General features: G+C 56.2%; 104 protein-coding genes, 1 pseudogene and 1 riboswitch (1 of these 106 running past the window's edge). Of the genes and pseudogenes, 48 read left to right on the top strand and 57 right to left on the bottom strand.

All coding sequences use genetic code 11. The features are described from left to right. Positions 1-93: 93 nt before the first annotated feature. Together mobB and mobA are read right to left on the bottom strand one after the other, a co-directional pair. Positions 94-597 carry a molybdopterin-guanine dinucleotide biosynthesis protein MobB gene (gene mobB / locus IM313_RS14555; protein ID WP_182034732.1) on the bottom strand — a complete coding sequence of 168 codons (504 nt, stop codon included), beginning with the start codon at positions 595-597 and terminating at the stop codon, positions 94-96. After that, a complete protein-coding gene (gene mobA / locus IM313_RS14560) occupies positions 594-1,178 on the bottom strand; it encodes a molybdenum cofactor guanylyltransferase MobA (RefSeq protein ID WP_192972053.1) in 585 nt (194 codons plus the stop codon). The genes mobB and mobA overlap by 4 nt, the downstream gene beginning before the upstream one ends. 68 nt (positions 1,179-1,246) lie before the next feature. Here mobA and IM313_RS14565 point away from each other — a divergent pair, with 68 nt between their 5' ends. The 3 genes from IM313_RS14565 (at position 1,247) to dsbA (ending at position 3,228) form a co-directional block, all read left to right on the top strand. Next, entirely contained in the window at positions 1,247-1,516 is a 270-nt protein-coding gene (locus tag IM313_RS14565; protein ID WP_008501866.1) for a YihD family protein, read from the top strand. 74 nt (positions 1,517-1,590) lie between these two features. After that, positions 1,591-2,577: a serine/threonine protein kinase gene (locus IM313_RS14570; RefSeq protein WP_047366771.1), complete on the top strand. Its 987-nt coding sequence runs from the start codon at positions 1,591-1,593 to the stop codon at positions 2,575-2,577. A gap of 27 nt (positions 2,578-2,604) precedes the next feature. After that, positions 2,605-3,228, top strand: a complete 624-nt coding sequence (dsbA, locus tag IM313_RS14575) for a thiol:disulfide interchange protein DsbA (protein WP_028014899.1) — start codon at positions 2,605-2,607, stop codon at positions 3,226-3,228. Positions 3,229-3,251: 23 nt separating this feature from the next. Here the strand turns inward: dsbA and IM313_RS14580 are convergent, their stop codons facing one another. Further along, the gene (locus tag IM313_RS14580) at positions 3,252-4,160 is read right to left on the bottom strand and encodes an acyltransferase (RefSeq protein ID WP_192972054.1); all 909 of its coding nucleotides are present in this window, start codon (positions 4,158-4,160) and stop codon (positions 3,252-3,254) included. Between the two features lie 440 nt (positions 4,161-4,600). Between IM313_RS14580 and polA the strand changes: the two genes are divergently transcribed. Then, a complete protein-coding gene (gene polA / locus IM313_RS14585; RefSeq protein ID WP_163333554.1) occupies positions 4,601-7,393 on the top strand; it encodes a DNA polymerase I in 2,793 nt (930 codons plus the stop codon). Between the two features lie 312 nt (positions 7,394-7,705). On the opposite strand, the gene yihA is transcribed toward polA, so the two are convergent. Further along, positions 7,706-8,335: a ribosome biogenesis GTP-binding protein YihA/YsxC gene (yihA, locus tag IM313_RS14590; RefSeq protein WP_045630625.1), complete on the bottom strand. Its 630-nt coding sequence runs from the start codon at positions 8,333-8,335 to the stop codon at positions 7,706-7,708. A gap of 577 nt (positions 8,336-8,912) precedes the next feature. Here yihA and yihI point away from each other — a divergent pair. Next, on the top strand, positions 8,913-9,428 hold the full coding sequence (yihI, locus tag IM313_RS14595) for a Der GTPase-activating protein YihI (protein ID WP_049001354.1): 516 nt from the start codon (positions 8,913-8,915) through the stop codon (positions 9,426-9,428). 188 nt (positions 9,429-9,616) lie between these two features. Further along, on the top strand, positions 9,617-10,990 hold the full coding sequence (gene hemN / locus IM313_RS14600) for an oxygen-independent coproporphyrinogen III oxidase (protein ID WP_192972055.1): 1,374 nt from the start codon (positions 9,617-9,619) through the stop codon (positions 10,988-10,990). Between the two features lie 53 nt (positions 10,991-11,043). Here hemN and IM313_RS14605 read toward each other — a convergent pair whose 3' ends face one another. The 4 genes from IM313_RS14605 to glnA all read right to left on the bottom strand — a co-directional run bounded on the left by IM313_RS14605 (position 11,044) and on the right by glnA (position 15,317). Beyond that, positions 11,044-11,154 carry a YshB family small membrane protein gene (locus IM313_RS14605; RefSeq protein WP_017382667.1) on the bottom strand — a complete coding sequence of 37 codons (111 nt, stop codon included), beginning with the start codon at positions 11,152-11,154 and terminating at the stop codon, positions 11,044-11,046. 110 nt (positions 11,155-11,264) lie between these two features. Then, positions 11,265-12,677, bottom strand: a complete 1,413-nt coding sequence (gene glnG, locus IM313_RS14610) for a nitrogen regulation protein NR(I) (protein WP_028014893.1) — start codon at positions 12,675-12,677, stop codon at positions 11,265-11,267. A gap of 11 nt (positions 12,678-12,688) precedes the next feature. After that, the gene (gene glnL, locus IM313_RS14615; protein ID WP_014172250.1) at positions 12,689-13,738 is read right to left on the bottom strand and encodes a nitrogen regulation protein NR(II); all 1,050 of its coding nucleotides are present in this window, start codon (positions 13,736-13,738) and stop codon (positions 12,689-12,691) included. A 169-nt stretch (positions 13,739-13,907) separates the two neighbouring features. Then, positions 13,908-15,317, bottom strand: a complete 1,410-nt coding sequence (glnA, locus tag IM313_RS14620) for a glutamate--ammonia ligase (protein WP_008501856.1) — start codon at positions 15,315-15,317, stop codon at positions 13,908-13,910. A gap of 378 nt (positions 15,318-15,695) precedes the next feature. Here glnA and typA point away from each other — a divergent pair, with 378 nt between their 5' ends. Continuing rightward, positions 15,696-17,519 (top strand): ribosome-dependent GTPase TypA, encoded by a 1,824-nt coding sequence (gene typA / locus IM313_RS14625; RefSeq protein ID WP_049001363.1) that lies wholly within the window; start codon positions 15,696-15,698, stop codon positions 17,517-17,519. Positions 17,520-17,570: 51 nt separating this feature from the next. Here typA and ompL read toward each other — a convergent pair whose 3' ends face one another. The 7 genes from ompL to yihU all read right to left on the bottom strand — a co-directional run bounded on the left by ompL (position 17,571) and on the right by yihU (position 26,308). Beyond that, the gene (ompL, locus tag IM313_RS14630) at positions 17,571-18,257 is read right to left on the bottom strand and encodes a porin OmpL (RefSeq protein WP_049001364.1); all 687 of its coding nucleotides are present in this window, start codon (positions 18,255-18,257) and stop codon (positions 17,571-17,573) included. A 74-nt stretch (positions 18,258-18,331) separates the two neighbouring features. Then, the gene (locus tag IM313_RS14635) at positions 18,332-19,756 is read right to left on the bottom strand and encodes an MFS transporter (RefSeq protein WP_049001367.1); all 1,425 of its coding nucleotides are present in this window, start codon (positions 19,754-19,756) and stop codon (positions 18,332-18,334) included. Positions 19,757-19,799: 43 nt separating this feature from the next. Continuing rightward, positions 19,800-21,182, bottom strand: coding sequence for an MFS transporter (locus IM313_RS14640; RefSeq protein WP_049001371.1), 1,383 nt, complete (start codon positions 21,180-21,182; stop codon positions 19,800-19,802). 45 nt (positions 21,183-21,227) lie between these two features. Further along, on the bottom strand, positions 21,228-23,252 hold the full coding sequence (locus IM313_RS14645) for an alpha-glucosidase (RefSeq protein WP_192972056.1): 2,025 nt from the start codon (positions 23,250-23,252) through the stop codon (positions 21,228-21,230). A gap of 16 nt (positions 23,253-23,268) precedes the next feature. Further along, positions 23,269-24,510: a sulfoquinovose isomerase gene (gene yihS, locus IM313_RS14650; RefSeq protein ID WP_192972057.1), complete on the bottom strand. Its 1,242-nt coding sequence runs from the start codon at positions 24,508-24,510 to the stop codon at positions 23,269-23,271. 14 nt (positions 24,511-24,524) lie between these two features. Beyond that, positions 24,525-25,400, bottom strand: coding sequence for a sulfofructosephosphate aldolase (gene yihT, locus IM313_RS14655; RefSeq protein WP_045260226.1), 876 nt, complete (start codon positions 25,398-25,400; stop codon positions 24,525-24,527). A 17-nt stretch (positions 25,401-25,417) separates the two neighbouring features. After that, the gene (gene yihU / locus IM313_RS14660) at positions 25,418-26,308 is read right to left on the bottom strand and encodes a sulfolactaldehyde 3-reductase (RefSeq protein WP_041911769.1); all 891 of its coding nucleotides are present in this window, start codon (positions 26,306-26,308) and stop codon (positions 25,418-25,420) included. Between the two features lie 155 nt (positions 26,309-26,463). Between yihU and IM313_RS14665 the strand changes: the two genes are divergently transcribed. Together IM313_RS14665 and IM313_RS14670 are read left to right on the top strand one after the other, a co-directional pair. Continuing rightward, positions 26,464-27,360 carry a sugar kinase gene (locus IM313_RS14665; protein ID WP_192972058.1) on the top strand — a complete coding sequence of 299 codons (897 nt, stop codon included), beginning with the start codon at positions 26,464-26,466 and terminating at the stop codon, positions 27,358-27,360. Between the two features lie 34 nt (positions 27,361-27,394). After that, positions 27,395-28,189, top strand: a complete 795-nt coding sequence (locus tag IM313_RS14670; RefSeq protein WP_032644939.1) for a DeoR/GlpR family DNA-binding transcription regulator — start codon at positions 27,395-27,397, stop codon at positions 28,187-28,189. A 35-nt stretch (positions 28,190-28,224) separates the two neighbouring features. Here IM313_RS14670 and IM313_RS14675 read toward each other — a convergent pair whose 3' ends face one another. Further along, positions 28,225-31,176 carry an autotransporter outer membrane beta-barrel domain-containing protein gene (locus IM313_RS14675; RefSeq protein WP_192972059.1) on the bottom strand — a complete coding sequence of 984 codons (2,952 nt, stop codon included), beginning with the start codon at positions 31,174-31,176 and terminating at the stop codon, positions 28,225-28,227. 71 nt (positions 31,177-31,247) lie between these two features. Further along, on the bottom strand, positions 31,248-31,865 hold the full coding sequence (locus IM313_RS14680; RefSeq protein ID WP_047366780.1) for a transcriptional regulator: 618 nt from the start codon (positions 31,863-31,865) through the stop codon (positions 31,248-31,250). Between the two features lie 547 nt (positions 31,866-32,412). Here IM313_RS14680 and IM313_RS14685 point away from each other — a divergent pair. The 6 genes from IM313_RS14685 to fabY all read left to right on the top strand — a co-directional run bounded on the left by IM313_RS14685 (position 32,413) and on the right by fabY (position 36,605). Next, positions 32,413-33,156, top strand: coding sequence for a winged helix-turn-helix domain-containing protein (locus IM313_RS14685; protein ID WP_049001390.1), 744 nt, complete (start codon positions 32,413-32,415; stop codon positions 33,154-33,156). Beyond that, positions 33,153-33,623, top strand: coding sequence for a hypothetical protein (locus tag IM313_RS14690; protein ID WP_049001393.1), 471 nt, complete (start codon positions 33,153-33,155; stop codon positions 33,621-33,623). The genes IM313_RS14685 and IM313_RS14690 overlap by 4 nt, the downstream gene beginning before the upstream one ends. A gap of 87 nt (positions 33,624-33,710) precedes the next feature. Then, on the top strand, positions 33,711-34,310 hold the full coding sequence (gene yihX / locus IM313_RS14695; RefSeq protein WP_047745778.1) for a glucose-1-phosphatase: 600 nt from the start codon (positions 33,711-33,713) through the stop codon (positions 34,308-34,310). Next, positions 34,304-35,185: a virulence factor BrkB family protein gene (locus tag IM313_RS14700; protein ID WP_045260235.1), complete on the top strand. Its 882-nt coding sequence runs from the start codon at positions 34,304-34,306 to the stop codon at positions 35,183-35,185. The genes yihX and IM313_RS14700 overlap by 7 nt, the downstream gene beginning before the upstream one ends. Continuing rightward, positions 35,182-35,619 carry a D-aminoacyl-tRNA deacylase gene (gene dtd / locus IM313_RS14705; protein WP_008501836.1) on the top strand — a complete coding sequence of 146 codons (438 nt, stop codon included), beginning with the start codon at positions 35,182-35,184 and terminating at the stop codon, positions 35,617-35,619. The genes IM313_RS14700 and dtd overlap by 4 nt, the downstream gene beginning before the upstream one ends. A gap of 44 nt (positions 35,620-35,663) precedes the next feature. Then, on the top strand, positions 35,664-36,605 hold the full coding sequence (fabY, locus tag IM313_RS14710; protein WP_028014875.1) for a fatty acid biosynthesis protein FabY: 942 nt from the start codon (positions 35,664-35,666) through the stop codon (positions 36,603-36,605). An 8-nt stretch (positions 36,606-36,613) separates the two neighbouring features. Here the strand turns inward: fabY and IM313_RS14715 are convergent, their stop codons facing one another. Then, complete coding sequence (locus IM313_RS14715; protein WP_192972060.1) at positions 36,614-37,534, bottom strand: alpha/beta hydrolase; 921 nt, start codon at positions 37,532-37,534, stop codon at positions 36,614-36,616. 198 nt (positions 37,535-37,732) lie between these two features. Here IM313_RS14715 and IM313_RS14720 point away from each other — a divergent pair, with 198 nt between their 5' ends. Together IM313_RS14720 and IM313_RS14725 are read left to right on the top strand one after the other, a co-directional pair. Then, positions 37,733-37,975 carry a ribbon-helix-helix domain-containing protein gene (locus IM313_RS14720; protein ID WP_192972061.1) on the top strand — a complete coding sequence of 81 codons (243 nt, stop codon included), beginning with the start codon at positions 37,733-37,735 and terminating at the stop codon, positions 37,973-37,975. A 2-nt stretch (positions 37,976-37,977) separates the two neighbouring features. Further along, complete coding sequence (locus IM313_RS14725; protein WP_082697289.1) at positions 37,978-38,349, top strand: type II toxin-antitoxin system VapC family toxin; 372 nt, start codon at positions 37,978-37,980, stop codon at positions 38,347-38,349. A 39-nt stretch (positions 38,350-38,388) separates the two neighbouring features. On the opposite strand, the gene fdhE is transcribed toward IM313_RS14725, so the two are convergent. The 4 genes from fdhE to fdnG are packed head-to-tail and all read right to left on the bottom strand — an operon-like array spanning position 38,389 to position 43,912. Beyond that, complete coding sequence (gene fdhE, locus IM313_RS14730; protein ID WP_028014872.1) at positions 38,389-39,318, bottom strand: formate dehydrogenase accessory protein FdhE; 930 nt, start codon at positions 39,316-39,318, stop codon at positions 38,389-38,391. Next, positions 39,315-39,950, bottom strand: a complete 636-nt coding sequence (gene fdoI, locus IM313_RS14735; RefSeq protein ID WP_015569914.1) for a formate dehydrogenase cytochrome b556 subunit — start codon at positions 39,948-39,950, stop codon at positions 39,315-39,317. The genes fdhE and fdoI overlap by 4 nt, the downstream gene beginning before the upstream one ends. Beyond that, positions 39,947-40,849 (bottom strand): formate dehydrogenase subunit beta, encoded by a 903-nt coding sequence (gene fdxH / locus IM313_RS14740; protein WP_014072386.1) that lies wholly within the window; start codon positions 40,847-40,849, stop codon positions 39,947-39,949. Before fdxH ends, fdoI begins: the two co-directional genes overlap by 4 nt. Before the next feature lie 12 nt (positions 40,850-40,861). Beyond that, positions 40,862-43,912, bottom strand: a complete 3,051-nt coding sequence (gene fdnG, locus IM313_RS14745; RefSeq protein WP_192972062.1) for a formate dehydrogenase-N subunit alpha — start codon at positions 43,910-43,912, stop codon at positions 40,862-40,864. A 371-nt stretch (positions 43,913-44,283) separates the two neighbouring features. Between fdnG and fdhD the strand changes: the two genes are divergently transcribed. Both fdhD and IM313_RS14755 read left to right on the top strand, forming a co-directional pair. Beyond that, entirely contained in the window at positions 44,284-45,120 is an 837-nt protein-coding gene (gene fdhD, locus IM313_RS14750) for a formate dehydrogenase accessory sulfurtransferase FdhD (RefSeq protein WP_049000043.1), read from the top strand. A gap of 114 nt (positions 45,121-45,234) precedes the next feature. Further along, complete coding sequence (locus IM313_RS14755; RefSeq protein ID WP_028014869.1) at positions 45,235-45,447, top strand: DUF1471 domain-containing protein; 213 nt, start codon at positions 45,235-45,237, stop codon at positions 45,445-45,447. A gap of 40 nt (positions 45,448-45,487) precedes the next feature. On the opposite strand, the gene IM313_RS14760 is transcribed toward IM313_RS14755, so the two are convergent. Both IM313_RS14760 and IM313_RS14765 read right to left on the bottom strand, forming a co-directional pair. Further along, entirely contained in the window at positions 45,488-45,811 is a 324-nt protein-coding gene (locus IM313_RS14760; RefSeq protein WP_028014868.1) for an AzlD domain-containing protein, read from the bottom strand. Then, the gene (locus IM313_RS14765) at positions 45,811-46,470 is read right to left on the bottom strand and encodes an AzlC family ABC transporter permease (protein WP_028014867.1); all 660 of its coding nucleotides are present in this window, start codon (positions 46,468-46,470) and stop codon (positions 45,811-45,813) included. The genes IM313_RS14760 and IM313_RS14765 overlap by 1 nt, the downstream gene beginning before the upstream one ends. Positions 46,471-46,573: 103 nt before the next feature. Here IM313_RS14765 and IM313_RS14770 point away from each other — a divergent pair, with 103 nt between their 5' ends. The 5 genes from IM313_RS14770 to IM313_RS14790 all read left to right on the top strand — a co-directional run bounded on the left by IM313_RS14770 (position 46,574) and on the right by IM313_RS14790 (position 52,818). Further along, positions 46,574-47,122, top strand: coding sequence for a helix-turn-helix domain-containing protein (locus tag IM313_RS14770; protein WP_003861973.1), 549 nt, complete (start codon positions 46,574-46,576; stop codon positions 47,120-47,122). A 17-nt stretch (positions 47,123-47,139) separates the two neighbouring features. Then, complete coding sequence (locus IM313_RS14775; protein ID WP_028014866.1) at positions 47,140-48,135, top strand: LacI family DNA-binding transcriptional regulator; 996 nt, start codon at positions 47,140-47,142, stop codon at positions 48,133-48,135. 104 nt (positions 48,136-48,239) lie between these two features. Continuing rightward, a complete protein-coding gene (locus IM313_RS14780; RefSeq protein ID WP_049000044.1) occupies positions 48,240-50,363 on the top strand; it encodes an alpha-galactosidase in 2,124 nt (707 codons plus the stop codon). A gap of 44 nt (positions 50,364-50,407) precedes the next feature. After that, positions 50,408-51,679 (top strand): MFS transporter, encoded by a 1,272-nt coding sequence (locus IM313_RS14785; RefSeq protein ID WP_192972064.1) that lies wholly within the window; start codon positions 50,408-50,410, stop codon positions 51,677-51,679. A 200-nt stretch (positions 51,680-51,879) separates the two neighbouring features. Beyond that, positions 51,880-52,818 (top strand): Abi family protein, encoded by a 939-nt coding sequence (locus IM313_RS14790; protein ID WP_053087961.1) that lies wholly within the window; start codon positions 51,880-51,882, stop codon positions 52,816-52,818. Between the two features lie 38 nt (positions 52,819-52,856). Here IM313_RS14790 and rhaM read toward each other — a convergent pair whose 3' ends face one another. The 5 genes from rhaM to rhaB all read right to left on the bottom strand — a co-directional run bounded on the left by rhaM (position 52,857) and on the right by rhaB (position 57,999). Next, positions 52,857-53,171, bottom strand: coding sequence for an L-rhamnose mutarotase (rhaM, locus tag IM313_RS14795; RefSeq protein WP_049000048.1), 315 nt, complete (start codon positions 53,169-53,171; stop codon positions 52,857-52,859). Further along, positions 53,168-54,316 (bottom strand): lactaldehyde reductase, encoded by a 1,149-nt coding sequence (gene fucO, locus IM313_RS14800; protein ID WP_192972065.1) that lies wholly within the window; start codon positions 54,314-54,316, stop codon positions 53,168-53,170. The genes rhaM and fucO overlap by 4 nt, the downstream gene beginning before the upstream one ends. A gap of 30 nt (positions 54,317-54,346) precedes the next feature. Then, positions 54,347-55,177 (bottom strand): rhamnulose-1-phosphate aldolase, encoded by an 831-nt coding sequence (rhaD, locus tag IM313_RS14805; RefSeq protein ID WP_045260243.1) that lies wholly within the window; start codon positions 55,175-55,177, stop codon positions 54,347-54,349. Positions 55,178-55,273: 96 nt separating this feature from the next. Next, the gene (gene rhaA, locus IM313_RS14810; protein ID WP_049000051.1) at positions 55,274-56,533 is read right to left on the bottom strand and encodes an L-rhamnose isomerase; all 1,260 of its coding nucleotides are present in this window, start codon (positions 56,531-56,533) and stop codon (positions 55,274-55,276) included. Further along, positions 56,530-57,999, bottom strand: coding sequence for a rhamnulokinase (gene rhaB / locus IM313_RS14815; RefSeq protein ID WP_192972066.1), 1,470 nt, complete (start codon positions 57,997-57,999; stop codon positions 56,530-56,532). Before rhaB ends, rhaA begins: the two co-directional genes overlap by 4 nt. A 301-nt stretch (positions 58,000-58,300) precedes the next feature. On the opposite strand from rhaB, the gene rhaS reads away from it, so the two are divergent. Then, complete coding sequence (gene rhaS / locus IM313_RS14820; RefSeq protein ID WP_192972067.1) at positions 58,301-59,137, top strand: HTH-type transcriptional activator RhaS; 837 nt, start codon at positions 58,301-58,303, stop codon at positions 59,135-59,137. 73 nt (positions 59,138-59,210) lie between these two features. Further along, positions 59,211-60,059 (top strand): HTH-type transcriptional activator RhaR, encoded by an 849-nt coding sequence (rhaR, locus tag IM313_RS14825; protein WP_049000056.1) that lies wholly within the window; start codon positions 59,211-59,213, stop codon positions 60,057-60,059. Here rhaR and rhaT read toward each other — a convergent pair whose 3' ends face one another. Beyond that, a complete protein-coding gene (gene rhaT / locus IM313_RS14830) occupies positions 60,060-61,094 on the bottom strand; it encodes an L-rhamnose/proton symporter RhaT (protein WP_192972068.1) in 1,035 nt (344 codons plus the stop codon). A 288-nt stretch (positions 61,095-61,382) separates the two neighbouring features. Here rhaT and sodA point away from each other — a divergent pair, with 288 nt between their 5' ends. Further along, entirely contained in the window at positions 61,383-62,003 is a 621-nt protein-coding gene (gene sodA, locus IM313_RS14835) for a superoxide dismutase [Mn] (protein ID WP_003861999.1), read from the top strand. A gap of 71 nt (positions 62,004-62,074) precedes the next feature. Beyond that, on the top strand, positions 62,075-62,749 hold the full coding sequence (yiiM, locus tag IM313_RS14840; protein WP_192972078.1) for a 6-hydroxyaminopurine reductase: 675 nt from the start codon (positions 62,075-62,077) through the stop codon (positions 62,747-62,749). A 52-nt stretch (positions 62,750-62,801) separates the two neighbouring features. Here the strand turns inward: yiiM and cpxA are convergent, their stop codons facing one another. After that, complete coding sequence (gene cpxA / locus IM313_RS14845) at positions 62,802-64,175, bottom strand: envelope stress sensor histidine kinase CpxA (protein ID WP_003862003.1); 1,374 nt, start codon at positions 64,173-64,175, stop codon at positions 62,802-62,804. Then, positions 64,172-64,870, bottom strand: a complete 699-nt coding sequence (gene cpxR / locus IM313_RS14850) for an envelope stress response regulator transcription factor CpxR (RefSeq protein ID WP_006179159.1) — start codon at positions 64,868-64,870, stop codon at positions 64,172-64,174. The genes cpxA and cpxR overlap by 4 nt, the downstream gene beginning before the upstream one ends. Positions 64,871-65,020: 150 nt before the next feature. On the opposite strand from cpxR, the gene cpxP reads away from it, so the two are divergent. The 6 genes from cpxP (at position 65,021) to IM313_RS14880 (ending at position 71,064) form a co-directional block, all read left to right on the top strand. Further along, positions 65,021-65,527 (top strand): cell-envelope stress modulator CpxP, encoded by a 507-nt coding sequence (gene cpxP, locus IM313_RS14855; protein WP_028014854.1) that lies wholly within the window; start codon positions 65,021-65,023, stop codon positions 65,525-65,527. Positions 65,528-65,680: 153 nt separating this feature from the next. Beyond that, on the top strand, positions 65,681-66,574 hold the full coding sequence (fieF, locus tag IM313_RS14860; RefSeq protein ID WP_028014853.1) for a CDF family cation-efflux transporter FieF: 894 nt from the start codon (positions 65,681-65,683) through the stop codon (positions 66,572-66,574). Positions 66,575-66,748: 174 nt separating this feature from the next. Next, positions 66,749-67,711 carry a 6-phosphofructokinase gene (pfkA, locus tag IM313_RS14865; protein WP_028014852.1) on the top strand — a complete coding sequence of 321 codons (963 nt, stop codon included), beginning with the start codon at positions 66,749-66,751 and terminating at the stop codon, positions 67,709-67,711. Positions 67,712-67,845: 134 nt separating this feature from the next. Then, complete coding sequence (locus IM313_RS14870; protein ID WP_182034777.1) at positions 67,846-68,835, top strand: sulfate ABC transporter substrate-binding protein; 990 nt, start codon at positions 67,846-67,848, stop codon at positions 68,833-68,835. A gap of 107 nt (positions 68,836-68,942) precedes the next feature. Next, positions 68,943-69,686 carry a CDP-diacylglycerol diphosphatase gene (locus IM313_RS14875; protein ID WP_192972069.1) on the top strand — a complete coding sequence of 248 codons (744 nt, stop codon included), beginning with the start codon at positions 68,943-68,945 and terminating at the stop codon, positions 69,684-69,686. A gap of 73 nt (positions 69,687-69,759) precedes the next feature. Beyond that, positions 69,760-71,064, top strand: a complete 1,305-nt coding sequence (locus IM313_RS14880) for an SLC13 family permease (protein ID WP_192972070.1) — start codon at positions 69,760-69,762, stop codon at positions 71,062-71,064. Positions 71,065-71,102: 38 nt separating this feature from the next. On the opposite strand, the gene tpiA is transcribed toward IM313_RS14880, so the two are convergent. Together tpiA and IM313_RS14890 are read right to left on the bottom strand one after the other, a co-directional pair. Continuing rightward, positions 71,103-71,870 carry a triose-phosphate isomerase gene (gene tpiA, locus IM313_RS14885; RefSeq protein WP_006808674.1) on the bottom strand — a complete coding sequence of 256 codons (768 nt, stop codon included), beginning with the start codon at positions 71,868-71,870 and terminating at the stop codon, positions 71,103-71,105. Between the two features lie 111 nt (positions 71,871-71,981). Beyond that, on the bottom strand, positions 71,982-72,578 hold the full coding sequence (locus tag IM313_RS14890; RefSeq protein WP_100171282.1) for a DUF1454 family protein: 597 nt from the start codon (positions 72,576-72,578) through the stop codon (positions 71,982-71,984). A gap of 112 nt (positions 72,579-72,690) precedes the next feature. On the opposite strand from IM313_RS14890, the gene IM313_RS14895 reads away from it, so the two are divergent. Further along, positions 72,691-73,110 carry a DUF805 domain-containing protein gene (locus IM313_RS14895; RefSeq protein WP_028014847.1) on the top strand — a complete coding sequence of 140 codons (420 nt, stop codon included), beginning with the start codon at positions 72,691-72,693 and terminating at the stop codon, positions 73,108-73,110. Here the strand turns inward: IM313_RS14895 and fpr are convergent, their stop codons facing one another. The 4 genes from fpr to IM313_RS14915 all read right to left on the bottom strand — a co-directional run bounded on the left by fpr (position 73,111) and on the right by IM313_RS14915 (position 77,463). Beyond that, positions 73,111-73,857 (bottom strand): ferredoxin--NADP(+) reductase, encoded by a 747-nt coding sequence (gene fpr / locus IM313_RS14900; protein ID WP_192972071.1) that lies wholly within the window; start codon positions 73,855-73,857, stop codon positions 73,111-73,113. A gap of 96 nt (positions 73,858-73,953) precedes the next feature. Beyond that, a complete protein-coding gene (gene glpX, locus IM313_RS14905) occupies positions 73,954-74,964 on the bottom strand; it encodes a class II fructose-bisphosphatase (protein WP_192972072.1) in 1,011 nt (336 codons plus the stop codon). Between the two features lie 123 nt (positions 74,965-75,087). Further along, on the bottom strand, positions 75,088-76,596 hold the full coding sequence (gene glpK / locus IM313_RS14910; protein ID WP_028014844.1) for a glycerol kinase GlpK: 1,509 nt from the start codon (positions 76,594-76,596) through the stop codon (positions 75,088-75,090). A gap of 21 nt (positions 76,597-76,617) precedes the next feature. Further along, positions 76,618-77,463 carry an MIP/aquaporin family protein gene (locus tag IM313_RS14915; protein WP_028014843.1) on the bottom strand — a complete coding sequence of 282 codons (846 nt, stop codon included), beginning with the start codon at positions 77,461-77,463 and terminating at the stop codon, positions 76,618-76,620. Positions 77,464-77,861: 398 nt separating this feature from the next. Between IM313_RS14915 and zapB the strand changes: the two genes are divergently transcribed. Then, positions 77,862-78,101, top strand: a complete 240-nt coding sequence (gene zapB / locus IM313_RS14920) for a septal ring assembly protein ZapB (RefSeq protein ID WP_028014842.1) — start codon at positions 77,862-77,864, stop codon at positions 78,099-78,101. 58 nt (positions 78,102-78,159) lie between these two features. On the opposite strand, the pseudogene IM313_RS22585 reads toward zapB, so the two are convergent. The 11 genes and pseudogenes from IM313_RS22585 to priA form a co-directional block, all read right to left on the bottom strand. After that, a pseudogene (locus tag IM313_RS22585) lies at positions 78,160-78,267 on the bottom strand (hypothetical protein); the annotation flags it as partial. A 31-nt stretch (positions 78,268-78,298) separates the two neighbouring features. Next, the gene (locus IM313_RS14925) at positions 78,299-79,387 is read right to left on the bottom strand and encodes a DUF6708 domain-containing protein (RefSeq protein WP_048998272.1); all 1,089 of its coding nucleotides are present in this window, start codon (positions 79,385-79,387) and stop codon (positions 78,299-78,301) included. 218 nt (positions 79,388-79,605) lie between these two features. After that, positions 79,606-80,700: a DUF6708 domain-containing protein gene (locus tag IM313_RS14930; protein WP_048998269.1), complete on the bottom strand. Its 1,095-nt coding sequence runs from the start codon at positions 80,698-80,700 to the stop codon at positions 79,606-79,608. Beyond that, on the bottom strand, positions 80,693-83,344 hold the full coding sequence (locus IM313_RS14935) for a T6SS effector BTH_I2691 family protein (protein ID WP_048998266.1): 2,652 nt from the start codon (positions 83,342-83,344) through the stop codon (positions 80,693-80,695). The genes IM313_RS14930 and IM313_RS14935 overlap by 8 nt, the downstream gene beginning before the upstream one ends. Positions 83,345-83,706: 362 nt before the next feature. Continuing rightward, positions 83,707-84,192, bottom strand: a complete 486-nt coding sequence (gene rraA / locus IM313_RS14940; protein WP_014885702.1) for a ribonuclease E activity regulator RraA — start codon at positions 84,190-84,192, stop codon at positions 83,707-83,709. A 92-nt stretch (positions 84,193-84,284) separates the two neighbouring features. Beyond that, positions 84,285-85,211, bottom strand: a complete 927-nt coding sequence (gene menA, locus IM313_RS14945; protein WP_127334627.1) for a 1,4-dihydroxy-2-naphthoate polyprenyltransferase — start codon at positions 85,209-85,211, stop codon at positions 84,285-84,287. 62 nt (positions 85,212-85,273) lie between these two features. Further along, a complete protein-coding gene (gene hslU / locus IM313_RS14950; RefSeq protein WP_028014840.1) occupies positions 85,274-86,608 on the bottom strand; it encodes an HslU--HslV peptidase ATPase subunit in 1,335 nt (444 codons plus the stop codon). 9 nt (positions 86,609-86,617) lie between these two features. Beyond that, positions 86,618-87,148 carry an ATP-dependent protease subunit HslV gene (hslV, locus tag IM313_RS14955; RefSeq protein ID WP_014072345.1) on the bottom strand — a complete coding sequence of 177 codons (531 nt, stop codon included), beginning with the start codon at positions 87,146-87,148 and terminating at the stop codon, positions 86,618-86,620. Positions 87,149-87,242: 94 nt separating this feature from the next. Then, on the bottom strand, positions 87,243-88,229 hold the full coding sequence (gene ftsN / locus IM313_RS14960) for a cell division protein FtsN (RefSeq protein ID WP_028014839.1): 987 nt from the start codon (positions 88,227-88,229) through the stop codon (positions 87,243-87,245). A 93-nt stretch (positions 88,230-88,322) separates the two neighbouring features. Continuing rightward, positions 88,323-89,348 carry a DNA-binding transcriptional regulator CytR gene (cytR, locus tag IM313_RS14965; protein WP_048998260.1) on the bottom strand — a complete coding sequence of 342 codons (1,026 nt, stop codon included), beginning with the start codon at positions 89,346-89,348 and terminating at the stop codon, positions 88,323-88,325. A 119-nt stretch (positions 89,349-89,467) separates the two neighbouring features. After that, entirely contained in the window at positions 89,468-91,663 is a 2,196-nt protein-coding gene (gene priA / locus IM313_RS14970) for a primosomal protein N' (RefSeq protein ID WP_047362498.1), read from the bottom strand. Between the two features lie 200 nt (positions 91,664-91,863). On the opposite strand from priA, the gene rpmE reads away from it, so the two are divergent. Next, positions 91,864-92,076: a 50S ribosomal protein L31 gene (gene rpmE, locus IM313_RS14975; RefSeq protein ID WP_003862040.1), complete on the top strand. Its 213-nt coding sequence runs from the start codon at positions 91,864-91,866 to the stop codon at positions 92,074-92,076. Positions 92,077-92,124: 48 nt separating this feature from the next. Here rpmE and metJ read toward each other — a convergent pair whose 3' ends face one another. Next, positions 92,125-92,442 carry a met regulon transcriptional regulator MetJ gene (gene metJ / locus IM313_RS14980; protein WP_003862042.1) on the bottom strand — a complete coding sequence of 106 codons (318 nt, stop codon included), beginning with the start codon at positions 92,440-92,442 and terminating at the stop codon, positions 92,125-92,127. Between the two features lie 275 nt (positions 92,443-92,717). Between metJ and metB the strand changes: the two genes are divergently transcribed. The 4 genes from metB to katG all read left to right on the top strand — a co-directional run bounded on the left by metB (position 92,718) and on the right by katG (position 99,754). Next, on the top strand, positions 92,718-93,878 hold the full coding sequence (gene metB, locus IM313_RS14985) for a cystathionine gamma-synthase (RefSeq protein WP_021242813.1): 1,161 nt from the start codon (positions 92,718-92,720) through the stop codon (positions 93,876-93,878). Between the two features lie 2 nt (positions 93,879-93,880). Beyond that, positions 93,881-96,313 (top strand): bifunctional aspartate kinase/homoserine dehydrogenase II, encoded by a 2,433-nt coding sequence (locus IM313_RS14990; RefSeq protein ID WP_041911800.1) that lies wholly within the window; start codon positions 93,881-93,883, stop codon positions 96,311-96,313. Positions 96,314-96,538: 225 nt separating this feature from the next. Beyond that, on the top strand, positions 96,539-97,426 hold the full coding sequence (gene metF, locus IM313_RS14995) for a methylenetetrahydrofolate reductase (RefSeq protein WP_041911801.1): 888 nt from the start codon (positions 96,539-96,541) through the stop codon (positions 97,424-97,426). A 147-nt stretch (positions 97,427-97,573) separates the two neighbouring features. Next, a complete protein-coding gene (katG, locus tag IM313_RS15000) occupies positions 97,574-99,754 on the top strand; it encodes a catalase/peroxidase HPI (protein ID WP_126300697.1) in 2,181 nt (726 codons plus the stop codon). Between the two features lie 91 nt (positions 99,755-99,845). On the opposite strand, the gene IM313_RS15005 is transcribed toward katG, so the two are convergent. From IM313_RS15005 to argE, 5 genes are all read right to left on the bottom strand, one after another. Then, positions 99,846-100,949, bottom strand: a complete 1,104-nt coding sequence (locus tag IM313_RS15005; RefSeq protein ID WP_192972073.1) for a glycerol dehydrogenase — start codon at positions 100,947-100,949, stop codon at positions 99,846-99,848. Positions 100,950-100,961: 12 nt separating this feature from the next. Beyond that, positions 100,962-101,624 (bottom strand): fructose-6-phosphate aldolase, encoded by a 663-nt coding sequence (fsa, locus tag IM313_RS15010; protein ID WP_192972074.1) that lies wholly within the window; start codon positions 101,622-101,624, stop codon positions 100,962-100,964. A gap of 128 nt (positions 101,625-101,752) precedes the next feature. Next, entirely contained in the window at positions 101,753-102,517 is a 765-nt protein-coding gene (locus IM313_RS15015; RefSeq protein ID WP_048959179.1) for an AraC family transcriptional regulator, read from the bottom strand. Between the two features lie 57 nt (positions 102,518-102,574). Next, positions 102,575-105,226, bottom strand: coding sequence for a phosphoenolpyruvate carboxylase (ppc, locus tag IM313_RS15020; RefSeq protein ID WP_192972075.1), 2,652 nt, complete (start codon positions 105,224-105,226; stop codon positions 102,575-102,577). 271 nt (positions 105,227-105,497) lie between these two features. Next, positions 105,498-106,649 carry an acetylornithine deacetylase gene (gene argE, locus IM313_RS15025; protein ID WP_028014830.1) on the bottom strand — a complete coding sequence of 384 codons (1,152 nt, stop codon included), beginning with the start codon at positions 106,647-106,649 and terminating at the stop codon, positions 105,498-105,500. An 88-nt stretch (positions 106,650-106,737) separates the two neighbouring features. Between argE and argC the strand changes: the two genes are divergently transcribed. From argC to oxyR, 4 genes are all read left to right on the top strand, one after another. Next, positions 106,738-107,742, top strand: a complete 1,005-nt coding sequence (argC, locus tag IM313_RS15030) for an N-acetyl-gamma-glutamyl-phosphate reductase (protein WP_192972076.1) — start codon at positions 106,738-106,740, stop codon at positions 107,740-107,742. 6 nt (positions 107,743-107,748) lie between these two features. Next, a complete protein-coding gene (gene argB / locus IM313_RS15035) occupies positions 107,749-108,525 on the top strand; it encodes an acetylglutamate kinase (protein ID WP_098946274.1) in 777 nt (258 codons plus the stop codon). Between the two features lie 74 nt (positions 108,526-108,599). Beyond that, positions 108,600-109,973 (top strand): argininosuccinate lyase, encoded by a 1,374-nt coding sequence (argH, locus tag IM313_RS15040; protein WP_045260261.1) that lies wholly within the window; start codon positions 108,600-108,602, stop codon positions 109,971-109,973. Between the two features lie 295 nt (positions 109,974-110,268). Next, a complete protein-coding gene (oxyR, locus tag IM313_RS15045) occupies positions 110,269-111,186 on the top strand; it encodes a DNA-binding transcriptional regulator OxyR (protein WP_025758848.1) in 918 nt (305 codons plus the stop codon). Here the strand turns inward: oxyR and sthA are convergent. Further along, the gene (gene sthA, locus IM313_RS15050) at positions 111,169-112,569 is read right to left on the bottom strand and encodes a Si-specific NAD(P)(+) transhydrogenase (RefSeq protein ID WP_045260262.1); all 1,401 of its coding nucleotides are present in this window, start codon (positions 112,567-112,569) and stop codon (positions 111,169-111,171) included. The two genes, oxyR and sthA, sit on opposite strands and share 18 nt — an antisense overlap. A 196-nt stretch (positions 112,570-112,765) precedes the next feature. Here sthA and fabR point away from each other — a divergent pair, with 196 nt between their 5' ends. Together fabR and IM313_RS15060 are read left to right on the top strand one after the other, a co-directional pair. Beyond that, on the top strand, positions 112,766-113,404 hold the full coding sequence (gene fabR / locus IM313_RS15055) for an HTH-type transcriptional repressor FabR (RefSeq protein ID WP_008501784.1): 639 nt from the start codon (positions 112,766-112,768) through the stop codon (positions 113,402-113,404). A 9-nt stretch (positions 113,405-113,413) separates the two neighbouring features. Continuing rightward, the gene (locus IM313_RS15060; protein WP_192972077.1) at positions 113,414-113,773 is read left to right on the top strand and encodes a YijD family membrane protein; all 360 of its coding nucleotides are present in this window, start codon (positions 113,414-113,416) and stop codon (positions 113,771-113,773) included. A gap of 55 nt (positions 113,774-113,828) precedes the next feature. Here IM313_RS15060 and trmA read toward each other — a convergent pair whose 3' ends face one another. Further along, complete coding sequence (trmA, locus tag IM313_RS15065; RefSeq protein WP_182034785.1) at positions 113,829-114,929, bottom strand: tRNA (uridine(54)-C5)-methyltransferase TrmA; 1,101 nt, start codon at positions 114,927-114,929, stop codon at positions 113,829-113,831. A 104-nt stretch (positions 114,930-115,033) separates the two neighbouring features. Further along, positions 115,034-115,210: riboswitch (cobalamin riboswitch) on the top strand. Between the two features lie 65 nt (positions 115,211-115,275). Here trmA and btuB point away from each other — a divergent pair. Beyond that, positions 115,276-115,343 carry the start of a TonB-dependent vitamin B12 receptor BtuB gene (gene btuB / locus IM313_RS15070; RefSeq protein ID WP_182034787.1) on the top strand. 1,780 nt of this gene lie beyond the right edge of the window, so the window shows 68 of its 1,848 coding nt (coding positions 1-68); its start codon is at positions 115,276-115,278; the stop codon falls past the right edge of the window.

Below are 115,343 nucleotides of genomic sequence, written 5' to 3' on the forward strand. Positions count from 1 at the left end.
ATAAGTGAAGAGGCCATCCGGAAGGATGGCCTTTTTGCGTTTCTGCGCTGCACAAATCGTAGGCCGGGTAAGGCGAAGCCGCCACCCGGCAAGTCAGACCGCACACCACTTCACAATAAACTCAGCAATCCCATCCTCATCATTTAAATCCAGCACCGGAACTTCTATATCGAGAGCAACATCGCTGGCCACCGCAATGACATGCTCATCCAGCGTTAACTCGCTGATGTCATGCCCGGCATCACTTCTGAACAGCAGGATCTTAGGCACGGCCTCATGCTTAAATCCCTCAACCAGCACCAGATCCAGCGTGGAGTGATCCATCCGGCTCACCAGATACGCGAGATCCAGCGGTGCCTCATCCGGCGTTTCTGTCATCAATGCCCAACGCTGGTTGCTTGCTACCATTGTCTGCGCGGCACCCGCTTTGCGCAGTTCATAGCTATCTTTGCCCGGCTTATCGACATCCATATTATGGTGAGTATGCTTAATCAAGCCAGGACGAATACCGCGGGCGCACAGAGCGGGTATCAGTTTTTTCAGCAACGTGGTTTTTCCTGTCCCACTCCAGGCTGAAATGGCTAAAACAGCGTTCATCTCTTCTCCTGCATGGCCTGTAAATCTTCTATTGTGTTCACATTCACGAACGATGTTTTCATGTCGCTAAAATCAACAGCATGTCCGCCGACCTTACGCATAAACACCATCACTCTTCGCTCTCCGGAAGCCAGATAGTCGCTCATAGCAGGAATCAAGGATCGGTTAATGAGCGCGATAGTTGGGTGGTCGCGCTCGCCGTCATGCACCCAGACCACGGGTGAATCACCTCGCTGTTGCACCATCCGTTCCACCAGGCAGGTGGGTATAAATGGCGTATCACACGAACAAAAGATAAACCACTCTCCCTGAGACTGCTGCATCACCGAAAGTATACCTGCCAGCGGCCCCGGAAAATCTGCGAGATTATCCTGATAAACGGGAAACCCGCTGCGCTGGTAAATATCGATATGGCGATTTGCGCTCAGCGCCATTGCCGATACCTGATCGACAAGCGTATCAGCGACATGCTGCCATAAGGGCTTGCCTTTCAGGAGCTGTAGTCCTTTATCTTCCCCGCCCATCCGCGTAGCTCTACCGCCTGCCAGAACGACCCCAGTGATTTCCAGGCTAAGATTCACGAATATCGCCTCTTTTATTGTGGGATTGACCCTGCTAACGTGTCACTCTAAATGAAAGGAGCACCACCATGAAATGTAAACGTCTGAATGAAGTCATTGAACTCCTCCAGCCAGCCTGGCAAAAAGAGCCAGAGCTGAATCTGATGCAATTCTTACAGAAACTGGCAAAAGAGTCAGGTTTTGACGGCGATCTGGCAGACCTTTCTGACGACATCCTGATCTACCACCTCAAAATGCGCGACTCAGCCAAAGATGCTGTTATTCCTGGTATTCAGAAGGATTATGAGGAAGATTTTAAAACTGCATTGCTGCGCGCCCGAGGCGTAATTAAAGAGTAAAAGCTTGTAAGCGGAGCCACCGAAATCGCTACAAGATGATATCCTGAATCATTCGTATAATTTCGGATGATCGGATGAACGACCAGGCTTTTACTTTCCAGACACTACACCCGGATACCATTATGGATGCCCTGTTTGAACAGGGTATTCGTGTGGATTCCGGGCTAACTCCGTTAAACAGCTACGAAAACCGCGTCTATCAATTTCAGGACGAGGATCGTCAGCGCTTCGTCGTAAAGTTCTATCGCCCTGAACGTTGGTCTGCACAGCAAATTCAGGAGGAGCACCAGTTTGCTCACGATCTGCTGGTTGATGACGTCCCCGTTGCCGCGCCGATAAAGTTCAATAACCAAACGCTGCTCACGCATGAAGGGTTTTACTACGCCGTATTCCCCAGTCTGGGTGGCCGCCAGTTTGAAGCGGATAATATCGATCAGATGGAGTGGGTTGCTCGCTATCTGGGACGCATTCATCAGACGGGACGTAAAACAGCGTTCACTGCCCGACCAACGATTGGGATTCATGAATATCTCACCGAACCACGTCAGATATTCGAAACGTCTGCGCTGATCCCCGCTGCGTTAAAGGATGATTTCCTCAACGCCACCGATAAGCTTATTGCTGCGGTGAAAACCTGCTGGCGTGATGATATTTCCGTTCTGCGCCTGCATGGCGATTGTCATGCCGGAAATATTCTCTGGCGCGATGGACCGCTGTTTGTCGATCTCGACGATGCGCGCATGGGACCAGCGGTTCAGGATCTGTGGATGCTACTCAATGGCGACAAAGCCGAGCAGCGCATGCAGCTTGAAACGATTATTGAAGCCTATGAAGAATTTAGCCCGTTTAATTCAGACGAAATTGCCCTGATTGAGCCTTTACGTGCGATGCGTTTTGTTTATTATCTCGCATGGTTAATCAGGCGTTGGGACGACCCCGCATTTCCTCGTAATTTCCCGTGGCTTACCGGAGAAGATTACTGGCGCAGCCAGATATCTACATTCACTCAGCAGGTTAAGGTTCTTCAGGAACCCCCTCTGCAATTAACGCCGATGTATTAATTGGACACACCCAGGAGAGAGTTAATCATGAAAAAAATTTGGCTGGCGCTGGCAGGTATGATTCTGGCATTTAGCGCTTCTGCTGCGCAGTTTACCGACGGTAAACAGTTTATCACGCTGGAAAAGCCGGTTGCTGGCGAGCCACAGGTTCTGGAGTTCTTCTCATTCTATTGCCCGCACTGCTATCAATTCGAAGAGGTGCTGCATGTTTCTGACAACGTGAAGAAGAAGCTGCCGGAAGGCACCAAAATGACCAAGTACCACGTTGAGTTCCTGGGCCCGTTGGGTAAAGACCTGACTCAGGCGTGGGCGGTTGCGATGGCGCTGGGCGTGGAAGATAAAATCACTGCTCCAATGTTCGAAGCCGTACAGAAAACCCAGACCGTTCAGACCACTGCGGATATCCGCAAAGTGTTCGTTGATGCCGGTGTGAAAGGTGAAGAGTACGACGCCGCGTGGAACAGCTTTGTAGTGAAATCTCTGGTTGCTCAGCAGGAAAAAGCGGCCGCTGATCTGCAGCTTCAGGGCGTTCCGGCGATGTTTGTTAACGGCAAATATCAGCTGAACATGCAGGGCATGGACACCAGCAGCATGGATATTTTCGTACAGCAGTATGCTGATACCGTGAAATACCTGGTAGAGAAGAAGTAATTTCGTTGATATGAAAACGCCGGTCACTGACCGGCGTTTTTGTATGAAGATTTAATGCTGTCTATCTGTTCGTCTTTCTCTTTCCAGAGCGTATTAAGCCACTGCTGGAAACCACGTTTGAAATTCTTATCGTTAACGTAGTCACCGTGCAGACCGGCATCGATCGGCACTAAATTCACCCGAACAACAATGCGCGTCAGCTTGCCGCTTAGCATATCGAAGAATGGCGTCCTGTCATTTTCCGGATAGCAGAGCGTAACGTTCAGAAGTTTATCGAACTGTGCACCCAGCACGTTAAGCGCCATCGCAATACCCGCCGCCTTTGGCGGAAGCAGGTTCTGATAAGGGGAGCGTGTTTGTTGACGTTTATCTTCCGTAAACCGTGAGCCTTCAACAAAGTTCACGATGGTCGTTGGATGTGCGCGAAACTTTTCACAGGAGAGGCGCGTGGTCTCCACATCCTTACCGCGACGCTCCGGATGACGAATCAGATAGCTGCGCGAATAGCGTTTCATAAACGGCATATCGAGCGCCCAGCAGGCCAGCCCGATAAAGGGCACCCAGGCGAGCTGCTGCTTCAGGAAGTACTTGTTCATCGGGATATGTTTGCGAAAAAGCACGCATAACACCACAATGTCCGCCCAGCTGTGATGATTGCAAATCAGCAGGTACCAGTTCTTTTTGTTGAGGCTCTCCAGCCCTTCGACATCCCACTTCAGATGCGGATTCAGGCACAGCAGGATCGCTAGCCCTTCACACCAGCAATACATCATGAAATTACAAAACGCAGAGACGGATCGCCACACCGCAGGCACAGGCAGCAGCAGTTTAACGATCCCGGCGATAATGATTGGCACAGAACACGCAATCGTCACCAGAATAGTTAAAATGATGCTTAGCGGTAATGTTATTGCAGCGAGCAATCTCGACATGATGAGCTTTTTCAGGTGGTTAACTTTAATGGACCGGCCGATGATACGGCGCTGGGGGCTGATTTTATCAGAAAAGTGACAAAATTATGGCGCTTTCATATCGTCAATAGACGGCTTTTCCCCTGAAGCAGAAGATTTCTCTATTATTGTGCGCTAATCAGGACTTATATCCACATAGACTAAATTGCCATCAGCAGGCTATTTTCATGCAGTGTTAGTTGTTAACATTATGATATGTAATAATTTATTCTCAACGCGTGTCTGCTTTTAGTATCTGTTTTTCATTTGAAGTGAAAATATTCACAAACTTATCCACAGTTTGAATTTTGCGAGCGATCCTCACGATCGCAAAATCTTTTCCTGTATCGAACCTGAATAACTGATGTTTTCATCCTTCTGTGGCATCCTTTACGCATAAATTGATTAAAGGCACGGACATTATGGTTCAGATCCCAGAAAACCCACTTATTCTCGTCGACGGCTCTTCTTACCTGTATCGGGCGTACCATGCGTTTCCTCCTCTGACCAATAGCGCAGGGGAACCTACCGGCGCGATGTACGGCGTGCTGAATATGCTGCGCAGCCTGATTCTTCAATATCAGCCCACCCATGCGGCTGTCGTTTTTGATGCGAAAGGCAAAACCTTCCGCGATGAACTGTTTGAACATTACAAATCCCATCGTCCGCCAATGCCTGACGATCTGCGTGCGCAGATTGAGCCACTGCACGCCATGGTGAAAGCAATGGGCCTGCCGCTGCTGGCCGTCTCTGGCGTGGAGGCTGACGACGTCATCGGTACGCTGGCGCGTGAAGCTGAAAAAATGGGCCGTCCGGTGCTGATCAGCACCGGTGATAAAGATATGGCGCAGCTGGTGACGCCAGGTATTACCCTGATCAACACCATGACCAACACCATTCTGGGGCCAGAAGAAGTAGTCACTAAGTATGGCGTGCCGCCAGAGCTGATTATCGACTTCCTCGCGTTGATGGGCGACTCCTCGGATAACATACCTGGCGTTCCTGGCGTCGGTGAAAAAACCGCGCAGGCGCTGCTTCAGGGGCTGGGTGGTCTGGACACGCTCTACGCTGAACCAGACAAAATCGCCGGACTTTCCTTCCGTGGCGCAAAAACCATGGCCGGGAAGCTGGAAGAGAACAAAGAGGTGGCTTATCTCTCCTATAAGCTGGCAACAATCAAAACCGATGTGGAACTGGAGCTGGGCTGTGAGCAGCTGGAAGTGCAACAGCCTTCCGCTGACGACCTGCTGAGCCTGTTTAAGAAATACGAATTCAAGCGCTGGACCACTGACGTGGAGGCCGGTAAATGGCTGCAGGCAAAAGGGGCCAAACCTGCTGCTAAGCCGAAAGAGACGATTGTCGTTGATGCCGAAGATCAGGCGGAAGAAGAAGCCGCAGCGCTCTCCTTCGACAACTACGAAACCATTCTGGAAGAGTCACAGCTGATCGCCTGGATCGAGAAACTGAAAAAAGCGCCGGTCTTTGCCTTTGACACCGAAACAGACAGCCTCGACAACATCTCAGCCAATATGGTGGGATTGTCCTTTGCGACAGAGCCGGGTATTGCCGCCTACGTTCCCGTGGCGCACGACTACCTGGATGCGCCGGAGCAGATCTCCCGCGAGCGCGCGCTCGAGCTACTGAAGCCGATTCTGGAAGACGAAAAGGCGCTGAAGGTCGGGCAAAACCTCAAGTACGACCGCGGCATTCTGCAGAACTACGGCATTGAGCTGCGCGGGATTGCCTTTGACACTATGCTCGAATCCTACATTCTGGACAGCGTGGCGGGCCGCCATGATATGGATTCCTTATCTGACCGCTGGCTCAAGCACAAAACCATTACCTTTGAAGAGATTGCCGGTAAAGGGAAAAATCAGCTCACCTTTAACCAGATTGCTCTTGAAGAAGCAGGGCGCTACGCGGCGGAAGATGCCGACGTCACGCTGCAACTGCATCTGAAGATGTGGCCGAAACTGCAGAAGCACGAAGGTCCGCTGAACGTATTCCAGCATATTGAAATGCCGCTGGTACCCGTGCTGTCCCGTATCGAACGCAATGGCGTTAAGATCGATCCAACGGTGCTGCATAACCACTCTGGCGAGCTCGCGCAGCGTTTGACCGAGCTCGAGCAGAAAGCGCATGAGCTTGCAGGCGAGCCGTTTAACCTCTCTTCACCGAAGCAGCTGCAAACCATTCTGTTTGAAAAGCAGGGCATCAAGCCGCTGAAGAAAACCCCTGGCGGCGCGCCGTCAACCTCTGAAGAGGTGCTGGAAGAGCTGGCGCTGGACTACCCGCTGCCAAAAGTGATTCTGCAGTACCGTGGTCTCGCGAAGCTGAAGTCTACCTACACGGACAAACTTCCGCTGATGATCAACCCGAAAACGGGCCGTGTGCACACGTCGTATCATCAGGCGGTAGCGGCAACCGGGCGTCTCTCGTCAACCGATCCTAACCTGCAGAACATTCCGGTGCGTAATGAGGAAGGGCGCCGCATTCGTCAGGCCTTTATAGCCCCTGATGACTACCTGATTGTCTCGGCTGACTACTCGCAAATTGAACTGCGCATTATGGCGCACCTGTCCCGCGATAAAGGTCTGCTGACGGCATTTGCGGAAGGAAAAGACATCCACCGGGCGACCGCGGCGGAGGTCTTTGGTTTACCGCTGGACAACGTGACCAACGAACAGCGCCGCAGTGCAAAAGCGATCAACTTCGGTCTAATCTACGGCATGAGCGCGTTTGGCCTTTCACGCCAGCTAAACATTCCGCGCAAAGAGTCGCAGAAGTATATGGATCTTTACTTCGAGCGTTATCCGGGCGTTCTGGAATATATGGAACGCACCCGCGCGCAGGCGAAAGAGAAAGGTTACGTTGAAACCCTGGATGGCCGTCGTCTCTATCTTCCGGACATCAAATCCAGCAACGCGGCGCGCCGCGCTGGCGCAGAGCGTGCGGCGATCAACGCCCCGATGCAGGGTACCGCAGCGGACATCATCAAGCGCGCAATGATCGCTGTTGATGCCTGGCTGGAGAAAGAGAAGCCGCGCGTGAAAATGATCATGCAGGTACACGATGAACTGGTATTTGAAGTGCACAAGGACGACCTCGACGCCGTGTCGAAGAAGATCCACGAACTGATGGAAAGCAGCATGACGCTGGACGTGCCGTTGCTGGTGGAAGTAGGAAGTGGTGAAAACTGGGATCAGGCTCACTAAAGGTTCTGTGAATAACGCGCTTTTTATGTAAGTTAGCAACATAACAACGCGCGTTTTGTGACGATCATTAGAATTCCCTATGTAAAGAATGAAAAAAAATTACAAAAAGTGCTTTTTCTACAGCAAAAAAAGGGGTAGAGTTATCGACGTAGGGTACAGAGGTAAGATGTTCTATCTTTCAGACCTTTTACTTCACGTAATCGGATTTGGCTGAATATTTTAGCCGCCCCAGTCAGTAATGACTGGGGCGTTTTTTATTGCGGCAAAGAAAAGTTCGGGCAAAAAAAAGCGCGGACATCGCCGCGCTCGGTATTACTCTTCTTCCGCTTCCGTCGCGGGTTCCAGCTCGTTAAACCAGCTGTCGAGCTTCTGACGCAGCTTGTCCACGCCCTGTTTTTTCAGCGAAGAGAAAGGCTCAACCTGTACATCGCCATTGAAGGCCAGTACCGCTTCGCGAACCATATTCACCTGCGCTTTACGCGCGCCGCTTGCCAGCTTGTCGGCTTTCGTCAGCAGCACCAGCACGGCAATATCGCTTGCCACCGCCCAGTCGATCATCTGCTGATCCAGATCTTTCAGGGGATGGCGAATATCCATCAGCACCACCAGACCTTTCAGGCACAGGCGTTTTTCCAGGTATTCGCCCAGCGCACGCTGCCACTTGATCTTCATCTCTTCAGGCACCTGCGCATAACCGTATCCCGGCAAGTCTACGAGGCGTTTGCCTTCAGCCACTTCAAAGAGGTTAATCAGCTGGGTACGGCCAGGTGTTTTTGAGGTACGCGCCAGGTTCTTCTGATTGGTCAGCGTATTCAGGGCGCTGGATTTCCCCGCATTGGAGCGGCCAGCAAATGCCACTTCAATACCGGTATCAGAAGGCAGGTGGCGAATATCGGGCGCACTGGTGACAAAATGCGTCTGTTGGTAGTTCCAGGTAGTCACGTGGTCGTCTCCAAAAATCGTAATCTGGAGGGATTATACCCGAATGCGGGCAAAAGGCTTTTCTCATTGCACGAGGCTTGCAGGCGAATGCCCAAACGGCTGTAAGAGATCGGCTAATGTTGCTATGGGAGATTTCAGAGAATTCGCAGGCGTCAAAAAATGCAAACTGTTTTAAATCATAATCTTATTTCCAGGTAATTATCTGAAAATCCGTATTTGTACCGTTTCGTTGCTTGTTAGTTTAACGGAACAAGGTAAAGTATGCGGCAAGGCGAGGAAGCCAACAGGAAATCGACTTAAGGATTAGGGTCAGGAGCGCCAGGAGGCGAAGACGCAGGATAGTCAGGACGACCAGCGCCTGGAGGCGTTTTAACAGGAAATGGAACCATACACGGACGGTATCAGCCAAAGGATAAACAGGGTGTGTTGTTGGTAAACATGGAATGTCTGACCCGTTAAGGGTTGTGAGTCAGGAAAAAAGGCGACAGATTGCTCTGTCGCCTTTTTTCTTTGCTTGCTTTCTGCTAGATTTCGCCGCAATTCTATACTGAAGAAAACGACTTTAAGATAAAACATCATGAAAAAACCAACCTCCGCTGCGGGCGCGAAACGCCCTGCAAAAGCACGCCGCAAAACGCGCGAAGAACTGAACCAGGAAGCGCGCGATCGCAAACGCGACAAAAAACATCGCGGTCATGCTGCGGGTAGCCGTGCCAACGGCGTTGGTGCAGCGGGCGCCTCTGCAAAAGGCAAACAGCAGAAAGACCCTCGTATCGGCAGTAAAACTCCCATTCCACTGGGCGTGACAGACACCCCGGTCACTAAGCAGCACAAACCAAAGAGCGAGAAACCTATGCTTTCACCGCAGGCTGAGCTGGATATGCTGGAGAACGATGAGCGCCTGGACGCGCTGCTGGAACGTCTTGAAGAGGGTGAAACCCTGACCGCCGAAGAGCAGTCATGGGTAGATGCCAAACTGGACCGCATTGATGAGCTAATGCAGAAGCTGGGTCTGTCTTACGATGACGAAGACGACGAAGAGGAAGAAGAAAAGCAGGAAGATATGATGCGTCTTCTGAAAGGTGGAAACTAACATTTGCACCCGGCAGGCACGATAGTCCTGCTTATAACCCTTCCGGTTATATGTTATCTGGTGTGGTTATTCGTTAAACTACGGCGGTTGTCGCGGCGACAGAAGTGGCTGCGCACCCGAATGATGGCCCGCGATGGGGCCAGAACGGGCCGCCGTATACGAACGCGACACCAACGGAAGGAGTGAGCATGTCAGCACCAACTATCGACTGGGATTTGGCCCTAATCCAGAAGTATAACTATTCCGGGCCGCGTTATACCTCATACCCCACCGCGCTAGAGTTCTCCGATGCCTTCGGCGAGGAGGATTTTCAGCAGGCCGTCGCGCGCTATCCAGAGCGTCCGCTGTCGCTCTACGTCCATATTCCGTTCTGCCACAAGCTCTGCTACTTCTGCGGCTGCAATAAAATCGTGACCCGTCAGCAGCATAAAGCCGACCAATACCTCGATGCGCTCGAACAGGAAATTGTGCACCGCGCGCCGCTTTTTAAAGGTCGTCACGTCAGCCAGCTTCACTGGGGGGGCGGCACGCCAACGTATCTCAATAAGGCGCAAATAAGCCGCCTGATGACGCTGCTGCGCGGAAATTTCAATTTTAACGACGACGCTGAAATCTCGATCGAAGTCGATCCGCGTGAAATTGAGCTGGATGTACTGGATCACTTACGCGCCGAAGGCTTTAATCGTCTGAGCATGGGCGTGCAGGATTTCAATAAAGAGGTGCAGCGTCTGGTCAACCGCGAGCAGGACGAGGAATTTATCTTCGCCTTACTCAACCACGCGCGTGATATCGGCTTTACCTCGACCAACATCGACCTGATTTACGGCCTGCCAAAGCAGACGCCGGAGAGCTTCGCCTTCACGCTGAAGCGCGTGGCTGAACTTAGCCCAGACCGCCTGAGCGTCTTTAACTATGCGCACCTGCCGACGCTATTTGCCGCCCAGCGCAAAATCAAAGATGCCGATCTGCCTTCTGCCCAGCAGAAGCTGGATATCCTGCAGGAAACTATCACCTCTCTGACGGAGAGCGGCTATCAATTTATCGGCATGGATCACTTTGCCCGTCCGGATGACGAGCTGGCGATTGCCCAGCGTGACGGCGTTCTGCACCGCAACTTCCAGGGTTACACCACTCAGGGCGATACCGATCTGCTCGGCATGGGTGTCTCCGCCATCAGCATGATCGGTGATAGCTACGCGCAGAACCAGAAAGAGCTGAAGCTCTACTACCAGCAGGTTGATGCAACCGGCAACGCGCTATGGCGCGGCATCGCGCTGACCCGTGACGACTGCATTCGTCGTGATGTGATTAAGGCGCTTATCTGCAACTTCCGTCTCGACTTTAGCGACGTGGAAGCACAGTGGGATCTGACATTCAGCGAATATTTTGCGGAAGACCTGAAGCTGATTGCGCCGCTGGCGAAAGACGGGCTGGTGGATGTGTCGGAGAACGCGATTGAGGTCACGCCGAAAGGGCGTCTGTTGATCCGTAATATCTGCATGTGTTTTGACGCGTATCTGCGCCAGAAGGCGCGTATGCAGCAGTTTTCACGGGTGATTTAAGGCGCAAAGCCGGGTAAGGCGAAGCCGCTACCCGGCTTTTACATTTCAACCTGCTAGCTAAACAGCCCAACCAGCGCCGCACATAATACCGCAGCAACAGCGGTTTGCGGCGTGTGGCTTTCAGCTGCTCCGCTCGACAGTAAAGTCACTAATGATTCCAGCATGATGATTCCCCCAATTTCCGGGCACGATCATACAAAACTCATCGGAACAGTAAAGCGCAAAATAACGGCAATTTGCGCTCAATTAATAACCTTTACACAGCGGTGTACGATCACTCCATTCCCAGCTCTTTCAGCTTGCGCGTCAGGGTATTACGTCCCCATCCCAGCAGGCGCGCGGCTTCCTGCTTATGGCCCTGCGTATGACGAAGCGCGGTGGTCAACAGCGTACGCTCCATCTCTGGCTGAGCCTCAGACAGCAGGTTTTGATGACCGGAACGCAGCGCGCGGTCGGCCCACTGCGCCAGCAGCGTTGCCCAGCTGTCCGGCAGCGCGTGCCCGGTGCTGCTTTCGGGCGCGGTGGCCTCAAACAGTTCGGCAGGGAGATCCTGAATCAACACTTCCTGGCCGGCGGCCATCACGGTCAGCCAGCGGCAGGTGTTTTCCAGCTGGCGTACGTTGCCCGGCCACGCCAGACGGGTGAGCGCGGCATCGGTTTCCGGATGAAGCTGCTTGGCTTCCACGCCCAGCTCGCGGGCTGCCACCTGCAGGAAATGACGCGCCAGGCGCGGGATATCTTCCCGACGCTCGCGCAGCGGCGGCAGGTGGACGCGGATCACGTTCAGGCGATGGAATAAATCCTCACGGAATTTGCCCTCCTGCACGCGCAGCTCCAGGTTCTGGTGCGTTGCGGCGATAATGCGCACGTCCACCTTCACCGGCGCATAGCCGCCCACGCGGTAAAACTGCCCGTCAGCCAGCACGCGCAGCAGGCGAGTTTGAACGTCCAGCGGCATATCGCCGATCTCGTCCAGGAACAGCGTGCCGCCGTCAGCCTGCTCAAAGCGCCCCTGGCGAATGGTATTCGCGCCGGTAAACGCCCCTTTTTCGTGGCCGAACAGCTCGGACTCAATCAAATCCTTCGGGATTGCCGCCATGTTCAGGGCGATAAACGGCGCTTTTGCCCGCGGGCTGTGGCGATGTAACGCATGCGCCACCAGCTCTTTACCTGTACCCGATTCCCCGTTAATCAACACGCTGATGGACGAGCGGGACAGACGGCCAATAATGCGAAACACGTCCTGCATCGCCGGCGCTTCCCCGATGATGTCAGTGGTTGGCCCAAAATCGGGCGCGTGGCGCGGCTGTTGTTGCTCCTGGTAGTGGCTAATCGCGCGCTCAACCAGCGCCACCGCTTCGTCGATATCGAACGGTTTGGGCAGATAATCGAATGCCCCTTGCTGATAGGCGCTCACCGCGGCATCCAGGTCGGAATGAGCCGTCATTATGATGACCGGAAGCATAGGATGGCGCTGTTTGATCTGCTTTAACAGCGCCAGCCCGTCCATGCCCGGCATGCGAATATCCGACAGCAGAACGTCCGGCGTTTTGGTGGTGAGTGCGTCGAGCACCTCGCTGCCGCTCTCAAACGTCGTGCAGCTTAAACCTGCCCCTGTGAGCGCGCGTTCAAGCACCCAACGGATGGAGCTATCGTCATCGACTACCCAGACTATCCCTCGTTGCATAAACGTCACCTTTATTTTTTAATCGGCAGGAAAACCGAAAACTCGGTATGTCCCGGCCAACTGGTAAATTCAATTTTTCCGGAGTGCTGATCGATCAAGCTGCGGGCGATAGATAAGCCCAGTCCCGTACCGCCTTCGCGCCCGCTTACCATTGGGTAGAACAGGGTGTCCTGCAGATGAGAAGGAATGCCAGGCCCGTTATCCTCAACGTCGATGCGTGCCGCCAGACGATAGCGCACGCCGTGCAGCGTAAGCTGGAAGGCGGTGCGGGTGCGTAAAATAATCTCGCCGCCTTCCGGCCCCAGCGCCTGCAGGGCATTGCGCACAATATTCAGCAGAACCTGCTCAATCTGGTCCGGGTCATGCGCCAGTTCCGGCAGGCTTGGGTCGTAATCACGCACCAGCGTGACGTTCTCCGGCAGCTCCATGGAGACGAGCTTCACCACCCGTTCAGCGACTTTATGAATGCTTTCTGAAACGTGCATACCCGGCTGCTGCGGCCCGAGCAGGCGATCGACCAGGTTACGCAGGCGGTCCGCCTGCTCAATGATGACGTTGGTATATTCCGCCAGCGCAGGGTCGGGCAGGGCTTTGGTCAGAAGCTGCGCCGCGCCGCGTAACCCACCCAGCGGGTTTTTGATTTCATGCGCCAGACCGCGCACCAGGTCACGGGCGGCAATTTGCTGCGCATGCTGAAGCTGCTCCTGGCTCAGGCGACGCTGATTATCCATCGGCGCCATTTCCAGCAGGATCAGTCCTTCCGGCAAACGTTGCGCGGTAAGGGAAAGAATATGTGAGCGCCCGTCGATCACCAGCGTGACTTCGTTATCGGTGAACCCCTGACCGGCCTGCAAACTTTCCTGCATCAGGCCAATATTCAGCGAGAAATAGCTCAACAACTCAGGAAGCGGGGTGCCAAACAGTTTGCGTGAACTCTGGGCGAGCAGCTGTTGAGCCGCCGGGTTGGCGTAATGGACGGCCAGTTCGTCGTCGACCAGCAGGATGCTGTTAATCAAAGAATTGAGGATCTGCCCAGCATCGGGCAGCGTGCCAGTTGCCATTCAGCAGTCTCCTGGAGTCGTTGCACTGTTTTAGTGCAGTATAGCGGTTTCAGCGTAAAAAGCGCGTGAGATCAGGTTGTTGGTGGAGAAAAAAGCCCATCCGGAGATGGGCTAAAAGTTTCCACGGCAACTACCCCCGGCGCTTTTGACGCCGGGTAAAACAACTAAATTAAACGCTGTAGTACAGTTCGAACTCAACCGGATGCGGAGTCATACGCACGCGGTCGTTCTCTTCAGTACGCAGGGCGATGTAAGCATCGATAGCGTCGTCAGTGAATACGCCACCCGCAGTCAGGAACTCGCGGTCTGCATCCAGCGCCTGCAGGGCTTCTTCCAGAGAGCCAGCAACCTGTGGGATCTCTTTCGCTTCTTCTGGCGGCAGGTCGTACAGGTTTTTGTCCATCGCTTCGCCTGGGTGGATCTTGTTCTTGATACCGTCCAGACCGGCCATCAGCAGCGCAGCGAAGCACAGGTATGGGTTAGCCGCTGGGTCCGGGAAGCGCACTTCGATACGACGCGCTTTCGGAGACGCCACCACCGGGATACGGATGGAAGCAGAACGGTTACGCGCAGAGTAGGCCAGCATGACTGGCGCTTCGTAGCCCGGGACCAGACGCTTGTAGGAGTTAGTGGTTGGGTTCGCCAGGGCGTTGATCGCTTTAGCGTGTTTGATAACACCACCGATGTAATACAGCGCCTGCTCGGACAGACCGGCATATTTGTCGCCAGAGAACAGGTTGGTACCGTTCTTGGACAGAGACATGTGGCAGTGCATACCGGAACCGTTGTCGCCAAACATTGGTTTTGGCATGAAGGTCGCGGTTTTACCGAAACGGTGCGCAACGTTGTGCACAACGTATTTGTAGATCTGAATTTCGTCCGCTTTTTTGGTCATGGTGTTGAAGCGGGTTGCCACTTCGTTCTGACCCGCAGTCGCCACTTCGTGGTGGTGCGCTTCAACAACCAGGCCCATCTCTTCCATCACCAGACACATGGTGGAACGAATGTCCTGCGCAGAGTCGACCGGAGGAACCGGGAAGTAACCGCCTTTCACACCAGGACGGTGACCTTTGTTACCACCTTCGTATTTGGTGGAAGAGTTCCATGCGCCTTCGATGTCGTCGATAGCCACGTGGGAGCCAGAAATAGAGGCACCGAAGCGGATGTCGTCGAACAGGAAGAACTCTGGCTCTGGCCCGAACAGAACGGTGTCCGCGATGCCGGTGGAACGCAGGTACTCTTCAGCGCGTTTAGCGATAGAACGTGGGTCGCGGTCGTAGCCCTGCAGCGTGCCTGGCTCGAGGATGTCGCAGCGAATGATCAGAGTTGGTTCTTCAAAGAACGGATCAATGACCGCTGTGGTTGCGTCTGGCATCAGAACCATGTCGGATTCGTTAATGCCTTTCCAGCCACCAATGGAGGAGCCGTCAAACATTTTGCCTTCTTCAAAGAATTCGGCGTTCACCTGATGAGCAGGGATTGTGACGTGCTGTTCTTTACCTTTGGTATCGGTGAAGCGCAGATCAACAAACTTCACTTCATGTTCGTTCAGCATCGTCAAAACGTGTTCAGCGGACATACTTAACTCTCCAGATTGGTCATTGTCGTCGTGGTAACGAGGTCTTCAATTTCTGTTGGTACTGGCTGTTGCCATGTATTTTTTATAAAGCGAAATCTGTGCCAACTTTTAAAACACCCCAAAAAGGCGTTATCATGCGCACCATAGTGCAAAAGGGCTGCACCATGATGGATTTGTTGCACCAGTATAGTGCTTCAATGTGAACATTAAGCACCATATTGGTGCAATTTACGTTAAAGTGCCCTTTTACCGCTCCGTGAAAGCGATCACAAAGCATCTCTGCAATACTTGTTTGCGGGGGATGTTTGTGATCCTGTTTTGTAGTGCGATTAATCCGTGTACAATAACGCGCTATTTCTAAATGCCTGAGGCAAAGTTGTGATCGAAAATTTGCGTAACATCGCCATCATCGCGCACGTTGACCATGGTAAAACTACCCTGGTTGATAAGCTGCTGCAGCAATCCGGTACGTTTGATGCGCGTGCCGAAACCCAAGAACGCGTGATGGACTCCAACGATTTGGAGAAAGAGCGTGGGATTACCATCCTCGCGAAAAACACCGCGATTAAATGGAATGACTACCGTATCAACATCGTTGATACCCCAGGGCACGCCGACTTCGGTGGTGAAGTTGAACGTGTAATGTCCATGGTAGACTCCGTTCTGCTGGTCGTTGACGCAATGGATGGCCCAATGCCACAGACGCGCTTCGTGACCAAAAAAGCTTTTGCCCATGGTCTGAAGCCAATCGTTGTTATCAACAAAGTTGACCGCCCTGGCGCGCGTCCTGACTGGGTTGTTGACCAGGTCTTCGACCTGTTCGTTAACCTCGACGCGACCGACGAGCAGCTGGACTTCCCTATCGTTTACGCCTCTGCGCTGAACGGTATCGCAGGTCTGGACCACGAAGACATGGCTGAAGACATGACCCCGCTGTATCAGGCGATTGTTGACCGTGTTCCTGCGCCAAACGTTGACCTGGAAGGCACCCTGCAGATGCAGATCTCCCAGCTCGACTACAACAACTACGTTGGCGTAATCGGCATTGGCCGTATCAAGCGCGGTAAAGTGAAGCCTAACCAGCAGGTCACTATCATCGATAGCGAAGGCAAAACCCGTAACGGTAAAGTCGGTAAAGTCCTGACTCACTTGGGTCTTGAGCGTATCGAGAGCGACATCGCTGAAGCGGGCGACATCATCGCGATCACCGGTCTGGGTGAACTGAACATCTCCGACACCATCTGCGATCCGCAGAAAGTCGAAGCGCTGCCAGCCCTGTCCGTTGATGAACCAACCGTATCCATGTTCTTCAACGTCAACACCTCTCCGTTCTGTGGTAAAGAAGGTAAGTTCGTTACCTCTCGTCAGATCCTTGACCGTCTGAACAAAGAGCTGGTGCACAACGTTGCGCTGCGCGTTGAAGAAACCGAAGACGCTGATGCATTCCGCGTTTCTGGTCGTGGTGAACTGCACCTGTCTGTTCTGATCGAAAACATGCGTCGTGAAGGTTTCGAGATGGCGGTTTCCCGTCCGAAAGTAATCTTCCGTGAAATCGATGGCCGTAAACAAGAGCCGTTCGAAAACGTAACGCTGGACGTAGAAGAGCAGCACCAGGGTTCTGTGATGCAGGCACTGGGCGAGCGTAAAGGCGACCTGAAAAACATGAATCCAGATGGCAAAGGCCGCGTACGTCTCGACTACGTGATCCCAAGCCGTGGCCTGATCGGCTTCCGTTCTGAGTTCATGACCATGACCTCCGGTACCGGCCTGCTGTACTCCACCTTCAGCCACTACGACGACGTTCGTCCGGGCGAAGTGGGCCAGCGTAACAACGGCGTACTGATCTCCAACGGTCAGGGTAAAGCGGTTGCGTTTGCGCTGTTCGGTCTGCAGGATCGCGGTAAGCTGTTCCTGGGTCACGGTGCTGAAGTTTACGAAGGCCAGATCATCGGTATTCACAGCCGTTCTAACGACCTGACGGTAAACTGCCTGACCGGTAAGAAGCTGACCAACATGCGTGCGTCCGGTACTGACGAAGCAACGGTTCTGGTTCCACCGATCAAGATGACCCTGGAGCAGGCTCTGGAGTTCATTGATGATGACGAACTGGTAGAAGTGACTCCACAGTCAATTCGTATCCGTAAACGTCACCTGACCGAGAACGATCGTAAACGTGCTATGCGCGGTGCGAAAGAAGACTAATACGGTCAATCCGTAGTAAAAAAAGCCGCTGAGAAATCAGCGGCTTTTTTATTAGAACGAATAACGTAACCCCAGGCGGATCCTGTACTGCTCGCGGTTGTAATCATTCCATCGGTCCAGCCACTGAAGCTCGAGGTACGGCAGCCAGTTTCTGTCGATCCTGTAGCTGAACTTGTTGGTAATTTCCCAGTGATGGTCTTTGCCATTTTTGCTGTGGTAATCATTTATCCGCTGGAAAAAGTGCGGCTCAAAGGTATAGAAAAACGCATCCGTCACCTTGAAATTCCAGTAGTTGGCGAATTCGTGCGTGTCGTTCTTATCCATCTGTCCGTTATAGTCCGGCGTATCGTAATTGTTATGGTTATAGCGATAGCGGAACGTCAGATTAAACCCGTCCGTGAATTTATAGTTGGTATCTAAATAAACCGCGCCACCCGAACCGGCGCTGCTGTCGTTGATCAACCCGCCCGGCTGGAAGGTGAGTTTGTCCGTCGGTTTAAAGAGCGGATACCACCCCTCTATTTCGTTATAGCTGTGCTTGAGCTCATCCCACCTCCCCACGTTGTAGGCGTTGGTGAACATCAACCCCGCGCCCATATCGAAGTTATAACCGGCACGCAGGATCACTTCGTGCAGCTCAGAGGCCGTGTTGTAGGCTTCACGGGTTTCGACATAGGCCCCGGCGAATACCGGGCAGGACACAGACGACACGATCAGTACAGTGATGATTCTTTTCATAATTTGTCCATGTATCAGGTACAGAAAGGCCTCCCTCCTGATGAACAGGAAGGAAATACGGGCCGAATTTATTGTTATAAAGTGACTGCTGACGCTTTATTGTTGGGTGTTATCTCGGGGGTATTCGCTGACTGTTTTTTCCGTTTTCCAATCTCCTCGATAATAAAGGCGAAGCGCGCTTCGTTGAGTTTATAAAACAGCCCCATGGTCACGGCGGCGACGATTGCCAGGCCGCACGGCCAGAGGAAAATAAGCTGACGCAAACCCAGCAGCGTGCCCGTGCTCTGCACGGCGTGAGGAACGTAGCCGATCTGGGTCAGCATGATGCCGGGCAGGAAGCCGGCGAGAGCGGCGGAGATTTTGCGCGAGAAGGTGTAACCGGTGTAAACCGATCCCTCGGCGCGAATGCCGGTTTTCCACTCGCCGTAATCAACGGTATCCGGCACCAGCGCCCAGTTCAGGCTGTTCACAAACGCGGTGCCGAAAAAGGCCATGCAGGAAAAGAGCACGAACAGCAGGGAGCTGGTTCCCCAGAAGAAGTTCAGCACGTCGCCCACCGCCCACAGCGCCAGCCCGCCCAGATAGACGGGCTTCTTGCCAAAGCGCTTCACCGCGCCGGGCACCAGAAACACGCCAATCAGAATGCAGCCCATGCTGAAAAAGCCCATCCACGACAGCAGATGCAGATCGTTCAGCACGTACTGGGTGTAATAGACCTGAATCGCCAGCTTGATGTTGAACGCGGCGAGAGTACACAGGTTGGCAATGCACAGCACCAGCAGCGGCGGATTGCGAAAAATCGCGCAGAACGATTTCAGAATTCCGGGCTTATGGTGATCGGGCGTTATCTCGACATAGCGCTCTTTCACCCCGCTGTAGCACCACCACATGCAGAACAGGCCGCCGGTGACGAACACCAGCGCAGCCACCAGATAGCCTAGGGAGGGCTGGTGGACGAACAGCGCCTGAATGGGCATAAAGCCGACGGTGCAGAGCAACAGCCCCACCGTAGCGCCGCCCTGTCGCCACGCCGCCAGCTGCGCGCGCTCGTTCGGGTTTTTGGTGATGGCCGGCACCATCGCACCGTAGGCGCAGTTCATCAGGCTGTAGCAGAGCCCAAACATCATGAAGAGCACGGTGGCGAGCGCCGTTTTCACCGTCAGGCTAAAGTCGTTGGCCATAAACTGCGCCGTCGCGACCAGCGCCACCGGGACGGAGGCGTAAAGAATAAACGGCCGGAATTTCCCCCGCGCGCCGATATTACGCCGGGAGTCGAGCAGCACCCCGGTCAGCATGTCGGTAAACGCGGTAAAAAACTTCGCCACCAGGAAAATAATGCCGCCGTAAAACGCGGGCATCCCCAGTTCATCGGTGTAAAACTTCAGCAGGTATAGCGTGCCAATACACAGCATCAGGTTCGAGCCAAAATCGCCCATCCCGTAGGCGCACTTCTCTCGCAGGCTCAATTTCAGGGTTAACGGATCAGTATTGTGTGTCATGGTCGATCCTCAGAGCGCCCCGCAGGGCGCTCTATCACGTCATTTAGGCCGTACGTTTGCGCAGTTCGATCTCTTCCACGATGCGCACATACATCTTCTCGTTGAGGTTGTAGAAGCAGCCCATCGCCACGATGGTGATGACCGCCAGCAGGCTCGGGTAGATAAATATCAGCTGCCGCAGCCCTTCAACCGTCCCGGCGGACTGCACCACGTTCGGCACGTAGCCGATCTGGGTGAGCATGATCCCCGGGAAGAAGCCGGCCAGCGCCTGGGATACCTTCCTGAAGAAGGTAAAGCCGGTGTAGACCGTCCCTTCGGAGCGCACGCCGGTGCGCCACTCGCCGTATTCCACGGTATCGGACACCAGCGCCCAGTTCAGACTGTTCACGAACGCGGAGCCGAAGAACGCCAGGCAGGAGAACGCCACAAAGCTCACCGAGCCGCCGCCGAAGAAGTAGTTGAGCAGATCGCCCGCCACCCAGATCATCAGCCCGCTGATGTAGACCTTTTTCTTGCCGAAGCGCCGCACCGCGCCCGGCATCATAAAGACGCCGATAAAAATACAGCCCATGCTGAAGAAGCCCATGTACGACAGCAGGATCGGGTCGTTCAGCACGTACTGCGTGTAGTAGACCTGAATAGCGAGTTTGACGTTAAACGCGCCCAGCGTGCACAGGTTCGCGATGCACAGGATAAACAACGGACGGTTCCCGGCAATGGCGCGAAACGACTGCAACAGCCCCGGCTTTTGCGCCGGGTTAGCGGGCTGCGTCTCGACGTAACGCTCGGTGACGCCCTTATAGCACCACCACATAAAGAACAGCCCGAACAGCGAGAAGAGAGTGGCGGCAAATATGTAGCCAAGCTGGTCGTTACCCTCAATCAGGTTCATCACCGGGACAAAGCCCACCGTACAGAGCAGCAGGCCGAGCGTGGCGCCGCCCTGACGCCAGGCCGCCAGCGAGGCGCGCTCGTCCGGGTTTTTGGTGATGGCGGGCACCATCGCGCCGTAAGAGCAGTTCATCATGCTGAAGAACAGGCCGTACAGCATGAACAGCACCGTTGCTATCACCGTTTTGCCGGTCATCTCAAATGGCGTACCGACGAAGTTGGCAATTGCCAGTAAGGTCACCGGGAAGGCGGCATACAACACGAACGGGCGGAATTTCCCTTTCGGGCCAATCTTGCGTCGGGAGTCGAGCATGATACCGGTGCCCATATCGGTGAAGGCGGTAAAAAACTTCGCAATCAGGAAGATAATCCCGCCGTAGGTGCCGGGCAGCCCCAGCACGTCGGTGTAAAACTTCAGCAAATAGAGCGTGCCGATATCCAGCAGGATGTTTGAGCCGAGATCGCCCATCCCGTAGGCGAGTTTTTCTTTAAACGGCAGGCGTAGGGTTGCCGGATCGGAAGTATGTTGACTCATTATTGTTCTCCGTCTGCCCGCAGGTTTCCCTGCGGGCGAGCCTTATCAGATATCACGTAAGGTGCTAAACAGATCTGCCCATTCGCTGTGCTGGCGATAGAAGACCGGCGGCTTGCCGATCGGGGCATCAACGGTCACGTCACCGCCCTGGCAGGTTTCCCCGGTCCACGCATTGACCCAGCTGTCCTGCGGCAGATAGAGCGACCAGTCCCGGCGGCCCTCTTCATGAACCGGTGCCACCAGCAGATCGCGGCCAAACAGGTACTGGTATTTCAGCGTGTAGGCGCGCGCGTCGTCCTCGTAGTGCAGGAACAGCGGACGCATCACCGGCAGGCCGCTTTTCGCGTTCTGCGCAACCGCATCTTTGATGTACGGCTTCAGGGTGGTGAAGACGGTGGTCATGCGCGCGAAGTGCGCGATGGTTTCCGCATCGCCGTCGAACTGCCAGTTGTCGCCAGGGCGGTTGCCCTCGTGGGTACGCATCATCGGCGTAAAGGCGCTGAAGTCGCACCAGCGCAGCAGCAGCTCCTTGCTGCGCTTCATCTCGAACAGGGTGGTGTAGCCGCCGATGTCGCTGTGGTGCAGGCCGTGCCCGGTCATCGCCAGCGACAGCGCCGCAGGGATGACGGACGCCAGGCCGTCGTCCAGGCTCCAGTCGACGTTCTGATCCCCCGCCCACATCATCACCGAGTGCTTCTGGCTGCCGGTGTAGCCCGCGCGCATGAAGAACAGGATCTCGCCGAGTTTGCCGGTCTCCTCCAGCGCTTCGTAGTTACATTTCGCCCACAGGGCAGGCCAGGCGTTATGCATGATCTCCGCGCTCACGCCGTTGTGCAGGAAGGTATCGGTCGGCAAATATTCCCCGAAATCGGCCATCCAGCCGCCGCAGCCCAGTTCGATCAGGTTCTTTTTAATGACCTCTTTGTACCAGTTGTAGGCTTCCGGGTTGGTCAGGTCGATAACGCCCGCGTAGAACTCGCCGAATTCAACGTGGTAGTCCTCACCGTTGGCGTTTTTGGTCAGATAGCCGCGTTTCGCCGCCTCTTCGCAGAGATCTTTATCGCTGGCGACGTACGGGTTGATATAGGAGAGGAACTGCACCCCTTCCTGTTTCCACTTCGCAATCCGTTCATCAAGCTGCGGATAGAGAGCGCTGTTCCACTTCCAGTTCCACATCACGCGTTTGCCGAAGGAGGTCATGCGGATGCCGGACCAGTCCTGCGCCCAGATGCCGTTTACCTTCACGCCGCCCTCGCGCATAGCGTCGAGCTTCTGCTGGCACACCTCGGTGCCGCCCTGTATGCCCAGCGTCACGCCGTCGTACACCCAGTCCGGCAGCTCAGGCTGACGTCCCAGCAGGCCGGTCAGTTTTTCCAGCAGATCGACGTAGGTTTGTGCACATTCGAAGCGCAGCGTGGCGTTATCTTCCCAGAACGCCAGCTCGTGGAAATCCGGCGCGCTGAAGTCAAAGTTCATGTAGCAGCTGTTATCCACGTGGCAGTAGTACTTCTGGGTGCTCACGAAGGTAGGCTGCGGAAAGAAGGTCCAGTAGTAATCGCCGCCCGCGTTCTCTTTGCAGTCGGCCTGCCAGGTGACGTAGGTCTGCTTGTTGCGGCCCACGCCCTGCTCGCTGGTCCACAGCGGGAACGGCTTGCCGCGCAGATCGAAGTACGAGAACTGCTCGCCGCAGCCGTAGATATGATCTTCCGGCTGCGCCGCCAGCCGCAGCCAGATGCGGTTATGGCTGGCGGCATCATTTTTCAGCTTCAGCTCCAGACGGCCTTCCGCATCCACGCCCACCAGCAGCGTCGCGCTTACCGCATCGCCGCGGGTAAAGCGGATCGCCCAGCCCGCGCTTTGCTGCGTGACGGTCGCGTCCGTCAGGGCAATCTTTTCGTTGAGCTTGTCTTTAATGCTGAAATTGCCGCGAAACATCTCGATATCGGCCTCGCCTGCTCCGATCCACAGGCAAGGCGCTTCTTCAGAGTGGGACAAAATCAAGCGATCCTGCCAGCGCAGGGTGAAGCCACGTTCGTTATTTTTCAGGTCAATATTGTGTAGGGTACGCATAAAAACTCCGTCTTTATTATTTGGCCTGGCTGTCCAGCAATCCGGCGGCGACGGCAGGCGCTAAGCCCGGCGCCAGCGGCAGGCGGGGGATCACCAGGCAGTGCAGCAGATGGTAAATATCCTGCTTGCCGTCCCAGACTTTGGTGGTCACTTCGTTATTGGTGTCCAGCTCCTGCCACCAGGAACCGTTTTCGTAATCCATCAGGTACTTGATGCAGTAATCCCACCACTTCTGATACCAGGCTTCGTACTGCGCCTCGCCGGTCACGGTATAGAGGGCATAGGCCGTGCCCATCGCCTCGACGATTGGCCAGCGCACGCGTTCCCGCACGATAGGCTTGCCGTCCCAGCCCACGGAGTAGACAAACCCGTCGGCGCCGTCGGGTGCCCAGGCGTCGCGGATGGTGGCGTGGAACAGGCCTTTTGCATCTTCCAGCAGCCACTCCGGCGGGGTTTCAAAGCGCGCTTCCAGCGCGGCGCGCAGATGCAGCATCAGGCGGCCCCACTCAATCCAGTGCCCCGGCGTGCCGCCGTAGGCGCGGAAGCGGTGAGCAGGGTTATCGATGTTGTAATCGCGGATTGGGTTCCAGTCGGTGTCGAAATGCTCGTTAACGCGATACTCACCTTTGCGCGCCACGTCGTGAATAATCACCGAGGCGATGCGCAGGGCGCGGTCGAGCCATTTGCGGTCGTGGGTTACGTCATAGACAATCAGGAAGGCTTCCACGGCGTGCATGTTGGCGTTACCGCCGCGATAATCTTCCGTTTTGCTGAAGGCTTCATCCCAGGACTCGAGGCACATTTGCTCCTGTTCGCTCCAGAAGTAGCGCTCAATCACCTTGATGGCATCGTCCAGCAGCTTGCGTGCCTGCGGGTGTCCGGTGGTGACGGCGCTCGCCGCGCCCAGCAGGACGAAGAAGTGCTGATAGCCCTGCTTGGAGGCATCAATTACGCCTTCATCGTTTACGCAGGCGTACCAGCCGCCGTGCTGTTTGTCGCACAGCGGGCCGTTCAGGGCATTAATGCCGTGCTCAACCAGGGCATACGCGCCGGGACGGCCCATGTTCGCCGCCACCGCGTACACGTGAAGCATGCGGGCGGTGATCCAAAGATGGGTGCCCATATCGCTGCGAACCTGCCCGTTATTGCCCAGCCAGCCAAAGCCGGTCGGTACGGCGGCGTTTTTGCCGAAATCGAGAATGCGGTCGGTCTCTTGTTCGAGCCAGCGGTTGTGGCTCAGGGTGTTAAACCATTTCATGTTCGGGTCCTTTCTTAACGGCGAGCCATCATTTCGTCGACGATCTCACCCAGACGCTGAAGTTTTGGTACGGAAATATCACGCAGCATCAGCTCGGTATCCGGCAGGCCAATCACCGATGACCAGACGGCGCGACCGGCTAAAAAGCCCGATGCCCCCGCCTGCATCGCCACGCTCACGGCGCGCGGGAACAGCTTATCGTCCACGCCGGAGGAGAGGATCACCCACGGCATGGCAATGTTCTCGTTCAGCTTCTGCGAGGCCGCCAGCAGTTCCTGCTGCGTGCCCTTACCAAACAGCGGCATCTCCACTTTGTAGAGGTCGGCACCGCTGTCGCCCAGCTCTTTCGCCGCATCGATAATCGCCTGTTCGCGGTTAAATTCGGCACCGCGACGCGGCGGACGCACCACCGGCTCGATAATGCTCAGCAGCCCGTTGTCGTGGCACAGCGTATTGAACGCTTTCACCATTTCCAGGCGCTGCTGCGGATCTTCATCGCTGCGCCACAGCACCAGCAGCTTCAGCGCCTTGCCGCCGTCGCGTTTGACCGCCTGGGCGTCGATGCTTTTGTCGATCACCACGCTGTCGACCGGAATACCGTTCCCCGGAATAAACTCGTCGGCCGCCACAATCATCGCGCAGCTATTGGCTACGGCCTGCTGCTCCACAATCTGGCGATAGCAGAACTGCTGGTCGACGAGAATGGCAGAGGCGTACGGCGACAGAATCTTCGCCGCGTTGACCTTAAAATCCGTCAGGTGCTGGTCGGTTACCGGCACCGGCGCGCCTGCGGCGGCAAACATCAGGCGCATCGCTTCGCGCTGATCCACGGCCAGCATTGCAAAACCGCCGGAAGGTCGGGTGATATCTTTCAGGGTGTACATCGTCATTCCTCAGTCCTTTCGTATCAGTGTGATTTTTTCAGCCCGGCAGATGCGCGAACCTGTTCAAGAATGGCCGTCCAGTCTTCGCGCCCGCGCCCGGCGGCGCGAGCCTGGTTGTAAACTTCGCGGGACGCCGCGCCCAGCGGCATCGGAACATGGAGCTGGTTAGCCACGTCCAGGGCGATCCCCAGATCTTTATGTGCAAGGTCGATCATGAAGGCCGGGGAAAGATCGCCTTTCAGCACCTTATTCGGCCATGAGGTGGTGAAGTGGCCTTTACCCGCAGGAGTACCGCTCATCACCTTCAGCGCCACGTCAAAGGAGAGGCCAAGCGCTTCACACAGCACGGCCGCCTCGGCGGAAAGCGCGTTCAGGGCGATGCTCATGTAGTTATTGATGAGCTTTACGCGGATGCCCATGCCCGGCCCGCCGGCGTTAATCAGCTCATTGCCCATCGCCATTAAGACGGGGGTGGCGCGTTCCACCTGCTGCGCGGTGCCGCCCGCCAGCAGAAGCAGCGTGCCGGCGATGGCATGGTCGGACGTGCGTCCCACGGGCACGTCCATCAGGCTGAAGCCGCGTTCAGCCATATCGCGGATCAGCGCGTCGGTTTGCAGCGGGTGGATGGTGGACATATCAATCACCAGCGCGTCGCGGGATAACCCTTCGCACACGCCGTGCTCGCCGAACAGCACGCTGCGCACCAGGTCGCCGTTTGGCAGCATGGTAATGACGAATTCGGCGTCCGTTGCGGCCTGAGCAGGCGTAGCCGCCGCCCGTGCGCCGCTCTCTACCAGCGCCTGAACCGCCTGCGGGTTCACGTCAAACACGTTAAGCTGGTGGCCTTGCTTCAACAGATTCTTCGCCATTGGCGCGCCCATCTGCCCTAAACCGATAAATGCGATCGCTGACATGCCTCTCTCCTGTCACATCGTGTCAATTTCTGCGCGTTTGTGTTGTCTGTTTTTGATCGTATTTGTAATTTATAGTCAAAAAATTGACACGGGTCACTTTTTAAACATTTGGTGAAATTAAAATGAAGGCATCAGAAATCGCAGAAGGAATCACCATGACTCGCATCGTTTGTGTCGGCATTACCGTGCTGGATCGCATCTGGTATCTCGATGATTTACCTAAGGAAGGAGGGAAATATGTCGCAAAAGACTATACGGAAGTGGGCGGCGGCCCGGCGGCCACGGCGGCGGTGGCCGCGGCAAAACTGGGTGCGGAAGTGGATTTTATTGGCCGGGTGGGGGACGACGATACCGGCAGACGGCTGCTGGCGGAGCTGGAATCCCTGGGCGTGAACACCCGCTATACACGCGTGTTTAAAGGTGCCCGCTCGTCACAATCCGCGGTGCTGGTGGACGCAGGCGGAGAACGAGTGATTGCCAACTACCCCAGCCCCGATCTGCCCGCCGAGGCAGACTGGCTGCATGAAATCGACTTCTCGCAATGGGATATCGTGTTAGCAGACGTGCGCTGGCATGACGGGGCAAAACAGGCGTTTACGCTGGCCCGTCAGCAGGGCGTTCCTACTTTGCTTGATGCTGACGTTACCCCGCAGGACATCGCGGAGCTGATAGCCTTAAGCGACCACGCGGCCTTCTCCGCGCCGGGCCTGCGGCGACTAACTCAGGTGGATAAAGCAGAAGATGCCCTGAAAAAAGCACAAACGCTCACAAATGGACATGTGTATGTCACTCAGGGGCGAGACGGCTGCTACTGGCTGGAAAACGGCGCCTTGTGTCATCAATCCGGCTTTGAGGTGAACGTGGTGGATACCACCGGCGCGGGCGACGTTTTCCACGGCGCGCTGGCGTTCAGCCTGGGACAGCAATCCACCGCCGCAGACGCCGTGCGTTTTGCCAGCGCCGTCGCAGCCCTGAAATGCACAAAGCCCGGCGGGCGCGCGGGTATACCCGACTGTGATCAAACCCGCTCTTTTTTGTCACTTTTTGTATAAAATGCGGAGCGTGATGGTTTTCAGAGGACAGCCCATGAGCCTTACCGAACTGACCGGCAACCCGCGTCACGATCAGCTGCTAACGCTGATTGCCGATCGCGGCTATATGAACATTGATGAACTGGCGCAACTGCTGGACGTGTCGACGCAAACGGTGCGCCGGGATATCCGTAAGCTCAGCGAGCAGGGGCTGATCACGCGTCATCACGGCGGCGCGGGCAGGGCATCCAGCGTGGTGAACACGGCGTTCGAACAGCGCGAAGTGTCGCTTACCGAAGAGAAGCGGGCGATTGCCGAGGCGATTGCGGACTATATTCCCGACGGCTCAACTATTTTCATCACCATCGGCACGACCGTAGAGCACGTTGCCCGGGCGCTGCTTAACCATAATCATCTGCGCATCATCACCAACAGCCTGCGGGTGGCGCATATTCTGTATAAGAACCCGCGCTTTGAAGTGATGGTGCCGGGCGGCACGCTGCGCCCGCACAACGGCGGCATTATCGGGCCTGCGGCGACGGCGTTTGTGTCTGGTTTTCGGGCGGACTATCTCGTGACCAGCGTCGGGGCGATTGAGCACGACGGCGCGATGATGGAGTTTGACGTGAATGAAGCCAGCGTGGTGAAAACCATGATGGCCCACTCTCGTCACATTTTGCTGGCGGCCGATCATACGAAATTTAACGCATCCGCCGCGGTGGAAATTGGCAACGTGGCGCAGACAACGGCTCTTTTCACCGATGAGATGCCCGGCTCGGCGCTGCAAAATCATCTGAAATCCAGCAAGGTTGAAACGGTGCTGGCCTGTACCAGCGATGATATCGCCTGAAGCAAAAAGCCGCTGATTTCTCAGCGGCTTTTTTGTTATTTGAAGCTGTATTTTATCCCCAGCATTCCCTGCGTATCGCTGTAGCCTTTATCGCCAATCTGCTGTGCCACATTGCCCCAGACGCTAAGCTGCGGGGTAATCTGCCCCTCTACGCCCGTCTTTAACTCACCAATATTGCGCGTACCGCGCATCTCATTGCTGACGTCATCCATGCGGATGCGCGTGGTCTGGGTATTGTGGATCCAGTTCGCTTCAATAAACGGCTGGAAGGTGCGTGATTTAGCGTCATCCATCGCGTTATGTCCGCTGATATAGGCCTTCACGCCGAGACGCGTCATCAGGTTGCCCTGGGTTTCGTCTTTCACCCGCGTGCCGTTACGCTCGCGATGGTCGTCAGCCTGCACGTCCATCCAAACGGCCTGCGCCTTCGGCTGGATCCAGTAACTGTTGCGGCCGCTTTTACCCACCTTAACGCTATAGCCCGCTTCGACAGAGGCGGTTACGCCGCTGGAGCGATAACGCTCGGTCGCCTGGTCCTGCCCCATCACCTTATTGTCAAACCAGTTATACAGCACCCAGCTATCAACGTAGGTGCCGCTTTTATCGGCTTCGTTTGCGTACCAGGTACCGTACAGACCTACGCTATAGCCATTCACTTCGCCACGTGAGTGGTATCCGGTCAGGCTGGAGGCGCTCCGGCTTTGGCTGTTACCGTAGCCCGCCATCAGGCCAAGATGCCAGCGGTCCAGGCCATCTGTGCTCCATTGGGCGATATCGCCACCCAACTGCAGCACGTAACGGTTGGCTGTCGTTTTTAGCTGGCCGCTGCCGTCGTTGAAACGCGCATGCCCGCCGACATTTCGCATCCAAAGGCTCGTCACTTTTTGCTCGCCGGTGAGCATGTCGGTGTACTGCGTTTCACCCAGACGATCGTGCAGGCGGGTCATAAACAGCGTATTTGCCGCATAGCTGTTTGCCTGATAGCTGCCAAATTCTGGGCGATACTGATGCTCGCTTTTCGGCGGCGCAGGTGGCGGTACCGGTTCTTGCGGCGGAATCACCGGGTCGACGGGCGGATCTACCGGGACGACAGGCGGGTCGACAGGGTCAACAGGTGGATCCACCGGGTCAACAGGCGGGTCTACCGGTTCAACTGGCGGATCTACCGGGTCGACCGGTGGGTCTACCGGGTCAACAGGAGGATCTACCGGGTCGATCGGTGGGTCAACGGGTTCAGCCAGGCTGGTCAGAAACCAGTTCTTACCTTTCTGCACAACGTTATAGTCATAACCCCCCGCTACGATACGGCTGGCCTTCTCAAACGTTCCCTCCGAGTTGCCGCCAACGCTGACTATTTCAATCCCTTCAACGGTTTGTGCGCCTGCACCACCAATGTTGTTTACGTCAACCGCGGTACGACCGGATGTGTTTCCTTCAACAATCAGCCTGTCAGTTTCAGAGGTATCGTCAGACAGCACGGTATTGAAAACCAGCTTACCGCCGTTGCCTGTGTAATCCTCGTTGATGGTCAGGGTTTGCCAGGCCGCGTCCTCAGCATGCTGGAAATTTATCGTGCCGCCCGCGTTCAGGGTCAGGCTGGTCAGCGTTGAGCTGTCGCGCATATTCCAGACGGCATCATTCATCGTAAGCGCAAGAGTACCGGTCCCGGCAGCGTTGCTTTCTATGTACGATGCTCCGTTCCACAGCGAGCTGTTACCCATTGTCAGCGTAATGGTACTGTTTTGTGCCGGAAGGGTACTGTTGGCCGCGACGCCACCTGCGGCGAGGATATCGCCGTTAAGGAGGAATTTTCCGCCTGCAGAGGCATCAATAATTCCGCCATTGCTGGCGTTCAGGGCATAGCTACCCTGGTCGCGCTGGCCTGCGGTGGTAATGGTTGCCCCACCGTCGAGCGTTATCACGCCGCGTGACCAGGCATACATCCCGTGCGGTGCCTGGGCGGAGCTGCTGGTTTTCTCGCTGCTGTTGACCGCAATGGTGACGTTATCTCCCACATTTACCGCTGCTGTATAAGCGTAGATGCCATGCGCGCTGGCACCGTTGGTGGTGATGGTCGCGCCTTCATCAAGGGTGATGGTTGACGAGCCGGTAGAGTACACGCCGGAGGCACTGGCTGCGTCGGTGGTAATGGTCGCTTTTTTTCCCAGCTCGATTCTGGAGGCAGAACCCGCATACAGGCCGTAGGCCGAAGTGCCATACGTTTCGATGGTGGCCTCATCCCCCAGACGGACGGATGAGCCGCTCTGGTTGGTACGAATCCCCTCGGCGTAGGTACCCCGCGTCACAATATGCGCACGATCGCCGACAACAATGTTATTTTTGGCCTTCGAGGCATCATTCAGTGCATAGGCGCTAATACCGCGACCGGTACTGCCAGTGGTTTCGATATAGAGATCGTCACCCACATAAATATTGGCGGAGCCGAGAGAACCCTGGCTGAAGGAGCTGTACCCGGCATTGATGCCATCGCCGCTTTGGCCATTAACGTAAATGTGGGTGCGGTCGCCGGTAATGATAAACACCGGGTTATTCGGCGTGTTCATACCGTGGGTACGAATACCGTCGACATCTTTACCGTTATTGGCAGCCACTTTTGACTGGGTACGAATAGTCAGATCGTCACCAAATATCACCCCCGGGCTGCCGGACGTGGAGTTCTGAATAACGGTCACGGAGTGCTCAAAGGCTTCCGCCCCCGGCCCTTCGAGAGTGATCCCATCCCCGTAGACTGGAATATTGCCCGGGCTGTACTGGTAGACATAGTTAGGATCGCTGGTATTTTTACTAAAGTTCGCGTTTGCCGTTGCAGGAATCAGCGCCTGTATTTCCGCAGGCAAATCCGTTACTGCTCCGGTGGCTGGTAAATTAGCAAAATCGATAACTGCAGCATTCGCGGTAAATAGCGCTGACGATAGTGCCAGCGAAATCGCAACGGCGACAGGTGAATGTTTCAATAAATATGGCATAACTGCCCCCTTTCTTTCAGGCGTAAAACATCCTCCACACCATTAAATGTGGGCATGTTAAGAAGTTGAAATTACAAAATAGAAACGAGTATTTTATGAATGCTGGTACCTAACTTCCTCTCTAATCGTATTTTATGAACGTAAATTTTTTTCACATCAACGCTGGTTGTTTTTATTATCTCCCGGAGGCACACCCCTGAAATAAGTCTGTTAAGTAAAGTGAATTCAACAGTGCTCAGGGTATTACCACGCCTGCTGCTCACTCGCCTGCCGGAAAAAAGATGGTTAATTTTTTCCTGCAATATAGCGTCATCGTCATCTGAATAAATAATTCCCTTTATTTCACTGTGGTGAGCGAAAAAATAGTGAGCCAACGCCTCCAGTTTACGGTCCGCGATAAGCACGATGTGCATGTTGGTCATCGCCAGATGTTCAATCCATTGCGGATCGACAAGCAGGCGCAGGTTATACATCGAAAAATCTACAAAAATAAATCCGCGTAATAAATGATTCTTGTTCCCAGACAATATTTTATTTTCTACTGCAAGTTGCAGGAAATGATTTCCCACCGGCCAAACTGCGAAGGAGGCGCTGCCACAGTATTGTGAGCGCACCGTGTTATCCGGAAATAACTGGCAGGACAATTCGCAGCTTATACAGCGGACAACCTTTTGCGACGATGTTATCATCCAGTCCACTCCTGTCTTATTTTCATTATCAATATTTCACTGCCTTTCAAATGTGTCAATCTTGAAACATATCCAGCGTTGCTGTCGTATTTATGAGAAATAATGCCAGAGAAAATAAATTCCTGGCTGTCTCAATTCTTGCAGGCCGCAGACATAGCGACAGAACATTGATTGTCAGACCTTACCCAGGAATATTCATCAACCCATTAAGATTATTCGGCAAAAACAACCCCGGAAGGAAATTGACGAAACAGCACTAATAGCTAAAGATTCGTCACCTCGATCTTCCTGAACGTCAGTCTTTTCTCAACGTGTGGCTCAATATAATTATTTGACCTGGTGAAGTGTAATGAAATCTCATTATGTCCTTTTAGCTGAGGCTCACCTAAGAAAACCGATTTGTAATCAATTGAAAAATAATGCGATGTTTCTAATCTTAGGTACGGGTGTGTCGCGCTCTGATCCTTCTGACCTATACTGTTGTTAAATATACGTGTGTTTTTTGGGTTTGTGGGGTTAAATATTGTTATTGCAGAGGAAAGTAAAATTGTATCTTATTAACAAGCTGGTCGAGTATGACCCGGAAAACAAAACCCTGGCGAATCATATTACCGGGCGCACGATACATTTGCAGCTTCCTGCCAATCTCTGCTTTCTTTATCTCGTTACCCATCCTGGCGAAATAATTTCGCAAAATCAGTTAATGGTGGTGGGATGGGGTGAGCGTAACGATGTCACCACACCGAATACCTTTTACCAGGCCATTTTGACATTGCGCAATGCGCTGGCTGAAGTGGGGTTGCCGCGCGATACGGTAAAAACGATTTCGCGTCGCGGGCTGACGCTTTCCGAAGCCACCCAGGTTGAAGTATTTACCCCAACCGCCGAGCCGATAATTGCCAGTGAAGACGTGGCAATAGCCGAAGGCACCGCGATGAAGAAGCCGGCGTGGTTAATAATAGCCACCGCTACGCTTTTTCTGATCGCGCTTATTAACGGGGTCATATTATATAAACATCACCAGAACATGCCGTTTAGTCACTACATTCCACTTTCAATGGGCAGCACGACCAACGCCTGCCAACTCTTTTATGCACCTAATGAACATATGCAGGACCATTACCTTCGCTTGTTAAAAAATTATCCCAGCCTGTGTGCCGGAAACCGATACGTTTTTCTCATCGGCTATAGTAAAACGGAGCGAATCGCGGCGTTTGTCTGTAATAACGATGCGCGACATGACGCGGCAGCGTTATGTACCACGCATTATTTTTGGGCGCATGAGCAATGATGACACTCGGGAATCGTATTATTTTGCTGGCGGCGTTGCTGGGGGCTGCTATTACCAGCGGCTGGTTAGCGTATTCGCATTTTTCGAGTGCGCCGATACGCTGTACAGGTGATGTGGAATGGACGATTGGTAAAAACCGATTTGTAGGAACGGTTTCATGGCGAATGCAGCATCGGGAAGGGACCGCTGTCATTAACGGTAAACTGTTTGGTCACGTGGTTTCTGAAGTCAACCGCACCATCTATTTCCACTACAGCGATCACCAGAACGCGCGCGTATTGAATAACGATCGTATTATTAAAACCTTCGCCGATAGTGCGGATGAGGCTGATATCAATGCAACGCTACCGGGTTTTTATCGCACGCCGGGAAGAGATCTGAGCCTGATGATTGATGAGTACCGTGGAGCGTGGCTTTTTGCCGCGTCAAACGTCCCTTCGCTGTACTGCCGTAAAAACGCGCCGTAAAAATCAATCGCACACCTTAGACGGCACGCATAGTCAAATCTCGTGATTCCCGCTACAGTTATCTCTCCACGGCGAAAGGAGATAAACATGCTTTATATCTTTGACTTAGGAAACGTAATCGTCGATATCGATTTTAACCGGGTGCTGGGTGCCTGGAGCGACTTTAGCCGTGTGCCGCTGGCGACGTTAAAGCAGGATTTCGCGATGGGTGAGACCTTCCATCAGCATGAACGCGGCGAGATTAGCGATGAAGAGTTTGCTGAACGCTTCTGCCAGGAGATGGGGCTTTCGTTAAGCTATGAACAATTTTCTCACGGCTGGCAGGCGGTATTCGTCGCGATCCGTCCGGAAGTGATCGACATTATGCACAAATTGCGCGAGCAGGGGCACCGGGTGGTCGTGCTGTCTAACACCAACCGTCTGCACACGACCTTCTGGCCAGAGGAATATCCCGAAGTTAAGGCGGCGGCAGATAAGATCTATCTTTCGCAAGAGATGGGTATGCGTAAGCCTGAAGCGCGAATTTATCAGGCTGTTTTGCAGGCAGAGGGATGCACCGCGGCCGATGCGGTCTTTTTCGATGACAACGCCGATAATATAGAGGGAGCTAACCAGTTGGGTATCACGTCAATTCTGGTGACCGGAAAAGAGACGATACCAAACTACTTTGCGAAGCAGTTATGCTAAAAACCGTTCATCAAAAAGCCACGCATCATACTCGCCCGCTGAGGGCCTGGCTGAAGTTGCTCTGGCACCGCATTGATGAGGACAACATGACCACGCTGGCGGGTAACCTCGCCTACGTGTCGTTGCTCTCATTAGTGCCGCTGGTGGCGGTTATCTTTGCGCTCTTTTCCGCTTTCCCGATGTTCGCGGACGTTAGCCTGCAGCTTCGCCATTTCGTCTTCGCTAACTTCATCCCGGCCACCGGGGATGTTATCCAGAACTACATCGAGCAGTTTGTTGCCAACTCCAGCAAAATGACGGCGGTGGGGGCGTGCGGCCTTATCGTCACCGCGTTGCTGCTGATGTACTCCATCGACAGCGCGCTTAACACCATCTGGCGAAGCAAAAAAATCCGTCCTAAGGTCTATTCCTTTGCCGTCTACTGGATGATTTTAACGCTGGGGCCGTTGCTGGCTGGGGCGAGCCTGGCAATCAGTTCGTATCTTCTCTCCTTGCGCTGGGCGAGTGATTTAAACAGCGTGATCGATAACGTGCTGCGTATTTTTCCGCTGATCCTGTCCTGGCTCTCGTTCTGGCTGCTCTATAGCGTTGTACCGACCACGCGCGTGCCTAACCGCGATGCGGTAGTTGGGGCGCTGGTGGCGGCAGTGCTTTTTGAACTGGGTAAAAAAGGGTTTGCCCTTTACATCACCATGTTCCCGTCTTATCAGCTGATTTACGGCGTGCTGGCGGTGATCCCCATTTTATTTGTCTGGGTTTACTGGACCTGGTGTATCGTCTTGCTTGGTGCCGAAATAACTGTCACTCTCGGCGTATACCGCGAACTTAAAAAAGCAGCAGAAGCTGAAAAACAATTAGAAGCAGACCAACCATGATTGCATTGATACAGCGCGTAACCCGTGCCAGCGTCACCGTGGAGGGAGAGGTGACGGGTGAAATTGGCCCAGGACTTTTGGTGTTGTTAGGTGTCGAAAAGGATGATGACGAACAAAAAGCGAACCGCTTATGCGAGCGCGTGCTGGGCTACCGCATATTCAGCGATGCGGAAGGCAAGATGAATCTGAACGTCCAGCAGGCGGGCGGCAGCGTGCTGGTGGTTTCCCAGTTTACGCTGGCAGCGGATACCGAGCGCGGCATGCGCCCAAGTTTCTCTAAAGGCGCCGCGCCGGATCGTGCAGAAGCACTTTACGAATACTTTGTTGAGCGTTGTCGCCAACAGGAAATGAATACGCAAACCGGACGATTCGCTGCAGATATGCAGGTCTCGCTGGTGAACGATGGCCCCGTCACATTCTGGCTCCAGGTATGAGCCAACTGGCGGCGTGGCCGCGGGTAACAAGAGAGAGTACAGCTATGTATCACCTTCGAGTACCGCAAACGGAAGAAGAGTTAGAAGCGTATTACCAGTTCCGCTGGGAAATGCTGCGCAAGCCACTGCATCAGCCAAAAGGATCTGAACGCGACGCCTGGGATGCGATGGCCCATCATCAGATGGTGATGGACGAAGAGGGCAACCTCGTCGCCGTCGGGCGACTGTATATCAACGCTGATAACGAAGCGTCGATTCGTTTTATGGCGGTTCACCCTTCCGTGCAGGATAAAGGGCTGGGGACGCTAATGGCGATGACGCTGGAGTCCGTCGCCCGTCAGGAAGGCGTTAAGCGCGTCACCTGTAGCGCCCGGGAAGATGCCGTGGAGTTTTTTGCCAAACTCGGTTTTGTTAACCAGGGTGAAATCACCGCCCCGCAAACCACGCCGATTCGCCACTTTTTGATGATCAAACCCATCGCCACGCTAGACGATATTCTTCATCGCGCGGACTGGTGCGGGCAGCTGCAGCAGGCCTGGTATGAACACATCCCTCTGAGTGAAAAGATGGGCGTGCGCATTCAGCAGTACACCGGGCAAAAATTCATTACCACCATGCCGGAAACCGGCAATCAGAACCCTCACCACACCCTGTTTGCCGGCAGCCTGTTTTCCCTGGCGACGCTCACCGGCTGGGGGCTGATCTGGCTAATGCTGCGCGAGCGGCATCTTGGCGGCACCATTATTCTGGCCGATGCCCACATTCGCTATAGTGCGCCGATCAGCGGCAAGCCGAGCGCGGTGGCGGACCTTGGCGCGCTGGGCGGCGATCTTGATCGTCTGGCACGTGGCCGCAAAGCGCGCGTGCAGATGCAGGTTGAGCTGTTCGGCGATGAAACGCCAGGCGCTGTGTTTGAAGGCACCTATATCGTTCTTCCTGCGAAGCCGTATGGCGCGTATGAAGAGGGCGGGAACGAGGAGGAGTAGTCTCCTTCTCAATCTCGCCCGGCATGGTTAATGCGCCAGGCAATATCTCGCATAACGTCTCGCGCTGACTGGCTAATTCCACTCAACTGAAAGAAGCCGTGTATTACACCCCGCCATCGTTGAGCGGTACACTTCACGCCTTGCTCCGTGAGGCGCTGACAAAGCGCCTCGCCTTCGTCGCGTAACGGATCATACTCAGCGGTAACAATGTGGACCTTTGGCAGACCGCTAAAGTCGTTGCGCCACAGCGGGCTGACTTCAGGATGCTGACGGTCGGCTCCAGCCAGATACATTTCATAGCCGCTCAAAAGGGTATCGCGAGTAATCACGTAATCCATGCCATTGAGGGTATAGCTTTCAAAACTGGCCGTAGCGTCGAGCATGGGGTAGATAAGAATGAGTTGTGCGGGATCCCAGAGACCTTTGGCCTTAAGCCGCAATGATGTTACCAGCGCAAGATGGCCTCCCGCGCTGTCTCCACAAAGTGTAATCCGGTTTTTATCCACACCTAATTGTTCTGCATTTTGCCAGACAAGATCTGCCGCTCTCTCTGCATCGTCATGCGCAGCGGGGAAGGTATGCTCGGGTGCGAGTCTGTACTGAACCGCAATGACCCGACAGTTACCGTAAAACGCCAGTTGGCGAAGCTGATTATCATGGGTTTCAAACCCACCGCTGACAAAACAACCGCCATGATAGTAGAGGGCACAAGGTAACGTTTCAGGGGCATTGACAGGCGAAAAGACCCGAAAGGTCAAATCCTCAAGAACAAGCGTTTCAATCTGGACACGAGTTTCTTTTTCCCCGGCCAGCGCTGTGCTGGCGACATATCCGCTTCTCCGGTCATCAATACTCTGCTTTCGCGAGGAAGGTCTTCCTGCGGCAATAAACTCCTGTACCAGCTTATCAATACCCTTCTCCAGAGCCATGGTTACGTCCTTTTACTGTGTTTTTATACAGTTTATAGCCTGGTTTACAGCAGATGAAAACAGAGAAATGTTGAGAGGTGCATATTGTGGAAAGCGGCTCGCAAAATCGATCATTCCCTAAAAAACGTCCTTTCACCCTAAATTGATAAAGAGTATTTTGCCTGAAAATTAACCAATGATGATATACTAAGGTGATATATGAGCGTTTTGGCGGAACTTGATATGGGCAGAATACTTATCGATTTGTCTGATGACGTGATTCAACGTTTGGATAACCTCAAGAAATTGCGAAATCAACCACGTGCCGAACTGCTTCGCGAAGCGATAGAGCTGTATCTCGACCAGCAGAGTTCTTCTGTTATCCGAAATGCGCTTGGTCTGTGGGGAGATAGAAAAGAGGACGGGCTTGAGTATGAACGCAAGCTGCGTGAGGACTGGTAATCATGGAGCACATGGCAGTGTTTGATACCAATATTCTCATTGATCTCTTCAACAACCGTGTTGAAGCTGCGGATGCGATTGAGCATACCGCGTCGCATCGTGCCATCAGCTTAATTACCTGGATGGAAGTGATGGTGGGCGCTCGCAGGCATGGTCATGAAGCGAAAACGGCAGCCGTGATGGGCGCTTTTGAAATTATTGATGTGTCTCGGGATATCGCGGAAAGAAGCGTTTTACTACGTGAGAAGCATGGAATGAAACTGCCTGATGCTATCATCCTGGCTACAGCGCAGAGCAGAAAATGTCCGTTGATTTCTCGCAACACGAGAGATTTTGCGGGTATTGACGAGGTCCTTACGCCTTACCAGGTGTAGGCCGGGCAAGCTCGCGCCGCCCGGCACTCTCACAGGAGATTACTCCCCTTCACCCGGGAACAGGAACGGGTTGATCGAGCTGCGGGCAAAGCCCTCCTGCTCCATCTTCGCATCCAGAATCAGCGAGGCGAGATCGTCCGCCACCGCTTCGACTTTCGGGTCTTTTTCCTGATACAGGATCTTCAGGTAGGTTCCGCAGTCGCCGCAGCTTTCGGCTTTCACCGCCGCGTCTTCATTTTCCAGCGACCAGTAGTTGAGATCGCGAGTCTGCTCGCAGTTGCTGCACTTCACGCGCACCACGTGCCACTCGGTTTCACACAGGTTGCAGTGCAGGTAGCGCAGCCCCTGCGTGGTCCCAATCTGCACCATGCTGGAGACCGGCATTGAGCCGCAGACCGGGCAGAACTGGCGCGCTTCGCCGTATTCGGCGCGGGCTTTGCCCGGGATCAGGCTCGCCATTTGCGCCCAGTAGAGCGACAGCGCGGCCCAGATAAACGGCGCTTTATCGCTGCTGACCAGCGAGAAGTCGGAGGCAAACAGCGCGCTCGCCATCTCTTCCAGCTCCAGGTCAGAGGCTTTTTCCAGGTTCTCAATGACAGCCAGCGCGGTGCCGCTCATCTCCGGCTTCAGCTCGGCAATCAGCGAATGAAGCAGCTTATGCCAGTGCTTGTCGCGCGGCAGGACGTGAATATCCAGCGGCGGCTTGCCCTGCTCGTTAGCTTCTTTGATGCGCGCGGTCAGGTCCATTTGCAGCGGGTGGTCGTACAGCACCACCTCCTGCGCATGGGCGACCAGCGCGGCAAAACGCAGAAAATCGCCCAGCGGGTTGTTCTCTGCCAGCTCGCGCAGACGCTCTGCGCGGCGGTTGTAGAGGTTCTTGAGTCTGGGGAATAACAACGGCGGAATATACTCCGCCGTACGTTTCTCGCTCGACCCCAGCTCATCTTGCGGGATTATGCGAATACTCATTCAGATGACTTTTCCTGTTTCTGGCGGACTTCACGGTACCAGCGCGGGTGATGTTTCTTCGCCCACGTTTTGGTTACCCATCCTTCCACCATCGCGGTAATGGTGCCTTTCACCCAGAGGGCGGCGTAAATATGCACCATGATAACCACAATTAACGCCACTGCGGCAAATGAATGCAGCATTAGCGCAAATCGGATCACCGGGATTGAGAAAGCAGGCGCAAAGTACGGACGCCAGATGATCACGCCGCTCACCAGCAACAGGACCAGGAAGATAATCGCCGCCCAGAATACGCATTTCTGGCCGAAGTTATAACGCCCGGTATCACCCACTTCCTCGTTGACGACGATCTTACGAATATTCTTCGCCCAAAAGATATCATCCCGATTGATTAGGTTATGGTGCCAGTAGCGGAAAAACATGATGATAAACGAGGCAAACATCACCACACCCACGAACGGGTGAAGGATGCGCGCCAGCTGCGGCGTGCCCAGGATCTGCATCAGCCAGTTGAAGGAGGGGAAGAAGAACCCCAGCCCGCTTATCGCCGCCAGCATGAAGCAGAAGGCGGTGACCCAGTGGTTGATGCGTTCCGGCGCGGTGTAGCGCACGATGGTGTCACGTTTTCTCATTTGCGCACCTCGTCTTTCTCTTCATGCAGGTTGTCGTCTTCCTCTTCCGCACGGTTCGGACCGACGCCGACGTAGTGGAAGATGCTCGCTGCGAAGGTGGCAGCAAAGCCCACCGCGGCCAGCGGTTTCCAGATGCCTTTCCAGAACTTCACGGTGGCGCTGATTTCCGGGTTCTCCGGCAGGCCGTGATACAGGTTCGGCTTGTCGGCGTGGTGCAGCACGTACATCACGTGCGTACCGCCAACCCCGGCCGGATCGTACAGGCCCGCGTTGTCGTAACCACGGGTTTTCAACTCGCCCACGCGCTCTGCCGCCAGCGTTTTCATATCCTCTTTGGAGCCAAAGTGGATAGCGCCGGTTGGGCAGGTCTTCACGCATGCAGGCTCCTGGCCCACGTTAACGCGGTCCACGCACAGGGTGCATTTGTAGACGCGGTTGTCTTCCGGGTTCAGGCGCGGCACGTCGAACGGACAGCCCGCGATGCAGTAGCCGCAGCCAATGCACTGCTCGGACTGGAAGTCGACGATGCCGTTGGCATACTGAATGATAGCCCCTTCTGACGGACACGCCTTCAGGCAGCCCGGATCCGCGCAGTGCATACAGCCGTCTTTGCGGATAAGCCATTCCAGTTTGTCGTTCTGCTCCACTTCCGAGAAACGCATTACCGTCCAGGACTTGGCGGTCAGGTCTGCCGGGTTGTCGTACACCCCGACGTTGTGACCCACTTCGTCACGGATGTCGTTCCACTCAGAGCAGGCCACCTGACAGGCTTTACAGCCGATACAGGTGGTCACGTCGATCAGCTTCGCCACTTCCTGCTGGTGGTCCCGCGCCTGAGGCGCGGGCGTGAAACCGTTAGTCGCGGAACGACGGATAATGTCTTGAGATTGATAAGCCATAAGTCGTCTCCGTTACACCTTTTCCACGTTCACGAGGAAGGCCTTAAACTCCGGCGTCTGCGTGTTCGCATCACCGACGAACGGCGTCAGGGTATTCGCAATGAACCCTTTTTTCGCCACGCCCTCATAGCCCCAGTGAATTGGGATGCCGATGGTATCCACCTGCTGACCGTGAACGTTCAGCGTGCGAATACGCTTGGTCACTACCGCCTTGGCCTTGATGTAGCCGCGGTTAGAGGAGACCTTCACGGTATCGCCATGGGCAATGCCGAGCTTGTTCGCCAGCTTCTCGCCGATCTCCACAAACTGTTCCGGCTGCGCGATGGCGTTAAGCAGCGCGTGCTTGGTCCAGTAGTGGAAGTGCTCGGTCAGACGGTAAGTGGTGCCCACGTACGGGAACTTGTCTTTTTTACCCAGCGCTTCAAAGTCGCCCTTGAAGATACGCGCTGCTGGGTTAGAGACCACGTTCGGGTGCAGCGGGTTGGTGCCCAGCGGCGTCTCAAACGGCTCGTAGTGTTCCGGGAACGGCCCTTCCGCCATCTTGTCGATAGCAAACAGGCGCCCCATCCCTTCAGGCTGCATGATAAACGGCCCAACGTCGCTGCCTGGTGCGGCAGTGCTGTAGTCCGGAATATCCACGCCGCCCCATTTCGCGCCGTCCCACTTCAGCAGCTGACGCTTCGGATCCCACGGGTTACCCTGCGGGTCAGCGGAGGCACGGTTATAGAGGATGCGGCGGTTCAGCGGCCATGCCCATGCCCAGCCCAGCGTATTGCCGAGGCCCGACGGGTCGGCGTTGTCACGGTTGGCCATCTGGTTGCCTTTCGGCGTCCAGCTACCGGCAAAGATCCAGCAGCCGCTGGAGGTGGTACCGTCATCGCGCAGGTGGGCGAAGGTGCTGAGCTGGTCGCCTTTCTTCGCCAGAACCGCGCCGGTGACCGGGTCGATAACGTCCGCCAGCGCCTTACCGTTGCTCTCCATGGCCACTTCTTCCGGCGCAGGATTTTCCGGCGTCGAGTAGTTCCAGGTCATGTTCAGCACCGGCTCAGGGTTCGCGCCGCCTTCTGCCGCATACATCTTACGCAGGCGTAAGAAGATACCGGCCAGGATCTCGCCGTCGTTCATGGCGATGCCCGGGGCGTCCGCGCCTTTCCAGTGCCACTGCAGCCAGCGGCCGGAGTTGACGATAGAACCGTTCTCTTCCGCGAAGCAGGTAGACGGCAGGCGGAACACTTCGGTCTGAATCTTCGACGGATCGACGTCGTTCGACTCGCCGTGGTTCTGCCAGAAGGTCGAGGTCTCGGTGTTGAGCGGGTCAATCGTTACCAGGAACTTCAGCTTCGAGAGAGACTCGACAACCTTGTTCTTGTTCGGGAACGACGCCACCGGGTTAAAGCCCTGGCAGATATAGCCGTTGACCTGGCCCTGGTGCATCATTTCGAAGTACTGGAGAACGTCGTAACCTTTGTCCCACTTCGGCAGCCAGTCAAAGCCCCAGCTGTTTTCCGCCGTCGCTTTGTCGCCGTAGAAGGCTTTCATCAGCGAGACGAAGAACTTCGGATAGTTGCCCCAGTAGTTCACCTGGCCTTCGAGCAGCGGTTTTGGCGTGCTGGCCGTCAGGTAGGTCTGCAGGTCAGTCTGTTTCTCGCTTGGCAGGTTCATGTAACCCGTCAGGCTCTGAGACAGCAGGCCGAGGTCGGTCAAACCCTGGATGTTAGAGTGACCGCGCAGGGCATTCACGCCGCCGCCTGCCATCCCCATGTTGCCGAGCAGCAGCTGCACCATTGCCATCGTACGGATGTTCTGCGCGCCGATGGAGTGCTGCGTCCAGCCGAGTGCATACAGGAACGACGCGGTTTTGTCCTTCGCGCTGGTCTCCGCGATCAGCTCGCAGACCTTCAGGAAGTCCGCCTTCGGCGTGCCGCAGATGTTCTCAACAACGTCCGGCGTGTAGCGGGAAACGTGCTCTTTCAGCAGGTTCCATACGCAGCGCGGGTGTTGAAGAGTGGTGTCGCGCTTCGCAAAGCCTTTCTCATCCAGCTCGTAGTTCCAGCTGGTTTTGTCGTACTTGCGTTTTTCAGCGTCGTAACCGCTAAACAGGCCATCTTCGAAGTGGTAATCCTCACGCACGATCAGGCTGGCGTTGGTATAGGCTTCGGTGTATTCGCGGTTGTATTTTTCGTGGGTCATCAGGTACAGCAGTACGCCTGACAGGAAAGTAATGTCAGTACCTGAACGAATAGGGGTGTAGAAATCCGCCACTGACGCAGTACGCGTGAAGCGGGGATCGATCACAATCAGTTTCGCACCGTTGTGGATTTTGGCTTCCATCGCCCAGCGGAACCCGACCGGGTGCGCTTCAGCGGCGTTACCGCCCATCACCACAATGAGGTTGGCGTTCTTGATGTCGACCCAGTGGTTGGTCATCGCACCGCGACCAAATGTTGGAGCAAGACTTGCTACCGTTGGTCCGTGTCAGACACGCGCCTGGTTGTCGACCGCGAGCATACCGAGTGCGCGCGTGAATTTCTGGGTTAAATAGCCGGTTTCGTTGCTGGAGGCAGAAGCACACAGCATCCCGGTGGAGAGCCAGCGGTTGACCGTGACGCCGTCGGCGTTCTTCTCAATAAAGTTGGCATCGCGGTCTTCTTTAATATGTTTTGCGATGCGGTCAAACGCCTCTTCCCAGCTGATTTGCTGCCATTTATCGGAGCCAGGCGCGCGATATTCCGGGAATTTCAGACGGCTTTCGGAGTGGATAAAGTCCACCAGACCGGCCCCTTTCGGGCACAGCGCGCCGCGGTTGACCGGATGGTCCGGGTCGCCTTCGATATGGAAAATAGACGCTTTGGCGTTTTTCGCACCGTCGCCGAGGCTATACATCAACAGCCCACAGCCGACGGAGCAGTACGTACAGGTGTTACGGGTTTCGCGGGTGCGCAGCAGTTTGTACTGCCGCGTTTCCGCCAGCGCTACGCCGGGCGCAAAGCCCAGTGCCGCCGCCGTGGTGCCTGCCATACCGCCAGCGCAGATCTTAAAGAACTGCCTTCTGCTGACCTGCATGGGTCACTCCTTGTTCGACATTGCTTATATATGTAGTTTTAACTTCGCGGTTGAGAATTGACCGCAAAGGAGAAAAATTTGCGTTAATCCCTCATTTCTCCGAGGGATATCATCAGAATACCACAATGTCGGTATACCTGTTCCAACGGCGTTAATACAAAGTGAACGTATTATCACTGTGTTGATTATAAAGTGTGACACTGATCACACTATAAGCTCTGCATGTTAAAGGGGTGTAGCGGGGGTCGGGTTGCACCTCTTCTTAATGAGTAGGACAATGAGTGTCGAAAAGTTGATCCATACTATGCGTAAGGCCTGCGGTTTATGCTGCAATAGCAGGCTTACTTCCGTGGTTGTTCAGGAATACCGCTGTGTCTAAACAAAACCGTGCTACCCGCTTATCGCCACTGCCTGCGGGCATTGTGGAAATGTCGGTACGCAGACCGCCCCACATTACCCATGCCACACCCGATTTTCTGGCTGAAGAAGTGCCCGTTGCCCTCGTTTACAACGGTATTTCGCACGTGGTGATGATGGCCTCACCCAAAGATCTCGAACTTTTCGCCATCGGTTTTTCCCTCTCAGAAGGCATCATTTCGCACCCGCAGGAGATCTACGGCATGGACGTGGTTCAGGCGTGTAACGGTCTTGAAGTGCAAATCGAACTCTCCAGCCGCCGCTTTATGGGGCTGAAAGAGCGCCGCCGCGCGCTGGCCGGGCGTACCGGGTGCGGTGTCTGTGGTGTTGAGCAGCTTAATGATATTGGCAAGCCCGTTGCGCCACTGCCGTTTACCCAGACCTTCAATCTGGCGCATCTCGACCGTGCGCTGGAAAATCTCAACGATGTTCAGCCCATCGGCCAACTGAGCGGCTGCACGCACGCGGCGGCGTGGGTATTGCCGTCAGGAGATATTGCTGGAGGGCATGAGGACGTGGGCCGCCACGTCGCGCTCGACAAGCTATTAGGCCGTCGTGCGGGGGAGAGCGATCTCTGGCAGCAGGGCGCGGCGCTTGTTTCCAGCCGCGCCAGCTATGAGATGGTGCAGAAGTCCGCGATGTGCGGCGTGGAAATTCTGTTTGCGGTGTCGGCGGCAACCACGCTGGCGGTGGAGGTGGCGGAGCGCTGCAATCTGACGCTGGTGGGGTTCTGCAAGCCGGGCAGGGCGACAATTTATACCCATCCGCAGCGGTTAATGGTTGATCAGTAATTTTGAACGATAATAGCAAATCCTTCCGCTTTTAGTTGTTCAGGATGAGGGCTAGTATTTATCTCATCAAGGCACGGTGCCTTACCTAAACAACTTAATGAAAGGGTTTATATCATGAAAAGCATCAAAACTTTTGTCGCTGTAATCGCTCTGGCTACTTCTTTCGGTTCTTTCGCTGCACAGACAGTGACCGCCTCTGCTTCCACCATTGATAGCGCAGAAGCGAAAATCGCGGCTCAGGCTCAGGAAGCGGGCGCGTCATCCTACAAAATTACCCAGGCGTTCACCGGTAACCGCGTACACATGACCGCTGAACTGAACAAATAATTTCGCCATACCGTCGAAAGAGCGCCCCTGGGGCGCTTTTTTAGTTTATACCCGCCAGACGCAGCAGCGCCGTCACCACCGCCGCCGCGACGATCACCACAATTAACGGCATTTTTCGCCATGCCAGGAACACCGCGAACCCCACGCCCAGCACGCGCGCCATGCCCGCAAAATGTTCCCCTTCATAAAACGTGGTCGCCAGCGCGACGGAGAACAGCAAAACGGTAGCCGCATCGGAAAGCAGCGCCTGCGATCGTTCAGAAAGCGCCAGCCGGTTGCCCAGCTTTGCCCCGCCGAGACGCATCAGGTAGGTTCCGGCAGAAAGAATGGCGATGCCGAGAATAAAAAACGTCATATTTCCCATTATTTTTTCCTCGCAGCGAGACCGAGTAACGAAAGCAGAACCGGTAAACCCACCGGGGCAAACGGCACGGCAGCCAGTGATAGCGCGGCACCGCTGCAGGCGCGGATCAGCGTGGTACGGTTTTTAAACGCGGGAACCACTAACGCCAGCAGGATCGCCGGAAACACCGCGTCCAGCCCGATGGTCTCCGGGTCCGGCAGCAGTTTACCGACCATGGCACCCAGCAGCGCCCCCACCGGCCAGATAATCGCCACGCCTAAACCGCACAGCCAGTAGGCCGCTTTACGCTGCTCGGGCGTTTTTTGCGACAGGCCAAACACCACGCTTTCATCGTTCATGATGTGACAGCCGAGATAGCTCAAACCCCGTTTGCCCACCAGTTCACGCACCGTCACGCCAAACGGCACATGGCGCGCGTTGACCAGCAAACCGGCGGCCGCTGCCGCCAGCGGGTTACCTCCGCTTGCCACAATGCCGATAAACATAAACTCGGATGCGCCCGCCAGCACCGTGAGGGAAAGCACAAACGGCACCCACAGCGGAAAACCGTAGGCCATCGCCAGGGAGCCGTAAGACATGCCGACCACGCCTACCGCGAGGCAGACCAAAATTATCGCTTTTATCGTGTCGCCTTTCAGGCAAGAGAGGGGATTCTTCATATCATTTTAGCCATATCGAACGTATTTCCATTATAATGAACGCATCAAAATCGTTTTACAAGATGAACGAATCGTTCGTTATAGAGAGACAGAGGCCGTTTTTATGACGCAGCCAATCAGCGTGATCGCCAAAAGTCTGGTGCGGGAACGCCTGCGAACCGGGCTGTCACTGGCGGAAATTGCCCGCCGTGCCGGGATCGCCAAATCTACGCTTTCTCAGCTGGAGTCTGGCAACGGCAATCCTAGCCTGGAAACGCTCTGGTCGCTTTGCGTGGCGCTGGATATCCCGTTTGCCCGGTTACTGGAGCCGCAGCAGCCCGTCACGCAGGTGATCCGCCGCGGCGAGGGCACCAAGGTGGTTGCCGGGCAGGCAAACTACGAGGCGATTTTGCTGGCGGCGTGTCCGCCGGGCGCGCGTCGTGATATCTATCTGCTGCTGACGCAGCCGGGCGCAGACCGTATTTCCCAGCCGCATCCGCCGGGGTCGGTTGAGCATATTATCGTGACCCAGGGGCGGGCGATGGTCGGCCTGATCGACGCGGCGGAAGAACTCGGCCCGGGCGATTACATTTGCTACCCTGCCGACCAGCCGCATATCTTTAAGGCGCTGGAGCCAGACACCCACGCCCTTCTGGTGGCGGAACAAAATTAACGAAGATACGGAAAATCATGTCGCTCAAAGCCATTGCTAAAGAACTGGGGCTGTCCGTCACTACCGTCAGCCGCGCCCTCAACGGGTATGACGATGTTTCTGCTGAGACGCGCGCCCGCGTGGAGGCGGAGGCCCAGCGCCGTGGTTACCGACCTAATACGTTTGCGCGCCGCCTGAAGATGGGCAAAATTGATGCCGTCGGCCTCGTTTTTCCCGTGCATCCTGTTCCGCTCAATAACAGCGTTTTTATGGACATGGTCGGCGAAATTAGCCACGAACTGGCGCGACATGAGATCGACCTGCTGCTCATCGCCGACGATGATCTGGCGGATAAGCACAGCTATATGCGCATGGTGCAAAGCCGCCGCGTGGATGCGCTGATTGTGGCCCACACGCTGGATCACGATCCGCGACTTGAACAGCTGCAGGCCGTCGGATTCCCTTTTCTGGCGCTTGGCCGCAGTCAGCTGCCGCAGCCGTACGCGTGGTTCGACTTCGACAACTATGCTGGCACGTACCAGGCCACCCGCTGGCTGATTGAGAAAGGCCATCAGCGCATCGCCCTGCTGGGCGAAAGCAATAATCAGGCATTTATCACCCAGCGGCGACAGGGCTACCTGGACGCGCTGCGGGAAGCCGGGCTCTCCAGCGAATGGCTGCGCGCTATGCCCCCTTCGCGCCGCGTGGGGTATGCCACCACGAAAGAACTTCTCTCCCTGCCGCAGCCCCCCACGGCCATCATTACCGACTGCAACACCCACGGCGACGGCGCGGCGATGGCGCTGGCGGAACTGGGCCGCCTGACAGGCGAGAACGCCGTTGCGCTGGTGGTTTATGACGGACTTCCGCAGGACAGCATCGTTGATGCTGACGTGGCGGCAGTGATCCAGTCCACTCGTCAGGGCGTCGGGAAACAGATTGCCGATATGGTGCGCCAGCTGATTAACGGCGACGACGTCGAACGGCTCCAGGTGCTCTGGCAGCCCGAATTCTTCCCGGGCCAGACGGCCTAAACCGCGTAAATTTCCAAACCCGATCACAGATCCGAAACGTTTTGGTTTGTATCCGAAACGTTTCGGATCAACACTCAAGGCATCCCGACGACAGGAGATGTCTGATGCAAGATGCCATTTTACGACTCGAAAGCACCACGGTTGACGTGGTGATAAAAACCCAACCGTTCGCCGAAATTCTCTACTGGGGGCCGCACCTTCAGCACTTTTCGCCGCAGAATGTCGCTACGCTGGCGCGGCCGGTGGCAAACGGCAGGCTGGATGTGGACTCCCCGGTGACGCTGATGGCCGAGCTGGGGCACGGGCTGTTTGGCTCGCCCGGTATTGAGGGGCATCGCCAGGGGCTGGACGGTTCCCCGGTGTTTAAAACCACGCAGGTGCAGCAGGACGTAAACACCCTGACGATAACCGCCGAAGATGAATGCGCGGGGCTGCGTCTGACCAGCGAGCTGACGCTGGAGGCTAGCGGCGTGCTGGTGGTGCGCCATGGGTTAACCAACCTGAAAGCGCTGGCGTGGCAGGTGGACCGATTCGCCGTCACGCTGCCGGTGGCCGAGCGCGCGCGGGAGGTAATGGCCTTTCACGGACGCTGGATCAGAGAATTTCAGCCGCACCGCGTCACGCTTGAACACGACAGCTTTATCATTGAAAACCGTCGGGGTAAAACGTCCCACGAACATTTCCCGGCGCTGATCGCCGGTACGCCATCGTTCAGCGAAATGCAGGGCGACGTCTGGGGCGTGCATCTGGGCTGGAGCGGCAACCACCGCCTGCGCGCCGAAGCGAAAACCGATGGTCGCCGTTATATACAGGCCGAAGCGCTCTACCTGCCGGGTGAAATGGCGATTGAAGAGGGCGAAACGCTCTGGACGCCGCGCCTGTATGCCAGTTATTCCCCGCACGGGCTGAACGGCATGAGCCAGCAGTTCCACCGCTATCTGCGCGACAGCATCATCCGCTTCCCGGAAAACAAACCGCGCCCGGTACACCTCAATACCTGGGAGGGGATCTACTTCAGCCACGATCCGGAGTACATCATGCGCATGGCCGACGAGGCCGCCGCGCTGGGCGTGGAGCGCTTTATCATTGACGACGGCTGGTTCAAAGGCCGCAACGACGACCATGCCGCGCTGGGCGACTGGTACCTGGATGAGAAAAAATACCCGAACGGCCTGACGCCGGTAATCAGTCACGTTAAACGGCTCGGCATGGAGTTTGGCATCTGGATCGAGCCGGAGATGATTAACCCGGATTCCGATCTGTATCGCGCGCATCCTGACTGGGTGCTGGCGCTGCCGGGCTACACGCAGGCGACCGGGCGGCACCAGCTGGTGCTCAATCTCAACATCCCGCAGGCCTTTGATTATCTCGTGGAGCGCATGAGCTGGCTGCTGGGCGAGCATGCGGTTGACTATGTGAAATGGGACATGAACCGCGAGCTGGTGCAGCCCGGGCACAACGGTAAAGCCGCCGCCGACGCGCAGACCCGCCAGTTTTACCACCTGCTGGATGTGCTGGGCGAGCGCTTCCCGCACATTGAGTTTGAATCCTGTTCCTCCGGAGGCGGGCGAATCGATTATGAAGTGCTGACCCGCAGCCACCGCTTCTGGGCGTCCGATAACAACGACGCGCTGGAGCGCAACACGATCCAGCGCGGCATGAGCTACTTCTTCCCGCCGGAGGTGATGGGGGCGCATATCGGTCATCATAAATGTCACGCCACCTTCCGCCAGCACAGCATCGCTTTCCGTGGGCTGACGGCGCTGTTTGGGCATATGGGGCTGGAGCTGGATCCGCTCACCGTCGATGCGCAGGAGCGTGAGGGCTATCGCCATTACGCCGCGCTGTATAAGCGGTGGCGCGAGGTGATTCATCACGGTACCCAGTGGCGCGTGGACATGCCGGATGCCACCACGCTGGCGCAGGGTATAGTGAGTGAAGACAAAGCGCAGGGGCTGTTTATGGTCAGCCAGCTCGCGATGCCGGATTACACCCTGATGATGCCGCTGCGCATGCCGGGGCTAGACGCCAGCGCACAGTACCGCATCACGCTGCAGGATCACCCGAACATTCAGATCACGGGCGAGGGCGGACACACCATGCGCAAGCTGCCGGCGTGGATGGAAGCCCCTCAAACGGCAAGCGGCGAATGGCTGATGCGGGCGGGTATTGCGCTGCCGATTCTGGATCCGGAAACCGCCATTCTGATTGGCGTAGAACGCGTGTAAAGGTGACGGGCCGGGCAACCGGCCCTCCGTTGAGGATAAAAATAATGAACACAACAACCTGTACCCACAAAGACAACCCCAATTTCTGGATCTTCGGGCTGTTCTTCTTTCTCTACTTCTTCATCATGGCCACCTGCTTTCCGTTCCTGCCAATCTGGCTGTCGGACATCATCGGTCTGAACAAAACCCATACCGGGATTGTCTTCTCCTGCATCTCGCTGTCGGCCATTGCCTTCCAGCCGGTGCTGGGTGTCATTTCGGACAAGCTGGGGCTGAAAAAACACCTGCTGTGGATCATCTCGGTGCTGCTGTTTCTGTTCGCGCCGTTTTTCCTGTACGTCTTCGCGCCACTGTTGAAAACCAATATCTGGCTGGGCGCGCTGAGCGGCGGGCTGTATATCGGCTTTGTTTTTTCAGCCGGATCCGGGGCCATTGAGGCCTACATTGAACGCGTGAGCCGCAACAGCCTCTTTGAATATGGTAAGGCGCGCATGTTTGGCTGCCTCGGCTGGGGGCTGTGCGCCTCAACGGGCGGCATCCTGTTCGGCATCGATCCGTCGTATGTTTTCTGGATGGGATCGGCGGCGGCACTTTTGCTGATGCTGTTGCTGGTGGTCGCGAAACCGAAGCCCAACCAGACGGCGCAGGTGATGAACGCCCTGGGCGCGAACCAGCCGCAGATCACCGCTAAAACCGTGTTCAACCTGTTCCGCCAGCGCAGAATGTGGATGTTCATCCTGTACGTGATTGGCGTGGCCTGCGTGTATGACGTTTTCGACCAGCAGTTTGCCACCTTCTTTAAAACCTTCTTCGCCACGCCGCAGGAAGGGACCCGTGCCTTTGGTTTTGCCACCACGGCGGGGGAGATTTGTAACGCCATCATCATGTTCTGCTCGCCGTGGATCATTAACCGCATCGGCGCGAAGAACACGTTGCTGATCGCCGGGGTGATTATGGCGACGCGCATTATCGGCTCGTCGTTTGCCACCACCGCCGTGGAGGTGATCGCCCTGAAGATGCTGCACGCGCTGGAGGTCCCGTTCCTGCTGGTGGGGGCATTCAAATACATTACCGGAGTGTTTGATACGCGCCTGTCGGCCACCATCTATCTGATTGGTTTTCAGTTTGCCAAACAGTCGGCAGCGATTTTCCTCTCCGCCTTTGCCGGAAATATGTATGACCGGATCGGCTTTCAGGAGACGTATCTGATGCTGGGCTGTTTCGTGCTGGCGATTACGGTGGTATCGGCGTTTACGCTGAGCAGCAGGCGGGAGATTGCTGCACGAAGTAACACGGTGGAGGCGAACCAGGCATAGGCGCTGTAAAACGACGAAACCCACCAGAGGTGGGTTTCATAAATCGCTTTGCCTATGGTGTACGCAACCAGAACCTATAAAAAGGGGAAGTAGACAGTACAGGCTTTCAGGACCAAATTCTAACGGTTGAAGGATCCACCGTCAACTGTATCTACAGGTCTATGGTATGCTTCGGCACATCGTTCTGGGAGCACGAATAAATGCCGCAAGCTACTAATTATAAACCGATTATTTCATTGATCTCATCAATACGTCTGGACGGATATCGCACAACGTTTCGTCCGAATAATGAATGCGAATTATACGGCATATACATCTGGTCTCAGCATGCAGCAGCGTCCATTTATCCTCTCCTCCAAAACCTTGAGATCTCTTTAAGAAACGCCGTCGACAGAGAAGCCAGGGTGAGATTTGGCGATATGTGGTGGGAAACGATTCACTGCACAAAAGACCGGGATGAGTGTCATTTCTATAAAAACATCGAAAAGGCTCAAGAGTGCCTTACCCGGGAATGGCGCAAAAAAGAGATGAGACGCAGGCGAGGAGCTTATGCTCAGGTGCAACCGGTCCCGGAATGGAGTCACGATCGTATTATTGCCTCAACGGATTTTAGTACCTGGCATTATGTTTTGAATAATGAGTTTAACGCTCCCGCGCCGCGAGATAACCACGGGTATTTATGGCCAAAATCATTGAGTAAAGTCTTTAAAAATTACGCCAGAATCAACACGAACCCGCAAAAAGTCAGAAAAACGCTGATCGATCTCATCTTTGAACTGAGAGAGTATCGCAACCGTATTTCCCATCACGAACCTATCTGGGTTAAAGCGCCAAACGTGAATGACGCAAGAACGGCGATTGATACGATAAGAGTCAAGATAAACAAAATTGAACTTATCATCGAAGCTCTTGATATTAATCTGCTTAAGGTGATGAAAAAGGTAGGGCTGTTTGAGAATGCCAGACGCGTTTGCTCACTAGACGAGCTCAATATCTATCGTTATACGAAACCGTTTTGTGCGTTATCGCCCGAGCAGATTGCCGTTATTGAACAGTACTGTCACGATGCGAAAGAGAGGAACGAAACCATCATCTGGGAGCATGATACGGTAGTTTATGGATTGAGAACCTTGCGCTAAAAGCAGGTGACGCGTGCGTTGCATCACCTGCTTTGCCGTTACGCTAAGTAAAACACCTCTTTCAGTTCCGAACTCACCGGGCTGTTATCTGGGTTCGACGGCATGACGTCAGCCATATATTTCCACCAGCGCTGGCACACGTCGGTATTCGCCACCGCGTTCCAGCGCTCCTCCGACTCAATCTCCACCGTCGCAAACAGCAGGTTGCGTTCTCTGTCGAGATAAATGGCGTAGTGGTGTGCGCCGTGGTCTTTCAACACCGCTGCAAGCTCGGGCCAAATCGGATTGTGGCGACGCGCGTACTCCTCGTGCGCGTCCGGGTTTATCTGCATCACAAACGCTTTGCGGATCATAATGCCTCCAGGTACAGCTCGCGGACCTCGTCGCGGCTGGCGGTGCGGGGGTTGCACGGCGCACACGGATCGGCGAGGGCTTTATCCAGCCAGCCTTCGATATCGGCTTTGGTGACGCCGAGCTGGCTGAAGCCTGACGGAATGCCGACGCGGGCGCTCAGGTCGCGAATCGCCTGAATGGCGGACATGCTTGCGGCTTCATCGCTCATCCCGCGGGTATCGACGCCCATTGCCTGCGCCACGCGGGCAAAACGCGCGACCGCGTTCGGGCGGTTAAAGTTTTCGATGATCGGCAGCAGGATGGCGTTGCACACGCCATGCGGCAGGTTGTGCGTTGCGCCCGGCTGGTGCGCCAGAGCATGTACCAGCCCCAGCCCGGCGCTGTTAAACGCCATACCCGCCAGGTACTGACCAAACGCCATCTGCTCGCGCGCTTCCAGGTTATGACCGTCGTCGACCGCTTTCGGCAGCCAGAGGTTAATCAGGCGAATCGCTTCCAGCGCGTTGGCATCGGTCAGCGGGTGCGCGCCAACGGACACGTAGGCTTCAATGGCGTGCGTTAACGCATCCATACCGGTCGCGGCGGTCACCGGGGCCGGAATATCAAGCATCACGCTGGCATCGTCCACGGCAATATCCGGGATGATGTTCGGGTCGATAATCACCTCTTTCACCTGACGAGCGGAGTCGATGATCACTGCGTTGCTGGTCATCTCTGCCGCGGTGCCTGCGGTAGTGTTGATGGCCACCAGCGGCACGCCCGCGTTTTTCACCTTGCCGACGCCGGAGTAATCGGTAGACGGGCCAGGATTAGCGGTGAGGATTTTAATCGCCTTGGCGGTATCAATCGGGCTGCCGCCGCCAAAGGCAATCACGTAATCACACTCCGCGTCCCGGTAAGCCGCAAATCCTTTTTGCACCAGCGCTTCCGTCGGGTTCGGAAACACCTCATCGAACAGGTGATATGACATTTGATGGGCGTCCAGCGCGGTAAACAGGCTGTCGAGCAGGCCCAGTTTCACCAGTTGGCCGTCGGTGACAACCAGCGCTTTGCCCCACTGCCTGGTCGCTACCAGGTTGACCATATCGCCGATTGCACCCGCGCCATGCAGGCTAATTTTGGGAAGTGCCAACATAAAGCTCATGATAATTCTCCTTAACTATCGCCTGTGGCGTTACGCGTATAAATCCAGGGCCGACTGCATCGGGGTAACGCCAAAACGTTTGCCCAGGGCGATCAGCTCTTCCCGGGTGATGGTCTGCTTCATGCCGCCCATGGAATAGACCTTCACCAGCACCTCCGCGGATTTCTCGGCGGTGTCGATCAGGCCAAAGGTTTCATCCAGAGTCGGACCGCTGCCGAAGACGCCGTGAAACGGCCACAGCACCAGGGCGTGCTTTTGCATATCCGTCGCGGTCGCCTGACCGATTTCATCGGTACCCGGCACCATCCACGGCAGAATGCCGACGCCGTCCGGGAAGACCACCAGGCATTCGGTACTGCCTTCCCACAGCTTGCGGGTAAAGAAATCAGAATTATTTTCCAGCACGTAGGTCAGGGCGATCAGGTTAGTGGCGTGGCAGTGCATGATGACGCGGTCTTTGCCGTCAGTCGCCTTGATGCGCTCGCAGTGGGAGAGGAAGTGCGCCGGCAGTTCAGAGGTCGGCACCGCGTCGTCCGTTAGTCCCCACAGAATGTGGTAGCCCGCGCCGTCGCTGTCTACCCTCACGACGCCGAGATTGGCTTCCGGGTCCAGTTGAACGTTACGGAAGAACTTCCCGGAACCGGTAACGATAAACGGCGTGTTGGCGAGCAGCGGCATCGGCTGGCTCAGGGCAATATAGCGCGGCTTCTGATGAAAATCGGCGGCGTACGGCTCGATGTCCGCATCGTCCAGGCGCAGCGTGAGGTTGCCGCCGTTGCGCTCGTCCCAGCCCTTCAGCCAGGCGTCGGAGGTGGCTTTGATCATGCCCTGGACGAACCAGGAGGTGGTGATGGTCTGCATACAGTGTTTCCTTTGAAAATGCCGGGTGGCGTTACGCTTACCCGGCCTGCTTTTACCTGTAGGCCCGGCAAGCAACGCGCCGCCGGGCGATATTTTTTACTGACGAGCGGCGAGCACGTCTTTTTCATACGCCCGCACGTTGTCCAGCCACTGGCTGCCCGCAGGCGCATCGTGACGCTGGCAGTACATCTCCCATACCGCCTGCCACGGCAGGGATTTTTGCTCCTCCAGGAGCGCCAGACGCGCGGTGTAGTCGCCGTTTTCTTCAAGCTGTTTCAGCGCAGCAGTCGGCTCCAGCAGGGCGCGCAGCAGCGCTTTCTTCATGTTGCGGGTGCCGATTACCCACGCCGCGATGCGGTTGATGGAGGCGTCAAAGAAGTCGAGGCCGATGTGCACGCGGTCAAACAGATCGTGACGGACGATCTCGCTGGCAATCGCCTGGGTTTCGTCGTCCAGCAGGACCACGTGGTCGCTGTCCCAGCGCACCGGACGGCTGACGTGCAGCAGCAGGCGCGGCACGTAGAGCATGGCGGCGGAGATTTTGTCGGAGATGACTTCCGTTGGGTGGAAGTGGCCAGCATCCAGGCACAGCGCGGTCTGGCGGCTGGTGGCGTAACCCATGTAGAACTCGTTTGAGCCCACGGTGTAGCTCTCTGCGCCAATGCCGAACAGCTTGCTCTCCACCGCGTCGATATGGTGCGCCGGATCCAGCTTCTCGCTGATGGCTTCATCCAGCGCGGCCAGCAGGCGCTGGCGTGGCGCCAGACGGTCAACGGTGATGTCCTTCATGCCATCCGGGATCCAGATATTCATCACCGACGGCGTGCCAAGCTGTTCGCCGAAATACGCCGAGACGCGGCGGCTGGCCTTCACGTGGTCGATCCAGAACTGTCGGATTTCGTCGTTGGCGTGTGCAAGGGTAAACCCGTCCGCGCTCAGCGGGTGCGAGAAGCAGGACGGGTTAAAATCCAGTCCCAGCCGGTTGGCCTTTGCCCACTCCACCCAGTTCTTAAAGTGTTCCGGTTTGATTTCGTTACGCGCGACCGGCGAGTCCGATTCGAGATAAATCGCGTGCAGGTTCAGGCGTTTTGGACCTGGGATGAGGCTCAGCGCCAGCTCCAGATCCGCACGCAGTTCGGTGGCGTTGCGCGCTTTGCCCGGGTAGTTACCCGTTGCCTGAATGCCACCCGTCAGGGAACCGCCCGGATTCTCGAAACCGGCGACGTCATCACCCTGCCAGCAGTGCATGGAGACGGGCAGACGGTCGAGCTGGCGCAGCGCCTCTTCGACATCCACGCCGACGGCGGCGAAACGCTGTTTAGCCAGGTCCCAGGCTTGTTCAAGTTGAGTGGTCATGCGCAAAGCTCCTTAGTCAGTCGTTTTTGCTGAAACTGCGCCCGGTAGCGGGCAATGTCATGGCAGGGATTGGGGGTGAAGGTGGTCAGGCTGTTATTCGCCGTCACCACCGAACGGAAATCGTCGACGTTTGATAGTTCGTCCAGCGTCATCAACTGAATGCCAATGTTGCCGAGCGTGGAAGCCTCTACGGGACCTGCCACCACGGTAATGCCGCAGGCATCGGCGCAGAGCTGGTTCAGCAGCTGGTTCTGGCAGCCGCCGCCCACGATGTGCAGCTGGCTGAACGGTTTACCGCGAAGGCTCGCCAGCTCGCTCAGGATGTCGGCATAGAGCAGGGCGAGGCTGTCAAAAATACAGCGCGAAAGCTCGGCGGGGCGGGAAGGTACCGGCTGCCCCGCGTCAAAACAGGCGGCCTGGATCTCAGCGCTCATGTGCACCGGGTTAATAAAGCGGTCGTCGTTCGGGTTAATCAGGAAGGTGCAGGCCTTCAGCTTTTCGGTTTCCGCGATAAGCGTGGGCAGGTCGGTGACGTTCTGCTCTTTCAGCACCCGCTGGAGCAGCCACAGGCCCATGATGTTCTTCAGCACGCGGTAGCGTCCTTCGGCACCGCCTTCGTTGGTGATATTGGCGGCCAGCGCGGCGTCGCTGGTGTAAGGCGTTTTGCTCTCAAAACCCATCAGCGACCAGGTACCGGAGGAGAGATAGGCCGCGTCTTTGCTGGCGAGCGGCGAGGCAATGACCGCGCTTGCGGTGTCGTGACTGGCGACGGCGACAACGGGAATTTCATTCCCCTGCGGGCAAATCCACTGGCCGATGACATTGCCTGGATGGGTTGGCGCGCCGAACCAGGACGGCGAGGCGCCCGTCCATGCCAGCAGGTGTTCATCCCAGTTATCGGTGTTGATATTGACCAGCTGCGTGGTGGTGGCGTTGGTGTATTCCCAGTTCATGTTGCCGGTCAGACGATAGCTTAAGTAATCCGGGATCAGCAGCGCATGCGCCACCTTTTCAACCAGCTCTGGCTGTTGCTCCACCAGCGCGCGCAGCTGGTACAGCGTGTTAAACGGCAGAAACTGAATGCCGCTGCGACCATAGATATTCTCTTTGCCAAGCTGCGCGATGGCGTGCGCCATCAGCCCATCGGTGCGGCTGTCTCGGTAGGAGACGGGCAGGCCAACGCGTTCGCCGTGACTGTCCAGCAGCACGTAATCCACGCCCCAGGTATCAATGCCGATACTGTCGATGCGGATACCGTTTTCGCAGACGTTGTGAAGTCCGGTGCGGATCTCCGCCTCCAGCGCATCAATATCCCAGGTCACAAAACCGACCTGTTTTTGCAGACAATTGGCGAAACGGTGCATTTCGCGAAGCGTAAGGGTGTGCTGGTCACAGTCCCAGGTGGCGAGCATTACACGGCCGCTGGATGCGCCTAAATCGACAGCCACACAATGGCGAAAAGTCATGGTCGGGTCCTTTCTTAAGTCATTAGCGATGAGTGTAAGAAAGGGAAGAAATAGCCACCTTCTCGCCACTGACAGCCCAAATCTCGCGCTGGCAAGAAAGCAAAGGTGAACGTGAGGGAGTTCACAGTTTCCAGTAATGACGGGGTTTGCAGGCAGTGTGACGCTGACCGCATTTCCCGATCTTTCCGCCTGTTTCTTGAAAAACCGGCAGCTTTTGCGCGGTTTACTGTCAAAAATTTAAGGTGAGCGTGGAGGGCCTTAATTACTATTTTGAGAACTTTTCTCATTGGTGGGGGCCGTTATGACCGTACTGCACAGCGTCGATTTTTTTCCTTCGGGAGCTTCTGCGGTCGCGATTGAGCCACGGCTTCCCCAGGCTGCGTTCCCGGAGCATCATCATGATTTTCATGAGATTGTGATTGTTGAGCACGGAACGGGCATCCACGTGTTCAACGGTCAGCCGTATACCATCAGCGGCGGTACGGTGTGCTTCGTGCGCGACCACGACAGGCACCTGTATGAACATACCGACAACCTGTGTCTGACCAACGTTCTTTATCGTTCCCCGGATGCGTTCCAGTTTCTCTCCGGGTTGAATCAGCTGTTGCCGCAGGAGAAGGACGGCCACTACCCGTCGCACTGGCGGGTGAATCAATCCACGTTACAGCAGGTGCGTCAGCTGGTGAGCAAGATGGAGCAGAGCGAGGACGGGCAGGAGACGCACGCGATTGCCACCCGCGAGCTGCTGTTTATGCAGCTGTTGGTGCTGCTGCGCCGAAGCAGCCTGGTGGAAGGGATGGAAAATAATGACGCACGGCTGAACCAGCTCATGGCCTGGCTGGAAGATCATTTTGCTGAAGATGTCTGCTGGGAAACGCTGGCGGACGACTTTTCGCTCTCGCTGCGCACGCTGCATCGTCAGCTCAAGCAGCATACCGGGCTCACGCCGCAGCGTTACCTTAACCGTCTGCGCCTGATTAAAGCGCGTCACCTTTTACGGCATACCGACGAAAGCGTTACAGAAATTGCTTATCGCTGCGGTTTCGGCGACAGTAACCACTTTTCGACGCTATTTCGCCGGGAATTTAGCTGGTCGCCGCGCGATATTCGTCAGGGGAAAGACGCGTTGCTTCAGTAACGCGAGGGCAGTCACCGTTTTCTGGCCGCAGAAAAGCTAATAATGCTCGGTTATTCGCCGTAGAGGTTGTGGTGTGGCCGCTCAGTTAATTCTTCGCAAAGATGATTTTTTTGCCTCCGCGAGTCAGGCCGTCGCGGTGGCCGACCGTTACCCGCAAAATGTCTTTGCCGAGCACACCCATGAGTTCTGCGAGCTGGTGCTGGTGTGGCGCGGCAACGGCCTGCACGTCCTCAACGACCGGCCCTACCGCATCACGCGCGGGGATCTGTTTTACATTCGCGCCGAAGACAAACACGCCTACGCCTCGGTTAACGATCTGGTGTTGCAGAACGTCATCTACTGCCCTGACAGGCTTAAACTGAATGTCGACTGGGCGAGCAACATTCCGGGCATTCTGAATGCCGGAGGCGAACCGCACTGGCGCTTAAGCAGCAGCGGCATGGCTCAGGTGCGCCAGACGATTTCCCAGCTGGAGCAGGAGAGCCAGAAGGGCGACCCGGTGGCAAACCAGATGTCGGAGCTGCTATTCGCTCAGCTGGTGATGACCCTGAAGCGCCATCGTTACGCCACGGATAATCCTTCCGCCACCACGCAGGAAGCGCTGCTGGATAAGCTGATTGCCCGGCTTGCGGGCAGCCTGAATAAAAGCTTTGTGCTGGAAAAATTCTGCGAGCAGGAGCAGTGCAGCGAGCGCGCGCTGCGCCAGCAGTTCCGCACCCAGACGGGAATGACGATAAACCATTATCTGCGCCAGCTGCGCATCTGCCACGCTCAGTATCTGTTACAGCATACGGAGCTGATGGTCAGTGAAGTGGCGATGCGCTGCGGCTTTGAGGACAGTAATTACTTTTCGGTGGTGTTTAACCGTGAGGTGGGGATGACGCCGGTTCAGTGGCGTCATCGCAGTCGAAAAGCAGCGTAATCAGTTCGCCATGCCGAGGCCGACGATATTGGCCGCAATGATAATCACCACGCAGCCCAGGCTCAGTACGCCAACCGGACGACGTCCGGCGTTGTTCCACTCCTTCAGCACCAGCCCAACCAGCCCGCCGCAAAGCACGTAGAAGCTCATGTGCAGCATCCAGCTTATGTAGTCGTACTGCGGCGGAATGCTGGCGTGGCCCCAGGCGTAGAAGAAGAACTGCAGATACCACATCAGGCCGCCGAGCGCGGAGAGCAGAATGTTGGTAAGGATCAGCGGTTTTGCCAGCGAGAAGTCGGATTTTAGCGACAGGTTCTTCACTTTTGCCAGACGAATGAAGCAGAAACCGAGGTTTACCAGCGCGCCGCCGCCCATGATCACCACGTAGCTTGGCAGGGCAACATACAGCGGGTCAACGCCCAGCGCCGCAGCGGCGTCGTGCATCGGTTTGGCGGCGTTCATGGCGAACGACATGCCCGCCGAGAAGACCCCGCACATCACCGCCAGCAGCAGCCCTTTCTTCAGGTTGAACTCTTCGGCCCTGATGCCCATCTTGCGTTCTTTTAGCTGGCCTGCGCGGGTAACGATTCCCACGCCGATCACCGCCACCAGCACGCCCAGCAGCGTCATCCGGCCGCCCTGGGTGTTGATCAGCACGCCGAAATGGTCGTTAAGGATTGGCGTCATCAGCGTGCCGACGATCAGCGTAATGCCAATCGCGATGCCGATACCCATCGACATCCCGAGGTAGCGCATGGTCAGGCCGTAGTTGATGTTGCCGATGCCCCACATCGCGCCGAACAGGAATACCGGTAGCAGAGTGGAGGCGTTGAAGGAGGAGAAGTAGCCCCAGAAATCGGGCAGCAGCATGGCGCTGATTGTCCACGGCAAAATCAGCCAGGAGACCGTACCCCCAACGGACCACATGGTTTCCCACGACCAGCCTTTCACCTTTTTGAACGGGGCATAGAAACAGGCTGCACTGGCTGCGCCTATTAAATGCCAGAAGATACCCATCGTAATCGCATGATTCATTTTTACGTCCTCATCGTTTTTATAGCCGGAGGCTTCCCCCCGACTTGATGAGTGTAAAAATTAGGCTGTTCAGGAACCTTCAGAAGGTTGCCGCACTTTTGTTTTGAATGGCAATCAGCACGTTAAGCGCGTGAGCAGACTCACAATTCTTTTATTTCTCAAAAACCGAATAACCATATAAAAACTACGGCATTGATAATCATTTTCAATATCATTTAATTAACTATAATGAACCAACTGCTTACGCGGCATTAACAGCTGTGCCGCCCGACAATAATGGAGAGGATTATGAGTTATACACTGCCATCCCTGCCGTATGCCTACGACGCACTGGAACCGCATTTCGACAAGCAGACGATGGAAATCCATCACACTAAACACCACCAGACCTACGTGAACAACGCGAACGCGGCGCTGGAAAGCCTGCCAGAGTTCGCTAATCTGCCTGTTGAAGAGCTGATCACCAAGCTGGACCAGCTGCCAGCAGACAAGAAAACCGTACTGCGTAACAACGCGGGCGGTCACGCTAACCACAGCCTGTTCTGGAAAGGCCTGAAAACCGGCACCACCCTGCAGGGCGACCTGAAAGCGGCTATCGAGCGCGACTTCGGTTCCGTAGACAACTTCAAAGCGGAATTCGAAAAAGCCGCTGCAACCCGCTTCGGCTCTGGCTGGGCGTGGCTGGTTCTGAAAGGCGACAAGCTGGCAGTGGTTTCTACTGCTAACCAGGACTCCCCGCTGATGGGTGAAGCGATCTCTGGCGCATCCGGTTTCCCAATCCTGGGTCTGGACGTGTGGGAACACGCTTACTACCTGAAGTTCCAGAACCGTCGCCCTGACTACATCAAAGCGTTCTGGGATGTCGTGAACTGGGACGAAGCAGCAGCGCGTTTCGCCGCTAAAAAATAAGGTTGCATTGACGCCTGTGAGAAGCGAGTCTGATGACTCGCTTTTTTTGTATCTGCGTAATGGAGGCAGCGATGCATTACCCGGTGAACGTGTTTACAGGCAAGGTAAGGGAGTACGACGGCAGCCGCCCGAGCGCCATCGCCAAAGTGCAGGTCGACGGTGAGCTTTCGCTGACCGAGCTCGGGCTTGTGGGCGACCAGCAGGCCGAAAAAAAAATCCACGGCGGGCCCGATCGCGCGCTGTGCCACTATCCGCGCGAGCACTATCAGCACTGGAAAACCGAATTTCCTGAGCAGGCGGACCTCTTCGTCGCGCCCGCGTTTGGCGAAAATCTTTCAACGGAAGGGCTGACGGAAAAGAACGTCTTTATTGGCGATATTTACCGCTGGGGCGATGCTCTGATTCAGGTGACGCAGCCACGCTCGCCGTGCTTTAAGCTCAACTACCATTTCGGGATTCAGGATATGTCGGCCCAGCTGCAAAACGCGGGCAAAACCGGCTGGCTGTATCGCGTTGTGCAGGCGGGACAGGTTTCGGCGGACGCGCCGCTTGAGCTCGCGTCGCGCGTGAGTGAGGTGTCGGTGTACGAGGCCTGCGCGATTGCCTGGCATATGCCTTTTGACGATGAACAGTATCATCGCCTGCTGTCGGCGGCGGGGTTGTCTACCAGTTGGACGAGAACGATGCAGAAGCGGCGTATAAGCGGGAAGATCGAGAGTAGTTCGCGGAGATTGTGGGGGAAATAGGTTCCGTAGAAAGTAGGCCGGGTAAGGCGAAGCCGCCACCCGGCACATACCGTTACGAACGCTTATACAGCGGCAGCCACAGCGTTAACCGCAGCCCGCCCAGCGGGCTGTCGTCGGCTTTCACCCAGCCGCGGTGCTGCTGCATGGCGGTTTCTACAATCGCCAGACCCAGCCCCGTGCCGCCGGACTCACGGTCGCGCGCTTCGTCGGTGCGGTAGAACGGACGGAAAATCTGCTCGCGATCTTCCGGGCTGACGCCTGGACCATCGTCATCGACAATGACGGTGATCCCGTCTTTATCCACCGAAAACGCCACTTCAATCTTCGTGTGCGAGTAGCGCAGGGCGTTACGCACGATATTCTCCAGCGCGCTTTCCAGCGCGTTAGGGTTACCGTACAGCGGCCACGGGCCCGGCGGGAAGTTGACGGTGAACGATTTCCCCATCTGCTCCGCTTCGAAGGCCGCGTTATCCAGCACCTCGTGCCACAGGTGATTGGCTTTCACCGTTTCGCTCACCAGCGCGTTTTTCTGCTGGTTGCGCGACATCACCAGCAGATCGTTAATCATGCTGTCCAGACGATGCGCTTCCGTTTCAATACGCTCCAGCTCTTTGCTCTCCCCGCTGCGGCGACGCAGCAGGGCGGTGCCCAGCTGTAAGCGCGTGAGCGGGGTGCGCAGCTCGTGTGAGATGTCCGACAGCAGGCGTTGCTGGGCCGTCATCATTCGATCAAGCGCGCTCACCATCTGGTTAAAACTGGTGCCGGCGGCCAGGAACTCCTGCGGCCCGGATTCCAGCTCCGGATGCTGCCTGAGGTTGCCTTGTGCCACTTCGTCCGCCGCATTTTTCAGCTTACGCGCCGGTTTCGCCAGGCTCCACGCCAGCCATAACAGCAGCGGGGAACTGACCAGCATCGTGACGATCAGCAGCAGAAGCGGACGGTCAAACAGCAGGTTGATGAAGTCGGACTGGGAACTGCTCGCAGGGCGAATCAGGTAGAGCTGGTAGTTATCTTCCCCATCCCGTACCGAGAAAGGGCCGACCATCTCTACCCGACCATATTTCTTTTTCTGTGGGTGATCGGCGTTATCCGCCTGGCCAATAAAGTTGCGGATGATCTGCATTTCATTGCGATCGGCGCCAATCACGCGGCCTTCGCTGGTAACCAGCAAAAGACGTTGTCCTGGCGGCGCCCACTTGTCGATAGCGCGAAACAGCCTGCGCCACCACATTAAATCGTTCGGCGGATCGTTTGCCAGCTCCGCTTCCACGTGCTGCTCGATCATCACGCCCTGACGTTGCTCGCTGTCGAGCAGCTCCGTCATCTGGCGTGAGTCGAGTTTTGGCAACATCAAAACGAGCATTAAAACCAGTGCCAGCGTCAGCCAGAAGATGGCGAAGATGCGGGCGGTTAAGCTGCCTATCATGAAGCAGAAACCATCAGATAACCGCGACCACGCAGGGTTTTAAACCATGGGTGACCGTCTTTACGCTCCGGCAGCTTGCGGCGCAGGTTAGAGATGTGCATGTCGATGGCGCGGTCAAACGGCGTGAGGCGTTTGCCCAGCACTTCCTGGCTTAAATGTTCACGCGATACCACCTGGCCAAGATGTTGCGCCAGTAGATACAGCAGTGTGAACTCGGTGCCAGTAAGCTCCAGCGTCTGGCCGTCGAAGCTTGCTTCCTGACGGCCCGGGTTCAGGCTCAGGGAGTCCACTTCCAGCGTTGGCGAGCTGTTGTCGGTATTCTGCTGCTGCTCGCTCCAGTGGGAACGACGCAGGATCGCGCGAATACGGGCCACCAGTTCACGGTCGTTGAACGGCTTCGGTAAATAGTCATCCGCACCTAGCTCAAGGCCGAGAACGCGGTCAAGCTCGCTGCCGCGGGCGGTCAGCATGATAACGGGGGTCTGGTGTGTCTGGCGAAGCTCTTTCAGCGTATCAATACCGTTTTTCTTTGGCATCATTACGTCGAGCAAAAGTAGATCGATGCTGTCGTCAAGGAGACTCAGCGCCTGCTCGCCATCATGGGCAACCAGGACGTTGAAACCTTCCATGTCGAGCAACTCCTTTAAAAGGGATGTGAGCTCTCGGTCATCGTCAACTAACAGGATTTTATTCATTGTTTAAATACCTCCGAGGCAGAAATTACGACATCAAGGCTATCTAATCCATGACTTTACGTTGTTTTACACCCCCTGACGCATGTTTGCAGCCTGAATCGTAGACTGTCTCTCGTTGAATCGCGACACGAAAGATTTTGGGAGCAAGTGATGCGCAAAGTTACCGCTGCCGTCATGGCCTCAACGCTGGCGTTCAGTGCGTTTAGCCAGGCTGCTGTAGCTATCATCGGCGATAACGGTTCCTCGCAAGAGGGCGCAACGCAGCACAGCAGCCAAAGCCATATGTTTGACGGCATAAGTTTAACCGAACATCAGCGTCAACAGATGCGAGATCTGATGCAGAGGGCACGACACGACCAGCCCCCTGTTAATGTTAGCGAAATGGAGACAATGCATCGCCTTGTCACCGCAGAAAATTTTGACGAAAGCGCTGTTCGCGCTCAGGCCGAAAAAATGGCACAGGAACAGGTTGCCCGCCAGGTAGAAATGGCGAAGGTCCGCAACCAGATGTTCCACCTGCTAACGCCCGAGCAGCAAGCGGTTTTGAATGCCAAACATCAGCAGCGTATGGACCAGCTGCGTGAGGTTGCACGGATGCAGCGAAGCTCAGAAGCGACGTTTTTCAGTAGCAATAGCAGTACCCGTAGTAACCAGTAAACCCTGTTTTCCTTGCCATAGACACCATCCCTGTCTTCCCCCACATGATGTGGGGGTTTTTTTTGCCCCGCATTCTGATTTGTTAACCGTTTATTCATCCTTTGCCTCCCCATGCTTCCGTTATACTAGCGGCATGACATGACAGGAGCGTTTATGAATCAATCCTATGGAAGGCTGGTAAGCCGGGCTGCCATTGCGGCGACCGTCATGGCCTCTGGCCTGCTGCTGATCAAAATCTTTGCCTGGTGGTATACCGGCTCGGTCAGTATTCTGGCGGCGCTGGTGGATTCACTGGTCGATATCGCCGCCTCGCTGACCAATCTTCTGGTGGTGCGCTACTCGCTGCAGCCGGCGGATGAAGAGCACACGTTTGGGCACGGTAAGGCGGAATCGCTCGCGGCGCTGGCGCAAAGTATGTTCATTTCTGGCTCTGCACTGTTCCTGTTTTTGACCGGTATTCAGCATTTGGTTTCGCCTTCACCGATGAACAATCCCGGTGTCGGCGTGGTCGTCACGGTCATTGCACTTATAAGCACACTTGTTCTGGTTACGTTCCAGCGCTGGGTCGTTCGCAAAACGCAAAGTCAGGCCGTACGGGCGGATATGCTTCATTATCAATCTGATGTTATGATGAATGGGGCTATTCTTATTGCGCTCGGTCTGGCCTGGTATGGCTGGCATCGGGCCGATGCGTTGTTTGCGTTAGGGATTGGTATCTATATTTTATATAGCGCCCTGCGGATGGGGTATGACGCGGTGCAATCACTGCTCGATCGCGCTCTTCCGGACTCAGAACGTAACGAAATTTTTTCTATCGTGACCTCCTGGCCCGGCGTCAGCGGTGCACACGATCTTCGAACGCGGCAGTCAGGGCCGACCCGCTTTATTCAGATTCATATTGAAATGGAAGACAACCTGCCACTGGTACAGGCTCACGTTATTGCTGAGCAGGTCGAGCAGGCGATTTTGCAGCGTTTTCCTGGTTCAGACGTCATCATTCACCAGGATCCCTGCTCGGTTGTACCCGGACATGTTGGGCTTTCGTAATTCGTTGTAAAAAAGTGAGCCAGGCCAGCATTTTGTGTATAAATTACCGCCATTTGGTCTGACCTGAATCAATTCAGCCAGAAGGGATTGATATACTATTTGCAGTATTCGTTGGTCGATAAGTTTCTTCCGGCAACAGATTTCAATTTTGCATTCCTAAGTTCAGAGGTAGTCATGATTAAGAAAATCGGTGTGTTGACAAGCGGCGGTGATGCGCCGGGCATGAACGCGGCAATTCGTGGGGTTGTCCGTGCAGCGCTGACGGAAGGTCTGGAAGTTTTTGGTATCTATGATGGTTACCTGGGTCTGTATGAAGACCGTATGGTTCAGCTCGACCGCTACAGCGTGTCTGACATGATCAACCGTGGCGGTACCTTCCTTGGGTCTGCGCGCTTCCCGGAATTCCGTGACGAACACATCCGCGAAGTGGCTATCGAGAACATGAAAAAGCGTGGTCTGGACGCGCTGGTCGTTATCGGCGGTGACGGCTCGTACATGGGTGCAAAACGTCTGACCGAAATGGGCTTCCCGTGCATCGGCCTGCCGGGCACCATCGACAACGACATCAAAGGCACTGACTACACCATCGGTTACTTCACCGCGCTGGGCACCGTTGTGGAAGCCATTGACCGCCTGCGTGACACCTCTTCTTCTCACCAGCGTATCTCTATCGTTGAAGTGATGGGCCGTTACTGCGGTGACCTGACCCTGGCAGCGGCTATCGCCGGTGGTTGTGAGTTTGTGGTGGTTCCTGAAGTGGAATTCAGCCGCGAAGATCTGGTTGCTGAAATCAAAGCCGGTATCGCGAAAGGTAAGAAACACGCGATTGTGGCTATCACCGAGCACATCTGTGACGTTGACGAGCTGGCGAAGTACATCGAAACCGAAACCAAACGCGAAACCCGCGCGACCGTTCTGGGTCACATCCAGCGCGGCGGTTCCCCTGGCCCGTACGACCGTATTCTGGCGTCCCGTATGGGCGCGTACGCTATCGAGCTGCTGCTGCAGGGCCACGGTGGCCGCTGCGTCGGTATTCAGAACGAACAGCTGGTTCACCATGACATCATCGACGCGATTGAAAACATGAAGCGTCCGTTCAAAGGTGACTGGCTGGACTGCGCGAAAAAACTGTACTGATCCTTCGAGCCCTCTTCTTTCTGAAGAGGGCTTTTATTCCTCCACGTTATAGCCAATCTTTTTTTATTCTTTAATCATCGATTCGCTTTCTGGCACGCTGCATTCATCAAAACACTACACAAGAGAGCTGGGCGATGAATAAATGGGGCGTGGGGTTAACATTATTGCTGGCATCGACCAGCGTGCTGGCAAAGGACATTCAACTTCTCAATGTGTCGTACGACCCGACGCGTGAGCTGTACGATCAATACAACAAAGCCTTCGCGGCGCACTGGAAGCAGGAAACCGGCGACAATGTGGTGATTCGCCAGTCGCACGGTGGCTCTGGTAAGCAGGCGACATCTGTGATTAACGGTATTGAAGCCGACGTGGTTACCCTGGCGCTGGCCTATGATGTCGACGCTATCGCCGAGCGTGGCCGTATCGACAAAAACTGGATCAAACGCCTGCCAGACAACTCCGCGCCATACACCTCGACCATCGTCTTCCTGGTGCGTAAAGGCAACCCGAAACAGATTAAGGACTGGAACGACCTGATCAAACCGGGCGTTTCTGTGATTACCCCGAACCCGAAAAGCTCCGGCGGGGCACGCTGGAACTACCTGGCGGCCTGGGGCTACGCGCTGCACCACAACAACGGTGACCAGGCTAAAGCACAGGAGTTCGTCAAATCCCTGTACAAAAACGTTGAAGTGCTGGACTCCGGCGCGCGCGGTGCCACTAACACCTTCGTCGAGCGCGGAATTGGCGACGTGCTTATTGCCTGGGAAAACGAAGCCCTGCTGGCGACCCACGAACTGGGTAAAGACAAGTTTGAGATCGTGACTCCGAGCGAATCTATCCTCGCCGAGCCGACCGTTTCCGTGGTCGATAAGGTCGTTGATAAGAAAGGCACCAAAGCGGTGGCGGAAGCCTACCTGAAGTATCTCTACTCGCCGGAAGGCCAGGAAATCGCGGCGAAGAACTTCTATCGTCCACGCGATGCGGCTGTCGCGAAGAAATACGACAGCGAATTCCCGAAACTGAAGCTCTTCACCATTGATGATGTGTTCGGCGGCTGGACGAAAGCGCAGAAAGAGCACTTCTCTAATGGCGGCACCTTCGACCAGATTAGCCAGCGTTAACGGTTAGCAAACGACACGGCGACCCGGTGTGAGAAATCCACCGGGTTTTTTATTTGGTCATCATTTTGCGTTACTCTTTTGCCTCTATTGAAAACAGGGAACGCGTTGTGAAAAAAATTATCTTACTGATCCTGATTGTCATCGCCCTTGCCGCAGGCGGCGTGTACTGGATAAAAGCGGGTAATCCGAATGCGTTGCGCCATATCGTCCTCGACCAGTGTCTGCCTAATCAGCTGCAACACCGTAACCCGGCACCCTGCGCGCAGGTGAAGCCTGACGCGGGCTATGTGGTATTCAAGGACCGCAACGGGCCGCTGCAGTATCTGCTGATGCCAACGTATCACATCAACGGCACCGAAAGCCCGCTCCTGACCGAGCCTCATACACCAAACTTCTTCTGGCTGGCGTGGCAGTCGCGCAGCTTTATGACCCTGAAGCGTGGCTCTGAAGTGCCGGACAGCGCTATTTCGCTGACGATTAACTCACCGACCGGACGCACACAAAACCATTTCCATATCCATATCTCCTGCCTGCGCCCGGACGTGCGCGAGAAGCTCAACGCGGCGCAGGGAGACATCAGCACCCAGTGGCTACCCTTCCCGGGCGGGCTGGAAGGACATGAGTACCTCGCACGCCGGGTGACGGAGAATGAACTGGTCCAGCGCAGTCCGTTTTTGATGCTGGCGGAAGAGCTGCCGGAGGCGCGCGACCATATGGGACGCTTCGCGCTGGCGATGGCGCAGCAGTCGGATGGTTCGTTTGTTTTGCTGGCGACCGAGCGTAACCTGCTCATGCTTAACCGCGCGTCGGCAGAGGAATTGCAGGATCATCAATGCGCTATCCTGAAGTAACCCCACTATAAATCGCGTTTACTCAGGCTGCCTGTCACCGTAGACTTGCTGAAAAAATCTACAGGAGACAGGTATGTCGCTCTGGTTAACGCATCCTCTGCTGCTGCCCTCGCTGATCGTCGGCGTCACCATCGTGCTGTGGGCGACGTCGCTGTTGCCGGAATTTATCACCGCGCTGCTGTTTTTCACGGCGGCGATGACCGCCAGAATCGCCCCGCCGGAGGTGATTTTTGGCGGTTTTGCCTCTTCGGCTTTCTGGCTGGTCTTCAGCGGCTTTGTGCTCGGCGTGGCGATCCGTAAAACCGGCCTGGCGGACAGGGCCGCCCGGGCGCTGTCGGCAAAGCTCACTGACTCCTGGATGCTGATGGTGGCGAGCGTGGTATTGCTCAGCTACGCGCTGGCGTTTGTGATGCCGTCAAACATGGGGCGTATTGCGCTGCTGATGCCCATTGTCGCGGCGATGGCGAAACGCGCCGGTATCGCCGACGGCTCCCGCGCCTGGTTCGGCCTTGCGCTGGCAGTCGGCTTCGGTACCTTCCAGCTCTCGGCCACCATTCTGCCCGCCAACGTGCCTAACCTGGTCATGAGCGGCGCGGCGGAAGGCTCGTACGGCCTTCACCTGAACTATGTCCCGTATCTGCTGCTGCACACGCCGGTGCTCGGTATTCTCAAAGGCCTGATTCTGATTGGCATCATCTGCTGGCTGTTCCCCGGCAGCCCGAAACCGGCGAAGGATTTCACGCTGTCTGAACCGATGGGGCGTGACGAAAAACGACTCGCCTGGCTGCTGGTGGTGGTGCTGATGATGTGGGTGACGGAGAGCTGGCACGGCGTGGGGCCGGCGTGGACGGGGCTGGCGGCCTCGATTATCGTCATGCTGCCGCGCATTGGTTTTATCACCGGCGAGGAGTTCTCGGCGGGGGTAAATATGCGCACCTGCATTTACGTTGCGGGTATTCTCGGGCTGGCGATCGTCGTGACGCAAACGGGTATCGGAGCGGCCGTAGGCGAGGCGCTGCTGCGCATAATGCCGCTGGATGCGGACAAACCGTTCACCAGCTTCCTGGCGCTAACCGGAATTACTACGGCACTCAATTTCATTATGACTGCCAACGGCGTTCCGGCGCTGTACACCACGCTGGCGCAGAGCTTCTCGGATGCGACCGGTTTCCCGCTGCTGTCGGTGATCATGATTCAGGTGCTGGGCTATTCCACGCCGCTGCTGCCGTATCAGGCGTCGCCGATTGTGGTGGCGATGGGGCTAGGAAAGGTGCCTGCAAGGGCGGGGATGTTGCTCTGCCTGGCGCTGGCGATTGCGACGTATCTGGTGCTGCTGCCGCTGGATTATCTGTGGTTTAGCGTGTTAGGGCGTTTGTAGCGGCGGGTAAGCGCAAGCGCCACCCGCCACAAAGGCCATTACGCCTGTTTAGCCGCTTCTGCCGCTTTAACGATCACCGCGAAAGCGTCCGCTTTCAGGGATGCACCGCCAACCAGCGCGCCATCGATATCTGGCTGGGTGAACAGCTCAGCAGCGTTGGAGGCGTTTACGGAGCCGCCGTACTGGATGATCACTTGCTCAGCCACTTTCGCGTCGGCTTTAGCAATGTGGTCACGGATGAATTTGTGAACTGCCTGAGCCTGCGCAGGGGTAGCAGATTTGCCGGTACCGATCGCCCAGACTGGCTCGTAAGCGATAACCGCGCCTTCGAACGCTGCCGCGCCCTGCGTTTTCAGCACGGCGTCGATCTGACGTGCACACACTTCTTCGGTTTTGCCCGCTTCGTTTTCCGCTTCGGTTTCACCGATGCACAGAACCGGGATCAGACCCTGCTCTTTCAGTACGGCAAATTTCTTCGCGATGAACTCGTCAGATTCTTTGTGGTAGGTGCGACGCTCGGAGTGGCCGATGATGATGTATTTCGCGCCGATATCTTTCAGCATTTCAGCGGAAGTTTCACCGGTGAACGCGCCAGACAGGTTAACGTCAACGTTCTGCGCGCCCAGCACGATGTGGCTGCCGTCAGCGGCACGTTTAGCCAGATCCAGGTACATATCCGGCGGAGCGATAGCAACCGCGCAGCCGGTCACGCCAGCCAGCTCTTTACGCAGGTTTGCAACCAGTTCGTTTACCATGTGGCGGCTGCCGTTCAGTTTCCAGTTACCCATCACTAAAGGATGTCGCATTTCAATTCTCCACGCTAAATAAGCGAATTAAGGAATATGGCCGCCCTGTCGGGCAGCATGGTCTGTGAATCAGTATAGAGATTTTCCCTCGAAAGGCTTTGCTTTTTGTCATTAATTGGCCCCGCCAAGGGTGTCAGATAGCGCCAGCTTAATCGGTTCAACGGCGAAGGTCAGTCCTTTTTCGCCGTTATCCGCCACTACATAGCGAATCGCGCCTTCGGTTGAGGCGTAGTACCGCTTGTTTTTACCGGCGGCCAGCAGCTTTTGTAGCTTTTGCTGGCTCTGCTTTTTCGTCAGCGCAGGCGTAAACGCCTGCAGCACCGCGCTCATGTAATCAAGCGCCTTCGATTTAGCCGCTTTCTGCTCTGGCCCCTGAATCGGCAGCCAGGTGATTTGCATGCTTTTGATTTTTAACGTACCGCGCTCCAGCGCCGTGGAAGCATACAAATTCTCGTTAATCTTGCTCGCTGCACGGGTCAGTGTAGGGGTATCGCGCGAGCTATCAATGGCGCGAAACTCATCCAGCGGCAGCCCTGGGTTGGCCTGATTGAAAGCTTCGCGAAACTGGCTGATGGACTGATCGAAAGACGGTGCGCCCGCCAGCAAATACGGCGCAGTGGTGGGGGCCGCGGTGTTGGCGGCGTGCAGCGGAAAACCCGCGCCGAGCATCGCTAAACACAGGAAAAGAGAATGTGCCGAATTTTTCATCAACATTGCACCTGGCCGTAAGTGCTCATGATTAAAACGATATCTGGTCGGCTTGTCAAAAGGTCACAACTCCAGGGTAAAATGCGGGCTAAACGATAATAAGGAACCTTACATGACCATACAGCAGTGGCTGTTTTCATTCAAAGGGCGTATTGGACGCCGTGATTTCTGGGTCTGGATGGTGACGTGGGTCGTCGCCATGCTGCTTCTTTTTTTCGTTGCTTATAACGCCTGGCTGAGCACGCAAACGGCGGCATTTGCACTGGTCTGCCTGCTATGGCCAACGGCGGCCGTCGTGGTGAAACGCCTGCACGATCGCGGCCGCTCCGGCGCGTGGGCATTTTTGATCATACTGGCGTGGATGCTGGTGGCAGGGAACTGGGCGATGCTGCCTTCCATCCTGCCGTGGGTCGTGGGCAGGCTGCTGCCGTCGGTCATCTTCGTGATGATGATTGTCGATCTGGGCGCGTTTATCGGCACCCAGAGCGAAAACAAATACGGTAAAGATACCGTCGAGGTGAAATACCGCTGATCACCAGTAGTGTTCGGCGGTCATATGGCCCGGCCGGCGGCGAAGATGTTTCGTCATCTGCCGGGTATCCTTCAGAAGCTGCTGCGTGTCCCGGACCATCTGCGGGTTACCGCACAGCATGACGTGGCTGGTTTCGGCCGTCATCGGTAAACCCACCGCGTCTTCCAGTGCGCCGCTCTCAATTAACGCCGGTACGCGACCGGTAAGCGCTCCTGCTACGGTTTCGCGGCTGACTACCGTCTGAATCTTTAACTTTCCGCCGTACTGCTGTTCCAGCGCCTGCATCTGCGGGAGATAGCTTAAATCTGCGGCATAGCGCGCGGCGTGCACCAGCACGATGTTTTTGAAGCGCTCCAGATCCTTACCGTACTGCAAGATAGAGAGATACGGACCGATGGCCGTGCCGGTTGCTAGCATCCAGAGCGTGTCACAGTCAGGGATCTCTTCGAGCACAAAGAAGCCTGCCGCTTCGCTCACAATCTGCACATCGTCGCCGGGCTGAAGGGCGGCAAGGAGCGGGCTGAGCTTACCGTCAGGAACGGTGACCAGATAGAACTCGAGATCCGGGTTATCCGGCGCGTTAACGTAAGAGTAGGCGCGCTGCACGCGCTCGCCGTCGACATCCAGACCCAGCTTGGCAAATTGCCCGGCCTTAAACGGATGAACGGGAGCATGCAGGGTGAGACTAAATAGCGCATCGGTCCAGAATTCTATCTTTGTGACTTTACCTGTTACCCAGTCCGCCATGATCTTCTCCTGTGCTGTTTCTCTGTTCTATCTTCCGTACTTGTGGGAAACATTTCCAGCCCCTTCGGGCCGGAAAGCTCTATCGATCAAACGGTTTTACAGAATGTGCGTCTGCACGTCCGGGTCTTTACGGTCGAGATAGTGAATGGACTGAATGCGTCGGATGGTGCGCGATTTACCGCGGATCAGCAGCGTTTCAGTGGTCGCCATGTTGCCCTTGCGGGTGATGCCGTCCAGCAGATCGCCTTTGGTGATGCCGGTTGCAGAGAAGACGACGTTATCGCTGCGCGCCATGTCGTTCAGCGCCAGTACTTTTTTGGCTTCGATGCCCATCGCTGCGCAGCGCGCCAGCTCGTCCTCACCGATACGACGGTTTTCGTCGCTGTCGCCTTTCACCTCATGGCGCGGCAGAAGGCGCGCCTGCATATCGCCGTCCAGCGCGCGGATCACCGCCGCAGAGACCACGCCTTCCGGCGCACCGCCGATGCCGTAAAGCACGTCGACTTCGCTGTCCGGCATGCAGGTCAGAATAGAGGCGGCAACGTCGCCATCCGGAATGGCAAACACGCGCACGCCGAGTGCCTGCAGATAAGAGATGGTGGCGTCGTGGCGCGGTTTCGCCAGAATGGTCACGGTGAGTTCGTTGAGCGGTTTAGCCAGCGCCGCCGCGATATTGCGCAGGTTGGCGTCCAGCGGCAGGCTGAGATCGATTGCGCCTTTCGCACCAGGGCCGACAATCAGCTTTTCCATGTACATGTCCGGCGCGTTGAGGAAGCAGCCTTTATCGCCCACGGCCAGCACCGCCAGGGCGTTGGCCTGGCCCATCGCCGTCATGCGCGTGCCTTCGATCGGGTCCACCGCGATATCCACCGCATCGCCTTTGCCGGTCCCGACCTTTTCACCGATGTAGAGCATCGGCGCTTCGTCGATTTCGCCTTCACCGATGACGATAGTGCCGTCGATGTTGACCTGGTTAAGCACAATGCGCATGGCGTGGACGGCCGCGCCGTCTGCGGTATTTTTGTCGCCACGACCCAGCCATTTATAGCCTGCAAGGGCGGCTGCTTCGGTGACGCGGGAAAACTCGATAGCAAGTTCACGTTTCATGAGGGACTCGTACAATCAAAAGGAATTGCACGAAGTTTATCACAGAGTGGGGAGGGGGGAGGGGACCGGTGCGGTCGATGCCCCTCACCCTAACCCTCTCCCCAGGGGAGAGGGAATATTGGCTTACTCTTCGTGCTCTTCCCACGCCAGGGCACGTTTCACCGCTTTCTTCCAACCGCTGTAGCGGTAGTTGCGCTCGGTGGTTTCGATGCCAGGGCGGAATTCGCGTTCGATGACCGCTTTCTCCTGCAGCTCGTCCAGGTTCTGCCAGAAGCCTACCGCGAGACCCGCAAGATACGCCGCGCCCAGTGCCGTCACTTCACGTACTTCAGGGCGCTCAACGCGGGTGCCCAGAATGTCGGACTGGAACTGCATCAGGAAGTTGTTGGCCACCGCGCCGCCGTCCACGCGCAGGGCGTGCAGACGAATGCCGGAGTCTGCCTGCATCGCTTCCAGCACGTCACGCGTCTGGTAGGCGATGGATTCCAGGGTGGCGCGGATGATGTGGTTTGAGTTCACACCGCGCGTCAGGCCGAAAATTGCGCCGCGGGCATACGGGTCCCAGTACGGTGCGCCCAGACCGGTAAACGCGGGCACCACGTACACGCCGTTGGTGTCTTTCACTTTGGTCGCGAAGTACTCGGAGTCAAACGCATCGCTGATCAGCTTCATCTCGTCGCGCAGCCACTGAATAGATGCACCTGCCATAAACACCGCACCTTCCAGGGCATAGTTCACCTCGCCGCGCGGGCCGCAGGCGATGGTGGTCAGCAGGCCGTTTTCTGATTTCACCGCTTTCTCGCCGGTGTTCATCAACATAAAGCAGCCGGTGCCGTAGGTGTTCTTCGCCATCCCTTCCTTGACGCACAGCTGGCCGAACAGCGCCGCCTGCTGGTCACCGGCGATACCGGCGATAGGAATACGGGTGCCGCCTTTACCGCCGATGTTGGTCTGGCCGTAGACTTCAGACGACTTACGCACTTCAGGCAGCATCGCGCGCGGAATATCCAGCGCGTCCAGCATCTTGTCATCCCACTCCAGGGTGTTGATGTTGAACAGCATGGTGCGCGAGGCGTTAGTGTAGTCAGTAACGTGGACACGTCCCTGAGTCATCTTCCAGATAAGCCAGGTATCGACGGTACCGAACAGCAGCTCGCCGCGTTTTGCACGCTCGCGTGAACCTTCCACGTGGTCGAGGATCCACTTCACTTTGGTGCCGGAGAAGTACGGGTCAACCACCAGGCCGGTGGCGCTGCGCACGTACTCTTCCATCCCGTCACGCTTAAGCTGTTCGCAGATCTCTGACGTACGGCGGCACTGCCAGACGATGGCGTTGTAAATCGGCTTACCGGTTTCGCGTTCCCACACCACGGTGGTTTCACGCTGGTTGGTGATACCAATCGCGGCGATTTCGTCGGAACTGATGTCGGCTTTCGCCAGCACTTCCACCAGCGTGGAGCTTTGTGACGCCCAGATCTCCATCGGGTCGTGTTCTACCCAGCCTGGACGCGGATAAATTTGCTCAAATTCGCGCTGTGACACGCTGACGATATTCGCGTCATGATCCATTACGACAGCGCGGGAGCTGGTAGTGCCCTGGTCGAGCGCAACGATATATTTTTTTTCGGTCATGGTATGTGTCCCGTAGTCAGATTACAGCGAAGCTTTTTGTTGTGCGGTAGAAGTCGTTTCCTTCTCCTCTTCCACACAGGTGTCGCACGGTAAGTGGCGACCAATTAATTTGCGATAGCCAAATGCACCCAGTGCCGCCCCTACGACTGGTCCGAACAACGGTACCAGGAAGTAAGGAATATCTTTGCCGCCGGTGAAAGCCACGTCGCCCCATCCTGCAAAGAAGGCGAAGGTTTTTGGACCCAGGTCACGCGCCGGGTTCATCGCAAACCCTGTTAACGGCCCCATGGATGCACCGATGACGGCGATCAGCAGGCCAATCAGCAATGGCGCCAGCGGGCCACGCGGAATGCCGTTACCATCATCGCCCAAAGCCATAATGACGCCCATCAGAATAGCGGTAATCACCATTTCAACTGCGAACGCCTGCACAAAATTGATATGCGGGTTAGGGTAGGTTGAGAAGATGCCTGCCAGATCCAGACTTTCGACGCTGCCGCGCACCATATGATGCGTCTGTTCGAAGTCGATGAAAAGATTGTAATAAAGCCCGTAAACTAACGCCGCTGCGCAAAACGCGCCGGCAAATTGAGAAATAATGAAGGGAACAACTTTGCGTCCGTCGAAGCACGCGAACAGCCACAGTGCGATAGTCACCGCCGGGTTAAGATGTGCGCCAGAGACCCCTGCAGTCAGGTAGATGGCCATCGCCACGCCCAGACCCCAGATGATACTGATTTCCCACTGACCAAAACTGGCACCCGCCACTTTCAGTGCAGCGACACAGCCCACTCCGAAGAATATCAACAACCCGGTACCAAGGAACTCGGCAATGCACTGGCCTTTTAAGGTTGATGTCTGACTCATAATCGGAATCCTGAAGAAATTGATGTTTATTGTTAGCGTGGCCGCCCGTGACAGCCACGATGCCCTGTAGACATAGTGTTAATTTATCGTTAACGAGCAAAAACGAGAAATATCGAAATTAAAATGTGTGGTCTGTGTCAATAAAATGAGCGTTTTCGCGCCATAAAGCGCGTTTTTGCATCAGTCGCGTATGGTGAGCTGAATCATTTTTTTAACGAATGGGTTAACAACTTAGAGGTATATGCCGCGAACGCACCAGGACGAGGCCGAAAAGTGTTGCAAACCGCGATCTGCGTGGCATGCCGCTGGACAGGGGCGACTGCGCTCCATACAATCGGAACATATGTTGTGCGCGTTTACGTTAAAGCGTCGCCTTGCAATTCAGGAGAGGTAGGATCATGTCTTTAGAAGTGTTTGAGAAACTGGAAGCGAAAGTACAGCAGGCGATTGACACCATCACGCTGCTGCAGATGGAAATTGAAGAGCTGAAAGAGAAGAACAACAGCCTGGCGCAGGAAGTTCAGAACGCTCAGCACGGCCGCGAAGAACTGGAGCGCGAAAACAACCAGCTGCGCGAACAGCAGAACGGCTGGCAGGATCGCCTGCAGGCGCTGCTGGGACGTATGGAAGAGGTTTAATTCTGTCGGGATTGAACAGAAATAGCCGGGTAAGCGTCGCCGCTACCCGGTTTTTTTTCTCGATATCCAGCGCATCTTCCGACCGGATAATGCCGGTATTATCAGCATAAAGATGGTCGCCGGAGAAGAAGGTCACGCCGCCGAAATTCACGCGTACGTCGCTTTCGTCAGTATTCGGTTCATGACCGATAAGCCCCTCAGTCCGCATGGTCCTGCCCGCCATATTTGGCTTTCAGTCGGGCAACGATCCGGTCCATTGCTCCGCGCTCTTTTGCAAACGTGCGGGTATAACGCTCCTTGCCCTGCAAGCCCAGCATCGGTCGCCAGACCTGCGGTGGATTATGCTCAGCGCCTTTATTGACAGGGTCATTCTCGTCCGGCTGACAGGCCGCGACCACTTCCGCAGGCCATTCCGGGATTTTGCAGGTCAGCATGACCAGCCAGCGCGGAAAACTGAGAACGAAAAACACAGGAAGCTGCAGCGCATTCACCATCAGACCGAGTCGCCCGAACCACTGCTTACTGAGATAGAACAGTCCGAACAGCCAGCCCTCTTTCTGTTTTTCAACCGGCGGGCACCAGGCTATGGAGTCCGCGAGGTCCGGGAGATACTCATCTCCCTCTTCCATATAGCAGCGGATAAATTCCCAGTACATGGTCAGGACATCGGGGTCACTCTCCAGATTAATTGGGAGAGGGATACATTCCGTAACAGTGTCCCCGTCCTCACCCGTAAGGCATCCCACAATTGTCCATTCTTTTGCCAGCCGTCCCTTCGTTGAACGCAGAACAAATCTGAGATCCTGCCACGGCAAGGAGAGGATTTTTCCGCCGGACTGGTACACATACACCATCCCGTTTTTACGGTTAAAGCGGATCGGATAGTAGCTACTGAAAAATACCTCGGAGGTCATCATCCGGTATAATCCCAAACAGAGCGGCAGCGTAATTCCCCAGATAATGATGTCAACAATCCAGAGAGCTGCACTATGAAAACCATCTTGCAACAACGTGATTAATGGCTGTAAAAACACATAAAAAGACAGACAAAAAAAGAAAACTCCGGCCAGCGTCCATGTTCCGCGCCAGTTGTAAAAACGGTCAACCAGCTCCAGATAGGTCGAGTTCAGGCGCACCACGCTGTCAAACCCGGAGACCCCTTGAACATTCGAATTGCCTGTTTTCTGCGAATAAATTTTAAAAACACGTTCATCACTGAGGCGGAGAAATCCCTTATAGAACCGTTTTGTCGGGTCGGCAGGGAATCGTTTAAAGGGATTAAACATGCGCGCCTCCTTGGTCGGTCAGAGCCATATAGCCCTCCTTTTCCATTTGTGCATCCGACCAGATAGCCGGGACATCGCTCTCACCCGGCGGCACCCGCCGCCACTGCGTACTGAGCAGTCAGGTCTGTATGTCGTTCCGGGCATGGCTTAACAGCCAGGCCCCGGCCCCCAGAACCAGCAGCATCCCGACAAATATTCCCGCCAGACCGATAAGCCCCTCAGTCCGCATGGTTCTGCCCGCCATATTTGGCTTTCAGCCGGGCAACAACCCGGTCCATTGCTCCGCGCTCTTTTGCAAACGTGCGGGCATAACGCTCCTTGCCCTGCAAGCCCAGCATTGGTCGCCAGACCTGCGGTGGATTATGCTCAGCGCCTTTGTTGACAGGGTCATTCTCAGCCGGCTGACAGGCCGCGACCACGTCAGCCGGCCATACCGGAATTTTACTGGTCGCCATCACCAGCCAGCGCGGAAAACTGAGCACGAAAAAGAGAGGCAACTGCAGCGCATTCACCAGCAACCCGAGCCGCCCGAACCATTGCTTACTGAGGTAAAGCAGCCCGAACAGCCAGCCCTCTTTCTGTTTTTCCACCGGCGGGCACCAGGCAATGGAGTCAGCCAGGTCCGGGAGATACTCATCTCCTTCTTCCATATAGCAGCGGATAAACTCCCAGTACATGGACAGCACATCGGGGTCACTTTCCAGATTAATCGGCAAAGGAATAGCCCCTGTGACAGTATCCCCGTCATCTCCCGTAAGACAACCCACAATGGTCCACTGCGTTGAGAGTCGCCCCTTCGTTGGGTGCAGGACAAATTTGAGCTCATCCCACGGCACAGACATCACTTTTCCGCCGGACTGGTACACATACACCATCCTATTTTTACGGTTAAAGCGGATCGGATAGTAGGTGCTGAAAAATACCTCGGAGGTCATCAGCCGGTATGTGAGTAAAGAAACCGGCAATGTAATGGCCCAAATTAAAACGGTTCCAAACCAGATGCCAAAACTGCGTCCTCCCCATCCCAATACCACCCCGATAATGCTGTAGCAAAACAAACTAAAGGACAGGCAGAAAAAGATTACCCCTGCCAGTGTCCATGTTCCGCGCCAGTTGTAAGAACGGTCAACCAGCTCCAGATACGTCGTGTTCAGCCGCACCACGCTGTCGAACCCGGATATACCAGGAACATCCGGATCACCTGTTTTCTGCGAATAAATTTTAAAAACACCTTTATCGCTGAGACGACGAAATCCCTTATAGAACCGATTCGATGACGGGTCGACAGGGAATCGCTTAAAAGGGTTAAACATGTGCTCCTCCGTGTGCATTCAGGGCCATATAGCCGTCCTTTTCCATTTGTGCATTCGGCCAGATAGCCGGGATATCGCTCTCACCCGGCGGCACCCGCCGCCACTGCGTACTGAGCAGCCAGGTCTGTATATCGTTCCGGGTATGACTTAACAGCCAGGCCCCGGCCCCCAGAACCAGTATCATTCCGACAAAAATCCCCGCAGGTCCGAGGAAAAAAGCCAACACGGTGGATTCCTCAATGAAAGTAGCTGACACACCAGCCAAGCCGAGGAGAGTGACGGATATTTCGCTACCGCCCCCGACTGTCATCATTCCGACACCGAGGGCATTAATCAGATGAGCAATGCCTTCCCCCATTTTTCCACGGTAAAGATCAACGCCCCCATTCAAACCTTCAATCATTGTGTAAACCAATCCACCGCCGAACCCAAACAATCCCCAGATACCCGCCCCGACAACCGCCATGGCGCCGTTCCTGATTACCGATAAGGTCGATGACAGCTCCAGCTTCATCAGCGGTGTCATCGCCAGCTTCAATGCTTCCGCCGTTGACGCCACCGCCATGCTGGCATTCGCCGCGAACACCGTCGCAGCTTTACCTTCGGACGGCAGGCCGCTTTCTTTCACCCCGTACCCCAGCACCATCCACTGGAAGTACGCTGAGAACACCGTCCCGCCAAACGTCATGCCTTTCGCCGCCATCTCCGTCGCCAGCGTGCCGGGTTTCATCCCGCTCAGTTGAGCCACCGATGAGCCCAGCGATTTCGGGAACAGCATTCGCGCCAGCTCGTCCTCCGTGAGCATTGCCGTACGGAGCTTCGCCAGCCGCTCTTTAACCGGCAGGGCGGCCAGTGCCTTCGCCTCATGCACGTCAATAATCCGCGGCAGAGATATTTTCTCCAGCGAGCGCTCCGGTAGCTCCTTCACCAGTCGGTCGGTCAGCTTTTGCATCGCGGTATATAATTGCCCGCCGCTGCGTCCACTCATTTCCAGCATCCCGGCCATCCCCCGGGTCATCGCCCCGACAAAGTTTTTCGTCCCCGGCACCACGCTGACGGCAGAGAACGCCTTACCCTGCATCGCCAGTATCCCGATAGCAAAGCGCACCGGCGTTCCTTTCACCATCAGATCCACCGATTTCATCATCGCCTCAGACCAGAGCATGCTGAGCTTTTCCAGCCCCGTCAGGATCGCGCTGGCATAGTTGCCGCTGTACTCCTTCGCGCCGTCCGCCAGACGGTCCCAGCTTATGCCCAGCCACCAGTCTGGTCCGCCGCTTTTCAGCTGTGCATTTGCCTCGGCAATCCAGCCGTCATGATTAAAGAAGGCCGCCCGCTGAAGAAAGTTTTCCGGCGTCAGCTGAGCCTGATTCAGCTGCTGATCGATGTGGGTAATCACTCCGCCTTTGTCGTTCATTCCTGCCAGTACTTTCGCTACTGTCTGGATATAGCGTCCGCCGCTGTGCGCGCAGGTCGGATCAAAGTGCTGCACAAAGTAATTCGCCATCGCCGGTCCCTGCAGCCAGGCCAGATACATCCGGGTGATGGGAATGACTGAACTTTTGTCATACTCGGTCAGCCAGTCTTTCAGTGTCTGACTGAATGTCTGTGTCTTTGCCCGGTCGATGTATTTTTCGTAGCCGGTCTGCCATGCCTCGTCCACCCGGTCCTTCCGGCTGGCCTCATTGAGGACATGCATCCGGTCAGCCATGTCCGGAGCCGGAAATCTCGGTCCTGCCGGCGTGTCCCTGCCGTAGCGCATCTGGCGCTCATAGCTTTCATCCCCGGCTTCTGTCCGCAGGTAAAAATAATTACGCATTGCCAGTTCGACGCTGCCGAGCATGGTCAGCAATGCAGTGCCACGGCTCAACTCCGGATCCGTGGCGATAGCCTGCTGCATCCGGTAGCGTGCCAGGGCTGAAATCTCCGTCGCCACCCCAACCGGGTCAGACAACATTAGAATCGCACCGTTGCCCGCGTTCAGATTATCTGCCGCCTGTCGTAAAGCGGCCGCAGAATGACTACTGACCGCTTTGAGGGGAGAGGGAGTCCAGGCTTTAAGACTGCTGTTGCGCAGTCCTGGGCTGTATTCAGCCACGCAATTAACGAGCTGACTGAAGGGCAGGGCCTGCTGACCGTTGTGGCTGGCAAGCCAGGCATCCATATCAAATTTCTGCATATACTGGCGCCGCCAGGCGACATCTTCATGCTGTTTGCGTACCACCGGTGTCCACGACTCTTCAGACCACGCAAACCAGTACACCCCGTTAAGGATTCCGGCGGGCTTTACCGGCAGTGTCACCAGGGAAGCGGTTGCCAGTTCATCTGGTCGGGTAATACAGGGGGTAATGTCCCCGCTTTCCACGCGCGGCGGCACGATGCCGTCCTCTGGAAGAGGATAAAAATAGCCGTCGCCGGTAGCATAATAGTTAATCCAGCGTTGTGAACGTTCCGCCCAGATGTATAAAAAGCCCTGCCTCAGCAGACGGGCGGTATAGTCTGCACCTCCTTCGGCCGTTACCGGTACGGTGATACTGCCGGATAAAGCCGGTAACGCGTCACCTTTTTCCATGATTGCCGGACGAACCGGCAGGACGGGTAAACCGTCGCGCTGGCAGAACTTACATCCCTTTTCATTGCTCATGATGAATCCATTCTTCTTCTGTCAGGTAAGCCCGTCCGGTAAGCAGGAAAGGTAACCCTGAAATTGTGGTGGTTATTTACTCATAATACACCGTAAAGACGTTAACCTAAGCTAAATTTTCTTTATTTCGTAAGCAGTTAGTGCGCATTTGCTGTGCAGGGAAAGTACGACGTGATATGCAAAATATGTGGCAAACGACGGCGATTGAATAAACGGTTATTCGGGAGCGCCGAAACCATCAGGAGACGCTACGGGGGAGTGTTATTGCAGTATAAAAAGAGGAGATATCTAAACCTGTGTTAACTTCACGGTTTGGGTGATGATAAAAACAAAGGCCATCCGATAAAAGATGGCCTGGTAAATTACTCAATATCCAGCGGATCTTCAGAAAGGATAATGCCGGTATTATCGGCGTAGAGATGATCGCCTGAGAAGAAGGTCACGCCGCCGAAGTTAACGCGCACGTCGCTTTCGCCGATGCCGTCGCCCGCCGCCCCTACCGGTATGGCCGCGATGGCCTGAATTCCAATATCCAGGTCTTCGAGATCGTCCACCTGACGCACGGAGCCGTACACCACGATGCCTTCCCACTCGTTCTGGACGGCAATGCCGGCCAGTTCGGCATCAATCAGTGCGCGACGCACGGACCCGCCGCCGTCGACCACCAGAACGCGGCCACGGCCGTTCTGTTCGAGCAGATCGTACAGCAACCCGTTGTCCTCGAAACATTTCACCGTGACGATTTGCCCGCCAAACGATGACCGCCCACCAAAGTTGGAGAACAGCGGTTCAACGACGTTGACATCTTCCTGGTAGATGTCACAAAGCTCGGAGGTATCGTATTTCATAGGTTTAACGCTCAGTTGCTGCGAATGTGTTCAGTATATCGTGCGAAATGCGTTGTTGGCAAAATCATCAATTGTTAATTGATATTTGTCAGCTAACTGAGCGTCTGGCTTAACACAATCCCGATGACGAACAACAGGTTAGTCAGCAGCGCACCTTTTACCGTTCGCTCCAGCATTGGCGGCATGGCTGCCGGGCTGAGTTCACGCATCACAAAGCGGGCCTGCTTAACCAGCAGCGGCGCGGCAAGCACAAACAGCCAGCCCCACAGACTCTGCAAGGAAATCAGGTTAAACAGCGCCAGGCAAACCAGCGCGCCAATAAGCAGGCAGGCATGATAGCGGCGCGCATTCACCGGCCCCAGACGCACCGCCAGCGTGTTCTTGCCGTTCTCACGATCGCTGTCGATATCGCGCAGATTATTGATATTGAGTACCGCCGTCGCCAGCAGGCCGCAGGCGGTCGCCGGGAGGAACAGGGCAGGGATCACCGTATGCGCCTGTAAGTACCAGCTCCCCATTACGCTCAGCCAGCCGAAGAACACCAGCACAGAGATATCCCCAAGGCCAATATAGCCGTAAGGGCGCGTGCCGACGGTGTAGGTGATGGCCGCGATGATGGCGAGCAGGCCCAGCACCAGGAAGCCAATGAAATCGCTGGTAGTTTTCGAGGCGACCGTCACCAGCGCCAGGCCAGATAAGCAAATCAGCACCACGGTGATAATCAGCGCACGCTTCATCTGTGCCTGGGTGATCACCCCCTTTTGCATCCCGCGCAGCGGCCCGATACGGTCAGGCTTGTCGCTGCCTTTTACCGCATCGCCATAATCGTTCGCGAGGTTAGAGAGGATTTGCAGCAGCCCGGCGGTAATGAGCGCCAGACCTGCCACCAGCGGATCGAAATGCCCTTGCCACCAGGCAAGCGCGGTGCCGACAATAATGGCGGCAAAAGCCAGAGGAAGCGTTTTAGGGCGCAGACTTTCGAGCCACGCCTGAGTACGGCTGATATCAGTCATAGTAATTTAGCCAATAAAAATGGGGGCCTTAGCCCCCATTAACAGTGATGAGAATGCAGTAACCGCGATTATAGGATAAAACGGCTCAGATCTTCATCTGCCACTAACGCATCCAGATGTTTGCTCACATAGTCTGCGTCGATGGTAATGGTTTGACCGTTGAGGTCGCTCGCGTCATATGAGATGTCTTCAACCAGACGTTCCAGCACGGTGTGCAGACGACGCGCACCGATGTTCTCGGTGGTTTCGTTGACCTGCCATGCGGCCTGGGCGATACGCTTGATACCGTCTTCGGTGAACTCGAGGTTCACGCCTTCGGTCGCCATCAGCGCCTTGTACTGTACGGTAGCAGAGGCGTTTGGCTCCGTCAGGATGCGCTCGAAATCTTCGGTGGTCAGCGCCTGCAGCTCAACGCGGATAGGCAGACGACCCTGCAGTTCCGGGATCAGATCCGACGGGCTGGCCACCTGGAACGCACCGGAAGCGATAAACAGGATGTGGTCCGTTTTCACCATGCCGTGCTTGGTGGAGACGGTGCAGCCTTCAACCAGCGGCAGCAGGTCGCGCTGTACGCCTTCGCGGGACACGTCCGGGCCGGAGCTGTTGCCGCCGCGCTTACAAATTTTGTCGATTTCGTCGATAAACACGATACCGTGCTGCTCAACCGCGTCGATAGCGTCCTGCTTCAGCTCTTCCGGATTCACCAGCTTCGCCGCTTCTTCTTCAATCAGCAGCTTCATCGCGTCTTTGATTTTCAGCTTACGCGCTTTCTGCTTTTGGCCGCCCAGGTTCTGGAACATGGACTGCAGCTGGCTGGTCATTTCTTCCATGCCCGGAGGCGCCATGATTTCCACACCCATCGGCGCGGCCGCGAGGTCGATCTCAATCTCTTTGTCGTCCAGCTGGCCTTCACGCAGTTTTTTGCGGAACGCCTGACGCGCGGCTGAAGGCTCAGCCTGCTGTTCAGCCTGGCCCCAGTTGTTTTTCGCCGGTGGGATCAGCACGTCGAGAATACGCTCTTCGGCCATCTCTTCCGCGCGGTAGCGGTTTTTCTCAATCGCCTGGACGCGCACCATCTTAATTGCAGAATCGGTCAGGTCGCGGATGATGGAGTCCACTTCTTTACCCACATAGCCCACCTCGGTGAACTTGGTGGCTTCAACTTTGATGAACGGCGCGTTCGCCAGCTTCGCCAGACGACGGGCGATTTCGGTTTTACCGACGCCGGTCGGGCCGATCATCAGAATGTTTTTCGGGGTGACTTCGTGACGCAGCTCTTCGTCAAGCTGCATACGACGCCAGCGGTTACGCAGCGCGATAGCCACGGAGCGCTTGGCGTTATCCTGGCCGATAATGTGTTTGTTCAGTTCGCTGACAATTTCGCGTGGGGTCATTTCAGACATAGGAGATCCTTACGCTTTGGAGGTCAATTCTTCGATGGTGTGGTTGTGGTTGGTATAGATGCAGATATCACCTGCAATATCCAACGCCTTCACCGCGATATCACGCGCGTTCATGTCGGTATTTTCCAACAGCGCGCGGGCTGCAGCCTGGGCATAAGGGCCGCCAGAGCCGATGGCAATCAGGTCGTTTTCCGGCTGAATCACGTCACCGTTACCGGTGATGATAAGCGAAGCGGTTTCATCCGCGACCGCCAGCAGCGCTTCGAGCTTGCGCAGCATACGGTCGGTACGCCAGTCCTTTGCCAGCTCTACGGCAGCTTTCACCAGATGACCCTGGTGCATTTCCAGCTTGCGTTCAAACAGTTCAAACAGCGTGAAGGCATCCGCCGTGCCGCCTGCGAAACCGGCGATCACTTTGTCGTTGTAGAGACGACGGACTTTCTTCACGTTGCCTTTCATGACGGTATTACCCAGCGTGGCCTGGCCATCACCGGCAATTACCACCTGGCCGTTACGGCGTACACTTACTATTGTTGTCACGAGCAGACCCCCTGGTTACAGATTCGGGAAACAGAAGCCCTGAGCCTGTGCTCAGGGCTGAATTAAATGATAGATGGGGGGGATTTTGGGGGTTTCAACCCCCGGAGGCGAGTCGAATGCAGTTTGTGTGGCCAGCCACTTTCAAACGGGAAATGGTGCCGTCTGCGTTTTCTTTGCCTTTAACCGGGCCGATCACCACGCGGTTCCAGCCGTTATTGGTGGTAATGCGTGAATCAAATCCTTCGAACGCCAGCTGTGCACGCACCGTTTCCGCCTGCTCGGCACCTTTAAACGAACCGCACTGCACCATCCAGCGGCGCTCGTCTTTTTTCTCTGCCGTCTGCTTCGGCGCTTCGGTCTCTTTGGTCACCGGCGCGGCCTGCTGCGTTTTCGGCTGCTGCGCGGTGGTATGCGCTGGCGTCTGGAGCAGATCCTGATACGGCTGCGCCGCTTGCTTTGGCGGCTGCGCTTTTGGCTGTTGAACAGGCTGCGACTGCACCGTACGCGTCTGCTGCTGCGGTTGCTGGTATGGCTGGGCCTTCGGCTGCTGTACCGGCTGAGTTTGCGTCCACTGCTGCTGTTGCTGCTGTTGAATTTGTGCCTGGCGCTGACGCTGCAGCTGCAACGTTTGCTGACGCTGCGCTGGCGTTTGTTCATTCCACGGCACTTCATTCAGCTGCGTCGGCTGCTGGCGCATATCGGCCTGCATCTGTGCCAGCAGCTGGCGCTGCTCGTCCGTCAGCTGATCGGCATTCTTCACTTCGCCACCGGCTGAGGGCTCAGTAGGCGCACGCACGCCGGGCTGACGACTTTCCAGCTCTTTAATATAGCGCCAGCGCTCTTCAGGTTTCGGCGGCAGACCATTTCCCACCACTTTGTTGCCCTGAAGGGCCTCGGACTCTTCTTTTTTATGGTGCGTGATGAAGTACAGGCCGCCAATAAAGGCCACCAGCACGGCCGCAGCAATAGCGACCATTGCTGGCGAGACCGCAGGCAGATTACGCTGCTTGCTTTTTGAACTGCTCTTTTTGCGTCGCGAAGGTGCCGGCTGGCCGCGACGTACATAATCTCGTTGTGCCACTATCGTTTCGCTGTATTTATTCGTTCGTCAGCCCGCCATGTTACTTAAGCGGCGGGGCTTTGACCAGATAAGGGTGTCCGAAAGGCGTTTACTTTAAGTCAATGCCTGGGTAGAGCCGCGAATAATCAGCTCGCAGTCCAGCAAACGCGAGCCGCTGCTAACCGTTTGACCCTGCAGCTGATCCAGCAGAAGTAGCATCGCTTCGCGGCCAATCTGATAGCGCGGTTGTGAAACGGTGGAGAGCGGTGGATCGCAAAACTCTGAAAGTGAAATGTTATCGAATCCGATAATCGACAAATCTTTCGGCACGCGTAAGCCACGGCGCTTGGCGTGTGAAAGCGCACCCAGCGCCATCACGTCGCTGTGGCAGAACACCGCCGTTGGCGGTTCCGGCAGCGCCAGCAGTTTCTCCAGCGCCTGTCCGCCCGCTTCAAAGGTAAAATTACCGCGCGCAATATAGTGCGGATCGACAATCGCACCGGTACGGCGCAGCGCCTGAACATAGCCCTGCAGGCGGTAGTGGCACAGCGGCATCTCTTCCGGCCCGGCAATGCAGCCAATCCGCTTATGTCCCAGCTCCTGGAGATAGTTTACGGCGTTGAACGCGGCGGTGAGGTTATCAATGTGGACCGTCGGCAGCTCAAGCTCAGGCGCAAATTCGTTGGCCATTACCATCGGCGGTAAATTGCGCTGCTCTTCGATGCTGGCATCAAACGGCAGGCGCGAGCCAAGCAGCAGCATGCCGTCAATCTGCTTGGTGATAATGAGGTCGATAAAGGTTTTTTCCTGCTGGTTCTGGTGAGCGCAGTCGCCAATCAGCACCAGATAGCCCTGCTCCGCCGCCGTCACTTCGATACCGCGAATGATCTCGCTGAAGAAGGGATCGCAGATATCCGGCACTATTACCAGGATGGTCCGCGATTCATTGCGCTTGACGTTCCGCCCCATCGCCTGCGGGAAATACCCCACTTCCAGCGCCGCCTGTTCAACCTTGTTACGGGTCGCCTGGGAGACTTTATCCGGGTTCATTAATGCGCGGGACACAGTTGCCGTTGAGACTTGTGCTTTCTCGGCAACGTCTTTCATGGTCGCCGTGGCAACCTCTTTCCTGGACTTCAACGTCTTCTCCTCGCCTGAACACCGAACTGCGGACATCACCATTTTTACAGATAGTTAATGGAATCGGTTACAGAATTTTCATAAAAAGTGTGAGGCGCGTTAAATTTTTCGATCCGTCTTCAGCCTTCGATGGGATCGACGTCCAGTACCCACTTCACTTTACGCGCTTCCGGCAGGGTATTGATGAGCGCCAGCGTGCCGCTGACGATGTGCTGCAGGCGAATACGCGAGGGGTGCTGAAGTAAAATCTGCCAGCGGAAACGTCCACCGCGTTTTGGCGCCAGCGCCGGCACCGGTCCCAGGATCCACAGCTGGTTATCCACCAGCGGGCTGGCCTGCAGAAGATTCCTCAGCTGTTGCAGGAAAAGCGGCGCCTGCTGGTTGTTATGATCCTCCGCGCGGATGATGACGTGGCTGGTCCACGGCGGCAGCTGCATGGTCTGGCGTTCGGCCAGCGCCTGCTCGGCAAAGGCGTCATAGCCTTTGTGCAGCAGAGTCTGTAGCAGCGGGTGCTCAGGGTGATGCGTTTGCAGTACTACCTCGCCCTGTTTACCTGCGCGTCCGGCACGCCCGGCAACCTGGGTATAAAGCTGGGCGAAGCGCTCGGCGGAGCGGAAATCTGCCGAGAACAGCGCGCCGTCGACGTCGAGCAGGGCGACCAGCGTCACGTCCGGGAAGTGGTGCCCTTTGGCCAGCATCTGGGTGCCAATCAGGATGCGCGCGCCGCCGCGATGCACTTCCGCCAGCTGCTGCTCCAGCGCCCCCTTGCGGCTGGTGGTGTCCCGGTCGATTCGGGAAATAGGCACGTCCGGGAAGAAAGGGCCAAGCGCCTGTTCCAGCTGTTCCGTTCCCAGCCCCACCGGCACGATATGCGTGGAACCACATGACGGGCACTGGCGAGGCACGGGACGCTGGCTGTCGCAGTGGTGGCAGCGCAAATGTCGCTGGGCCTGATGGAAGGTGTAGTAGTGGTCGCAGCGCGGGCACTCGGCAATCCAGCCGCAGTCGTGGCACAGCAGGGCGGGGGCGAATCCGCGACGGTTCAGGAACAGGATGACCTGGTTCCCCGCCTGCAAATGCTGGCGCATGCGGGAAATCAAGGCGGGCGCTAAGCCGGCCTGCACCTGCTGGCCTTTGAGATCCAGTACGTGCTGAATGGCCGGACGGGCATTCCCCGCGCGGCGCGTCAGGCGCAGCATGTGGTATTTACGCTGGCGCACGTTGTGCAGCGTTTCGAGCGCAGGCGTGGCGGATCCGAGAATAATGGGAATTTGCTCGCTGTGCGCACGGTAGACCGCCAGATCGCGGGCGTGATAGCGCCAGCCTTCCTGCTGTTTATAGGAGCTGTCGTGCTCTTCGTCGATGACGATGACACCGAGGTTTTTAAACGGCGTAAATAGCGACGAGCGGGTGCCGATCACAATCGCCGCTTCGCCGTTTTTCGCTTTCAGCCAGGCGCTGAGGCGCTCGCTGTCGTTCAGCCCGGAGTGCAGCACCTCAACGGGCGCGTTAAAGCGCTCGCGGAAGCGGGCAATGGTCTGCGGTGTCAGGCCGATTTCCGGCACCATCACCAGCGCCTGTTTGCCCTGCGCGAGCACATTTTCCAGCACGCTCAGATAGACTTCGGTCTTGCCGGAGCCCGTCACGCCCGCCAGCAGCCAGGCGGAAAAGTGGTCCGAGGCGCTATGAATGGCGCCTACCGCGGTAGCCTGCTCGGTATTCAGGCGCAGGCGATCGCCCGAGACGGAGAAGCCGTCGCGCCAGTCGTGAAGGGCGGGCGCTTCGCTGGCCAGCTCGCTCAATCCTTTCTTTCTTAATGCCTGTAGCGCCGTTTCGCTGACCTCAAGCTCGTCGACCTGGTGCCGCCAGATTTTTCCCTGGCGCAGCGCCGCCAGCGCCTGCTGCTGTTTCTGCGAACGCTTCAGGCTATTGATGTCCACGGCCTGCCCCTGTTCGGTGGCAAACCAGTACCACATCGGGGCGTGGCTGGCGCTCTTGCCCTGGCGCAGCAGGATCGGCAGGGCGTGGAACAGGACGTCGCCAATCGGGTGATGATAATAATCTGCCGCCCACAGCAGCAGTCGCCAGGTGCTGGTGGAGTAAACCGGCTCGCTGTCCAGCACCTCAACCACCGATTTCAGTTCATTGAGGGGCAATTCGCTTGTATCGCTGACGGAGACGACGATCCCCACGCGCTGCTGTTTGCCAAACGGCACGGTCACGCGACAGCCCGCTTTGGCGCTCATGCTGTCGGGCAGCAGGTAGTCAAAGGTGCGGGGAAGCGGAACGGGCAGGGCAACGTGAGCGACGGGCATCGAATCTTCCTGACTTGAAAAGTGGCGCGTTAGTATACACATTAGTAAAAGCGGCGTGCGGATCAGTTTGCATACGTTGGTTAAATTCTGTATGATTCGCCGCCTTTGGTGTACTTTACGCCAAAGAACTTACATTCAACATCGCGTGGTGTCTGGCGTTAGGGCTGGAAGAGCGACGCGGCCTTAACTGAGGTTCTCCCATGAAAAAAGATATTCACCCGAAATACGAAATGATTACTGCAAACTGCTCTTGCGGTAACTCTATCCAGATCCGCTCTACCGTGGGTCACGATCTGAACCTGGACGTGTGCGGCAAATGCCACCCGTTCTACACTGGTAAGCAGCGTGATGTTGCAACCGGTGGCCGTGTTGACCGCTTCAACAAGCGTTTCAGCATCCCGGGCGCTAAATAAGTTTCCCGAAAAAAAGGCACCGCAAGGTGCCTTTTTTGTATCCGCTTCTCAGTATTCCCACGTCTCCGGGTCAATACCCAGTTCACGCATGATCACCTTCGCCTCTTCCGGGATTTCGTCGCTACGCTCTTTGCGCAGATCGTCATCGTTCGGCAACGGTTGGCCGGTAAACGCATGCAGGAACGCTTCGCACAGCAGTTCGCTGTTGGTCGCGTGACGCAGGTTGTTCACCTGACGACGCGTACGTTCATCGGTGAGGATCTTCAACACCTTCAGAGGAATGGAAACCGTAATTTTCTTTACTTGCTCACTCTTCTTACCGTGCTCAGCGTATGGGCTGATATATTCGCCGCTCCATTCAGCCATGAGATACCTTTAATCCTCTCAGTCATTAATCTAAAGGTGCAAACCGGTCACTGCCCGTTTTGAACCGTAATCTTGCGTAGTTTACCGTAGAGACGATACCGTGGCACGGATATTGCCGCTGCAGCGTGCACTAAAGCATATAATTTTAACGGCTATTTGCGCATTGCTCAATCTATACGCAAAGAAGTTTAGATGTCCAGATGTATTGACGTCCATACTTTCAATGTTTACTCTGGTGGCTGACTTTTCACCTCATTCGCCAGGAAGCCCTCACCATGACGCGTAAACAGGCCACGATCGCAGTGCGTAGCGGATTAAATGATGACGAGCAGTACGGCTGCGTTGTCCCGCCCATTCATCTTTCCAGCACCTACAATTTCACCGGATTTAATGAACCGCGCGCGCATGACTACTCGCGTCGCGGCAACCCTACGCGTGATGTAACCCAGCGCGCGCTGGCGGAACTGGAAGGCGGCGCGGGTGCGGTATTAACCAATACCGGTATGTCTGCCATTCACCTGGTGACCACGGTGTTCCTGAAGCCTGGCGATCTGCTGGTTGCGCCGCATGACTGTTACGGCGGCAGCTATCGTCTGTTTGATAGCCTGGCAAAGCGCGGCTGCTACCGCGTGCTGTTTGTCGATCAAAACGACGAACAGGCGCTGAAACAGGCGCTGGCAGAGAAGCCGAAGCTGGTTCTGGTGGAAAGTCCAAGCAACCCATTGTTGCGCGTTGTCGACATTGCGAAAATTTGTCAGCTCGCAAGGGATGCGGGAGCGATAAGTGTAGTGGATAATACCTTCCTCAGTCCGGCCCTTCAGAACCCGTTAGCACTGGGTGCGGATCTGGTATTGCATTCATGCACTAAATATCTGAACGGCCATTCTGACGTGGTGGCGGGCGTGGTGATTGCAAAAGATCCCGACGTTGTCACGGAACTGGCATGGTGGGCTAATAACATCGGCGTCACCGCGGGCGCGTTCGACAGCTACCTGCTGTTGCGCGGCATCCGCACGCTGTCGCCGCGCATGGACGTGGCGCAGCGTAATGCCCAGGCGATTGTCGATTTCCTGAAAACCCAGCCGCTGGTGAAGAAGCTTTATCACCCGTCGCTGCCGGAAAACCAGGGGCATGAGATTGCCGCGCGCCAGCAGAAGGGATTTGGCGCGATGTTAAGTTTTGAACTGGACGGTGACGAGCAAACGCTGCGTCGCTTCCTGAGCGGGCTGTCATTGTTTACGCTGGCGGAATCCTTAGGTGGGGTTGAAAGCTTGATCTCCCACGCCGCGACCATGACGCACGCAGGTATGGCACCGGAAGCACGTGCCGCCGCCGGGATTTCCGAGACGCTGCTGCGTATCTCGACCGGTATTGAAGATTCTGAAGATTTAATTGCCGATCTGGAAAATGGCTTCCGGGTCGCAGCCAAGGGGTAATCATGAGTGTGATAGCGCAGGCAGGGGCGAAGGGTCGTCAGCTGCACAAGTTTGGTGGTAGTAGTCTTGCTGATGTGAAATGTTATCTGCGCGTCGCAGGGATCATGACCGAATATTCACAGCCGGGTGACATGATGGTTGTCTCGGCGGCGGGCAGCACCACCAACCAGTTGATTAGCTGGCTGAAACTGAGCCAGACCGATCGCCTTTCTGCGCATCAGGTGCAACAGTCCTTACGTCGTTACCAGAGCGAGCTGATTGCCGGCCTGCTGCCTGCGGACGTGGCGGACGGGCTGATCAGCGCCTTCACGCATGACCTTGAGCGTCTGGCTGCTCTGCTGGACAGCGGGATTACCGACGCGGTGTACGCCGAAGTGGTGGGCCACGGTGAAGTGTGGTCCGCGCGCCTGATGGCCGCCGTGCTGCAACACCTGGGCGTGGACGCGGCCTGGCTCGACGCGCGTGATTTCCTGCGCGCGGAACGCGCCGCCCAGCCGCAGGTGGATGAAGGCCTGTCCTATCCGCTGCTGCAACAGCTGCTGGTGCAGCATCCGGGCAAACGTATTGTGGTCACCGGCTTTATCAGCCGCAGCAACGCCGGTGAAACCGTGCTGCTGGGCCGTAACGGCTCGGACTACTCGGCAACGCAGATCGGTGCCCTGGCGGGCGTGTCCCGCGTTACCATCTGGAGCGACGTGGCCGGTGTCTACAGCGCGGACCCGCGTAAAGTGAAAGATGCCTGCCTGCTTCCGCTGCTGCGTCTCGACGAAGCGAGCGAGCTGGCGCGTCTGGCGGCCCCGGTGCTGCACGCGCGCACGCTGCAGCCGGTTTCCGGCAGCGATATTGACCTGCAGCTGCGCTGTAGCTATACGCCGGATCAGGGGTCTACCCGCATTGAGCGCGTGCTGGCGTCCGGCACGGGCGCGCGCATCGTCACCAGCCACGACGACATCTGCCTGATTGAGTTCCAGGTGCCTGCGGGTCAGGACTTCAGGCTGGCGCATAAAGATATCGACACGATCCTGAAACGCGCCCAGGTGCGTCCGCTGGCCGTTGGCGTGCATAACGATCGTCAGCTGCTGCAGTTCTGCTATACCGCCGAAGTGGCGGACAGCGCGCTGAAAATTCTCGACGAAGCGGGCCTGCCGGGCGAGCTTCGCCTGCGTCAGGGGCTGGCGCTGGTGGCGATGGTCGGCGCGGGCGTCACCCGTAACCCGCTGCACTGCCACCGTTTCTGGCAGCAACTGAAGGGCCAGCCGGTGGAGTTCACCTGGCAGTCGGAAGAGGGCATCAGCCTGGTCGCCGTGCTGCGTAAAGGTCCAACCGAAAGCCTGATTCAGGGTCTGCACACCTCGCTGTTCCGCGCGGAAAAACGCATCGGCCTGGTGCTGTTTGGTAAGGGTAACATCGGTTCCCGCTGGCTGGAGCTGTTCGCCCGCGAACAGGTCACGCTTTCGGCGCGTACCGGGTTTGAATTTATTCTTGCGGGCGTGGTGGATAGCCGCCGCAGCCTGCTGAACTATGAAGGGCTGGACGCCAGCCGGGCGCTTGCCTTCTTTAACGATGAAGCGGTTGAGCAGGATGAAGAGTCGCTGTTCCTGTGGATGCGCGCGCACCCGTATGACGATCTGGTGGTGCTGGACGTCACCGCCAGCGAACAGCTTGCCGATCAGTATCTGGATTTCGCCAGCCACGGTTTCCACGTCATCAGCGCCAACAAGCTGGCGGGGGCGAGCAGCACCGATAAATACCGTCAGATCCACGACGCGTTTGAAAAAACCGGCCGCCACTGGCTCTATAATGCCACCGTTGGCGCGGGCCTGCCGGTTAACCATACCGTGCGTGACCTGATTGAAAGCGGCGACAGCATTCTGGCGCTGAGCGGGATCTTCTCCGGCACGCTCTCCTGGCTGTTCCTGCAGTTTGACGGCACCGTACCGTTCACCGACCTGGTGGATCAGGCGTGGCAGCAGGGCTTAACCGAGCCCGATCCGCGCGTTGACCTCTCCGGTAAAGACGTGATGCGCAAGCTGGTGATCCTGGCGCGTGAAGCCGGTTATGACATCGAGCCGGATTCCGTACGCGTCGAGTCGCTGGTGCCTGCGGGCTGCGAAGAAGGTTCTGTTGATCACTTCTTCGAAAACGGCGACGAGCTGAATGACCAGATGGTGCAGCGTCTGGAAGCGGCAAACGAGATGGGGCTGGTGCTGCGCTACGTGGCGCGTTTCGAGGCGAACGGTAAGGCGCGTGTGGGTGTCGAGGCGGTGCGTCCTGACCATCCGCTGGCGGCCCTGCTGCCGTGCGATAACGTCTTCGCCATTGAAAGCCGCTGGTACCGCGATAACCCGCTGGTGATCCGCGGCCCGGGCGCGGGGCGCGACGTCACCGCTGGGGCTATCCAGTCCGATATTAACCGTCTGGCTAAGCTGCTGTAAAAAGTGAATTTCCCTCTCCCTGTGGGAGAGGGTTAGGGTGAGGGCATCAGACCGCGCTCACCCTCATCATGAACTCCCTTCATCTTCCCTGAGCAAACCTCACCGTTATTGTGATTATTTCTGTTGACGTCACGCCGCTTTTCCGTCATTTTTACATCTGGACGTCTAAACGTATAGAAGTTCACAACACAACAGACAATGACACGCGAAAGATAGAGGTAAGGTATGAGCTTTTTTCACGCCAACCAGCGGGAAGCACTGAATCAGAGCCTGGCCGAAGTAAACGGCCAGATTAACGTCTCTTTTGAATTTTTCCCGCCGCGCACCAGTGAAATGGAGCAAACCCTGTGGAGCTCTATCGATCGCCTGAGCAGCCTGAAGCCGAAGTTTGTCTCCGTGACCTACGGCGCCAACTCCGGCGAGCGTGACCGTACGCACAGCATTATTAAAGGCATCAAAGATCGTACCGGTCTGGAAGCAGCGCCGCATCTGACCTGTATTGACGCCACCCGCGATGAGCTGCGCGCCATTGCCCAGGACTACTGGAACAACGGGATTCGCCATATCGTTGCCCTGCGTGGCGATCTGCCGCCGGGAAGCGGCAAGCCGGACATGTACGCTACCGATCTGGTCGCGCTGCTGAAAGACGTTGCTGATTTTGATATTTCCGTGGCCGCCTACCCTGAAGTCCACCCGGAAGCGAAAAGCGCCCAGGCGGATTTGCTTAACCTGAAGCGTAAGGTGGAGGCCGGTGCCAACCGCGCCATCACCCAGTTCTTCTTTGACGTGGAAAGCTATCTGCGCTTCCGCGACCGCTGCGTCTCGGCAGGTATCGACGTCGAAATTATCCCGGGCATTCTGCCAGTCTCTAACTTCAAACAGGCGAAGAAGTTCGCCGATATGACCAACGTTCGCATTCCGCTGTGGATGTCCAAAATGTACGAAGGGCTGGACGATGACGCGGAAACCCGCAAGCTGGTGGGGGCCAATATCGCGATGGACATGGTGAAAATATTAAGCCGTGAAGGGGTGAAAGATTTCCACTTCTACACGCTAAACCGCGCGGAAATGAGCTACGCCATTTGTCACACCCTGGGCGTTCGTCCTGCGTAACAACCTGAAAGCCCTCACAAAGTGAGGGCTTTTTAATCAAACAAATAGTTAAAAGGTATTAACTATCGAATCTGTGGATTAATTCAACTATATCTTATTGCTAGTGGTGTATATCGTAACGGTAACACTGTAAAAGGGAGCATAGCGATGAGCACGTCAGACGAGAGCAATAACGCAGCATCAGCCGGCAAATGCCCGTTCCATCACGGCGGCGTCGATCACAGCGCGGGCGCAGGTACGGGCAGCCGCGACTGGTGGCCAAAACAACTCCGTATCGATCTTCTTAACCAACATTCCAATCGTTCGAACCCGCTGGGTGAAGACTTCGACTACCGCAAAGAATTCAGCAAGCTTGATTACTCTGCCCTCAAAGGCGATCTCAAAGCACTCTTAACCGACTCTCAACCGTGGTGGCCAGCCGACTGGGGCAGCTACGCGGGCCTGTTTATTCGCATGGCCTGGCACGGGGCAGGTACTTACCGCTCCGTTGACGGACGCGGCGGCGCCGGACGCGGCCAACAGCGCTTTGCGCCGCTGAACTCCTGGCCTGATAACGTCAGCCTGGATAAAGCGCGCCGCCTGCTGTGGCCAATCAAGCAAAAATACGGACAAAAAATCTCCTGGGCCGACCTGTTTATTCTCGCGGGTAACGTGGCGCTGGAGAACTCCGGCTTCCGCACCTTTGGTTTTGGCGCCGGTCGTGAAGACGTCTGGGAACCGGATCTGGACGTGAACTGGGGTGATGAAAAAGCCTGGCTGACCCACCGTGACCCGGAAGCACTGGCGAAGCGCCCGCTGGCGGCCACCGAAATGGGGCTGATTTACGTGAACCCGGAAGGGCCAAACGCCAGCGGTGAACCGCTGTCTGCTGCGGCGGCAATCCGCGCCACCTTTGGCAACATGGGTATGAATGACGAAGAGACCGTCGCGCTGATTGCCGGCGGCCATACGCTCGGTAAAACCCACGGCGCGGGTGAAGCCACGCACGTAGGTACCGATCCGGAAGCCTCGCCGATTGAAGCGCAGGGCTTAGGCTGGGCCAGCACGCACGGCACCGGTATTGGCGCTGACGCCATCACCTCCGGGCTGGAAGTCATCTGGTCGCAAACTCCGACCCAGTGGAGCAACTACTTCTTCGAGAACCTGTTCAAATACGAATGGGTGCAGACCCGCAGCCCGGCAGGTGCGATTCAGTTTGAAGCCGTGGATGCGCCGGAAATCATGCCAGACCCGTTTGACCCGTCGAAAAAACGTAAGCCAACCATGCTGGTCACCGACCTGACGCTGCGTTTCGACCCGGAATTCGAGAAAATTTCCCGTCGCTTCCTGAACGATCCGCAGGCCTTTAACGAAGCCTTCGCGCGCGCGTGGTTCAAACTGACCCACCGTGATATGGGGCCAAAAGCGCGGTACATCGGCCCGGAAGTGCCGAAAGAAGATCTGATTTGGCAGGATCCGCTGCCTCAGCCGGTGTTCCATCCGACGCAGGAAGACATTGAAAGCCTGAAAGCGGAAATCGCGGCCTCTGGCCTCTCCGTGAGCGAGCTGGTTTCAGTGGCATGGGCGTCTGCATCGACCTTCCGCGGCGGCGACAAGCGCGGCGGCGCCAACGGCGCGCGTCTGGCGCTGGCGCCTCAGCGCGACTGGGATGTGAACGCCGCGGCGGTACGTGCGTTACCGGCTCTGGAAGCTATTCAGCGCACCACCAATAAAGCCTCGCTGGCGGATATCATCGTGCTGGCGGGCGTTGTGGGCGTTGAGCAGGCGGCGAAAGCCGCGGGCGTTTACGTCAACGTGCCGTTCACGCCGGGCCGTGTGGATGCTCGTCAGGATCAGACGGATATCGAGATGTTTAACCTGCTCGAACCGATTGCCGACGGCTTCCGCAACTACCGTGCGCAGGTGGATGTGTCCACGACGGAATCATTGCTGATTGATAAGGCCCAGCAGCTGACCCTGACCGCACCTGAGTTGACGGTGCTGATCGGCGGCCTGCGCGTGCTGGGCACGAACTTTGATGGCAGCAAGAATGGCGTATTCACCAGCCGCGAGGGCGTGCTGAGCAACGACTTCTTCGTAAACCTGCTGGATATGAATACCCAGTGGAAAGCGACCGACGATTCAAACGAGCTGTTTGCCGGTAGCGATCGCGCCAGCGGTGAAGTGAAATACACCGCGACCCGCGCCGACCTGGTCTTCGGTTCGAACGCCGTCCTGCGCGCGCTGGCCGAGGTTTACGCCAGCAGCGATGCGCACGAGAAGTTTGTCCGCGACTTCGTTGCCGCATGGGCGAAGGTGATGGATTTGGATCGGTTTGACGTGAAGTAGCCATTGTGCCGGGTGGCGGCTACGCCTTACCCGGCCTACAAATTAAAGTGCCATGTAGGCCGGGTAAGCGCAGCGCCACCCGGCTTTTTTATTACTCCCACTCCTGCAGGAATCGCTGTCCATACTGGTCTGCCACCAGCAGCGCCGCATACACCTGATCCGGCGTGACGCCCCCCGGCATGTTGTGGATCGTTTCTCCTTCCGCACAAGAGGCTTCGGCAATCAGACGCATTTTGGCCGGAATATCCTCTTTGATGTTCAGCTGTGCCAGGGTGATCGGCAGCCCTACGCTGTGGCAAAGCGCCGCGACGGTCTCAATTTCTTCTACCGGCGCGTTTTCCAGCACCAGCTGCGTCAGCGTACCAAATGCCACTTTTTCCCCATGATAGAAGTGATGCGCGTCAGGCACCGCCGTCATGCCGTTATGAATAGCGTGTGCAGCCGCCAGCCCGCCACTTTCAAAGCCGACGCCGCTGAGATAGGTGTTGGCTTCGATAATGCGTTCCAGCGCAGGCGTTACCACATGCTGTTCCGCCGCCAGCATCGCTTTTTCACCCTCTTCAACCAGCGTGTTGTAGCACAGCTCGGCGAGCGCTAATGCCGCCTGTGTACATTTACCCCCGGCCATGGTGGTCGCGCCGCTGCGCGAGCAGGCGCGTGCTTCAAACCAGGTCGCCAGCGCGTCGCCAATCCCGGCGGCCAGCAGACGTGCAGGCGCACCTGCTACCACTTGCGTATCCACAATGACCATATTCGGGTTGTGCGGCAGCATCAGGTAGCGATCGAACTCGCCGCTGTCGGTGTAAATAACGGAAAGGGCGCTGCACGGCGCGTCGGTGGAAGCGATAGTCGGCGCAATGGCGACCGGTACGTCCATAAAGTGAGCCAGCGCTTTCGCGGTATCAAGCGTTTTACCGCCACCAATCCCCAGTACTGCCAGGCAGTCGGCGCTGTCGGCCAACTTTTTCAGGCGATCGATTTCATTTTGCGAACATTCGCCGCCAAACGGCGCGATTTCGGCATGCAGTTCGGCTTTTTTAAAACTCTGGCGCAGGGTGTCTTCGGCAAAACCCAGCACAAACTTATCACCGACGATCAGCCAGCGGTTTGCCAGGGGTTTCAGATAGTCGCCGAGACGGGTCAGCACATCCGCGCCCTGGATATATTTCCCCGGCGATTGAATGATACGGTCCATAACAGTTCTCCCTTAGAGATTGAGGTTACCAAACGCGTTTTTCCAGTCCTGCTCGAACTTTTCTATGGCCGACTCTACCGCTGGGGTACCGAGCATTTGTTGCGCTACGTCTAAGGGGATCGTGATTGCCTCGCATCCGGCCAGCAGGCAGTCCAGCGCCTGACGCGGTGTTTTAAAGCTGGCAGCCAGCACTATGCTTTCCGGCGCATGCAGTTCCAGCAGGGACTGCAGCTCCTGTACCATGCGAATACCGTCGCCGCCCTGTGCGTCGACGCGGTTGACGTACGGCGCAACGTATTTCGCGCCTGCCAGCGCGGCCAGTAAACCCTGAGCGGCGCTGTAAACGGCGGTGCCCAGCGTGGTAATACCCTCTCTTTTCAGCTCTTTAATGGCGATAAGCCCCTGCGCGGTGACCGGAATTTTCACCACAATACCGGGGATGGCGTTACTCAGGCGTTTGGCCTCCGCCACCATGCCTTCGGCGTCGCGGCTCATGGTTTGAGCAAACAGCGTACCGTTCGGCCCGACGGCTTTTTGCAGCCGCGGCAGCACGTCCCAGATGGATTCACGGCTGGCGGCAATGATGCTTGGATTTGTGGTGACGCCCGCTATGGGAAAAATGCGCGCCAGGCGCTCAACTTCCGCCACGTTGGCGGTATCCAGGTACAGTTCCATTATTTTTCCTTAAGTCAGAAAGGTTGAATAAAGGATAAGGCCCGGCTGAGTGCGGCGGATACAGGTCAATTTTGCCAAATACTGGACAAATGTAATGTCCTTAGCGAAGTGCGATAGCGATCACAATGCTATTTTTTGGCGATAAGCTGGCTGTGATACTGGCGACGATATTCGGAAGGGGAACGCTCGGTGTGCTTGCGAAAGAGGCGACAAAAGTAGTTGCTGTCAGGAAATCCGCAGCGTGCGGCAATATCTTTAATTTTGAGATCGTAGCCTTTCAGCAGCTGGCGTGCATGTTCCAGCCGCGTTTGCGTCAGATACTCGTTGAACCCCACGTGGCCGATCTTCTGAAAGAGATGGGAAAGGTAGTTCGGCGAGATGTAGAACGCCTGTGCCACGGATTCGCGTGTTAACGAAGAGGCGTAATTTTCTTCGATATAGCTACGAACGGCTTCGAATAGCGCCCGGCTGCGGTTAGCGGTGTGGATGTCACTGCCAAGCAGATCCCGGCAGTGGCTGAGCAAGCTTAATACCACCAGCATGGCTGTGTCTTGCTCGTCTGGCTGCATCTGTAATTCGGTGAGCGCTTGCAGAAGAAAAGCACCCGTTCGCGGGCCACGCCGGGGAACCTGCAGCTGCTGCAAAAGCGCGTTGTCACGCTGTAAATCGAGAGTCAGCTGCTGCTTACCGAAATGTATGCTCAGGGCGTTAGGCGGTGGAAGCGTGATGTGTCCAAAGGATGAAAATATCGCCTCACAGGGGGGAGCAAGGGTAATGACGAGGCAGGGAGATGTTCGGGGATGCTGTTCAGCCAGCGCTGAGAAATGAATCTGGCCCAGCGGTAACGTACGGTTCACCAGGTCAGCCAAAATTCGGGTGATATCGGAATACATGAGAAGACTACCGAAACGTGCCGGGCGGCGCTAAAAACGCCTGCCCGGCATAAAGCATTACCCAGTGTTACGCATACCCGCCGCAACGCCCGCAATCGTCACCATCAGCGCCTGTTCAACGCGAGGATCCGGCTCTTTACCTTCCTCTTCCGCCAGGCGGGAACGGTGCAGCAGTTCAGCCTGTAAAACGTTCAGCGGGTCGGTGTAGATGTTACGCAGCTGGATTGACTCGGCGATCCACGGCAGGTCCGCCATCAGGTGCGAGTCGTTGGCGATGTCCAGCACCACTTTGATGTCGCCTTCCAGCAGCTCGCGCAGTTCTTTACCCAACGCCCACAGCTCTGGTTTCACCAGCCGCTGGTCGTAGTATTCCGCCAGCCACAGGTCGGCCTTCGAGAAGACCATCTCCAGCATGCCCAGACGGGTAGAGAAGAAGGGCCAGTCGCGGCACATGGTTTCCAGTTCGTTCTGTTTGCCGTCTTCCACCACTTTTTGCAGCGCGGCACCGGCACCCAGCCAGGCGGGTAGCATCAGGCGGTTCTGCGTCCAGGCGAAGATCCATGGAATGGCGCGCAGGGATTCAACGCCACCGGTCGGGCGACGCTTGGCCGGACGCGAGCCCAGCGGCAGTTTACCCAGCTCCTGCTCAGGCGTTGCTGAACGGAAGTAAGGCACGAAGTCTTTGTTTTCACGCACGTAGCCGCGGTACAGATCGCAGGAGATGTCTGACAGCTCGTCCATGATGCGGCACCAGGATTCTTTTGGCTCCGGCGGTGGCAGCAGGTTCGCTTCCAGGATCGCGCTGGTATAGAGCGACAGGCTGCTGATGGTCACTTCCGGCAGGCCATACTTGAAGCGGATCATCTCGCCCTGCTCGGTGACGCGCAGGCCGCCTTTCAGGCTTCCCGGCGGCTGCGACAGCAGCGCTGCGTGCGCCGGTGCGCCGCCACGGCCAATTGAACCACCGCGTCCGTGGAACAGGGTCAGCTCAATACCGGCTTTCTCGCAGGTTTTGATCAGTGCGTCCTGCGCCTGATACTGCGCCCAGGATGCCGCCATCACGCCCGCATCTTTAGCGGAGTCGGAATAGCCAATCATCACCATCTGTTTGCCCTGAATAAAGCCGCGGTACCAGTCGATATTCAACAGCTGGCTCATGACGTCGTTGGCATTGTTCAGGTCGTCGAGGGTCTCAAACAGCGGGGCGACCGGCAGAGCGTAGTCGATGCCCGCTTCTTTCAGCAGAAGATGAACGCCCAGCACGTCGGACGGGGTTTTCGCCATAGAGATCACGTAGGCGGCCACCGATCCTTTCGGCGCATCGACGATCGCTTTACAGGTGTTGAGCACCTCGCGGGTGTCGTTGCTTGGCTCCCAGTTGCGCGGCAGCAGAGGGCGCTTGGAGTTCAATTCGCGGATCAGGAACGCCTGCTTGTCGGCTTCTGACCAGCTTTCATAGTCGCCGATGCCGAGATAGCGGGTCAGCTCGCCCAGCGCTTCAGTATGGCGGGTACTTTCCTGACGGACGTCGATACGCACCAGCGGTACGCCGAAACACTTCACGCGGCGCAGGGTATCAAGCAGTTCGCCGTTGGCGATGATGCCCATGCCACAGGCCTGGAGTGATTTATAGCAGGCGTACAGCGGCTCCCAGAGCTGTTCGTTCTGGCTCAGCAGACCTTCCGGCTTCGGCAGGCGCTGGCCTTTAAGGCGCGCTTCCAGCCACGCCTGGGTGGCCATCAGCTGACCGCGCAGCTTTTTCATCAGGAAACGGTACGGCTCGCTGGCACCTTCTTCACCGGCCAGCGCGCGCAGTTCCGGCGTCGCTTCAACCATCGACAGCTCGGAGATCAGCACCTGAATATCTTTCAGGAACAGGTCGGTCGCTTTCCAGCGGCTCAGCAGCAGGACGTGACGGGTGATTTCCGCGGTCACGTTCGGGTTGCCGTCGCGGTCGCCGCCCATCCAGGAGGTGAAGCGCACCGGCACAAAGTCTACCGGCAGACGATAGCCCAGGTTTTCTTCCAGCTGTTCGTTCAGCTCGCGCAGGTAGTTTGGTACCCCTTCCCACAGGCTGTTTTCCACCACCGCAAAGCCCCATTTGGCTTCGTCGACCGGGCTTGGGCGATGCTTACGAATTTCATCGGTATGCCAGGACTGGGCAATCAGCTGGCGCAGACGGCGCATCAGCTGGTTGCGCTCGTAGTCGGCAATGTCTTTGTTATCCAGCTGCTTCAGGCAGCTGTTTACTTCCACCATCTTGTGGATCAGCGTACGACGGGTGATTTCGGTTGGGTGTGCGGTCAGCACCAGCTCCAGCGAAAGGGACTCCACCGCTTTTTTGATGGTGGCTTCGTTGAGGTCTGGCTGGTCTTTCAGTTTACGAAGGGTGCGGGCAATGACTTCCGGGTTGCTGGCCGCTTCGCCGTTTGGCGAAATGCTGTGGTATTGCTCAGCGGTGTTTGCCAGGTTCAGGAACTGGCTGAAGGCGCGGGCAACGGGCAGCAGCTCATCGTTAGAGAGGTTCTGCAAGGTGTTGAGCAGCTCCTGACGACTGGCCTCGTTACCGGCACGGGAAGATTTGGACAGCTTGCGGATGGTTTCAACGCGGTCGAGGATGTTCTCCCCCAGCGCGTCTTTGATGGTATCTCCAAGCACTTTGCCGAGCATGCTGACATTACTACGCAACGCGGAATATTGTTCGTTCATAAAAACCCAGTCACCCCATCATTTTTGTTTATGCCCAGGCGAAAATCTTCTGGACATTATTTTGTCATCTCCCTTTATAAAGCCACGTAAAACCCCCGTCGTCAATTGCTGCGAAAACGGTTCAGCAAACGAATAAATGCGGGCAATTTACGAAATTTAATTCGCATTGCGTCAGATAAGAGATGCTTATGGAAATGTGACGGTGATCATGCGATTTGTTGCCCTGACCCTAACCCTCTCCCACAGGGAGAGGGGACTTTTCGGTGCGGTTTTAATGCCAGCAGAAGTGATGCACAACCTGGGTAATCAGCTCGCGGGTGGGCTTGATGAAGCGGGTTTCTAGATATTCATCCGGCTGGTGGGCCTGGTTAATGGAGCCAGGGCCGAGGACCAGCGTCGGGCAAAGCGTTTGAATAAAAGGCGCTTCGGTGCAGTAGTTCACCACGTCGGTTTTCTCGCCGAGCAGTTTTTCCACCACCTGAACCAGCTGATGGTCTGGCGGGCATTCGTAGCCCGGGATTGGCGGATGCAGTTCGGAGACTGTCAGGCGTCCCGGCCAGCGCTCGCTCACAGGGGCCAGCGCTTCATTCAGCAGGCCATCCAGATCGCTCAGCGTCATGCCCGGCAGCGGACGGATATCCATATGCAGTTCGCAGCAGGCGCAGATGCGGTTGGACGCATCGCCGCCGTGCAGGCTACCGAGGTTCAGCGTCGGATACGGCACGGTGAATGCCTCGTAGTGATACCGCTCTTTCAAATCGTCGCGCAGGGTCATAATGCGGCCAATGGCGTCGTGCATCAGCTCAATGGCGTTCACGCCGCGCGCCGGATCGCTGGAGTGACCGGACTGGCCCAGCACGCGCACCGCGGTAGAAATATGGCCTTTGTGCGCACGAATCGGCTGCAGAGAGGTCGGTTCACCGATGATCGCGCAGTCCGGACGAATCGACGTGTTTTCAGAGAAATAACGTGCGCCCGCCATGCTGGTCTCTTCATCGGCGGTTGCCAGAATGTAGAGCGGTTTTTTCAGCTTCGTCACGTCCACGTCACGCAGCGCGTCGAGGATAAAGGCGAAGAAGCCTTTCATGTCGGCGGTACCCAGACCGTAGAGCTTGTTGTCATGCTCGGTCAGGGTGAACGGATCGCGCGTCCAGCGGCCGTCGTCAAACGGTACGGTGTCGGTATGGCCGGCCAGCAGCAGGCCGCCCGCACCGGTTCCGGTGCTGGCGAGCAGGTTAAATTTGTGGCGTGTTCCGGGGACGGGCTGAACCTCAACGTTAAACCCAAGATCGCTAAACCAACCCGCCAGCAGATTGATTAAAGACTCATTACTCTGATCCAGCGCTTCTTCGGTCGCACTGATGGACGGTGTGGCAATCAGGGCGCGGTAGATCTCGATAAATGGCGGTAAGTTCATTTTCATTGTTGACACACCTTAGGTCGTGATAGTATCAATATTCATGCAATAAATGTGAATAAAAATACATTAACGTTGAGCATAAAGGAACCCGATGTTGAATACGCTGATTGTAGGCGCTAGCGGTTATGCGGGCGCAGAGCTTGTAAGCTACGTAAATCGCCACCCTCATATGACCATAACCGCTTTGACCGTGTCAGCGCAAAGCAATGATGCAGGAAAGTTAATTTCCGATTTGCATCCGCAGCTTAAGGGCATTGTCGATCTGCCGCTGCAGCCGATGTCTGACATCAGCGAGTTTACCGACGGCGTCGACGTGGTGTTTTTAGCCACCGCGCACGAGGTCAGCCACGACCTTGCGCCGCAGTTCCTGGCGGCCGGCTGCGTGGTGTTTGACCTCTCCGGCGCGTTCCGCGTTAACGACGGCGCGTTCTACGAAAAATATTACGGCTTCACTCATCAGCATCCGGATCTGCTTGAAAAAGCGGTGTACGGCCTGGCGGAGTGGAGTGCGGATAAACTGAAAGAAGCGGACCTGATTGCCGTTCCGGGCTGCTACCCGACGGCGGCGCAGCTCTCCCTGAAGCCGCTGATCGACGCCGGTCTGCTGGATCTGAGCCAGTGGCCGGTGATCAACGCCACCAGCGGCGTGAGCGGTGCGGGGCGCAAGGCCGCTATCTCCAACAGCTTCTGCGAAGTGAGCCTTCAGCCGTATGGCGTGTTTAATCACCGCCATCATCCTGAAATTACCACCCATCTGGGCGCGGAGGTGATTTTTACCCCGCACCTGGGCAGCTTCCCGCGCGGGATCCTCGAAACCATCACCTGTCGCCTGAAGTCGGGCGTGACGAAAGACCAGGTGAGCGAGGCCTTCACGCAGGCGTATGCGGATAAGCCGCTGGTGCGTCTGTACGACAAAGGCGTGCCGGCGCTCAAAAACGTGGTTGGCCTGCCGTTCTGCGATATCGGCTTTGCCGTACAGGGCGAGCATCTGATTGTGGTCGCCGCAGAAGATAACTTACTCAAAGGCGCTGCCGCACAGGCAATGCAGTGTGCAAATATTCGTTTCGGCTTCCCTGAAACGCAGGCTCTTATTTAAGGTGTGATGATGAACCCATTAATTATCAAACTCGGTGGTGTACTGCTGGACAGCGAAGAAGCGCTGGAGCGCCTGTTTACCGCGCTGGTGAACTATCGCGAATCGCACCAGCGTCCGCTGGTGATTGTGCACGGCGGCGGCTGCGTGGTGGATGAGCTGATGAAAGGGCTGAATCTGCCGGTGAAAAAGAAAAATGGCCTGCGCGTCACGCCTGCTGACCAGATTGACATCATTACCGGCGCGCTGGCGGGCACGGCGAACAAAACGCTGCTGGCATGGGCGAAGAAACACCATATTGCGTCCGTTGGCCTCTACCTGGGCGACGGTGATAGCGTAAAAGTGACCCAGCTCGACGAAGAGCTCGGCCATGTTGGACTGGCGCAGCCAGGTTCGCCTAAGCTGATTAACACCCTGCTGGAAGGCGGTTTCCTGCCGGTGGTGAGCTCTATCGGCGTGACCGAAGAGGGCGAGCTGATGAACGTTAACGCAGACCAGGCGGCAACCGCGCTGGCGGCCACGCTGGGCGCGGACCTGATCCTGCTCTCCGACGTGAGCGGCATTCTCGACGGTAAAGGCCAGCGCATAGCGGAAATGACCGCCGCCAAAGCCGAGCAGCTGATCGCTCAGGGCATTATTACCGACGGCATGATCGTCAAAGTGAACGCCGCGCTGGATGCGGCGCGCACGCTGGGCCGCCCGGTGGATATCGCCTCCTGGCGTCACGCGGAGCAGCTCCCGGCGCTGTTTAACGGCACGCCGATTGGCACGCGTATTTTAGCGTAAGTTTTTAGTGAATGACCGTAGGCCGGGTAAGCGAAGCGCCACCCGGCGGAACTAACGAATAAAGGAACGATGTTATGGCACTTTGGGGTGGGCGTTTTACACAGGCAGCGGATCAGCGGTTCAAACAGTTCAACGACTCTTTGCGCTTCGACTACCGCCTGGCCGAACAGGATATTGTCGGCTCTGTGGCCTGGTCCAAAGCGCTGGTGACCGTTGGCGTACTGACCGCAGACGAACAGCAGCAGCTGGAAGAGGCGCTGAACAACCTGCTGGAAGAGGTGCGTCTGGATCCGCAGCAAATCCTGCAGAGCGATGCCGAAGATATTCACAGCTGGGTGGAAGGCAAGCTGATCGACAAAGTCGGCCAGTTGGGTAAAAAGCTGCACACCGGCCGTAGCCGTAACGACCAGGTCGCCACCGACCTGAAGCTGTGGTGTAAAGAGACCGTTGGCGAACTGCTGGCGGCCAACCGTCAGCTTCAAAGTGCGCTGGTAGAGACCGCGCAGAACAATCAGGACGCGGTGATGCCGGGTTATACCCACCTGCAGCGCGCGCAGCCGGTGACCTTTGCGCATTGGTGTCTGGCCTACGTTGAGATGCTGGCGCGTGACGAAAGCCGTCTGCAGGATACCCTGAAGCGTCTGGACGTCAGCCCGCTGGGCAGCGGCGCGCTGGCCGGTACGGCGTATGAAATCGACCGCGAGCAGCTGGCAGGATGGCTGGGCTTTGCTTCCGCCACCCGCAACAGCCTGGACAGCGTATCTGACCGTGACCATGTGCTGGAGCTGCTCTCCAATGCCTCTATCGGGATGGTGCATCTTTCGCGCTTTGCCGAAGACCTGATCTTCTTTAACTCCGGTGAAGCGGGCTTCGTTGAGCTGTCCGATCGCGTGACCTCAGGCTCGTCGCTGATGCCGCAGAAGAAAAACCCGGACGCGCTGGAGCTGATCCGCGGCAAGTGCGGTCGCGTGCAGGGCGCGCTGACCGGTATGATGATGACCCTGAAAGGGCTGCCGCTGGCGTACAACAAAGATATGCAGGAAGACAAGGAAGGGCTGTTCGACGCGCTCGACACCTGGCTGGACTGTCTGCACATGGGCGCGCTGGTGCTGGACGGCATTCAGGTGAAACGTCCGCGCTGCCAGGAAGCGGCGCAGCAGGGCTATGCCAACTCTACCGAACTGGCGGACTACCTTGTCGCGAAGGGCGTACCGTTCCGCGAGGCGCACCATATTGTGGGCGAAGCGGTAGTGGAAGCGATTCGTCAGGGTAAACCGCTGGAAGATCTGGCGCTTGCCGACCTGCAAAAATTCAGCGCGGCGATCGGGGAGGATGTGTACCCGATTCTGGCGCTGCAGTCCTGCCTGGATAAACGTGCGGCGAAAGGCGGCGTGTCGCCGAAGCAGGTGGCGCAGGCGATTGCGGATGCGAAAAACCGCCTGATTTGATGCCTGAAACGTCGGGTGGCGGCTTCGCCTTACCCGACCTGCAAAACCCCAGCCCAACCCTGAGTTGGGCTTTTTTACGCAAAAAAAAAGCGGACCACGGGGTCCGCAAAAGTTCACGTTGGCTTTAGTTGTTCGAGTTTTGAGAGAAACTCGCTGACGGTGCGGGGACGTCAAGGGTCAAACACGTGCCGCCTCGTCTATGTGGCGTATTATTCAACAGAATGCTTGATAGGGATAATCGTTCGTTGCTATGCTATCTATCGCCATGAACTATCGTGGCGACGGAGGATGAATAATGAATATTCGTGATCTTGAATACCTGGTAGCGTTAGCCGAGCATCGTCACTTTCGCCGCGCGGCAGATTCCTGCCATGTCAGCCAGCCCACGCTGAGCGGGCAGATCCGCAAGCTGGAAGACGAGCTGGGCGTGATGCTGCTGGAGCGCACCAGCCGTAAGGTTCTGTTCACACAGGCAGGTCTTCTGCTGGTGGATCAGGCGCGCACCGTGCTGCGCGAGGTCAAAGTGCTCAAGGAAATGGCAAGCCAGCAGGGAGAGGCCATGTCCGGCCCGCTGCATATTGGCCTGATCCCAACCGTTGGCCCGTACCTGTTACCGCACATCATTCCCATGCTGCACCAGACGTTCCCGAAACTCGAAATGTACCTGCACGAAGCGCAAACCCATCAGCTGCTGGCGCAGCTGGACAGCGGCAAGCTCGACTGCGCCATTCTGGCGCTGGTAAAAGAGAGCGAAGCGTTTATTGAAGTACCGCTGTTCGATGAGCCGATGATGCTGGCGATCTATGAAGATCACCCGTGGGCGAACCGCGATCGCGTGCCGATGGCCGATCTGGCCGGTGAAAAGCTGCTGATGCTGGAAGACGGTCACTGCCTGCGCGATCAGGCGATGGGCTTCTGCTTCGAAGCGGGCGCTGACGAAGATACCCACTTCCGCGCAACCAGTCTGGAAACGCTGCGTAATATGGTGGCGGCGGGAAGCGGTATTACGTTGCTGCCTGCGCTGGCCGTGCCACGCGAGCGTAAGCGTGATGGCGTGGTGTACCTGCCGTGCATTAAGCCGGAGCCGCGTCGCACCATTGGCCTGGTGTATCGCCCAGGGTCACCGCTGCGCAGCCGCTATGAGCAGCTGGCAGAGGCCATCCGCGGTGCGATGGATGGCCATTTCGACAGCGCATTAAAACAGGCGGTTTAAGCCGTTCAGCGCGGCTACCCGATAGGCTTCCGCCATGGTCGGGTAGTTAAAGGTGGTGTTAACGAAGTACTCAATGGTGTTACCACCACCTTTCTGCTCCATGATAGCCTGGCCGATATGAATGATTTCCGCCGCGCGTTCACCGAAGCAGTGAATCCCGAGGATCTCTTTCGTCTCGCGATGGAACAGAATTTTCAGCGTTCCCACGCTCATCCCCACGATTTGCGCCCGCGCCAGATGTTTAAACTGTGCACGACCCACCTCGTAAGGCACCTTCATTGACGTCAGCTGCTGCTCGGTTTTCCCGACAGAACTGATTTCCGGAATGGTGTAGATCCCCGTCGGAATATCCTCGATCAGATGCGCCGTTGCTTCACCCTTCACCAGCGCCTGAGCGGCAATGCGGCCCTGATCGTAAGCGGCGGAGGCCAGGCTCGGGTAGCCAATTACGTCGCCCACCGCGTATACGTGCGGCAGCGCGGTCTGATACATGCTGTTGACCTTCAGCTGACCGCGGCTGTCTGTTTCAAGCCCGATATTTTCCAGCCGCAGTGAATCGGTATTGCCGGTACGGCCGTTGGCGTACAGCAGGCAGTCGGCTTTCAGCTTCTTACCGGACTTCAGGTGCATGATCACACCATCATCGCAGCCTTCTATTTTCTCGTACTCTTCGTTGTGACGAATCACCACGCCGCTGTTCCAGAAGTGGTAGGAGAGGGAGTCTGACATTTCCTGATCGAGGAACGCCAGCAGGCGATCGCGGGTGTTAATCAGGTCAACTTTGACATCCATTCCGCGGAAGATCGACGCGTATTCGCAGCCGATGACCCCTGCGCCATAGATAATGACGTGGCGGGGTTCATGGTGCAGGCTCAGAATGGAGTCGCTGTCGTAGACGCGCGGGTGTGAGAAGTCGACGTCGGCCGGATGGTAAGGGCGTGAACCGCAGGCAATCACAAATTTTTCAGCGGTGATCGTCTCAATCGAACCGTCGTGGCATTCGAGTGCCAGGGTATGTTCATCCACAAAATGCGCGTTGCCCTGCAGGATTTCACAATGGTTACGCTCATAAAAGCCCTGACGCATGCGCGTCTGCTGGTTAATGACGGTATCCGCGTGATTCAGGATGTCGGCAAAGGAGGAACGAAGAAGTCGGGAGTGGTCGCTGTAAAGAGGGTTCTGGTTAAATTCGATAATGCGGCTAACGGCGTGGCGGAGGGCTTTCGAAGGGATGGTGCCCCAGTGGGTGCAACCGCCGCCGACATTATGGTAGCGCTCGATGACCGCTACTCTGGCTCCCTGTTTCACCAGACCCATAGCAGCACCTTCGCCGCCGGGGCCGGAACCAATAACTATTGCGTCGTAATCGTAGGAATGTGGCATGGCAAGGCTTACCTGTTCTTATACATAAAAGCAACAGAATCATAACATCATTGCCAGGGTAACCCAATTATCGTTGTGCTTTTTTCCGGCAGTGGAGCACAAACCGCACGTAAACAATCATTCACAAAGCTGAGCAAACAGATTAATTTTATTCTCTGGTATAGTGCCATCAGGCCTTTGGAAGGATTCAACTATCGTGATGGGCGTAAGAGCACAACAAAAAGAGAAAACCCGGCGTTCGCTGGTGGAAGCCGCATTCAGTCAACTGAGTGCTGAGCGGAGTTTTGCCAGTTTGAGCCTGCGCGAAGTCGCACGCGAGGCCGGGATTGCGCCAACGTCCTTCTATCGTCACTTCCGTGATGTGGATGAACTGGGCCTGACCATGGTCGACGAGAGCGGTTTGATGCTGCGCCAGCTGATGCGCCAGGCGCGTCAGCGTATCGCCAAAGGCGGCAGCGTGATCCGCACCTCCGTGTCGACGTTTATGGAATTTATCGGTAATAACCCCAACGCGTTTCGTCTGCTTCTGCGCGAACGTTCGGGCACATCGGCAGCGTTCCGTGCCGCCGTCGCGCGGGAAATTCAGCACTTCATCGCGGAACTTGCCGACTATCTTGAACTCGAAAACCATATGCCGCGTGCCTTTACTGAAGCACAGGCCGAGGCGATGGTGACGATTGTGTTCAGCGCGGGTGCCGAAGCGCTGGACGTCAGCATTGAACAACGCAAGCAGCTTGAAGAGCGACTGGTATTGCAGCTCAGGATGATCTCCAAAGGCGCGTACTACTGGTATCGCCGTGAACAAGAGAAACTGGCACATCAAACCGAAGAGTGAAGGTGAGTAATGAAACAGTCAGGTCAGGATAAAGGGACGCTGTTGCTGGCATTGATCGCTGGCTTATCCATTAATGGCACGTTTGCCGCTATTTTTAGCTCCATCGTGCCATTTTCGATTTTCCCGCTTATTACGCTGGTGCTGACGGTCTACTGCCTGCATCAGCGTTACCTGAACCGTACGATGCCGGTCGGGTTACCGGGGCTGGCCGCTGCCTGTTTTATTCTGGGCGTATTGCTGTATAGCACCGTGGTGCGCGCGGAGTATCCGGATATCGGCTCTAACTTCTTCCCTGCGGTACTGTCCGTGGCGCTGGTGTTCTGGATTGGCTCGCGCATGCGTAGCCGCAAGAGTCAACTGCCAGAGTAATGGGATCTGAGTAGGGCAGGTAAGCGAAGCGCCACCTGCCAAAAACGCCGGCTAGTTACTTCGCCGTGAGCAGTACACCGCACTCCATATGGTGTGTATACGGGAACTGATCGAACAGCGCCAGACGTTCAACCTTGTGCGTCTGGCTTAATGTTTCCAGATTCTTGCACAGCGTCTCCGGGTTACAGGAGATGTACAAAATACGCGGGTACGCCTGCACCATCTTCTCGGTTTCGCTGTCCAGGCCACTGCGCGGCGGGTCGACAAAAATCGTCTCACACTGGTAGCTCTTCAAATCGATCCCTTCCAGGCGGTTAAACTGGCGTACACCGTTCATGGCCTGGGTGAACTCTTCTGCCGCCATGCGAATGATCTGCACGTTATCGATATGGTTAGCGGCGATGTTGTACTGCGCGGCCGCTACCGACGGCTTGGCGATTTCCGTTGCCAGCACGCGTTCGAAGTTACGCGCCAGCGCCAGCGAGAAGTTGCCGTTACCGCAGTACAGCTCAAGCAGATCGCCCTTAGACCCTTCCGTCGCCTTCAGCGCCCACTCCAGCATCTGCACGTTCATCGCGGCATTCGGCTGGGTGAAGCTGTTTTCCACCTGACGGTAAACCATCTCTTTACCTGCCACCGGCAGACGCTCGTCGACGTAATCCTGATCCAGCATGATTTTGGTTTTGGTCGCGCGGCCAATCAGGTGTACGTTGATGTTCTGCGCACGCAGCGCATCGCGCAGGGCTTCGGCCTGCTCGCGCCATTCGTCGTTCAGCGCTTTGTGGTACAGCAGAGAGACAATCGCCTGATTGCTTTGCGTGGTCAGATAGTCAATCTGGAACAGCTTGTGGCGCAGCACCGGATTGTTGCGCACGCCTTCAATGATCAGCGTCATCAGCTGGTTGATAAGCTCGCTCGCTGCCGGGAAGCTGTCCACGCGAATGCGTGATTTGGTCTGTTGATCGAAAATGATGTGGTACAGGTCGTCGCCGTCATGCCAGATGCGGAACTCGGCGCGCATGCGGTAGTGGCTGACAGGGGAGCGGAACACCTCGGGAACGGGCGCATTGAAAGGCGTCATCATACTTTGCAGGCGGACAACTTTCTCGGCCAGCTGCGCGTCGTACTGTTCTGTCGGGAGGTGTTCTGGGGTCATGATGCGTCCTGAGTGATAAAGAATTACGCGGGGATTGTAGGGATTGTTCAGGGGATGTCCAGATTTAATGGCCAATAGCTGTCTGGACATCTATACGTGTCTAATTGTAGCATTCTGTTTCCGGTCTCCTGAGAGTGAAAAGGGAATCCAGTGAAAATCTGGAGCTGACGCGCAGCGGTAAAGACTGGCGGGATGAGAGCTGTAGACACTGTGAAAATGGGAAGTCTTCATCCGTATAACGCCACCTAGCCCGAAGACCTGCCGGGATCACGTCGCATTTGGTTTCATCATCGCGTGCTATAGATGAGGCCTGCGGCATCCTTCTTATATTGTGGATGCTTTAACAATGATTAAAAAAGTATCGCTGTTGACGGCGCTGTCCGTCACGGCATTTTCGGGCTGGGCGCAGGATAG

The organism is Enterobacter cloacae complex sp. P2B, from assembly GCF_014895985.1.
Taxonomy (GTDB): domain Bacteria; phylum Pseudomonadota; class Gammaproteobacteria; order Enterobacterales; family Enterobacteriaceae; genus Enterobacter; species Enterobacter bugandensis.

Bases quoted from the DNA above. Each gene is read 5' to 3' on its own strand.
- IM313_RS14715 (WP_192972060.1), bottom strand. From the start codon at position 37,534: ATGGCTCTGGAGAAGGGTATTGATAAGCTGGTACAGGAGTTTATTGCC.
- yihX (WP_047745778.1), top strand. From the start codon at position 33,711: ATGCTTTATATCTTTGACTTAGGAAACGTAATCGTCGATATCGATTTT.
- metJ (WP_003862042.1), bottom strand. From the start codon at position 92,442: ATGGCTGAATGGAGCGGCGAATATATCAGCCCATACGCTGAGCACGGT.
- cpxA (WP_003862003.1), bottom strand. From the start codon at position 64,175: ATGATAGGCAGCTTAACCGCCCGCATCTTCGCCATCTTCTGGCTGACG.
- fdxH (WP_014072386.1), bottom strand. From the start codon at position 40,849: ATGGCTTATCAATCTCAAGACATTATCCGTCGTTCCGCGACTAACGGT.
- rhaT (WP_192972068.1), bottom strand. From the start codon at position 61,094: ATGAATCATGCGATTACGATGGGTATCTTCTGGCATTTAATAGGCGCA.
- rhaB (WP_192972066.1), bottom strand. From the start codon at position 57,999: ATGACTTTTCGCCATTGTGTGGCTGTCGATTTAGGCGCATCCAGCGGC.
- IM313_RS14770 (WP_003861973.1), top strand. From the start codon at position 46,574: ATGACGCAGCCAATCAGCGTGATCGCCAAAAGTCTGGTGCGGGAACGC.
- yihT (WP_045260226.1), bottom strand. From the start codon at position 25,400: ATGACGATGTACACCCTGAAAGATATCACCCGACCTTCCGGCGGTTTT.
- yihI (WP_049001354.1), top strand. From the start codon at position 8,913: ATGAAAAAACCAACCTCCGCTGCGGGCGCGAAACGCCCTGCAAAAGCA.
- IM313_RS14670 (WP_032644939.1), top strand. From the start codon at position 27,395: ATGAGCCTTACCGAACTGACCGGCAACCCGCGTCACGATCAGCTGCTA.
- glnL (WP_014172250.1), bottom strand. From the start codon at position 13,738: ATGGCAACTGGCACGCTGCCCGATGCTGGGCAGATCCTCAATTCTTTG.
- IM313_RS14690 (WP_049001393.1), top strand. From the start codon at position 33,153: ATGATGACACTCGGGAATCGTATTATTTTGCTGGCGGCGTTGCTGGGG.
- IM313_RS14790 (WP_053087961.1), top strand. From the start codon at position 51,880: ATGCCGCAAGCTACTAATTATAAACCGATTATTTCATTGATCTCATCA.
- argB (WP_098946274.1), top strand. From the start codon at position 107,749: ATGATGAACCCATTAATTATCAAACTCGGTGGTGTACTGCTGGACAGC.
- fieF (WP_028014853.1), top strand. From the start codon at position 65,681: ATGAATCAATCCTATGGAAGGCTGGTAAGCCGGGCTGCCATTGCGGCG.
- IM313_RS15060 (WP_192972077.1), top strand. From the start codon at position 113,414: ATGAAACAGTCAGGTCAGGATAAAGGGACGCTGTTGCTGGCATTGATC.
- IM313_RS14780 (WP_049000044.1), top strand. From the start codon at position 48,240: ATGCAAGATGCCATTTTACGACTCGAAAGCACCACGGTTGACGTGGTG.
- zapB (WP_028014842.1), top strand. From the start codon at position 77,862: ATGTCTTTAGAAGTGTTTGAGAAACTGGAAGCGAAAGTACAGCAGGCG.
- IM313_RS14765 (WP_028014867.1), bottom strand. From the start codon at position 46,470: ATGAAGAATCCCCTCTCTTGCCTGAAAGGCGACACGATAAAAGCGATA.
- priA (WP_047362498.1), bottom strand. From the start codon at position 91,663: ATGCCCGTCGCTCACGTTGCCCTGCCCGTTCCGCTTCCCCGCACCTTT.
- pfkA (WP_028014852.1), top strand. From the start codon at position 66,749: ATGATTAAGAAAATCGGTGTGTTGACAAGCGGCGGTGATGCGCCGGGC.
- fsa (WP_192972074.1), bottom strand. From the start codon at position 101,624: ATGGAACTGTACCTGGATACCGCCAACGTGGCGGAAGTTGAGCGCCTG.
- glpK (WP_028014844.1), bottom strand. From the start codon at position 76,596: ATGACCGAAAAAAAATATATCGTTGCGCTCGACCAGGGCACTACCAGC.
- glnG (WP_028014893.1), bottom strand. From the start codon at position 12,677: ATGCAACGAGGGATAGTCTGGGTAGTCGATGACGATAGCTCCATCCGT.
- IM313_RS14930 (WP_048998269.1), bottom strand. From the start codon at position 80,700: ATGTTTAACCCTTTTAAGCGATTCCCTGTCGACCCGTCATCGAATCGG.
- glnA (WP_008501856.1), bottom strand. From the start codon at position 15,317: ATGTCCGCTGAACACGTTTTGACGATGCTGAACGAACATGAAGTGAAG.
- fdoI (WP_015569914.1), bottom strand. From the start codon at position 39,950: ATGAGAAAACGTGACACCATCGTGCGCTACACCGCGCCGGAACGCATC.
- rraA (WP_014885702.1), bottom strand. From the start codon at position 84,192: ATGAAATACGATACCTCCGAGCTTTGTGACATCTACCAGGAAGATGTC.
- fpr (WP_192972071.1), bottom strand. From the start codon at position 73,857: ATGGCGGACTGGGTAACAGGTAAAGTCACAAAGATAGAATTCTGGACC.
- IM313_RS14635 (WP_049001367.1), bottom strand. From the start codon at position 19,756: ATGACACACAATACTGATCCGTTAACCCTGAAATTGAGCCTGCGAGAG.
- trmA (WP_182034785.1), bottom strand. From the start codon at position 114,929: ATGACCCCAGAACACCTCCCGACAGAACAGTACGACGCGCAGCTGGCC.
- IM313_RS14775 (WP_028014866.1), top strand. From the start codon at position 47,140: ATGTCGCTCAAAGCCATTGCTAAAGAACTGGGGCTGTCCGTCACTACC.
- IM313_RS14785 (WP_192972064.1), top strand. From the start codon at position 50,408: ATGAACACAACAACCTGTACCCACAAAGACAACCCCAATTTCTGGATC.
- IM313_RS14665 (WP_192972058.1), top strand. From the start codon at position 26,464: ATGACTCGCATCGTTTGTGTCGGCATTACCGTGCTGGATCGCATCTGG.
- hemN (WP_192972055.1), top strand. From the start codon at position 9,617: ATGTCAGCACCAACTATCGACTGGGATTTGGCCCTAATCCAGAAGTAT.
- IM313_RS14755 (WP_028014869.1), top strand. From the start codon at position 45,235: ATGAAAAGCATCAAAACTTTTGTCGCTGTAATCGCTCTGGCTACTTCT.
- rpmE (WP_003862040.1), top strand. From the start codon at position 91,864: ATGAAAAAAGATATTCACCCGAAATACGAAATGATTACTGCAAACTGC.
- fabY (WP_028014875.1), top strand. From the start codon at position 35,664: ATGTATCACCTTCGAGTACCGCAAACGGAAGAAGAGTTAGAAGCGTAT.
- rhaM (WP_049000048.1), bottom strand. From the start codon at position 53,171: ATGATCCGCAAAGCGTTTGTGATGCAGATAAACCCGGACGCGCACGAG.
- ppc (WP_192972075.1), bottom strand. From the start codon at position 105,226: ATGAACGAACAATATTCCGCGTTGCGTAGTAATGTCAGCATGCTCGGC.
- IM313_RS14570 (WP_047366771.1), top strand. From the start codon at position 1,591: ATGAACGACCAGGCTTTTACTTTCCAGACACTACACCCGGATACCATT.
- IM313_RS14990 (WP_041911800.1), top strand. From the start codon at position 93,881: ATGAGTGTGATAGCGCAGGCAGGGGCGAAGGGTCGTCAGCTGCACAAG.
- fdhE (WP_028014872.1), bottom strand. From the start codon at position 39,318: ATGAGTATTCGCATAATCCCGCAAGATGAGCTGGGGTCGAGCGAGAAA.
- IM313_RS14580 (WP_192972054.1), bottom strand. From the start codon at position 4,160: ATGTCGAGATTGCTCGCTGCAATAACATTACCGCTAAGCATCATTTTA.
- IM313_RS14675 (WP_192972059.1), bottom strand. From the start codon at position 31,176: ATGCCATATTTATTGAAACATTCACCTGTCGCCGTTGCGATTTCGCTG.
- yiiM (WP_192972078.1), top strand. From the start codon at position 62,075: ATGCATTACCCGGTGAACGTGTTTACAGGCAAGGTAAGGGAGTACGAC.
- argC (WP_192972076.1), top strand. From the start codon at position 106,738: ATGTTGAATACGCTGATTGTAGGCGCTAGCGGTTATGCGGGCGCAGAG.
- glpX (WP_192972072.1), bottom strand. From the start codon at position 74,964: ATGAAACGTGAACTTGCTATCGAGTTTTCCCGCGTCACCGAAGCAGCC.
- IM313_RS14725 (WP_082697289.1), top strand. From the start codon at position 37,978: ATGGAGCACATGGCAGTGTTTGATACCAATATTCTCATTGATCTCTTC.
- hslU (WP_028014840.1), bottom strand. From the start codon at position 86,608: ATGTCTGAAATGACCCCACGCGAAATTGTCAGCGAACTGAACAAACAC.
- metB (WP_021242813.1), top strand. From the start codon at position 92,718: ATGACGCGTAAACAGGCCACGATCGCAGTGCGTAGCGGATTAAATGAT.
- IM313_RS14720 (WP_192972061.1), top strand. From the start codon at position 37,733: ATGAGCGTTTTGGCGGAACTTGATATGGGCAGAATACTTATCGATTTG.
- sodA (WP_003861999.1), top strand. From the start codon at position 61,383: ATGAGTTATACACTGCCATCCCTGCCGTATGCCTACGACGCACTGGAA.
- metF (WP_041911801.1), top strand. From the start codon at position 96,539: ATGAGCTTTTTTCACGCCAACCAGCGGGAAGCACTGAATCAGAGCCTG.
- rhaA (WP_049000051.1), bottom strand. From the start codon at position 56,533: ATGACCACTCAACTTGAACAAGCCTGGGACCTGGCTAAACAGCGTTTC.
- IM313_RS14870 (WP_182034777.1), top strand. From the start codon at position 67,846: ATGAATAAATGGGGCGTGGGGTTAACATTATTGCTGGCATCGACCAGC.
- IM313_RS14880 (WP_192972070.1), top strand. From the start codon at position 69,760: ATGTCGCTCTGGTTAACGCATCCTCTGCTGCTGCCCTCGCTGATCGTC.
- argH (WP_045260261.1), top strand. From the start codon at position 108,600: ATGGCACTTTGGGGTGGGCGTTTTACACAGGCAGCGGATCAGCGGTTC.
- IM313_RS14680 (WP_047366780.1), bottom strand. From the start codon at position 31,865: ATGATAACATCGTCGCAAAAGGTTGTCCGCTGTATAAGCTGCGAATTG.
- yihS (WP_192972057.1), bottom strand. From the start codon at position 24,510: ATGAAATGGTTTAACACCCTGAGCCACAACCGCTGGCTCGAACAAGAG.
- IM313_RS14760 (WP_028014868.1), bottom strand. From the start codon at position 45,811: ATGGGAAATATGACGTTTTTTATTCTCGGCATCGCCATTCTTTCTGCC.
- IM313_RS14890 (WP_100171282.1), bottom strand. From the start codon at position 72,578: ATGAAAAATTCGGCACATTCTCTTTTCCTGTGTTTAGCGATGCTCGGC.
- rhaS (WP_192972067.1), top strand. From the start codon at position 58,301: ATGACCGTACTGCACAGCGTCGATTTTTTTCCTTCGGGAGCTTCTGCG.
- fucO (WP_192972065.1), bottom strand. From the start codon at position 54,316: ATGAGCTTTATGTTGGCACTTCCCAAAATTAGCCTGCATGGCGCGGGT.
- mobB (WP_182034732.1), bottom strand. From the start codon at position 597: ATGAACGCTGTTTTAGCCATTTCAGCCTGGAGTGGGACAGGAAAAACC.
- yihU (WP_041911769.1), bottom strand. From the start codon at position 26,308: ATGTCAGCGATCGCATTTATCGGTTTAGGGCAGATGGGCGCGCCAATG.
- IM313_RS14915 (WP_028014843.1), bottom strand. From the start codon at position 77,463: ATGAGTCAGACATCAACCTTAAAAGGCCAGTGCATTGCCGAGTTCCTT.
- IM313_RS14700 (WP_045260235.1), top strand. From the start codon at position 34,304: ATGCTAAAAACCGTTCATCAAAAAGCCACGCATCATACTCGCCCGCTG.
- IM313_RS15015 (WP_048959179.1), bottom strand. From the start codon at position 102,517: ATGTATTCCGATATCACCCGAATTTTGGCTGACCTGGTGAACCGTACG.
- IM313_RS14645 (WP_192972056.1), bottom strand. From the start codon at position 23,252: ATGCGTACCCTACACAATATTGACCTGAAAAATAACGAACGTGGCTTC.
- rhaD (WP_045260243.1), bottom strand. From the start codon at position 55,177: ATGCAGACCATCACCACCTCCTGGTTCGTCCAGGGCATGATCAAAGCC.
- cpxP (WP_028014854.1), top strand. From the start codon at position 65,021: ATGCGCAAAGTTACCGCTGCCGTCATGGCCTCAACGCTGGCGTTCAGT.
- IM313_RS15005 (WP_192972073.1), bottom strand. From the start codon at position 100,949: ATGGACCGTATCATTCAATCGCCGGGGAAATATATCCAGGGCGCGGAT.
- cpxR (WP_006179159.1), bottom strand. From the start codon at position 64,870: ATGAATAAAATCCTGTTAGTTGACGATGACCGAGAGCTCACATCCCTT.
- IM313_RS14925 (WP_048998272.1), bottom strand. From the start codon at position 79,387: ATGTTTAATCCCTTTAAACGATTCCCTGCCGACCCGACAAAACGGTTC.
- IM313_RS14895 (WP_028014847.1), top strand. From the start codon at position 72,691: ATGACCATACAGCAGTGGCTGTTTTCATTCAAAGGGCGTATTGGACGC.
- IM313_RS14605 (WP_017382667.1), bottom strand. From the start codon at position 11,154: ATGCTGGAATCATTAGTGACTTTACTGTCGAGCGGAGCAGCTGAAAGC.
- dsbA (WP_028014899.1), top strand. From the start codon at position 2,605: ATGAAAAAAATTTGGCTGGCGCTGGCAGGTATGATTCTGGCATTTAGC.
- argE (WP_028014830.1), bottom strand. From the start codon at position 106,649: ATGAAAATGAACTTACCGCCATTTATCGAGATCTACCGCGCCCTGATT.
- tpiA (WP_006808674.1), bottom strand. From the start codon at position 71,870: ATGCGACATCCTTTAGTGATGGGTAACTGGAAACTGAACGGCAGCCGC.
- IM313_RS14935 (WP_048998266.1), bottom strand. From the start codon at position 83,344: ATGAGCAATGAAAAGGGATGTAAGTTCTGCCAGCGCGACGGTTTACCC.
- polA (WP_163333554.1), top strand. From the start codon at position 4,601: ATGGTTCAGATCCCAGAAAACCCACTTATTCTCGTCGACGGCTCTTCT.
- sthA (WP_045260262.1), bottom strand. From the start codon at position 112,569: ATGCCACATTCCTACGATTACGACGCAATAGTTATTGGTTCCGGCCCC.
- katG (WP_126300697.1), top strand. From the start codon at position 97,574: ATGAGCACGTCAGACGAGAGCAATAACGCAGCATCAGCCGGCAAATGC.
- oxyR (WP_025758848.1), top strand. From the start codon at position 110,269: ATGAATATTCGTGATCTTGAATACCTGGTAGCGTTAGCCGAGCATCGT.
- IM313_RS14565 (WP_008501866.1), top strand. From the start codon at position 1,247: ATGAAATGTAAACGTCTGAATGAAGTCATTGAACTCCTCCAGCCAGCC.
- ompL (WP_049001364.1), bottom strand. From the start codon at position 18,257: ATGAAAAGAATCATCACTGTACTGATCGTGTCGTCTGTGTCCTGCCCG.
- IM313_RS14640 (WP_049001371.1), bottom strand. From the start codon at position 21,182: ATGAGTCAACATACTTCCGATCCGGCAACCCTACGCCTGCCGTTTAAA.
- dtd (WP_008501836.1), top strand. From the start codon at position 35,182: ATGATTGCATTGATACAGCGCGTAACCCGTGCCAGCGTCACCGTGGAG.